This window comes from Brevundimonas sp. Root1423, from assembly GCF_001426805.1.
This window is the reverse complement of record NZ_LMFL01000001.1, coordinates 56,833-165,023: the sequence shown is the minus strand read 5'-3', so window position 1 is coordinate 165,023 and position 108,191 is coordinate 56,833. Positions and strand designations below refer to the sequence as shown.

General features: G+C 67.8%; 118 protein-coding genes and 5 pseudogenes (2 of these 123 only partly in view). 50 read left to right on the top strand and 73 right to left on the bottom strand.

The features are described from left to right. The 8 genes and pseudogenes from ASD25_RS31500 to ASD25_RS00835 all read right to left on the bottom strand — a co-directional run. Positions 1-325 (bottom strand): annotated as a pseudogene (locus tag ASD25_RS31500) (GTPase); its annotated part reaches 78 nt to the left of the window's first position; the annotation flags it as partial. Position 326: 1 nt separating this feature from the next. After that, a partial coding sequence (locus ASD25_RS00865; RefSeq protein ID WP_235562529.1) for a GTPase occupies positions 327-1,009 on the bottom strand: 683 nt, incomplete at its 3' end. 32 nt (positions 1,010-1,041) lie between these two features. Beyond that, entirely contained in the window at positions 1,042-2,469 is a 1,428-nt protein-coding gene (locus tag ASD25_RS00860; protein ID WP_056614089.1) for a PQQ-like beta-propeller repeat protein, read from the bottom strand. Positions 2,470-2,492: 23 nt separating this feature from the next. Beyond that, positions 2,493-3,281: a tetratricopeptide repeat protein gene (locus ASD25_RS00855; RefSeq protein ID WP_056614087.1), complete on the bottom strand. Its 789-nt coding sequence runs from the start codon at positions 3,279-3,281 to the stop codon at positions 2,493-2,495. Positions 3,282-3,373: 92 nt separating this feature from the next. Further along, positions 3,374-4,155, bottom strand: a pseudogene (locus tag ASD25_RS00850) (3-methyl-2-oxobutanoate hydroxymethyltransferase). Between the two features lie 75 nt (positions 4,156-4,230). After that, entirely contained in the window at positions 4,231-4,650 is a 420-nt protein-coding gene (locus ASD25_RS00845; protein WP_056614085.1) for a hypothetical protein, read from the bottom strand. Then, entirely contained in the window at positions 4,640-5,200 is a 561-nt protein-coding gene (locus ASD25_RS00840; RefSeq protein ID WP_056614807.1) for an RNA polymerase sigma factor, read from the bottom strand. The genes ASD25_RS00845 and ASD25_RS00840 overlap by 11 nt, the downstream gene beginning before the upstream one ends. Positions 5,201-5,225: 25 nt before the next feature. Continuing rightward, positions 5,226-5,633: a DUF6249 domain-containing protein gene (locus tag ASD25_RS00835; RefSeq protein ID WP_056614082.1), complete on the bottom strand. Its 408-nt coding sequence runs from the start codon at positions 5,631-5,633 to the stop codon at positions 5,226-5,228. Positions 5,634-5,774: 141 nt separating this feature from the next. Between ASD25_RS00835 and ASD25_RS00830 the strand changes: the two genes are divergently transcribed. Next, complete coding sequence (locus ASD25_RS00830) at positions 5,775-6,593, top strand: endonuclease/exonuclease/phosphatase family protein (RefSeq protein WP_056614078.1); 819 nt, start codon at positions 5,775-5,777, stop codon at positions 6,591-6,593. On the opposite strand, the gene ASD25_RS00825 is transcribed toward ASD25_RS00830, so the two are convergent. The 3 genes from ASD25_RS00825 to ASD25_RS00815 are packed head-to-tail and all read right to left on the bottom strand — an operon-like array spanning position 6,580 to position 7,840. Next, positions 6,580-6,876 carry a hypothetical protein gene (locus ASD25_RS00825; protein WP_056614075.1) on the bottom strand — a complete coding sequence of 99 codons (297 nt, stop codon included), beginning with the start codon at positions 6,874-6,876 and terminating at the stop codon, positions 6,580-6,582. The genes ASD25_RS00830 and ASD25_RS00825 overlap by 14 nt on opposite strands. After that, the gene (locus ASD25_RS00820; RefSeq protein ID WP_056614072.1) at positions 6,866-7,405 is read right to left on the bottom strand and encodes an RNA polymerase sigma factor; all 540 of its coding nucleotides are present in this window, start codon (positions 7,403-7,405) and stop codon (positions 6,866-6,868) included. Before ASD25_RS00820 ends, ASD25_RS00825 begins: the two co-directional genes overlap by 11 nt. A 21-nt stretch (positions 7,406-7,426) precedes the next feature. After that, positions 7,427-7,840, bottom strand: coding sequence for a hypothetical protein (locus ASD25_RS00815; RefSeq protein WP_056614070.1), 414 nt, complete (start codon positions 7,838-7,840; stop codon positions 7,427-7,429). 175 nt (positions 7,841-8,015) lie between these two features. Between ASD25_RS00815 and ASD25_RS00810 the strand changes: the two genes are divergently transcribed. Together ASD25_RS00810 and ASD25_RS00805 are read left to right on the top strand one after the other, a co-directional pair. Further along, positions 8,016-8,255: a DUF2188 domain-containing protein gene (locus ASD25_RS00810; RefSeq protein ID WP_056614067.1), complete on the top strand. Its 240-nt coding sequence runs from the start codon at positions 8,016-8,018 to the stop codon at positions 8,253-8,255. Positions 8,256-8,341: 86 nt separating this feature from the next. After that, positions 8,342-10,621 (top strand): glycoside hydrolase family 3 N-terminal domain-containing protein, encoded by a 2,280-nt coding sequence (locus tag ASD25_RS00805; protein ID WP_200943491.1) that lies wholly within the window; start codon positions 8,342-8,344, stop codon positions 10,619-10,621. Here ASD25_RS00805 and ASD25_RS00800 read toward each other — a convergent pair. Continuing rightward, positions 10,618-10,965 carry an arsenate reductase gene (locus tag ASD25_RS00800; protein WP_056614803.1) on the bottom strand — a complete coding sequence of 116 codons (348 nt, stop codon included), beginning with the start codon at positions 10,963-10,965 and terminating at the stop codon, positions 10,618-10,620. The two genes, ASD25_RS00805 and ASD25_RS00800, sit on opposite strands and share 4 nt — an antisense overlap. A gap of 101 nt (positions 10,966-11,066) precedes the next feature. Here ASD25_RS00800 and ASD25_RS00795 point away from each other — a divergent pair, with 101 nt between their 5' ends. Both ASD25_RS00795 and ASD25_RS00790 read left to right on the top strand, forming a co-directional pair. Continuing rightward, positions 11,067-11,561, top strand: a complete 495-nt coding sequence (locus tag ASD25_RS00795; protein WP_056614064.1) for a VOC family protein — start codon at positions 11,067-11,069, stop codon at positions 11,559-11,561. A 69-nt stretch (positions 11,562-11,630) separates the two neighbouring features. Next, positions 11,631-12,197 (top strand): ClpP family protease, encoded by a 567-nt coding sequence (locus ASD25_RS00790; RefSeq protein WP_056614060.1) that lies wholly within the window; start codon positions 11,631-11,633, stop codon positions 12,195-12,197. A 1-nt stretch (position 12,198) separates the two neighbouring features. Here the strand turns inward: ASD25_RS00790 and ASD25_RS00785 are convergent, their stop codons facing one another. Continuing rightward, positions 12,199-13,599: a dicarboxylate/amino acid:cation symporter gene (locus ASD25_RS00785; protein ID WP_082572105.1), complete on the bottom strand. Its 1,401-nt coding sequence runs from the start codon at positions 13,597-13,599 to the stop codon at positions 12,199-12,201. A 134-nt stretch (positions 13,600-13,733) separates the two neighbouring features. Here ASD25_RS00785 and ASD25_RS00780 point away from each other — a divergent pair, with 134 nt between their 5' ends. Then, complete coding sequence (locus tag ASD25_RS00780; protein WP_056614057.1) at positions 13,734-14,339, top strand: SOS response-associated peptidase family protein; 606 nt, start codon at positions 13,734-13,736, stop codon at positions 14,337-14,339. Here the strand turns inward: ASD25_RS00780 and ASD25_RS00775 are convergent. The 6 genes and pseudogenes from ASD25_RS00775 to guaB form a co-directional block, all read right to left on the bottom strand. Then, positions 14,324-14,932, bottom strand: coding sequence for a YdeI family protein (locus ASD25_RS00775; RefSeq protein WP_056614054.1), 609 nt, complete (start codon positions 14,930-14,932; stop codon positions 14,324-14,326). The genes ASD25_RS00780 and ASD25_RS00775 overlap by 16 nt on opposite strands. After that, positions 14,923-16,462: pseudogene (gene guaA, locus ASD25_RS00770) on the bottom strand (glutamine-hydrolyzing GMP synthase). Before guaA ends, ASD25_RS00775 begins: the two are co-directional and overlap by 10 nt. After that, positions 16,459-17,106: a 5'-methylthioadenosine/S-adenosylhomocysteine nucleosidase gene (locus ASD25_RS00765; protein ID WP_082572104.1), complete on the bottom strand. Its 648-nt coding sequence runs from the start codon at positions 17,104-17,106 to the stop codon at positions 16,459-16,461. Before ASD25_RS00765 ends, guaA begins: the two are co-directional and overlap by 4 nt. Further along, the gene (locus ASD25_RS00760; protein ID WP_056614049.1) at positions 17,103-18,512 is read right to left on the bottom strand and encodes an RsmB/NOP family class I SAM-dependent RNA methyltransferase; all 1,410 of its coding nucleotides are present in this window, start codon (positions 18,510-18,512) and stop codon (positions 17,103-17,105) included. The genes ASD25_RS00765 and ASD25_RS00760 overlap by 4 nt, the downstream gene beginning before the upstream one ends. A gap of 9 nt (positions 18,513-18,521) precedes the next feature. Further along, positions 18,522-18,923 (bottom strand): MAPEG family protein, encoded by a 402-nt coding sequence (locus ASD25_RS00755; RefSeq protein WP_369816525.1) that lies wholly within the window; start codon positions 18,921-18,923, stop codon positions 18,522-18,524. Between the two features lie 20 nt (positions 18,924-18,943). Next, positions 18,944-20,404 (bottom strand): IMP dehydrogenase, encoded by a 1,461-nt coding sequence (gene guaB, locus ASD25_RS00750; protein ID WP_056614046.1) that lies wholly within the window; start codon positions 20,402-20,404, stop codon positions 18,944-18,946. Positions 20,405-20,498: 94 nt separating this feature from the next. Here guaB and ASD25_RS29030 point away from each other — a divergent pair, with 94 nt between their 5' ends. Beyond that, positions 20,499-21,047: a DUF2061 domain-containing protein gene (locus tag ASD25_RS29030; protein ID WP_082572102.1), complete on the top strand. Its 549-nt coding sequence runs from the start codon at positions 20,499-20,501 to the stop codon at positions 21,045-21,047. Here ASD25_RS29030 and ASD25_RS00740 read toward each other — a convergent pair. Both ASD25_RS00740 and ASD25_RS00735 read right to left on the bottom strand, forming a co-directional pair. Further along, positions 21,044-22,039 (bottom strand): hypothetical protein, encoded by a 996-nt coding sequence (locus ASD25_RS00740; RefSeq protein ID WP_056614044.1) that lies wholly within the window; start codon positions 22,037-22,039, stop codon positions 21,044-21,046. The two genes, ASD25_RS29030 and ASD25_RS00740, sit on opposite strands and share 4 nt — an antisense overlap. Further along, positions 22,036-22,758 (bottom strand): RlmE family RNA methyltransferase, encoded by a 723-nt coding sequence (locus ASD25_RS00735; RefSeq protein WP_056614041.1) that lies wholly within the window; start codon positions 22,756-22,758, stop codon positions 22,036-22,038. Before ASD25_RS00735 ends, ASD25_RS00740 begins: the two co-directional genes overlap by 4 nt. A 68-nt stretch (positions 22,759-22,826) precedes the next feature. Here ASD25_RS00735 and ASD25_RS00730 point away from each other — a divergent pair, with 68 nt between their 5' ends. After that, on the top strand, positions 22,827-23,291 hold the full coding sequence (locus tag ASD25_RS00730; protein ID WP_056614038.1) for a peptidylprolyl isomerase: 465 nt from the start codon (positions 22,827-22,829) through the stop codon (positions 23,289-23,291). Positions 23,292-23,444: 153 nt separating this feature from the next. Here the strand turns inward: ASD25_RS00730 and rnd are convergent. Further along, positions 23,445-24,580 (bottom strand): annotated as a pseudogene (gene rnd / locus ASD25_RS00725) (ribonuclease D). 80 nt (positions 24,581-24,660) lie between these two features. On the opposite strand from rnd, the gene purM reads away from it, so the two are divergent. Further along, positions 24,661-25,710, top strand: coding sequence for a phosphoribosylformylglycinamidine cyclo-ligase (gene purM, locus ASD25_RS00720; protein ID WP_056614035.1), 1,050 nt, complete (start codon positions 24,661-24,663; stop codon positions 25,708-25,710). On the opposite strand, the gene ASD25_RS00715 is transcribed toward purM, so the two are convergent. After that, a complete protein-coding gene (locus ASD25_RS00715) occupies positions 25,707-26,171 on the bottom strand; it encodes a hypothetical protein (protein WP_056614032.1) in 465 nt (154 codons plus the stop codon). The two genes, purM and ASD25_RS00715, sit on opposite strands and share 4 nt — an antisense overlap. A 130-nt stretch (positions 26,172-26,301) precedes the next feature. Between ASD25_RS00715 and ASD25_RS00710 the strand changes: the two genes are divergently transcribed. From ASD25_RS00710 to ASD25_RS00700, 3 genes are all read left to right on the top strand, one after another. Then, positions 26,302-27,681, top strand: a complete 1,380-nt coding sequence (locus ASD25_RS00710) for a M20/M25/M40 family metallo-hydrolase (RefSeq protein WP_056614028.1) — start codon at positions 26,302-26,304, stop codon at positions 27,679-27,681. Next, the gene (purN, locus tag ASD25_RS00705; protein WP_056614025.1) at positions 27,681-28,280 is read left to right on the top strand and encodes a phosphoribosylglycinamide formyltransferase; all 600 of its coding nucleotides are present in this window, start codon (positions 27,681-27,683) and stop codon (positions 28,278-28,280) included. Before ASD25_RS00710 ends, purN begins: the two co-directional genes overlap by 1 nt. 70 nt (positions 28,281-28,350) lie before the next feature. Then, positions 28,351-30,414, top strand: a complete 2,064-nt coding sequence (locus tag ASD25_RS00700) for a M13 family metallopeptidase (RefSeq protein WP_056614022.1) — start codon at positions 28,351-28,353, stop codon at positions 30,412-30,414. A 72-nt stretch (positions 30,415-30,486) separates the two neighbouring features. Here the strand turns inward: ASD25_RS00700 and ndk are convergent. Beyond that, positions 30,487-30,896, bottom strand: a pseudogene (gene ndk / locus ASD25_RS00695) (nucleoside-diphosphate kinase). A 157-nt stretch (positions 30,897-31,053) separates the two neighbouring features. Between ndk and ASD25_RS00690 the strand changes: the two are divergent. After that, positions 31,054-32,895 (top strand): ABC-F family ATP-binding cassette domain-containing protein, encoded by a 1,842-nt coding sequence (locus tag ASD25_RS00690; protein WP_056614020.1) that lies wholly within the window; start codon positions 31,054-31,056, stop codon positions 32,893-32,895. A 234-nt stretch (positions 32,896-33,129) separates the two neighbouring features. Further along, a complete protein-coding gene (gene mutL, locus ASD25_RS00685; protein ID WP_056614019.1) occupies positions 33,130-34,977 on the top strand; it encodes a DNA mismatch repair endonuclease MutL in 1,848 nt (615 codons plus the stop codon). On the opposite strand, the gene ASD25_RS00680 is transcribed toward mutL, so the two are convergent. Next, positions 34,974-36,002 carry a kelch repeat-containing protein gene (locus tag ASD25_RS00680; protein WP_056614016.1) on the bottom strand — a complete coding sequence of 343 codons (1,029 nt, stop codon included), beginning with the start codon at positions 36,000-36,002 and terminating at the stop codon, positions 34,974-34,976. The two genes, mutL and ASD25_RS00680, sit on opposite strands and share 4 nt — an antisense overlap. Positions 36,003-36,195: 193 nt before the next feature. Here ASD25_RS00680 and ASD25_RS00675 point away from each other — a divergent pair, with 193 nt between their 5' ends. Continuing rightward, entirely contained in the window at positions 36,196-36,471 is a 276-nt protein-coding gene (locus tag ASD25_RS00675; RefSeq protein WP_056614013.1) for a YjhX family toxin, read from the top strand. Here the strand turns inward: ASD25_RS00675 and rsmD are convergent. Next, the gene (gene rsmD, locus ASD25_RS00670; protein WP_056614010.1) at positions 36,454-37,029 is read right to left on the bottom strand and encodes a 16S rRNA (guanine(966)-N(2))-methyltransferase RsmD; all 576 of its coding nucleotides are present in this window, start codon (positions 37,027-37,029) and stop codon (positions 36,454-36,456) included. The genes ASD25_RS00675 and rsmD overlap by 18 nt on opposite strands. Positions 37,030-37,076: 47 nt before the next feature. On the opposite strand from rsmD, the gene ASD25_RS00665 reads away from it, so the two are divergent. Then, entirely contained in the window at positions 37,077-38,024 is a 948-nt protein-coding gene (locus tag ASD25_RS00665; RefSeq protein WP_056614007.1) for a CPBP family intramembrane glutamic endopeptidase, read from the top strand. Here ASD25_RS00665 and ASD25_RS00660 read toward each other — a convergent pair. Beyond that, a complete protein-coding gene (locus ASD25_RS00660) occupies positions 38,001-39,206 on the bottom strand; it encodes a pseudouridine synthase (RefSeq protein ID WP_082572100.1) in 1,206 nt (401 codons plus the stop codon). The genes ASD25_RS00665 and ASD25_RS00660 overlap by 24 nt on opposite strands. A gap of 209 nt (positions 39,207-39,415) precedes the next feature. Here ASD25_RS00660 and tadA point away from each other — a divergent pair, with 209 nt between their 5' ends. Continuing rightward, a complete protein-coding gene (gene tadA, locus ASD25_RS00655; RefSeq protein WP_235562526.1) occupies positions 39,416-39,901 on the top strand; it encodes a tRNA adenosine(34) deaminase TadA in 486 nt (161 codons plus the stop codon). Positions 39,902-39,938: 37 nt separating this feature from the next. Then, positions 39,939-40,343, top strand: coding sequence for an MliC family protein (locus tag ASD25_RS00650; RefSeq protein ID WP_056614000.1), 405 nt, complete (start codon positions 39,939-39,941; stop codon positions 40,341-40,343). Here the strand turns inward: ASD25_RS00650 and ASD25_RS00645 are convergent. From ASD25_RS00645 to ASD25_RS00635, 3 genes are read right to left on the bottom strand one after another with little or no spacing between them, the layout of a single operon-like run. Next, positions 40,340-40,927 (bottom strand): GNAT family N-acetyltransferase, encoded by a 588-nt coding sequence (locus tag ASD25_RS00645; protein ID WP_056613996.1) that lies wholly within the window; start codon positions 40,925-40,927, stop codon positions 40,340-40,342. The two genes, ASD25_RS00650 and ASD25_RS00645, sit on opposite strands and share 4 nt — an antisense overlap. A gap of 11 nt (positions 40,928-40,938) precedes the next feature. Continuing rightward, positions 40,939-42,045, bottom strand: a complete 1,107-nt coding sequence (gene aroB / locus ASD25_RS00640) for a 3-dehydroquinate synthase (RefSeq protein ID WP_056613995.1) — start codon at positions 42,043-42,045, stop codon at positions 40,939-40,941. Beyond that, positions 42,042-42,584: a shikimate kinase gene (locus tag ASD25_RS00635; RefSeq protein WP_255356121.1), complete on the bottom strand. Its 543-nt coding sequence runs from the start codon at positions 42,582-42,584 to the stop codon at positions 42,042-42,044. The genes aroB and ASD25_RS00635 overlap by 4 nt, the downstream gene beginning before the upstream one ends. A gap of 116 nt (positions 42,585-42,700) precedes the next feature. On the opposite strand from ASD25_RS00635, the gene ASD25_RS00630 reads away from it, so the two are divergent. From ASD25_RS00630 to ASD25_RS00615, 4 genes are all read left to right on the top strand, one after another. Further along, positions 42,701-43,600: a site-specific tyrosine recombinase XerD gene (locus tag ASD25_RS00630; RefSeq protein ID WP_056613990.1), complete on the top strand. Its 900-nt coding sequence runs from the start codon at positions 42,701-42,703 to the stop codon at positions 43,598-43,600. A gap of 83 nt (positions 43,601-43,683) precedes the next feature. Next, complete coding sequence (locus tag ASD25_RS00625; RefSeq protein WP_056613986.1) at positions 43,684-44,634, top strand: acetyl-CoA carboxylase carboxyltransferase subunit alpha; 951 nt, start codon at positions 43,684-43,686, stop codon at positions 44,632-44,634. 80 nt (positions 44,635-44,714) lie between these two features. Beyond that, positions 44,715-45,290, top strand: a complete 576-nt coding sequence (locus tag ASD25_RS00620; protein WP_056613983.1) for a response regulator — start codon at positions 44,715-44,717, stop codon at positions 45,288-45,290. A gap of 45 nt (positions 45,291-45,335) precedes the next feature. Continuing rightward, positions 45,336-45,764, top strand: a complete 429-nt coding sequence (locus ASD25_RS00615) for a chemotaxis protein CheE (protein WP_235562523.1) — start codon at positions 45,336-45,338, stop codon at positions 45,762-45,764. A 2-nt stretch (positions 45,765-45,766) separates the two neighbouring features. Here ASD25_RS00615 and ASD25_RS00610 read toward each other — a convergent pair whose 3' ends face one another. The 4 genes from ASD25_RS00610 to ASD25_RS00595 all read right to left on the bottom strand — a co-directional run bounded on the left by ASD25_RS00610 (position 45,767) and on the right by ASD25_RS00595 (position 50,236). Beyond that, positions 45,767-47,650: an ABC transporter ATP-binding protein/permease gene (locus ASD25_RS00610; RefSeq protein ID WP_056614790.1), complete on the bottom strand. Its 1,884-nt coding sequence runs from the start codon at positions 47,648-47,650 to the stop codon at positions 45,767-45,769. A gap of 124 nt (positions 47,651-47,774) precedes the next feature. Further along, entirely contained in the window at positions 47,775-48,983 is a 1,209-nt protein-coding gene (locus ASD25_RS00605) for an acyl-CoA dehydrogenase family protein (RefSeq protein ID WP_056613977.1), read from the bottom strand. Between the two features lie 165 nt (positions 48,984-49,148). Next, positions 49,149-49,454, bottom strand: coding sequence for an SCP2 sterol-binding domain-containing protein (locus ASD25_RS00600; protein WP_056613974.1), 306 nt, complete (start codon positions 49,452-49,454; stop codon positions 49,149-49,151). A gap of 92 nt (positions 49,455-49,546) precedes the next feature. Further along, the gene (locus ASD25_RS00595; protein ID WP_056613971.1) at positions 49,547-50,236 is read right to left on the bottom strand and encodes a hypothetical protein; all 690 of its coding nucleotides are present in this window, start codon (positions 50,234-50,236) and stop codon (positions 49,547-49,549) included. Between the two features lie 219 nt (positions 50,237-50,455). On the opposite strand from ASD25_RS00595, the gene ASD25_RS00590 reads away from it, so the two are divergent. Together ASD25_RS00590 and ASD25_RS00585 are read left to right on the top strand one after the other, a co-directional pair. Next, positions 50,456-50,941 (top strand): DUF4136 domain-containing protein, encoded by a 486-nt coding sequence (locus ASD25_RS00590; protein WP_056613969.1) that lies wholly within the window; start codon positions 50,456-50,458, stop codon positions 50,939-50,941. Positions 50,942-50,948: 7 nt separating this feature from the next. Then, a complete protein-coding gene (locus tag ASD25_RS00585) occupies positions 50,949-51,671 on the top strand; it encodes a winged helix-turn-helix domain-containing protein (RefSeq protein ID WP_056613966.1) in 723 nt (240 codons plus the stop codon). A 24-nt stretch (positions 51,672-51,695) separates the two neighbouring features. On the opposite strand, the gene ASD25_RS00580 is transcribed toward ASD25_RS00585, so the two are convergent. From ASD25_RS00580 to ASD25_RS00565, 4 genes are all read right to left on the bottom strand, one after another. Then, on the bottom strand, positions 51,696-52,157 hold the full coding sequence (locus ASD25_RS00580; protein WP_056613963.1) for a RidA family protein: 462 nt from the start codon (positions 52,155-52,157) through the stop codon (positions 51,696-51,698). Between the two features lie 76 nt (positions 52,158-52,233). Continuing rightward, complete coding sequence (locus tag ASD25_RS00575) at positions 52,234-54,534, bottom strand: Orn/Lys/Arg decarboxylase N-terminal domain-containing protein (protein WP_056613960.1); 2,301 nt, start codon at positions 54,532-54,534, stop codon at positions 52,234-52,236. Then, positions 54,531-55,832: an amino acid permease gene (locus ASD25_RS00570; protein WP_200943489.1), complete on the bottom strand. Its 1,302-nt coding sequence runs from the start codon at positions 55,830-55,832 to the stop codon at positions 54,531-54,533. The genes ASD25_RS00575 and ASD25_RS00570 overlap by 4 nt, the downstream gene beginning before the upstream one ends. Positions 55,833-55,870: 38 nt before the next feature. After that, the gene (locus tag ASD25_RS00565; protein ID WP_156389150.1) at positions 55,871-57,112 is read right to left on the bottom strand and encodes a DcaP family trimeric outer membrane transporter; all 1,242 of its coding nucleotides are present in this window, start codon (positions 57,110-57,112) and stop codon (positions 55,871-55,873) included. Positions 57,113-57,362: 250 nt separating this feature from the next. On the opposite strand from ASD25_RS00565, the gene ASD25_RS00560 reads away from it, so the two are divergent. Then, complete coding sequence (locus ASD25_RS00560; protein WP_056613951.1) at positions 57,363-58,322, top strand: cation diffusion facilitator family transporter; 960 nt, start codon at positions 57,363-57,365, stop codon at positions 58,320-58,322. Here ASD25_RS00560 and ASD25_RS00555 read toward each other — a convergent pair. The 10 genes from ASD25_RS00555 to ASD25_RS00515 form a co-directional block, all read right to left on the bottom strand. Next, positions 58,304-58,789, bottom strand: coding sequence for a GNAT family N-acetyltransferase (locus ASD25_RS00555; RefSeq protein WP_056613949.1), 486 nt, complete (start codon positions 58,787-58,789; stop codon positions 58,304-58,306). The genes ASD25_RS00560 and ASD25_RS00555 overlap by 19 nt on opposite strands. A gap of 114 nt (positions 58,790-58,903) precedes the next feature. Next, positions 58,904-59,101, bottom strand: a complete 198-nt coding sequence (locus ASD25_RS30945; RefSeq protein ID WP_056613947.1) for a helix-turn-helix domain-containing protein — start codon at positions 59,099-59,101, stop codon at positions 58,904-58,906. A gap of 37 nt (positions 59,102-59,138) precedes the next feature. Beyond that, positions 59,139-59,360 carry a hypothetical protein gene (locus ASD25_RS30940; RefSeq protein ID WP_056613944.1) on the bottom strand — a complete coding sequence of 74 codons (222 nt, stop codon included), beginning with the start codon at positions 59,358-59,360 and terminating at the stop codon, positions 59,139-59,141. After that, a complete protein-coding gene (locus tag ASD25_RS00540) occupies positions 59,357-59,761 on the bottom strand; it encodes a hypothetical protein (RefSeq protein WP_156389149.1) in 405 nt (134 codons plus the stop codon). Before ASD25_RS00540 ends, ASD25_RS30940 begins: the two co-directional genes overlap by 4 nt. Then, positions 59,758-60,069: a hypothetical protein gene (locus tag ASD25_RS00535; RefSeq protein WP_056613940.1), complete on the bottom strand. Its 312-nt coding sequence runs from the start codon at positions 60,067-60,069 to the stop codon at positions 59,758-59,760. Before ASD25_RS00535 ends, ASD25_RS00540 begins: the two co-directional genes overlap by 4 nt. A gap of 65 nt (positions 60,070-60,134) precedes the next feature. Beyond that, on the bottom strand, positions 60,135-60,716 hold the full coding sequence (locus ASD25_RS00530; RefSeq protein ID WP_056613937.1) for a DUF551 domain-containing protein: 582 nt from the start codon (positions 60,714-60,716) through the stop codon (positions 60,135-60,137). Beyond that, positions 60,717-60,950, bottom strand: coding sequence for a hypothetical protein (locus ASD25_RS30065; protein WP_156389148.1), 234 nt, complete (start codon positions 60,948-60,950; stop codon positions 60,717-60,719). Between the two features lie 106 nt (positions 60,951-61,056). Continuing rightward, positions 61,057-62,031, bottom strand: coding sequence for a phosphoadenosine phosphosulfate reductase family protein (locus ASD25_RS00525; RefSeq protein WP_082572096.1), 975 nt, complete (start codon positions 62,029-62,031; stop codon positions 61,057-61,059). Then, positions 62,028-62,444 (bottom strand): hypothetical protein, encoded by a 417-nt coding sequence (locus ASD25_RS00520; protein ID WP_056613931.1) that lies wholly within the window; start codon positions 62,442-62,444, stop codon positions 62,028-62,030. Before ASD25_RS00520 ends, ASD25_RS00525 begins: the two co-directional genes overlap by 4 nt. Further along, positions 62,444-63,091 (bottom strand): hypothetical protein, encoded by a 648-nt coding sequence (locus ASD25_RS00515; RefSeq protein ID WP_162252048.1) that lies wholly within the window; start codon positions 63,089-63,091, stop codon positions 62,444-62,446. Before ASD25_RS00515 ends, ASD25_RS00520 begins: the two co-directional genes overlap by 1 nt. A 7-nt stretch (positions 63,092-63,098) precedes the next feature. Between ASD25_RS00515 and ASD25_RS31145 the strand changes: the two genes are divergently transcribed. The 5 genes from ASD25_RS31145 to ASD25_RS00490 are packed head-to-tail and all read left to right on the top strand — an operon-like array spanning position 63,099 to position 68,893. Next, the gene (locus tag ASD25_RS31145; RefSeq protein WP_200943487.1) at positions 63,099-64,235 is read left to right on the top strand and encodes a hypothetical protein; all 1,137 of its coding nucleotides are present in this window, start codon (positions 63,099-63,101) and stop codon (positions 64,233-64,235) included. Next, positions 64,229-64,525 (top strand): hypothetical protein, encoded by a 297-nt coding sequence (locus ASD25_RS00505; protein WP_056613924.1) that lies wholly within the window; start codon positions 64,229-64,231, stop codon positions 64,523-64,525. Before ASD25_RS31145 ends, ASD25_RS00505 begins: the two co-directional genes overlap by 7 nt. 3 nt (positions 64,526-64,528) lie before the next feature. After that, positions 64,529-66,874 carry a hypothetical protein gene (locus ASD25_RS00500; protein ID WP_056613922.1) on the top strand — a complete coding sequence of 782 codons (2,346 nt, stop codon included), beginning with the start codon at positions 64,529-64,531 and terminating at the stop codon, positions 66,872-66,874. A gap of 11 nt (positions 66,875-66,885) precedes the next feature. Beyond that, positions 66,886-67,296 (top strand): hypothetical protein, encoded by a 411-nt coding sequence (locus tag ASD25_RS00495; RefSeq protein WP_056613920.1) that lies wholly within the window; start codon positions 66,886-66,888, stop codon positions 67,294-67,296. After that, positions 67,289-68,893: a hypothetical protein gene (locus ASD25_RS00490; protein WP_056613917.1), complete on the top strand. Its 1,605-nt coding sequence runs from the start codon at positions 67,289-67,291 to the stop codon at positions 68,891-68,893. The genes ASD25_RS00495 and ASD25_RS00490 overlap by 8 nt, the downstream gene beginning before the upstream one ends. Here ASD25_RS00490 and ASD25_RS00485 read toward each other — a convergent pair. Beyond that, the gene (locus ASD25_RS00485) at positions 68,890-69,483 is read right to left on the bottom strand and encodes an acyltransferase (RefSeq protein WP_056613914.1); all 594 of its coding nucleotides are present in this window, start codon (positions 69,481-69,483) and stop codon (positions 68,890-68,892) included. The two genes, ASD25_RS00490 and ASD25_RS00485, sit on opposite strands and share 4 nt — an antisense overlap. Positions 69,484-69,593: 110 nt before the next feature. On the opposite strand from ASD25_RS00485, the gene ASD25_RS00480 reads away from it, so the two are divergent. From ASD25_RS00480 to ASD25_RS00470, 3 genes are read left to right on the top strand one after another with little or no spacing between them, the layout of a single operon-like run. Further along, on the top strand, positions 69,594-69,788 hold the full coding sequence (locus ASD25_RS00480; protein WP_056613911.1) for a hypothetical protein: 195 nt from the start codon (positions 69,594-69,596) through the stop codon (positions 69,786-69,788). Next, the gene (locus tag ASD25_RS00475; RefSeq protein WP_156389146.1) at positions 69,752-70,210 is read left to right on the top strand and encodes a glycoside hydrolase family 19 protein; all 459 of its coding nucleotides are present in this window, start codon (positions 69,752-69,754) and stop codon (positions 70,208-70,210) included. The genes ASD25_RS00480 and ASD25_RS00475 overlap by 37 nt, the downstream gene beginning before the upstream one ends. Next, positions 70,207-70,557 (top strand): hypothetical protein, encoded by a 351-nt coding sequence (locus tag ASD25_RS00470; protein ID WP_056613905.1) that lies wholly within the window; start codon positions 70,207-70,209, stop codon positions 70,555-70,557. Before ASD25_RS00475 ends, ASD25_RS00470 begins: the two co-directional genes overlap by 4 nt. 424 nt (positions 70,558-70,981) lie before the next feature. Here the strand turns inward: ASD25_RS00470 and ASD25_RS30060 are convergent, their stop codons facing one another. The 8 genes from ASD25_RS30060 to ASD25_RS00430 all read right to left on the bottom strand — a co-directional run bounded on the left by ASD25_RS30060 (position 70,982) and on the right by ASD25_RS00430 (position 74,916). Further along, a complete protein-coding gene (locus ASD25_RS30060) occupies positions 70,982-71,446 on the bottom strand; it encodes a type II toxin-antitoxin system PemK/MazF family toxin (protein WP_156389145.1) in 465 nt (154 codons plus the stop codon). Next, on the bottom strand, positions 71,430-71,627 hold the full coding sequence (locus tag ASD25_RS30055; protein ID WP_156389144.1) for a hypothetical protein: 198 nt from the start codon (positions 71,625-71,627) through the stop codon (positions 71,430-71,432). The genes ASD25_RS30060 and ASD25_RS30055 overlap by 17 nt, the downstream gene beginning before the upstream one ends. Positions 71,628-71,784: 157 nt before the next feature. Further along, entirely contained in the window at positions 71,785-72,426 is a 642-nt protein-coding gene (locus ASD25_RS00455; RefSeq protein ID WP_056613895.1) for an SOS response-associated peptidase, read from the bottom strand. A 2-nt stretch (positions 72,427-72,428) separates the two neighbouring features. Next, positions 72,429-72,659 carry a hypothetical protein gene (locus tag ASD25_RS00450; RefSeq protein ID WP_056613892.1) on the bottom strand — a complete coding sequence of 77 codons (231 nt, stop codon included), beginning with the start codon at positions 72,657-72,659 and terminating at the stop codon, positions 72,429-72,431. 137 nt (positions 72,660-72,796) lie between these two features. Next, positions 72,797-73,081 (bottom strand): hypothetical protein, encoded by a 285-nt coding sequence (locus ASD25_RS00445; protein ID WP_056613889.1) that lies wholly within the window; start codon positions 73,079-73,081, stop codon positions 72,797-72,799. Beyond that, complete coding sequence (locus tag ASD25_RS00440; protein ID WP_056613886.1) at positions 73,081-73,533, bottom strand: hypothetical protein; 453 nt, start codon at positions 73,531-73,533, stop codon at positions 73,081-73,083. Before ASD25_RS00440 ends, ASD25_RS00445 begins: the two co-directional genes overlap by 1 nt. Position 73,534: 1 nt before the next feature. Next, positions 73,535-73,726, bottom strand: coding sequence for a hypothetical protein (locus ASD25_RS00435; RefSeq protein ID WP_056613883.1), 192 nt, complete (start codon positions 73,724-73,726; stop codon positions 73,535-73,537). After that, on the bottom strand, positions 73,723-74,916 hold the full coding sequence (locus ASD25_RS00430; RefSeq protein ID WP_056613880.1) for a site-specific integrase: 1,194 nt from the start codon (positions 74,914-74,916) through the stop codon (positions 73,723-73,725). The genes ASD25_RS00435 and ASD25_RS00430 overlap by 4 nt, the downstream gene beginning before the upstream one ends. A gap of 361 nt (positions 74,917-75,277) precedes the next feature. Here ASD25_RS00430 and ASD25_RS00425 point away from each other — a divergent pair, with 361 nt between their 5' ends. The 4 genes from ASD25_RS00425 to ASD25_RS00410 are packed head-to-tail and all read left to right on the top strand — an operon-like array spanning position 75,278 to position 80,173. Further along, complete coding sequence (locus ASD25_RS00425) at positions 75,278-76,852, top strand: exopolysaccharide biosynthesis polyprenyl glycosylphosphotransferase (RefSeq protein WP_082572094.1); 1,575 nt, start codon at positions 75,278-75,280, stop codon at positions 76,850-76,852. Beyond that, a complete protein-coding gene (locus tag ASD25_RS00420; RefSeq protein WP_056613877.1) occupies positions 76,852-78,303 on the top strand; it encodes a lipopolysaccharide biosynthesis protein in 1,452 nt (483 codons plus the stop codon). Before ASD25_RS00425 ends, ASD25_RS00420 begins: the two co-directional genes overlap by 1 nt. Next, positions 78,300-79,238: a glycosyltransferase family 2 protein gene (locus ASD25_RS00415; RefSeq protein ID WP_056613875.1), complete on the top strand. Its 939-nt coding sequence runs from the start codon at positions 78,300-78,302 to the stop codon at positions 79,236-79,238. The genes ASD25_RS00420 and ASD25_RS00415 overlap by 4 nt, the downstream gene beginning before the upstream one ends. After that, complete coding sequence (locus ASD25_RS00410) at positions 79,238-80,173, top strand: glycosyltransferase family 2 protein (protein WP_056613872.1); 936 nt, start codon at positions 79,238-79,240, stop codon at positions 80,171-80,173. The genes ASD25_RS00415 and ASD25_RS00410 overlap by 1 nt, the downstream gene beginning before the upstream one ends. On the opposite strand, the gene ASD25_RS00405 is transcribed toward ASD25_RS00410, so the two are convergent. Both ASD25_RS00405 and ASD25_RS00400 read right to left on the bottom strand, forming a co-directional pair. Further along, a complete protein-coding gene (locus tag ASD25_RS00405; protein ID WP_235562519.1) occupies positions 80,170-80,850 on the bottom strand; it encodes a hfsB in 681 nt (226 codons plus the stop codon). The genes ASD25_RS00410 and ASD25_RS00405 overlap by 4 nt on opposite strands. Before the next feature lie 73 nt (positions 80,851-80,923). Next, the gene (locus ASD25_RS00400) at positions 80,924-82,369 is read right to left on the bottom strand and encodes a chain-length determining protein (RefSeq protein ID WP_056613865.1); all 1,446 of its coding nucleotides are present in this window, start codon (positions 82,367-82,369) and stop codon (positions 80,924-80,926) included. Between the two features lie 121 nt (positions 82,370-82,490). Here ASD25_RS00400 and ASD25_RS00395 point away from each other — a divergent pair, with 121 nt between their 5' ends. After that, positions 82,491-83,243, top strand: coding sequence for a polysaccharide biosynthesis/export family protein (locus tag ASD25_RS00395; protein WP_056613861.1), 753 nt, complete (start codon positions 82,491-82,493; stop codon positions 83,241-83,243). A 51-nt stretch (positions 83,244-83,294) separates the two neighbouring features. Here ASD25_RS00395 and ASD25_RS00390 read toward each other — a convergent pair whose 3' ends face one another. Together ASD25_RS00390 and ASD25_RS00385 are read right to left on the bottom strand one after the other, a co-directional pair. Then, positions 83,295-83,597, bottom strand: coding sequence for a hypothetical protein (locus tag ASD25_RS00390; protein ID WP_056614786.1), 303 nt, complete (start codon positions 83,595-83,597; stop codon positions 83,295-83,297). 194 nt (positions 83,598-83,791) lie between these two features. Then, entirely contained in the window at positions 83,792-84,511 is a 720-nt protein-coding gene (locus tag ASD25_RS00385) for a glutathione S-transferase N-terminal domain-containing protein (protein ID WP_056613855.1), read from the bottom strand. A gap of 156 nt (positions 84,512-84,667) precedes the next feature. Between ASD25_RS00385 and ASD25_RS00380 the strand changes: the two genes are divergently transcribed. The 5 genes from ASD25_RS00380 (at position 84,668) to ASD25_RS00365 (ending at position 90,259) form a co-directional block, all read left to right on the top strand. Then, complete coding sequence (locus ASD25_RS00380) at positions 84,668-85,255, top strand: RcnB family protein (protein ID WP_056613852.1); 588 nt, start codon at positions 84,668-84,670, stop codon at positions 85,253-85,255. A gap of 166 nt (positions 85,256-85,421) precedes the next feature. Next, positions 85,422-86,291: a hypothetical protein gene (locus tag ASD25_RS00375; RefSeq protein WP_156389143.1), complete on the top strand. Its 870-nt coding sequence runs from the start codon at positions 85,422-85,424 to the stop codon at positions 86,289-86,291. Beyond that, the gene (locus tag ASD25_RS29015) at positions 86,248-86,424 is read left to right on the top strand and encodes an RcnB family protein (RefSeq protein WP_082572092.1); all 177 of its coding nucleotides are present in this window, start codon (positions 86,248-86,250) and stop codon (positions 86,422-86,424) included. The genes ASD25_RS00375 and ASD25_RS29015 overlap by 44 nt, the downstream gene beginning before the upstream one ends. Before the next feature lie 104 nt (positions 86,425-86,528). Continuing rightward, a complete protein-coding gene (locus ASD25_RS00370; RefSeq protein WP_056614785.1) occupies positions 86,529-88,751 on the top strand; it encodes an RNA degradosome polyphosphate kinase in 2,223 nt (740 codons plus the stop codon). Continuing rightward, on the top strand, positions 88,751-90,259 hold the full coding sequence (locus ASD25_RS00365; protein ID WP_056613847.1) for a Ppx/GppA phosphatase family protein: 1,509 nt from the start codon (positions 88,751-88,753) through the stop codon (positions 90,257-90,259). The genes ASD25_RS00370 and ASD25_RS00365 overlap by 1 nt, the downstream gene beginning before the upstream one ends. 7 nt (positions 90,260-90,266) lie before the next feature. Here ASD25_RS00365 and ASD25_RS00360 read toward each other — a convergent pair whose 3' ends face one another. Together ASD25_RS00360 and ASD25_RS00355 are read right to left on the bottom strand one after the other, a co-directional pair. After that, entirely contained in the window at positions 90,267-90,812 is a 546-nt protein-coding gene (locus tag ASD25_RS00360; RefSeq protein WP_056613844.1) for a hypothetical protein, read from the bottom strand. 49 nt (positions 90,813-90,861) lie between these two features. Then, positions 90,862-91,827 carry a M28 family peptidase gene (locus ASD25_RS00355; RefSeq protein WP_082572090.1) on the bottom strand — a complete coding sequence of 322 codons (966 nt, stop codon included), beginning with the start codon at positions 91,825-91,827 and terminating at the stop codon, positions 90,862-90,864. A gap of 176 nt (positions 91,828-92,003) precedes the next feature. Between ASD25_RS00355 and ligA the strand changes: the two genes are divergently transcribed. From ligA to ASD25_RS00340, 3 genes are all read left to right on the top strand, one after another. Beyond that, positions 92,004-94,340 (top strand): NAD-dependent DNA ligase LigA, encoded by a 2,337-nt coding sequence (ligA, locus tag ASD25_RS00350; protein WP_056613841.1) that lies wholly within the window; start codon positions 92,004-92,006, stop codon positions 94,338-94,340. Between the two features lie 63 nt (positions 94,341-94,403). After that, the gene (locus tag ASD25_RS00345; RefSeq protein WP_056613838.1) at positions 94,404-94,778 is read left to right on the top strand and encodes an iron chaperone; all 375 of its coding nucleotides are present in this window, start codon (positions 94,404-94,406) and stop codon (positions 94,776-94,778) included. Positions 94,779-94,835: 57 nt separating this feature from the next. After that, positions 94,836-96,074 carry a hypothetical protein gene (locus tag ASD25_RS00340; protein WP_156389142.1) on the top strand — a complete coding sequence of 413 codons (1,239 nt, stop codon included), beginning with the start codon at positions 94,836-94,838 and terminating at the stop codon, positions 96,072-96,074. Here the strand turns inward: ASD25_RS00340 and ASD25_RS32990 are convergent. The 5 genes from ASD25_RS32990 to ASD25_RS00320 form a co-directional block, all read right to left on the bottom strand. Next, positions 96,071-96,514 carry an aldo/keto reductase gene (locus ASD25_RS32990; RefSeq protein WP_369816524.1) on the bottom strand — a complete coding sequence of 148 codons (444 nt, stop codon included), beginning with the start codon at positions 96,512-96,514 and terminating at the stop codon, positions 96,071-96,073. The genes ASD25_RS00340 and ASD25_RS32990 overlap by 4 nt on opposite strands. Continuing rightward, positions 96,420-97,010: an aldo/keto reductase gene (locus ASD25_RS32985; protein WP_369816523.1), complete on the bottom strand. Its 591-nt coding sequence runs from the start codon at positions 97,008-97,010 to the stop codon at positions 96,420-96,422. Before ASD25_RS32985 ends, ASD25_RS32990 begins: the two co-directional genes overlap by 95 nt. 73 nt (positions 97,011-97,083) lie before the next feature. Further along, a complete protein-coding gene (locus ASD25_RS00330; protein WP_056613831.1) occupies positions 97,084-98,898 on the bottom strand; it encodes an aminopeptidase P family protein in 1,815 nt (604 codons plus the stop codon). Between the two features lie 39 nt (positions 98,899-98,937). Beyond that, a complete protein-coding gene (locus ASD25_RS00325) occupies positions 98,938-99,441 on the bottom strand; it encodes a hypothetical protein (RefSeq protein WP_056613828.1) in 504 nt (167 codons plus the stop codon). 55 nt (positions 99,442-99,496) lie between these two features. After that, positions 99,497-100,333, bottom strand: coding sequence for a 50S ribosomal protein L11 methyltransferase (locus ASD25_RS00320; protein ID WP_369816522.1), 837 nt, complete (start codon positions 100,331-100,333; stop codon positions 99,497-99,499). Between the two features lie 83 nt (positions 100,334-100,416). Between ASD25_RS00320 and ASD25_RS00315 the strand changes: the two genes are divergently transcribed. Further along, a complete protein-coding gene (locus tag ASD25_RS00315) occupies positions 100,417-100,962 on the top strand; it encodes a hypothetical protein (RefSeq protein ID WP_200943485.1) in 546 nt (181 codons plus the stop codon). Positions 100,963-101,054: 92 nt separating this feature from the next. Here the strand turns inward: ASD25_RS00315 and ASD25_RS00310 are convergent, their stop codons facing one another. The 3 genes from ASD25_RS00310 to ASD25_RS00300 form a co-directional block, all read right to left on the bottom strand. Further along, positions 101,055-101,267 (bottom strand): DUF3126 family protein, encoded by a 213-nt coding sequence (locus tag ASD25_RS00310; RefSeq protein ID WP_055832479.1) that lies wholly within the window; start codon positions 101,265-101,267, stop codon positions 101,055-101,057. Between the two features lie 65 nt (positions 101,268-101,332). Further along, the gene (gene cysE / locus ASD25_RS00305) at positions 101,333-102,154 is read right to left on the bottom strand and encodes a serine O-acetyltransferase (RefSeq protein WP_056614780.1); all 822 of its coding nucleotides are present in this window, start codon (positions 102,152-102,154) and stop codon (positions 101,333-101,335) included. A gap of 20 nt (positions 102,155-102,174) precedes the next feature. Next, positions 102,175-102,825 carry an NUDIX hydrolase gene (locus ASD25_RS00300; RefSeq protein ID WP_056613821.1) on the bottom strand — a complete coding sequence of 217 codons (651 nt, stop codon included), beginning with the start codon at positions 102,823-102,825 and terminating at the stop codon, positions 102,175-102,177. Between the two features lie 81 nt (positions 102,826-102,906). Between ASD25_RS00300 and ASD25_RS00295 the strand changes: the two genes are divergently transcribed. Continuing rightward, positions 102,907-103,524: a nitroreductase gene (locus tag ASD25_RS00295; RefSeq protein ID WP_056614776.1), complete on the top strand. Its 618-nt coding sequence runs from the start codon at positions 102,907-102,909 to the stop codon at positions 103,522-103,524. A 129-nt stretch (positions 103,525-103,653) separates the two neighbouring features. On the opposite strand, the gene hutI is transcribed toward ASD25_RS00295, so the two are convergent. Then, positions 103,654-104,865: an imidazolonepropionase gene (gene hutI / locus ASD25_RS00290; RefSeq protein ID WP_235562559.1), complete on the bottom strand. Its 1,212-nt coding sequence runs from the start codon at positions 104,863-104,865 to the stop codon at positions 103,654-103,656. After that, complete coding sequence (locus ASD25_RS00285; RefSeq protein ID WP_235562517.1) at positions 104,865-105,719, bottom strand: agmatinase family protein; 855 nt, start codon at positions 105,717-105,719, stop codon at positions 104,865-104,867. The genes hutI and ASD25_RS00285 overlap by 1 nt, the downstream gene beginning before the upstream one ends. 64 nt (positions 105,720-105,783) lie before the next feature. Between ASD25_RS00285 and hutU the strand changes: the two genes are divergently transcribed. After that, positions 105,784-107,454 (top strand): urocanate hydratase, encoded by a 1,671-nt coding sequence (hutU, locus tag ASD25_RS00280; protein WP_056613813.1) that lies wholly within the window; start codon positions 105,784-105,786, stop codon positions 107,452-107,454. 156 nt (positions 107,455-107,610) lie between these two features. Next, a protein-coding gene (hutH, locus tag ASD25_RS00275) for a histidine ammonia-lyase (protein ID WP_056613811.1) crosses the window boundary here: on the top strand, positions 107,611-108,191 show its start. Its footprint extends 955 nt past the window's final position; the window shows 581 of its 1,536 coding nt (coding positions 1-581); the start codon lies at positions 107,611-107,613; its stop codon lies off the right edge, out of view.

Genomic DNA, 108,191 nt, shown 5'->3' with positions numbered 1-108,191 from the left:
GCTCGGTCTCGAGGTCCCATTTGGCGGCGACATAGACCAGCGCCCGGCCCTCGCGCTCGACCAGATCGGCCAGCTGCAGGTCCTGGGTGTCGAAGGCGTCGTCCTTGTCCATCACCAGCACAACCACCTCGGCGAAGGTGATGGCGCGGATGGTGTCGGCGACCGACAGCTTCTCCAGCTTCTCCTGCACCCGGGCCTTGCGGCGCATGCCGGCGGTGTCGACCAAGCGGATGTTCTGGCCTTCGTATTCCCAGTCGACCGAGATGGAGTCGCGGGTGATGCCGGCCTCGGGGCCGGTCAGCATGCGGTCCTCGCCGATCAGGCGNCGGATGTTCTGGCCTTCGTATTCCCAGTCGACCGAGATGGAGTCGCGGGTGATGCCGGCCTCGGGGCCGGTCAGCATGCGGTCCTCGCCGATCAGGCGATTGATCAGGGTCGACTTGCCGGCGTTGGGACGGCCGATGATGGCGATGCGGATTGGCTTGTCGGGCTCGTCGACCTCTTCGATGAAGATGTCGGCGCTGGCGGCGACCACGGCGGCGTACAGATCCGCCATACCCTCGCCGTGCTCGGCCGAGATGGCGACCGGCTCGCCGAAGCCGAGCGCATAGGCCTCGCCGATGCCGCCGCCGCTCTCGCGGCTCTCGGACTTGTTGGCCAGCAGGATGACGGGCTTGTGCTGTTTGCGCAGGCGGTCGGCGAAGATGCGGTCCAGCGAGGTCACGCCTTCGCGGGCGTCCATCATGAACAGGATCAGGTCGCCGTCTTCCAGCGCCGCCTCGGTCTGCTCGCGCATCCGCGATTCGAGGCTGCCGTCGGTGACGTCCTCATAGCCGGCGGTGTCGATCAGCGTCAGATCCATGTCGCCGATGTTGCCGTCCGCATAGCGGCGGTCGCGGGTCACGCCGGGGCGGTCATCGACCAGCGCGAGGCGCTTGCCGACGAGACGGTTGAATAGTGTCGACTTGCCCACGTTGGGGCGGCCGACGATGGCGACTTTGAGAGCCATGTCGGCCTTCTAACGCAGTTTGTGGTCCGGCGTCAGCGAATGCTGACGAGGTCGCCATTGTCGGTGAGGACGTACAGCGCGCCGTTGTAGGCCGCCGGCGCCAGATAGACGGCGCCGCCGCCCAGTTTGAGCGAGGCCGTCTGGGCCCCGGTCTTAGGATCGAAGGCGACCAGTTCGCCGTCCGAATTGGTCAGGACCAGTCGGTTGGAGGCCAGCAGCGGGCCCGACCATTCCGGCCGCACCGTGCGGTCCCAGAAGCCGAAATAGCCGCCTTCCTGACGCACGCGGCCCTCGTTGAGGTCGCGGCTCCAGTAGATCTGGCCGCTGTCGCGGTTGATCACGGTCAGTTCGCCGTCCTTGGACACGACATAGATGACGTCGCCGACCGGCAGGGGCGCATTGACGCCCGCGATCGGCAGCGGCGCCCATTTGGGCTGGCCGGAGCGGATGTCCATGGCCGACAGCACGCCCGAGTGGCTGACGGCGTAGACCATGCCGCGGCTGACAACGGGACGGCCGGCGATGTCGCGGATTTCCGACAGGGCGCTGGTGCGGCTGGTGCGCGACAGGACCTGCTGCCAGACGGACTGGCCCGTCTGGGCGCGCAGGGCCACGACCTCGCCCGACGAGAAGGGCGCGATCACGGTGTCGCCGACGACGGCCGGGCTGGAGGCGCGCATGATGCGGGCCGGTTCAGGGATGCCGCGATACGACCAGACCTGGGCGCCGCTGTTGACGTCGAACGCCTGGATCTGGTTCTCGACATCGACGACGAAGACGCGGCCGCCCGAAACGGTCGGAGCGCCGTGGATCGGCACATCGACGGGGGTCGTCCACAGGACCGCGCCCGTGGCCTGATCGAGGGCCGTGATGACGCGATAGCCGGAGGAGACGAACACCTTGCCGCCGCCGACGGCGACTCCGCCACCGAAACCGCCGCCGGTCGTCCCGCCGCCGCCGATGCCGAGGAACCCGCGGCTGCCGCCCTCGCGCTCGGTCGGCTTGATGTCGACCTTCCAGGCCGGGGCGCCCGTCCCTGCGTCGAGCGCAGACACGGTCGACTCGCCGTCCAGAACGAAGATGCGGCCGTTGTCAGCCACGACCGGGGCCATGACCTGACGCGTACGCGACGAGCCGGCGCCGACGCCGCGGCGCCAGGCGACCTTGAACTCGGGCGCCGCGATCACGTGTTCGATCGAATTTTCGGCGTTGCCGCCCGGCTGGGTCCAGGCCGTGGCGGCCTGCGGACCCGGTATGAAGAAGTCGCGCCCGGACAGGGCGGCCGACGGGGCCAGCTGCTGTTCGAACTCCAGGACGGAGATCCGCTGACCCTCGGTGGCCGTGGCCTGCGGCTTCGTATCGCCGCCGAGGCCGAACGGGAGGGCGTCCCGCACGGTGCTGCACGAGGCGACGGAGACGGCCAGACCACCCAGCAGGGCGACTTTAAGCACGCGATTCATGGCGGACGTCCTGGAAGCGGGGATCACGGGCGGGCCGACGCAGCGGCGGGGGCGGCGGCGGGCGCTGCAGCAGCCGGTGCGCCCGGCTGGGCTGCGGCGGCGGGCTGGGCCGGAGCGGCGACGGGAAGAGCGGCCTGAGCGCGAACGATGGCGGTCAGGTTGGCCGCCGCGCCGGAGTCGATGGCGGCGATCGCCAGGTCGGCGCGCTGGCTGACGATTTCGGGCGTGTCCAGGCCGTTCTTGAGCAGGACGAACGCCTCGCGCGCCGGCGCGGTCTGGCCGTGCTGGAGCCGGGCCATGGCGAGCGCCTCGAGCGCGAACGGGCTGAACGGGCGGCCGTCCTTGGCGATCGGGTCAAGCCGGGCCTCGATCTGCGGCAGGGTTTCACTGTCCATGGCCAGCCACGCGCCCTTGAGAACGGCGGCGTCGCGCAGCAGCGGATCGCCCGAAGCCTTGGCGGCTTCGTCGAAACGGGCGATGGCGTCCGGAATGCGGTTGGCTTCCAGCGCGATATTGCCGCGCTGCATCAGGGCCAGCGCCTTGTAGGCGCTGTTGCCTTCCTTGGCCGCCTCGATGAAGGCGGCGTCGGCGCCGACGGGGTTGTTGGCCTGCATCGACTGCATGCCGCGATCGTAGGCGATGGAGGCCTTGTCGGCCTTCGACGTCTGCATGCTGTCCCAGCCCCAGAAGGCCAGGGCGGCGATCAGCGCGACCAGAAGCACGCCGCCCACGACGGGCAGCCAGGTGCGGGCCAGCCGCTTGTAGCGGTCGGAGCGAAGCTCCTCCTCGACCTGCTCGAAAACATCAACCACGGATACGTCGCCCCCGGAAAACGGCGCTCAAGGCCGTGAATTTCAATCCGGCCGGACCCTAGAGGGTCAGCCTGCCCGCCGCAACGCAGCCCTTAGGGCGTAACGGGCTTTTTCGAGAAGTAGGTCTCGACTTCGGCAGGAAAACGGCGGGCTTTCACGTCAGCGGCGTAGGCGGCGACCGCCTTGCCGATCTCGCCGCGCATGTCGGCGTAGCGGCGCACGAATTTCGGCGTCCAGTCGAACAGGCCCAGCATGTCGGGCGTCACCAGAATCTGGCCGTCGCAGGCGGACGAGGCGCCGATGCCGATGGTCGGCTTGTCGACGGCGGCGGTGATGTCGCGCGGGCCTCGGCTTCCGACATGACCCGAAGACGTTCCTCGTCGGTCCGGCCCTTGGCCTTGAAGGCCCCGTCCGTCAGTACGGCCTGGGGCCGCAGGCCGACGTGCCCCATGACCGGGATGCCGCGCTGGACCAGATAGGCGATGGTTTCCGCAACCGTCGGGCCGCTTTCCAGCTTCACGCCCTGGGCGCCGGTTTCCTTCATCACGCGGGCGCAGTTTTCGTAGGCCAGCTCCTTGCCGCCCTCGTAGCTGCCGAAGGGCATGTCGATGACGACCATGGCCTTCTTCGAGCCGCGCATGACGGCCTGGCCGTGGAGAATCATCATCTCCAGCGTGACGCCGACCGTATTGGGCATGCCGTGCACCACCATGCCGACGCTGTCGCCGACCAGCAGAAGGTCGCAGTGGTCGTCCAGCAGGGCGGCGGTCGGGGCGTCGTAGGCCGTCAGGCAGACGATGGGCTCGCCGCCCTTGCGGTTGCGGATGTCGGGCGCGGCGAGGCGGCGGACGGTTTCCTGCTTCTGGCTGGACATGGCGGTCCTCCTGTTCGGGGACCTAGATAGCGATGAGGCCTGCCCCCGTCATCCCTGCGGACGACGGGGACCGGTTCACATCTCCTGTGACAGCTTCATCACCCCGGCCGCGGCCAGGGCGATCAGGGCGCCGGCGGCGATCCAGAACAGCTGCATTCCGCCCATGGACCCCAGCTCCAGACTGCCGAGACCGAGCTGGTCCAGGCCGCCCTGCACCGTGTTCTGGACACTGAGCGAGGTGGAGCGAATACCCTGACCGAGGGCGTCGCCCGCCACGACGCCGTCGCCGGAGCCGAGGCCGAGATTCGCATTCATGGCTTCACGCACCGCCACGCCGCCGCCGATGACCCCGGCGAGGCCAAGGGCGAAGACCCGCACGCGGGAGCCCTTCTGCAGCCGCTGCTCGACCCGGGCGGTGAACAGGGCCGTATCTGCCATCTGGGGAGCGCGCGCGAACAGGCGCTCGATTTGGGGATCGAACTCGTCAGCCGACATGCTGCGTTCCTCCCAGGGGCTGCGCGGATTGCGGTTGTAGCCGCGCGCGGAGTTTATCCAGACCACGTTTGACATGAGACTTCACCGTGCCGAGTGGCAAATTCAGGGCGGCGGCGATTTCGGGATGCGCCATGCCGGCCCCGTGACAAAGGGAGACACACAGTCGTTCGGGCTCGCTGAGGGTCTTGAGCGCTTCATCGAGGTCCATCAGGCCCGCCTGATCGGCAGCGGGCGCGACATCTTCCTGTTCACTTTCAGCGATGTAGCGGGCTTCTTTTGCAACGCGCTTGATGTAGAGGCGCGCCGCGATCCGCTTGACCCAGGCGGCGAAGGTGCCCTCGCCGCGGAACTCCGCGCACCGCTCGAACGCCTGGATGAAGGCGTCCTGTGCGATGTCGTCGGCGAGGGAGGCCTGCGCCCCCATCCGCCGCAGCAGGCCCCGCACCGCCGAACCGTGGCGGCGCACCAGCTCGCCGAACTCCCGCCGCCCGCCCGCCGCCGCAAGGGCGGCGAGCTCGACGTCGTGTCGGTCGATCAGAGGTTGGGTCATCATCAGTCCCCCTGTCCGATCGGGCTCAGTCCTTGTTCTTGTTGAAGAAGCTCAGGACCAGATAGGCCAGGCCGATGGTGGCCGGGATGGCTGCGATGCCCAGCAGGCCGTCGCCGACGTTGCCGTGCCAGTCGTCGCCGCCCTGCCAGCCCATGTTGTTGATCATGCTGAAGGCGGCGATGCCGATGCCGACGGCCAGCCAGATGATACCGCGGCGGATGTCGCGGGTCCGCGAGGGCAGGTTCTTGTTCACATCCTTGGTCATGGCCTCGATCATCTCGGGCGGCAGCTCTTGCCCCTTGTCGATGGCGCGGCGGACGGTCTCCTGCATTTCGCGGCGTTCGCGGAATTTCAGGTAGGTCGGGCCGAATGCGATGGCTGTGATGGTGCCGAAGACCGACAAGACGGCAACCAGGCCGATGAACTCTTCCATGCGGGTATCCCCTCTATTCAGACCGGAGCCTGATGCTTCGGCCTTCTGACGACAAGAGGCTGTGAAGAGGCTCCATGGATGCGGACGGCGAGGTGAAACTTTCGTAAGGCGGAGAAAGCCAACCGACCGGAGCCTCTCCTGATGATCGACCGCCGCAGCCTTCTGGCCGGACTGGCCGCTGCACCGTTGACCGCCTGCGCGACCGGAACGGGCTTCGTGACCGGGGTCGAAGGGCCGTCGCTGACGCTGGTCACCTTCAACATCTGGCACAATCAGGGCGACTGGGCCGCGCGCCTGCCACTGCTGATCGCCGCCATCCGGGCCGATAACCCTGACGTCATCGCCCTGCAGGAGGTGCTGGAGGACGCCGCCGTCGGCCTGCCCAATCAGGCGCGGACGATCGCCGATGCGCTGGGCGGCTATGAGATGCATTTCGTGTCGACAGACGCCGAGGGCGCGCCCCGCCGCTACGGCAATGCGATCCTCAGCCGCCTGCCCGTGCTGGCCCACGACTGGAAGAAGCTGGAGCCGCTGGACGACTACCGCACCGCCATCCGGGCGCGGGTGGACGTCGGCGGGCGTGCGGTCGATATCGTCAACACGCATCTGGCCTGGCAGGCCGACGCCCAGGCCGTGCGGGCGCGCCAGATCGCCGACCTGATGGCCTGGCTGCCCAGGGACGGGACGCCGCTGATCGCCATGGGCGACTTCAATGCCGTGCAGGAGGATACCGGGCTGGCGGTGCTGACGGGAGAGCGGTTCTTCAGCGCTCTGCCCCCCGGCTCGGCGCCCACGACGCTGAACCCGGCGAAGAACCACCCGCCCCGCGTCATTGACCACATCTTCGCCGAGACGGCCCGGTTCGCGCCCGTGCGCGGGGCGGTGATCGGGTCAGCGCCGTCCGGCGGGGAATATCCGTCCGATCATTTCGGCGTGGCGGCGACCGTCAGGCTGCGCTGAACCGGCGGGACAGCCACAGTGCGGCGCCGGCGCTGACCGCCGCGCCCGCCAGCATGCCGGCGGCCGGGATCAGGGCCGCGATGTCCTCGCCCAGCGGACCGACCACCGGGATCAGGGCCCACAGGATGGCGACCCCGGCGACGCCCCACGGGACCAGAGCCGCGACCGTCATCCACGCGCGGCGCAGGGCGATCCGCTCCGCCAACTGCGCCTGGAAGGCGTAGTCCCGCGCCGGCGGCGCTTCCGCGGCGAACAGGGCCTCGAGTTTCTGTTCAGGCGTCATCGGACCCTCCGAGCGCTTTCAGCAACCGCGCCCGTCCGCGGGCAACATGCGACTTCACTGTGCCAAGCGGCAAGCCCAGGGCGACCGACGCCTCCGTGTTCGACCAGCCGTCGGCCAGACACAGGGCGACACAGGCGCGGACGTCCGGCGGCAGTTCCGCCATGGCCGCAACCATGGACAGCCGGTCCTCGTGCGAGACGCCCGCAGGCGGGTCGGCTGTCTCCAGCCAGATGTTGTCCCGCGCCGCGCCGCGCCGCGAACTGCGGATCCGGTCCTTCGCCTTGCGCCAGGCGATGCCGCACAGCCATGGGCGAATGCCCGCCGGATCCTTGAGCGACCGCAGCGATCGCCAGGCGGCGAGGAAGGCGTCCTGCGCCACATCGTCCGCCTCGGCCCAGCCCCCGCCCAGCGCGCGGCGCAGAAACCCCCGCACCGCCGCCTGATGCCGCTCGACCAGCCGCGAGAAGGCCGCGTCCGAACCGGCGGTCGCCCGGCGCACCAGTTCGGCGTCTGTCAGAAGTCCGTCCATGCCCCCGGCCCCGGCCCGGCATCACTCGCCCCGCCGGCGCCCCATCAGGGCCGAGACGAGGCTGGCGAGGCACAGGGCGCCCAGAACGAAGGCCACGATCAGGAAGGCCTCTCCCGCACCGTAGATGTCGGCGTAGCTGGCGTAGGCGAAGCCGACCCCCATGACCCCGAACAGGACCACCGAGAACCAGTTGCCGTCATTCATCCGGCTGCCGCCGCCCCGGCGCGAATGCCAGGAGTCGTCATCGGCGTCGATCGGACGCTCCAGCACCTTCAACAGCGCCTCGGGCGGCTCCTGCCCCTTGGCGGCGTACGTCTTGATCAGGTCCAGCGTGTCCTTTTGCCGACGGTAGTTCAGGAAGCTGTTGAAGCCGCCGAACACGAACCAGGCCAGCGGGAACAGCAGCCACCAGTAAGAACGGAACAGGTCTTCCATGATCTTTACCCCTCATGCGCCGGACGCCTTGCCCGCGCTTTCATAGGGTAGTCGCCGCCGACCGCGCCAGCGGATGCGGTGGTCCGGAATTTTTTTGGAACCGCCCGGATGCGCAACCCATCTTGCGGCCTCGCGTTCGCTGGCGGACACTCAGTCCGAACCGGAGCGACACCCCATGGTCCAGATCACCTATCGTATCGTCGAGCACGACGGCGGCTGGGCCTATCAGTCGGGCGGCACCTATTCCGAGACCTATCCCACGCATGACGCGGCGCGGGCCGCCGCCGTCGCCGTGGCGCGCGAGCAGAAGGTGCCGGACGAGGATACGCTGATCGAATACGCCGACTCCTCCGGCCGCTGGGTCACCGAGCGCGCCGACGGCCACGATCGGCCCGAGGTCGACGTCGAGGGCTGACAGCAACCGCTTGTGATCGGCCGAGGCTAGGCGCGGCGGCGCCCGGCCGTTAGGTCTGCGCGTCCAGTCCGTGGAACCGGTTACACATGCGTCACGCCCCCTTCACCGTCCCGACCCGCCGCATGCTTCTGGCCGGAGGCGCGATGGCGGCCGGGATGGTGATGGCTCCCCGGATCGCTTCCGCGCGAGCGGCGGCGGACCTCGACCGGGTCAACGCTCTGATCGCCCGGATGACGATCGAGGAGAAGGCCGGCCAGCTGAACCTGCTGAACGATCCCTTCCGCTGGCGGCCCGAGGGCGTGAACCCCGGCGACTTCAACCCCGATCAGGCGAGCGTCGCCGCGGACATCCGCGCCGGCCGGATCGGCGCCCTGTTCAACGGCGTAGGCGCCGCGACCACCCGCATGGTGCAGGACATGGCGGTCCGCGACAGCCGGCTGGGTATTCCGCTGCTGTTCGCCGCCGACATCGTCCACGGCCTGCGCACCACCTTCCCCGTTCCTCTGGGGGAGACCGCCAGCTGGGATACCGATCTGGCCATGCGCACGGCGCGCGCCGCCGCCGTCGAGGGCGGCGCCGCGGGCGTGCACCAGACCTATGCGCCCATGGTCGACGTCGGCCGCGATCAGCGCTGGGGCCGGGTGGTCGAGGGCGCGGGCGAGGACGTGCTGCTGAACAATCTGTTCGCCGCGGCGCGGACGCGGGGCTTCCAGGGCGACGATCTGAAGGCCTGGTCGTCGCTGCTGGCCTGTCCCAAGCATTTCGCCGCCTATGGGGCGGCCGAGGCAGGGCTGGACTACAACTCCACGGACATGAGCGAGCTGGAACTGCGCTCGGTCTATCTGCCGCCGTTCAAGGCCGCCTTCGACGCGGGCGCCCTGTCGACGATGAGCGCCTTCAACGACCTGAACGGCGTGCCCGCCAGCGGCAACAAATGGCTGCTGACGGACATCTTGCGCGGCGAATGGGGTTTCTCCGGCTTCGTGGTGTCCGACTATACCTCCGAGCAGGAACTGATCGCCCACGGCTATGCCTCTGACGGACGCGACGCGGCGCGGCTGGCCCTGATGGCCGGCGTCGACATGTCGATGAAGAGCGGCCTGTACCTCAAACACATCCCGGAACTGGTCCAGCCGGGCGACGTGCCGCTGGCGCGCGTCGACGAGGCGGTGCGGCGGGTGCTGATGACCAAGGCGGCGCTGGGCCTGTTCGACAACCCCTACCGCGGCTCGGACGTGCGCACCGAACGCCGGGTCCACGGCAGCCGCGAGCATCTGGCGCTGGCGCGCGAGGCGGGCCGCAAGTCGATCGTGATGTTGAAGAACGAGGGCGGCCTGCTGCCCCTGCCGAAGACCGGCAAGAGCTATGCCCTGATCGGGCCGTTCGGTGCGGATACGACCGACATCTTCGGACCATGGTCGATCTTCAAGGATCCGAAGCTGGCGGTGTCGCTGGAACAGGGCCTGCGCGCGGCGCTGGGCGATGGCTCAAGCCTGACGGTGGTCAAGGGGTCGGATGTCGAGGCGCCGATCGCGGGTGGTATCGACGCCGCTGTGGCGGCGGCATCGCAGGCCGATGTCGTGCTGCTGGCCGTCGGGGAGTCCGGCGAAATGTCCGCCGAGTCCAAGTCCCGCGTCGACATCGGCATTCCGGAACCCCAGCTGGCGCTGGCGCAGGCCGTGGCCGCGACGGGCAAGCCTGTCGTCGTCCTGCTGCGCAACGGGCGCGGCATGGAGCTGGCCGGCGCGGTGAAGGACGCCCCCGCCATTCTGGTCACATGGTTCCTGGGCTCGGAAACGGGCCATGCGGTCGCGGACATCATCTTCGGCGATCATGCGCCGACCGGACGGCTGCCCGTCAGCTTCCCCCACCGGTCGGGCCAGTCTCCCTTCTACTATGCGCACAAGACCACCGGGCGACCGTCGCAGCCGACCGACACCGAATTCACATCCAAATTCCGCGAGGCGCCTCACCTCGCCCTCTATCCTTTCGGGCACGGCCTGACCTACGGCGCAGTCAGCTGGTCGCCGGTCCGCCTGTCGACCCCGACCATGGCCTGGAACGGCGCGATCGAGGCCAGCGTGACCCTGACCAACTCCGGCTCGCGGGCGGTGTCAGAAGTCTTGCAGCTATACATTCGCGACAGAACGGCCTCGATCACCCAGCCGGTCCGTCTGCTGAAGGGCTTCCGGCGTGTGACCGTGCCCGCGGGCGGTTCGCTGGAGGTGACCCTGCCGCTGACATTCGCCGAGCTGAGCTTCCTCGGCCCCGACCTGAGCCCCACAACCGAGCCGGGCCTGTTCGATGTCTGGCTGAGCGCCGACGCCCAGAGCGGCGAGCCGGCGACCTTCGCCCTGACCCGCTAGATCACGGTTTCGGCGTAGCGGTCGGGCTTGAAGCCTACGAGCGTGCGCCCGCCGAGATCCAGCACCGGGCGTTTGATCATCGACGGCTGGGCCAGCATCAGGTCCACGGCCTTGGCCGCGGTCAGATCCGCCTTGTCGGCTTCCGGCAGCGCCTTGAAGGTCGTGCCCGCACGGTTCAGCACCGTCTCCCAGCCATGCTCGGCCACCCAGCCCTCGACGCGGGCGCGGTCGATGCCGGCCTTCTTGTAGTCATGGAAGTCGTGCGCCACGCCGTGGTCGGTCAGCCAGACGCGGGCCTTCTTGACGGTGTCGCAGTTGGGGATGCCATACAGGGTCGGGGTCATGGCGGCCTGTGTGCCGACGAGGCGCCCGCACCGCAAGTCGCCTGATTTGCATTTAACCTGTAAGTTTAATATAAGGCCGCGATCAGCAAAGGAGACGCCTCATGACCGCCCTCCCGCCACGCCAGAAGGTCATTCCCACCCTGTGGTTCGACAAGAACCAGGCCGAGGAAGCCGCCCGCTTCTATGTGTCCCTGCTTCCGGATTCGCGCATCGACACCATTGTCCATTCGCCGGGCGACTATCCGGATGGTCACGCCGGCGACGTGCTGGTGGTCGAGTTCACCCTCGCCGGCAGCCGCTACACGGCGCTGAACGGCGGCCCGATGTTCAAATTCAACGAGGCCGTCTCGCTACAGATCGACTGCGAGGACCAGACCGAGGTCGACCGTCTCACCGAGGCCCTGTCCGCCGTCCCCGACGCCGAGCAATGCGGCTGGGTGAAGGATCGCTGGGGCCTGTCCTGGCAGATCGTGCCCTACGCCCTGCCCCGTCTGCTGGCCGACCCGGACCCGGCGGTTCGCAAGCGGGTGTTCGACGCCATGATGCAGATGAAGCGGTTGAACGTCGCCGAGCTGGAGCGGGCGGCCAAAGGCTGAGCGCGAGGCGGGAACCGGAGGGCCTTCAGCAGCGCTTCCGGTTCCCGTTCATCCGACGCCGGCCCGCCCATGGTACCCGATCCCGAACCTCGCGACTTCTGCAAGCCCGCCATCCTGCTGGCGGGACCCGTCGATTTCGACATGTACGCCGCCTTCCGCGAACAGCTGGACAAGGCCCCGGCCGAAGGCCTGATCGTGGTCGAACTGAGCACCGTGGGCGGCGATCCCGAGGTCGCGCGGATGATGGGCGAGGACGTGCGGTTCCGCAGCGAATTCGAGCCCGAGCGGCGCTTCGTCTTTCTGGGCAAGGCCGCGGTCTATTCGGCCGGCGCAACCTTCATGAGCTTCTTCGCGCGGGACAACCGCTATCTGAGCCGCGGCGCGCGGCTGATGATCCATGAGCGGAAGATGTCCGAAAAACTCAGGATCGAAGGGCCGCTGACCAACTGCGTCGCCCTGCTGAAGGCCAAGCTGCACGAGGTCGAGCAATCGATCCTGATCCAGAACGAAGGCTTTGAATGCCTCGTCCGGGATTCGAACGTCACCCTCGAAGACGTCCTCAAACGCGCGCCTGAGAACTGGTACATCGAGGCCGAAGAGGCCGTGGAACTGGGTCTGGTGCGCGCGGTGATCTGACTCAGTCCGCGTCGGCCTGCACCGCCCCGGCGGCGACGGGATCCGGCGTTCCCGACAGCGCCCGGTCCAGCGCCTCGCGGTCCAGCCCCTTCTCCCATTTCGCCACGACGATGGTCGCCACGGCGTTGCCGATGAAGTTGGTCAGGGCCCGGCACTCGCTCATGAACCGGTCGACGCCGAGGATCAGGGCCATGCCCGCCACCGGCACCGACGGCACCACCGCCAGCGTCGCCGCCAGTGTGATGAAGCCTGCCCCCGTGACGCCCGCCGCCCCCTTGGAGCTCAGCATGGCCACGGCCAGCAGCAGCACCTGATCGCCCAGCGAAAGGTCGACGCCGCAGGCCTGGGCGATGAACAGGGCCGCCAGCGTCATATAGATGTTGGTGCCGTCCAGATTGAACGAATAGCCGGTCGGCACGACCAGCCCGACCACCGACTTGTCGCAACCGGCGCGGCCCATCTTCTCGATCAGGCTGGGCAGGGCCGCCTCGGACGACGAGGTGCCGAGCACCAGCAGCAGCTCTTCCTTCAGATACCGGATCAGTTTGAAGATCGAGAAGCCGTTGAACCGCGCCACCGCGCCCAGCACCACGACCACGAAGAGGGCGGAGGTCAGGTAGAAGGTCCCGACCAGCGCCGCCAGATTGATCACCGACTCAATGCCGTAGCGACCGATGGTGAAGGCGAAGGCGCCGAAGGCCCCGATCGGCGCCGCCTTCATCAGGATGGCGACCAGTTTGAAGAAGGCCTCGGACACGCTTTCCAGCACGGTCATGACCGGCTGGGCGCGGTCGCCGATGACGGCCAGCGAAATGCCGAACAGGATGGCGAAGAACAGCACCTGCAGGATCTCGCCGCCGGCGAAGGCGCCGACCACGGTCTCGGGGATGATGTTCATCAGGAAGCCGACGATGGTCGTGTCGTGCGCCTTGTCCGCATACTGGGCGACGGCGGCCGGATCGAGCGTGGCGGGGTCCACATTCATGCCCGCGCCGGGCCGCACGACGTTGGCGACGATCAGGCCGACGATCAGGGCCAGGGTGGAGAAGGTCAGGAAGTAGGCGAAGGCCTTGCCGACCACCTTGCCCAGCTTGCCGAGGTCGCGCAGGTGGGCGATGCCGGTGGCCACGGTCAGGAAGATCACCGGCGCGATGATCATCTTCACCAGCCGGATGAAGGCGTCGCCGAGCGGCTTCAGGCTCTCCCCGAACGCCGGCCAGAAATGCCCGATCAGGGCGCCGAGGCCGATGGCGACGAGGACCTGGAAATACAGATGGGTCCAGATCGGCGCCTTCTTCGGCGGCGCGACGGGCGCGGCTTCGACGGCGACGCCGGGGGCGACCTTCACAGGCCGCGGCGCGGGCTTGCGCGGGGTGTCGGATGTCGTCGGCTTGCGGGCCATGCCGTCTTCTCCTGACCGCACGACAGCGCGATTCCCCGACAGACTACGGAGTCATGGCGTCCATTCCCACAGGCTGAATTCTCTTCCGCGACCCGATACAAGGATCGGGCATCGCCGCGGAGCCGCCTGACCCCATGTGCAACACCTACCGCTTCCGGCCTTTCGCGGATCAGCCGTTCGAGGAAATCCGCCAGATCGGCGTCCCGCTCGAGTTTCCGGAGGGGCGGCCGAACATCGAGCCGCGAGACGAAATACGCATCGGTGATTCCGCGCCGCTGCTCACCCGAACGGATACCGGCGTTGCCCTGCGGACCGTCAAATGGGCTTGGACCTCGCCGCAGGGCAGGCCCGTCTTCAACTTCCGTTCCGACGACCGGTCCTTCGCCAACAGCTTGCGTTGCGCGATTCCCTCCGACGGTTTCTACGAATTCACCGACGCCCTGCCCGGACAGAAACGCAAGACGAAGTGGCTCTTCACCTTCGCGGACAACCCCGTTTTCTGGATCGCCGGCGTCATCCGTGACGACGCCTTCGCCCTGCTGACGACAGAGCCCGGTCCCGACATTGCGCCGTACCATAGCCGCCAGATCGTGATCCTGCCGACCGGCCGCGTCATGGAATGGCTAGACCTCTCGACGCCCGAGAATGAGCTCCTTGCGCCTCTGCCCGGCGGCAGCCTGGGCGTGGAGCGCGTGTTCCCGGCGCAGGCGGACCTCGCGGAGCCTCAACTCTTTCGCTGAGGATGTGGGGTCTCCCCGCGCTTCAGCATCGCCACCAGATCCGCGATCTTCTTCTTACGCCCGGCCTCGGTCTTCATATTGTGGGTGCGGAAGGCCAGGGCGAAGCTGTTCTGCGCGGTCAGCTTGCCCAGCATCTCCTTCGCCCTCGGCTCCGCGTCGATGGCGGCCTGCAGGTCGGCGGGGATGGCCATGTCCTTACTGCCGCCATAGGCGCGGGCCCAGCGCCCATCAGCCTTTGCGGCCTCGACCTCCTTCAGGCCGTGCTCCGTCATCCGACCCTCGGCGATCAGGCGGGCGACGTTGTCGACATTGATCTGGCTCCAGATGCTCTTCGCGCGGCGGGGCGTGTAGCGCTGGAGGTAGCTGCGGTCGTCGAAACTCTTTTTCAGGCCGTCGATCCAGCCCCAGCAAAGAACCACGTCGATGGCCTCCTTCGGCGTGATCGACGGCAGGCCCGTGGCGAGCTTGTGGATTTTGATCCAGACCTCGTCCTGGCCGTCGTGATGCTTTCCGAGCCATGCGTAAAAAGCGTCGGCGTCCACGAACTCGCGGACGTGGTTGGGATCGACCGTGATCGGGCCCTTTACTCCCACTCGATCGTTCCCGGCGGCTTGGACGTCACGTCGTAGACCACGCGGTTCACGCCGCGGACCTCGTTGACGATGCGCGTGGCGCAGCGGCCCAGCACATCCCACGGGAATTCGAAGAAGTCTGCCGTCATGCCGTCGGTCGACGTCACCGCGCGCAGGGCCAGCACCTTCTCGTATGTGCGGGCGTCGCCCATGACGCCGACCGTCTTGACCGGCAGCAGCACGGCGAAGGCCTGCCAGATGCTGTCGTAGAGGCCCGCCTTGCGGATCTCCTCGAGATAGATGGCGTCGGCCTGCTGCAGCGTCTCGACGGCGTCCGGCGTGATCTCGCCCGGGATGCGGATGGCCAGACCTGGCCCCGGGAACGGATGCCGCCCCACGAAGGCGTCGGTCAGCCCCAGTTCACGGCCCAGCGCCCGCACCTCGTCCTTGAACAGTTCGCGCAGGGGCTCGACCAGCTTCAGCTTCATGAAGTCGGGCAGGCCGCCGACATTGTGGTGGCTCTTGATGACGTGGGCCTTGCCGCTCGAGGACGAGACGCTCTCGATCACGTCCGGATAGAGGGTGCCCTGGGCGAGGAATTCGGCGCCCTCGATCTTGTTGGCCTCGCGGTCGAAGATCTCGATGAAGACCCGGCCGATCGTCTTGCGCTTGGTCTCGGGGTCCGACTGGCCGGCCAGAGCGCCGAGGAATTCCTTCGACGCATCAACGCTCGCGGAAGAGCGTGGTGACCTGCTTCGCCTCATCCTTCCGCAGCAATCCGGTGTCGACAAACACGCAGGTCAGCTGGTCGCCGATCGCCTCGTGGATGAGGACCGCCGCCACCGAACTGTCGACGCCGCCCGACAGACCGCAAACGACCTTGGCCGAACCGACCTGTTCGCGGATCTGGGCGATCTTCTCGTCGCGATAGGCGGCCATGGTCCAGTCGCCCTTCAGCCCGGCGATGCCGTGGGTGAAGTTCTTCAGCATCGTGGCGCCCCGTGGGGTGTGCATCACCTCGGGGTGGAACTGGACCCCGTAGAAGCGGCGCGCCTCATCGGCGATGACGGCGTAGGGGCTGCCTTCCGAGGTGGCGACGACGTCGAAGCCGGCGGGGATGGCGACGATCTTGTCGCCATGGCTCATCCAGACGGTCTCGTCCTCGCCGACCGGCGCCAGATCGGCCAGCAGGGGCGAGGCCTTCGCGACGGTGATCTCGGCGCGGCCGAACTCGCGGGTGTGGCCGCCCTCGACCTTGCCGCCCAGCTGTTCGCACAGGGTCATCTCGCCGTAGCAGATGCCCAGCACCGGCACGCCGGCCTCGAACACGCCCTGCGGCGCGCGGGGGCTGCCTTCCTCGTGAACGCTCTCCGGACCACCCGACAGGATGATGGCCTGCGGCTTCATCGCGGCCAGCGCCGCTTCCGCCTTGGCGTAGGGATGGATCTCGCAATAGACGCTCGCCTCGCGCAGGCGCCGGGCGATCAACTGGGTGACCTGGCTGCCGAAGTCGACGATCAGGACCTTCTGGTGATCAGCGGGGGCGGTCATGCGGGCTCCATGGCGGCAGGCGTGAGATGGTCATGCAACAGGTCGAGCGCGGCGGCCAGAGCCTGATCGACTTCGGCGAGGGCGTCGGTCCAGTGTTCGAGACGGGACAGGTCCGAACGGCCGTCCGAGACGCCCCGCAGCCCCATCACCGGCACGCCGAACCGGGCGGCGGCGCGGACGACGGCGAAGGTCTCCATGTCGACCATGTCTGCGTCGACGGAGTCATAGCCGACGCCCGAGACGACGCTGGCTCCGGTGGCCAGACGCGCGGTCGGCAGGGCGGCCGGACCGTCGGCCAGCGGCAGGACGGCGGGAATGCGAGGATACGGCGTCTCGCCTTTGGGGAAGCCCAGCGCACTGGCGTCCATGTCACGATAGCTGACCGAGACGATGCGATAGACGCGGGCGTGGTCGAGGGTGCGCGAGCCCGCCGAGCCGAGCGAGACGATCAGGTCCGGCAAGGCGCCTTCAGCCTGAAGTTCGGCCAGGGCGTGGGCGACCGCGGCCGCGGCCTCGACGGGGCCGACACCGGTGATCAACGGACGGATGCGGGCGCGCAGGGCCGGGCCGTATTCGGGTTCGGCGGCCATGACGCAGAGGACGGACTTCGGTCCGAAGCTGGAAAGGGACCAGTCCCGGCTCACGCCCGCCGCTCGTAGAGGGCCGCGAAGAAGCCGTCGGTGCCCGTCGATGCCGGCGAGAGGCGGATGCGACCGCCGGACGCTGCGTCGGCCAGACCCGCGCGGGCCCCGTCGGTCAGGGTCTTCGCCGCCAGAAGGTCGGCCGCCGCGACAGGCTTGAAGCCCGGATGCGCCGCCTCGAAGGCGTCGGCCACGGCCTCGTTCTCGCGCGTCAGGATCGAGCAGGTGACATAGGCCAGCCGGCCGCCGGGCTTCACCAGCTGGGCCGCCTGTCCGAGGATGCGCAGCTGCAGGGCGTGCAGACGTTCGACCTCGTCGGCCTTCAGCCGCCAGGCGTCCTCGGGCCGGCGCCGCCATGCGCCCGAACCGCTGCAGGGGGCGTCGACGAAGACCAGATCGGCCTTGCCGTTGAATTCCTCGACCCCGCCGCCGTTGGGGCCCAACATCCGCAGGTCGGCCTCGACCCCGGCGCGCGCGAGGCGCGGACGGATGTTGTCGAGGCGCTTCTGGACCACGTCGCAGGCGATCAGTTTCATGCCGGCGACGCGCGGCGCCGTCTTCACGGCGGCTTCCTCGTCTGCGCCGACCGGCGACCAGCCCGCGGGCCGGGGCGCGGCGACCTTCGCGGGATCGGCCTCGGGCAGGCCCTGCACGGCGAGCGCCAGCGTCTTGCCGCCGCCACCGGCGCAATAGTCGACCACGATGCTGTCGGCCGTGAAGTTCAGGCCCGACCCGGCCAGCCAGGTCACGATCTGACTGCCTTCGTCCTGAATCTCGATCTCGCCGACGTTGAAGGCCTGCAGGCCTTGGACGTTGGGCGCGGGCTCGGACGGAAGACGCAGGCCAACCGCCGACCATGGCGTGGGCTGGGGCGTCAGACCACCGGCCTTCAGGTCAGCGCGCGCGCCTTCGACCGTGGTCTTGGCCGTGTTGACGCGCAGGTCGACGGGCGCGCGGGCCATCAAGGCGGCGGCCTCCTCGCTCCAGCGGTCGCCGAAGGTGGTCTTCAGGTCCTCGGCCACGAACTCGGGCAGGCCGGCGGCGGCCCAGTCGGGCAGGTCGCCCTCCCCGGCCTCGATGCGGGCGCGCTCCTGTTTCGACAGCGGGCGCGGGCCGTAGCCGTCGCCCGAGTGCAGGGCCTCGATCTCTTCCAGCGACAGGCCGTCGATGAAGGCCAGCGAGCCGATCACCAGCGCGCGCCCGTCCTCGCGGCCGCCCATGGCGCGGACCAGACGGCCGCGCGAGCGCAGCACCTCATAGACCCGCTCGGCGACGGCGCGGCGGTCCTTGGACCCCGCATAGCGGTTGGCAGCGCCCCATGCCTTGAGGACCACATCGGCGGGCGCGCGGCCTTGGGCGATGCTGTCGAGGACGGAGGCGGCTGAGGCCAGGCGGGCTGCTGGGGTCAATTCAGGCTTTCAAACGAACAGGGCCGCGATGACCATGACCAGTCCGACCAGTGACGCCACCCAGACCAGAGACCGGACATAGGCGACGCCGAAGGCGTAGAGCGGCAGGTAGATCACGCGGCCGAAAAGATAGAGGTGCGTCCCCCACAGGGTGAGAGGGCCGCCGTCCTTGCCAGCCACATGCGCCATAATCACGGCGGCGGCGAAGATCGGCAGGGTTTCGAACAGATTGGCCTGGGCCCGGATCAGCCGGCCGGCCATTTTTCCGGGCGGCGGGGCCTCGGCGTCGCGAGGGCCCGCGTTCCATTTGACCCCCAGCTCCGCCGTTCGCGCCCCGGCCGCGAGGAGAATCTGGACCAGCGCCAGGATCAGCACGAAGGCCAGTACGATGAACTCGGGCGTCATATCCATGGCGTCAGTCCCCTCCCCGGTCAGCCCTGCCGGTAGTTCGGCGCTTCCCGCGTGATCATCACATCATGGACGTGGCTCTCGCGCAGGCCGGCGCCGGTGATGCGGACGAAACGGGCCCGCTCCTGCAGGTCTGCGATGGTGGCGGCCCCGACATAGCCCATGGCGGCGCGCAGACCGCCGACCATCTGGTGCAGCACGGGAGCGATCGGCCCCTTGTACGGCGTCTGGCCCTCGATGCCCTCGGGCACCAGTTTCTGGGTGTCCTCGACCTCCTTCTGGAAGTAGCGGTCGGCCGAGCCGGCGCCCATGGCCCCGACCGAGCCCATGCCGCGGTACGACTTGTAGGACCGGCCCTGGTACAGGAAGACCTCGCCGGGGCTTTCATCCGTGCCCGCGAACATCGAACCCATCATGGCCACGCTGGCGCCGGCCGCGATGGCCTTGGCCAGATCGCCCGAATATTTGATGCCGCCGTCGGCGATGACTGGAGCGCCGGAGCCCTTCGCGGCGCGGACGGCTTCCATGATGGCGGTCAGCTGGGGCACGCCCACGCCCGCGACGATGCGGGTGGTGCAGATGCTGCCCGGGCCGATGCCGACCTTCACGGCGTCGGCGCCCGCGTCGATCAGGGCGCGCGCGGCGTCGTAGGTGGCGATATTGCCGGCGATGATCTGGATGCGGTTGGATTCGCGCTTGATACGCTCGACCACGCGAGAGACCTGGGCGGAATGGCCGTGGGCGGTGTCGATGACCACCACATCCACTCCGGCTTCGGCCAGCGCCATGGCCCGCTCATAGCCTGCATCGCCCACGGTCGAGGCGGCGCCGACCAGCAGCCGGCCCTGATCGTCCTTGGCGGCGTGGGGGTGGGCCTGGGCCTTCTCGATGTCCTTCATCGTGATCAGGCCGGTGGCGCGATAGTCCTCGTCGACGACGATGACCCGCTCGATCTTGCGGTCCCGCAGCAGGGCGCGGGCCTCGTCGCGTCCGGCTCCCTCGCGCACCGTGACCAGATCGGCCGTGGTCATCAGTTCCGCGGCCTTGCGGTTCGGATCGGTGTCGAACCGCATGTCGCGATTGGTGAGGATGCCGACCAGCTTGCCGCTGACGGGATCGACGACCGGGAAGCCGCTGATCTTCTTCTTCGCCACGATCTGGCGAATCTCGCCCAGCGTCGTCTGCGGCGTGATGGTCACCGGATTGATGACCATGCCGCTTTCGTAGCGTTTGACCTCGCGGACCTGATCGGCCTGTTCCTCGACCGTCATGTTGCGGTGGAGAATGCCCAGACCGCCGGCCCGGGCCATGGCGATCGCCAGTCGGCTTTCCGTGACCGTGTCCATCGCGGACGAGGTCAGCGGGATGTTCAGCCTGATGTCGCGGGTGAGCTGCGTCGAGACGTCCGCGTCGGCGGGCATGATCTCTGACGGGCCGGGTTCCAGCAAAACATCGTCGAAGGTGAGCCCTTCGCGTATCTCCATGAGGAGTCTCCGTTTTGCGGGCCGCGTGCTCTTATCGACGCGATAAGAACAATTGGCTTGCCGGATGCGGCGCCGGCCCCACATTGGGAGACCTATGGTCCGTACGCTCATCAGCACCGCCCGCCGCCTCGCGCTCAAGATCGCGAGCTATGGCGCGATGCACCTGGTGGTGGCCGTTCTGGTCGCCTTCGCGATTACGCGCGACTGGCGGCTGGCGCTGGCCGTCGGGGTGGTGGAGCCCTTCTTCCAGACCATCGCCTATTCGATCCACGACCGCGTCTGGCACCGGATCGAGCGGCGCAAGATGCTGTCGGGGCTGGAAGAGGCGTCCGAGGCCTTCACGGCCCGCCTGCAGATCATGGCTCCGGAAGAGCAGACCCGCGCCCACGGCCACCACGGCCACAGCCACGCCCTGCCCCGGTCGTTCAAACAGATTGCATTGAAGTCCGTCACCTATGGCGCGATGCATTTCGTCGTCGCGGTGACGGTGGCCTTCGCCCTGACCCGCGACTGGCGCGTGGCGCTGGCCATCGGGGTCATCGAGCCGCTGGTGCAGACCGTCTTCTTCACCGTCCACGACCGCGTCTGGACGCGGATCGAGGCGCGGAAGGCGGCCAAGGCGGCGGAGATGGCTTCGGCCTAGGGGATCAGGAAACCGGTCCCGGAGCAGCCGCGCCGCGCATTCGTCGCTCTGTTGGCGTCATCCCGGCAAACAAGCGCCCTCAGGCCGGTTTGATCCGCCGCCTCGCGCTCGACCTTCCAGACCACGCGCGTTCCCCTGACGCCCAGCAGCCCGACCTTCGCCGCCGTATCGGCGCCCGAGCCCAATTTGATCGCGATGATCGCAAAATCCGGATCGGCGGAGTCGCGATAGACCCTCGCGCCGCGAACACGACCGACCCAGTCTTCGGCGGACGCGCCGAGGTCCTCGCCCGGTTCCGCAGCGGCCAGCAACGCGCTGCCTTCCCTGTCCGCGCGGGCCTCCTCGGCCTGCTGGAACGGTACGAGCGGCAGAACCGTCAGCCCCACCAGCCCCCAGATGAGGTCCATACCCGGGTCGCTCCGATAGGTCCGGGGAGGAACCGCCCGGCACAGACTGACCAGCGCCGCGCCCGCGGCGGCCGGTTCCAGACGCGCCAGCACGGCCGCGCCGTCGGATAGCGGCAGGCGTCCCGGCGCGACGGTCAGAAGAGACGGCGGTCGCGGCCCCCGCATCTGCGCTTCCAGGTCCCGCGTGGTCACCGGCGCACCCGTGGACGGAGCCGGCGGGAGAGCCGGCTCGGCATAGACGCCTGACAGACGCCCGTCCTGGAAAACCATCAAGGCGCCGGTTCGCCGCATGAGAGACCGGCGACGTTCGATGGAGTCGCCCTCGGCGGGCTCGATCTCGAGACCCGTCAGACACCCTTCGTCCGCGCGGGCGGGCTGACGCCAGAACCGGCGCACCGGATAAAGGTCGAGGACCTTGCCGGCTTCGGCGATCCGCACGGCGTCGCGCGGCCCGGCGTCCGGCGCGGCCCCGGTCCGGGCTGCGACCTCCGCGGGCGTCAGGCCGAGCAGGTCGGCGACAGGCGTCCGGGTTTCCTGCGTCGCCGCCTGAAGGCCGAGGGCCATGAAAGCAGCGAGCAGGCTCATCGCTTGTTCAGCGCCACCAGAAACACCTCGGCGCTGTCCTTCCGGCTCGACGCCGGCTTGACGTATTTCACTGTCTCGAACCCGGCGCGCAGCCGGGCCAGGACGCCGCCGGCGTCCCCGCCCTGGAAATTCTTCGACACGAAATGGCCGCCCGGCCTCAATGTGCGAAGGGCGAAATCGGCGGCGATCTCGATCAGGGCGATGATCTTCAGGTGGTCGGTCTGGCGGTGTCCCACCGTGTTGTGCGCCATGTCGGACAGGACCAGATCGGGTGGACCGCCCAGAAGGTCGATCATCTGCTGATCGACACCCGGATGGGTGAAGTCGGCCTGCAGCATGATCGCTCCCGGCACCGGCTCGACCGGCAACAGGTCGACGCCGACCACCGAGGTCGCTCCGCGCTTGACCGCCACCTGGGCCCAGCCGCCCGGCGCAGCGCCCAGATCGATGACCCGGCTGCCGTGTTTGATCAGGTGGAAGCGGTCGTCGATCTCCAGCAGTTTGAAGGCCGCGCGGCTGCGCCAGCCCTCGGCCCTGGCCCGCTCGGACCATTTGTCCGACAGCTGGCGCTTGATCCACTGCTGGCTGGACATCGACTTGGTGTCCGCCGTCTTCATCTTGGTGCCCATGCCGCGGCCGGCGGCGGTCCCGCCCGTGGGTGGGCGCACCATTTTGCGGCGTGCAGGTTCTTCGGCCGCGGGCTTTTCTTCGTCAGTCATCGCATCCACATAGCCCCCGACGGGATTGCGGGCTATGCACCCGCGATAATTCACAAGGAGCGCGCCCGATGGCCGACGAAACCCTCACCTTCACCCTCGACACCGGCGACGGCGTCGACCGCGACGTCGTGATCAAGCTGCGCCCCGACCTGGCCCCCGGCCACGTCGCCCGCATCAGCGAGCTGGCGAAGGAAGGCTTCTACGACGGCGTGGTCTTCCACCGCGTCATTCCAGGCTTCATGGCCCAGGGCGGCGATCCCACGGGCACCGGCACCTCGGGCTCGAAGAAGCCGAACCTGAAGGCCGAGTTCTCGAAAGAGCGTCACGCCCGCGGCGTCTGCTCCATGGCCCGCACGTCCGATCCCAACAGCGCCAACAGCCAGTTCTTCATCTGCCTGGACGACGCCTCCTTCCTCGACGGCCAGTACACGGTCTGGGGCGAGGTCATCGAAGGCATGGACAACGTCGACGCCCTGCCCAAGGGCGAACCGCCCCGTTCGCCGGGCAAGATCGTCAAGGCGACGGTCAGCTAGGATACCAACACCCGCTCATCCCGGCGAAAGCCGGGACCCAGTTCTTTGGGTGATGCAGCGGGTCGGATGAGCCCAAAACCCCAGTCCTGAAACGCCAGCGTCAAGCTGGACAGGACTGGGTCCCGGCTTTCGCCGGGATGAGCGGAATTCAGATTATTCGATCTCCACGACCTCGACCCGGGCCCCGTTCAGGACCAGGGCGATCTCGCCCCGCTTGAGCTTCAGCGCGTCCTCGCCGAACAGCTGGCGGCGCCAGCCCTTCAGGGCGTCGACGTCGGCCTCGTCGTCCAGGGCGATCTTCTCGAGGTCGGCGACATTGGCCAGCAGCTTGGTCGCCACCCCGGCGTTGTCGCTCTTGGCCTTCAGCAGCACCTTCAGCAGCTCGACCACCGACGGCGGCGCCGGCTGGTTATGGGCCGGACGCTCCAGCTTGGGCGCGAAGGCTTCCGGATCGGTCAGCACGCGCTTCAGCTCGGCCGACAGCTCGATGCCCAGCCGCGAGGCGCCGAACCCCTTGGGCACGGAACGCAGGCGGTTGAAGGCGTCGGGGTCGGTCGGCCCCTGGGCCGCGATCTCGTCGATGGCCTCGTCCTTGAGGATGCGGCCGCGCGGCTGGTCGCGCTCCTGCGCCGTGCGCTCGCGCCAGACGGCGGTGGCGACGAAGGCCGACAGGTATTTGGCCGAGAATTTCTTGGGCTTCAGACGCTTGGATCGGTGTCGTAGAGGGCCGGATCGGTCAGATCCTCCATCTCGGCCATGACCCATTCCAGACGGCCTTCCTTCTGAAGGCGGTCGCGCAGCTTGGGATACAGGGCCGCCAGATGGGTCACATCGCCCAGCGCATAGACCAGCTGTGCGTCCGACAGCGGGCGGCGGGCCCAGTCGGTGAACCGGCTGCCCTTGTCGACTTCCTGACGCAGCATCTGACGCACCAGCGCCTCATAGGACACCTGATCCCCGAAACCGGCGGCCATGGCGGCCACCTGGGTGTCGAACATCGGCTTGGGCATGGCGCCAAGCTTGACGAAGATTTCCGTGTCCTGACGCGCGGCGTGGAAGACCTTGATGATCTTCGGATCGCGCAGCAGGTCCAGGAAGGGCTCCAGATCCAGACCCTCGGCCATCGGGTCGATGATGGCGGCGTCCGTGGCCGACGCCGCCTGGATCAGGCACAGGCGCGGCCAATAGGTCGTCTCCCGCATGAACTCGGTGTCGACGGTGATGAAGGGCTGGTCGGCCAGGAGCTTGCAGAAATCGCGAAGCGCCTCGGTGGTGGTGATCGGCGTCATTCGAATGCTATAGCCCCGCGCGACAGGGTTGTGGCAAGAGCCGCCGCAGAAAACCTCCCACTGATTCAGGCCCGTGACCCATGAGCGACACCTCCGATTCCCGGAATGACGGCCTCAGGAACGGTTTGACCTATGCCGACGCGGGCGTGGACATCGACGCCGGCGAAATGCTCGTCGACGCCATCAAGCCGCTGGCGAAGTCGACCCGCCGTCCCGGCGCCGAGGCCTCGCTGGGGGGATTCGGGGCGCTCTTCGACCTCAAGGCCGCCGGTTTCGAGGACCCGCTGATCGTCGCCACGACCGACGGCGTCGGCACCAAGCTGAAGATCGCCATCGAGACGGGCCGGCATGACGGCGTCGGCGTCGATCTGGTCGCCATGTGCGTCAACGACCTGCTGGCCCAGGGCGCTGAGCCCCTGCTGTTCCTCGACTACTACGCCACCGGCAAGCTCGAGATCGACGCCGCCAAGCGTGTCGTCGCAGGCATCGCCGAAGGCTGCCGTCAGGCCGGCTGCGCCTTGGTGGGCGGCGAAACGGCCGAAATGCCCGGCATGTACCAGGGCGGCGACTACGATCTGGCCGGCTTCTCGCTCGGCGCCGTCGAACGCGGCCACGCCCTGCCCTACCTCGACCGCCAACAGGCCGGCGACATCATCATCGGACTGGCCTCCTCGGGCCCGCACTCCAACGGCTATTCCCTGATCCGCAAGGTGGTCGAGAAGTCCGGCCTGTCGTGGGGCGACGACGCGCCCTTCGCCAAGGACCGCACCCTGGCCGAGGCGCTGATGGAGCCGACGCGCATCTATGTGAAGCCCGTCCTGCCGCTGATGAAGGACGGACTGGTCAAGGGCGCGGCCCACATCACCGGCGGCGGTCTGATCGAGAACCCGCCCCGCTGCATCGCCGACGGCCTGCAGGCCAGCTTCGACTGGGACGCATGGCCCATGCCGCAGGTGTTCCAGTGGCTGGGCGAGGTCGGCGGCATTTCGGATCACGAGCTGCGCCGCACCTTCAACTGCGGCGTCGGCTTCATCCTGATCGTCTCGCCCGAGAACGCCGAACCGGTTCTGGAATCCCTGCTGAACGCCGGCGAAGTCGCCTTCGTCTGCGGCCAGCTGGAAGCCGTCTAGCCCGCGTCCAGCGTGCTGTAAGTGACCCGAACCACAGCCGCTGCGCCGGGATTCTGGCGCAGCGACACCGTCACCCCGCCCTTGGTCCAGATCGCGCGGCCGGTCGGCAGGTCGGCCTCCGGGATGAAGCCCCGCTCCTGCAGCACCGGTTGAATCGACCGGTTTGCGGCCTCGAAGCCGCCGCGCCTCGCCTGGATGACGCACGCCCGGTTCAGGTTGCCGTCATCCGCACTGCCCGTCGTGGTCATCCGCAGCAGATACGCCTCGTCCTCGCTCTGGTAGTTGTGCGTCTCGTCGTCGTCGGCGGTGGTCGGCACGAAGCCAAGGAACTCCAGCGCCGCCGTATCGCTGGCCTCGCCCGTGACATAGGGCAGGCAGACGTCGCTCAGGGTGCTGCGCGTCAGGTCGGACGGCGGCGCAGACGATGCGGCGAGCGCGGCGGCGAGGACGAGAGCGAGCATCAGGAAAACCTCCGGGACAGTCCGCCACTGTTTCCCAGCCCCGCGCCACGCGCAAGCGCCGCCGCTGCCGCCGTTGACCCGACCGGGCCCGCCCGGCAAGGTCCGCGCACTCTTGTAAACGAGGTCGCCGATGCGTGTGTTTTCTGTCGCCATGGCCGGACTGCTGCTTTCAGCATCAGCGGCGTCGGCCCAGGCCCCGGTTCAGGAACAGGCGCTGCTGCATCAGCTGGCGGGCGACATCCAGCCAGAGCGGATGCGCGCGGACATTCAGGCCCTCGTCGGCTTCGGCACCCGCCACACCCTGTCAGAGACGCAATCGGACACCCGCGGCATCGGCGCGGCGCGGCGCTGGGCGCAAGCGCAGTTCGAAGCGATCAGCCGCGACTGCGGCGGCTGCCTGACCGTCGTCACCCCGTCCGACACCGTCACCGGCCCGCGCGTCCCCACGCCAACCGAGGTGGTCAACATCGTCGCGATCCAGCGGGGCACGGGCGATCCCAACCGGGTCATCATCATTTCGGGACACATCGACTCCCGCGTCACCGACGTGATGAATTTCACCTCCGACGCGCCGGGCGCCAATGACGACGCGTCCGGGGTCGCCGCCGTGCTTGAAGCCGCGCGTGTTCTCTCGAAGCACAAATTCGACGCCACACTGGTGTTCGCGGCCCTGTCCGGCGAGGAGCAGGGGCTGCTGGGCGGCAAGATCCTGGGCGACTACGCCCAGGCCCAGGGCTGGCGGGTCGAGGCCAATCTGAACAACGACATCGTCGGCAATTCCGAAGGCCAGTCGGGCGTACGCGACACCACCCGCGTCCGGGTCTTCTCGGAAGGCACCAAGACCGTCGAGACCGAGGCCCAGGAAGAGCGCCGGCGCTACAACGGCGGCGAGGTCGATTCCTCCTCGCGCAACCTCGCCCGCTTCGTCGACGGGATCGCCGACCGCTATCTGGCCAATTTCGACGTCGAGATGATCTATCGCACCGACCGCTACGGCCGCGGCGGCGATCAGGTCGAGATGCTGCGCCATGGCTTCCCCGCCGTCCGCATCTCCGAAGGCGCCGAGCACTACAACCGGCAGCATCAGGACCTACGCACCGAGAACGGCGTCGAATACGGCGACACCATCGAAGGCGTCGACTTCGACTATCTGGGTCAGGTCGCGCGGCTGAACATCGTCTCCATGGCCGCCCTCGCCAACGCTCCCGCCAGCCCGCTGGGCGTCACCATCGAGGGGGCGGTCAAGCCCGACACCACGATCAAATGGCAGGCTGTGCCCGGCGCGGCGGGCTATCGCGTCTGGTGGCGATCCACCACCGCCCCGCAATGGACGCACAGCCGCTGGGCCGGGAATGCGACCGAACTGATCCTGCGCAACATCGTCATCGACGACTTCTTCTTCGGTGTCTCGGCCGTGTCGGACGACGGCTACGAAAGCCCCGTCGTCTTCCCCGGCCCGGCCGGCTCGTTCGTCTCCGTCGGCGACCCGGCCCCGCGCGCGGCCAACTGATGCATGACGCTCGTCCCGTCCGCGTCGGCGTCCTGATCTCGGGCGCGGGCTCCAACATGGCCGCGCTGATCGACGCGGGACAGCAACCCGGCGCGCCGTTCGAGGTCGTCGTGGTCCTGTCCAACAAGCCCGACGCCGGCGGACTGGCCGTCGCCGAGGCCAAGGGCGTGACGACCGCCACCATCGACCACCGCCCTTTCGGCGCGGACCGCGAGGCGCACGAACAGGCCCTCGACGCCGCCCTGACCGCACACGAGGTCGAGGTGGTCGCCATGGCTGGCTATATGCGGCTTCTCACGCCGTGGCTGGTCAACCGCCGGGCGGGCCGGATGCTGAACATCCATCCCAGCCTGCTGCCGAAATATCCCGGACTCGATACCCACGCCCGCGCCATCGCCGCCGGAGACGCCGAGGCGGGCTGTTCCGTCCACGTTGTGACCGAGGGTGTCGATGAAGGCCCGGTGCTGGGTCAGGCCGCCGTACCGGTTCAGCCTGACGACACCCCGGCCTCGCTGGCCCAACGCGTGCTTGCAGCGGAACACGTCCTGTATCCCCGGGCCTTGGCCGACTTCTGCCGCCATCAGATTAGAAGTTTGTAATAACCGGTCTTTCCCGGCGACAGCGGCGATGACCTGAGTCAGGTTGCCGCCAATTTCAATGGGGGCTCTCATGCTCAGACTTCGTCTCATGGCCTGCGCCGCCGGCGCCGCCCTTACCCTGGCCGCCGGCATCGCCCAGGCCCAGACCGCCCCGCCGATCGTGGAGATCCCCTCGACGACCCAGGCGCAGATCGGCGAGTTCGGCTTCGACATGGCCGGCATGAACACCGCCATCCGCCCCGGCGCCGACTTCAACCAGTACGCCAACGGCACCTATCTGAAGAACACGCCGATCCCGGCCGACCGCACCTCGTACGGCGCCTTCCACATGCTGCACGACCGGTCGCAGGACAATCTGCGCACCATCATCGAGGAAAGCGTCGCCAACCCGACCTCCAGCCCGGACGCCGCCCGCATCGGCGCCTTCTATGGCAGCTTCATGGATGAGGCGTCGGTCGAGCGCCTCGGCGCCTCGCCCCTGCAGGCCGATCTGGACGAGGTCCGCGCCGCGGACACCCGGCAAGAGATCGCCGCCCTGATGGGCCGCACCCAGGGCGGCTTCGGCTCCAGCCTGTTTGGCGCCCAGATCTTCGAGGACCTGAAGGACCCGAAGACCATCACCGTCTACATCGGCCAGGGCGGCCTCGGCATGCCCGACCGCGACTACTATCTGGAAGACAGCTTCGCGATCCAGAAGACCGCCTATCAGGCCTATGTCGCCAAGGCCCTCGAACTGGCCGGCTGGCCGAACCATGAGCAGGCCGCCGCTGACGTCGTCGCCTTCGAGACCCGGATCGCCGAACAGCACTGGACCCAGGTCCAGAACCGCCAGATCGACAAGATCTACAACCCCGCCACCGTCGCCGAACTGAACGCCTCGGCCCCCGGCTTCGACTGGGCGGCCTGGGCTGACGGCGCCGGCATCGGCCACGTCCCGACCCTGATCGCCGCCAACAACACCGCCTTCCCCGGCATGGCGCGCGTCTTCGCCGAGACGCCGGTCGAGACCCTGCAGTCGTGGCAGGCCTTCCACGTCGTCGACCAGGCCTCGCCCTGGCTGTCGAGCGCATTCGTCGAGAACAATTTCAACTTCTACGGCAAGACCTTGGGCGGTCAGCCCGAGAACCGCCCCCGCTGGAAACGCGGCGTTGAGAAGGTCGACGGTGCGCTGGGCGAGGTGCTGGGCCGCGAGTTCGTGGCGCGTCACTTCCCCGCCGAGTCCAAGGCCCAGATGGAGGAACTGGTCGGCAACCTGCGCCGCGCCATGACCGCGCGCATCGAAGGTCTCGACTGGATGAGCGCCGAGACGAAGCAGCAGGCCCTCTACAAGATGAGCCGCTTCGGGGTGAAGATCGGCTATCCCGACGAATGGCGCGAATACGACGGCCTGCGCCTCGAGCCGGGCGACCTCTACGGCAACGTGGAGCGTTCGGCGGCCTTCGAATGGGCGTTCAACGTCAACAAGCTGGGCAAGCCGGTGAACCCGCTGGAGTGGGGCATGACCCCGCAGACGGTGAACGCCTACTACAACCCCGTCCGCAACGAGATCGTCTTCCCGGCCGCCATCCTGCAGGCGCCCTTCTTCGATCCCAACGCCGATCCGGCGGTCAACTACGGAGGCATCGGCGCCGTAATCGGCCACGAGATCACCCACGGCTTCGACGACCAGGGCCGCAAGACCGACGGCGACGGCGTGCTACGCGACTGGTGGACCGCTGAGGACGCCTCCAGGTTCGAGGCCCGGGCCGCCGTTCTGGGCGCGCAATACTCGGCCCTCAGCCCGCTGGAAGGCGCCAGGGTCAACGGCGACCTGACCATGGGCGAGAACATCGCCGACCTCGGCGGCCTGCTGCTGGCGCTGGACGCCTACCACATGTCGCTGAACGGGGCGGAGGCGCCGGTCATCAACGGCCTGACGGGCGACCAGCGCGTCTTCCTCGGCTGGGCCCAGGTGTGGCGCAACAACATCCGCGACGAGGCCCTGCGTCAGCAGGTGACGGTCGATCCGCACTCGCCGGCGCAATACCGGGCTGCGGTGTCGCCGCGGAACATCGACGCCTGGTATGCGGCGTTCGGCGTTGAGCCGGGCGATGAGCAATACCTCGCCCCCGAGGCCCGCGCCCGCATCTGGTAAGCGACCGGACAAATAGAAACGGCCCCGGCGAGCAATCGCCGGGGCCGCTTTCATTTCAGCGATCCGGAAGGATCAGCCGACGATCTGGTCGTCCGTGAAGAACTGGGCGATCTCGATGCCGGCGTTCTCCAGCGAGTCCGAACCGTGGACCGAGTTCTCGCCGATCGACAGGGCGAACTGCTTGCGGATCGTGCCGTCAGCAGCGTCCTTCGGGTTGGTGGCGCCCATGACTTCGCGATAGGCGGCGACGGCGTTCGGGCCTTCCAGCACCTGAACGACGACCGGCTCGGCGGTCATCTGGCCGACCAGCTCGCCATAGAACGGGCGCTCGGCGTGGACTTCGTAGAATTTCTTCGCTTGCGCGTCGGTCAGCTTGACGCGGCGCTGGGCCACGATGCGCAGGCCGGCGGCCTCGTGATGGCGCCCGTCAGGTTGCGGCGCGTGGCGTCGGGCTTGATGATCGAGAAGGTGCGTTCGGTCATGGAGGTGACTTCTTGTTGGGAGATTGAGGGTGAATCTTGCGAGGTGGGGGCTTATAGCGGCGCCCTCCCCGGTTTCCAACCGCCACACAATTTTGCCTCTTTCGCGCGCCGCAAGGCGGTTCGATGCGTCAGCGGCCGCCCGAGATCACGACCGACCATGCTCCAGATCACCGACCTGACCTTCAACGCCTGGGGCCGCAAATTCCTCGAGGACGCCTCCGTCTCCCTGCCGCCCGGCTCCAAGGTCGGTCTGGTGGGACGCAACGGCATCGGCAAATCCACGCTGTTCAAGCTGATCCTCGGCGAACTGGCCGCCGGCGGCGACGAGATCAGCCTGCCGAAAACCGCCCGCATCGGCTCCGTCGATCAGGAACACCCCGCCACGCCCGTCAGCGTGCTCGAAACCATCCTCGAGGCCGACGAGGAGCGCCACAGCCTGCTGGGCCGGCTGGAAACCGCCGAGCCCGAAGAGATGGGCGAGATCTGGACCCGGCTGATCGAGATCGACGCCGACGCCGCCCCCGCCCGCGCCGCCGAAATCCTCGTCGGCCTCGGCTTCAGTCAGGAGAACCAGCAGCGCCCCATGTCGGAATATTCCGGCGGCTGGCGCATGCGCGTCGCGCTCGCGGCCGCCTTGTTCGCCGAGCCGGACATGCTGCTGCTCGACGAACCGACCAACTACCTCGATCTGGAAGGCGCCCTGTGGCTTGAAGCGCGCCTCAAGAAATACCCGCACACGGCCCTGATCATCTCCCACGACCGCGAGATGCTGAACGAGGTCTGCACCCACATCCTGCACCTCGCGAACCGGACGCTGGAGCTCTACCGGCTGCAGATGTCGGCCAAGGCCAAGCAGGACGCCGAACGCGCCCACCTCCAGGCCTTCGTCGACCGCTTCAAGGCCAAGGCCTCCAAGGCCGCCCAAGCCCAGTCGCGCATGAAGCGCCTGGCCAAGATGCAGCCCGTCGCCACCACCATCGAGGAACGCGTCGCCCCCTTCATCCTGCCCTCGCCGCCGCGCCCCCTCGCGCCGCCGCTGATCCGGCTGGAGCGCGCCAATGTCGGCTATGAGCCCGGCCGCCCGATCCTGCGCAATCTCAACCTGCGCATGGACCTCGACGACCGCATCGGCCTGCTGGGCGTCAACGGCGCCGGCAAGTCGACCTTCGCCAAGATGATCGCCGGCGCCCTCGACGTCTCCGAGGGCGAGCTGCACCGCGACCGCAAGATGCGGGTGGGCTGGTTCCACCAGCACCAGATCGAGGCCATGGACCCGACGGATACCCCGCTGGAGATCATCCGCCGCGCCATGCCCGACGCCCCCGAGAGCGCCCGACGCTCGAAACTGGCGCAATGGGGTCTGGGCTATGAGAAGCAGGAGACCACCGTCGCCAGCCTGTCCGGCGGCGAGCGCGCCCGCCTGCTGCTCAATCAGGTGGCGATGGACGCGCCGCACATCCTGATCCTCGACGAACCGACCAACCACCTCGACATCGACAGCCGCCGGGCCCTGCTCGACGCCCTGAACGAATATTCGGGCGCCGTCATCCTGATCACCCACGACCGCTCGCTGATGGAGATGGTCGCCGATCGCCTGTGGCTGGCCGCCGACGGTACGGTGAAGCCCTATGAGGGCGACATGGATGACTATGCGAAATTCGTCCTCGATCGCGCGAAGATGGCCGCCGTCAAGCCGAGCCAGATCAAGGACGAGACGGCCGCTGCCGCCCCAGCGTCTAACAACAAGGGCAAGAAGAACGAAAAGAAATCAGGCCCTTCGCCCTCTACCCTGCGTCACGCTGTGAAGAAGGCCGAGGAACGGATGGCTCAACTGACGGCCGAGATCGCCCGCATCGACGACGACATGGCCAACGCCTCGGTCAGCAACCCCAAGGCTTTGGAAGGGCTGACCCGCGCGCGGGCGAAGACGCAGTCCGACCTCGACGCCGCGGAACAGGCCTGGGTCGCGGCGGAAGAAGCGTTGGCCGAGGTGAGCTGACGGCTTCCCGTCTCCTCCCCATCGCCGATGGGGAGGTGGCGCGGCGTCTCCTCCCCATCGCCGATGGGGAGGTGGCGCGGCGCACCTTCGCGCCGTGACGGAGGGGGGCCGCGCCGCCTTACCCCTCCACCGCTTCGCGGTCCCCCTCCCCATTCGCTACGCGAACAGGGAGGAGACATAGCGTCCGCCGTTTCCCTACTTCCGGATGACGGAAAGCGGCATACTTGCGAATCCATGCTCATCCGCCGCCTCCCCCCTGAGACCGTCAACCGCATCGCCGCCGGCGAGGTGGTCGAACGCCCGGCCAGCGCCATCAAGGAGCTGGTCGAGAATGCGCTCGACGCCGGCGCAACCCGCATCGAGATCCAGGCCGACGGCGGCGGCCTGACCCGCATCCTGATCGCCGACGACGGGCACGGCATGGCCGCCGACCAGCTGGCCCTCGCGGTCGAGCGCCACGCCACCTCCAAGCTGGAGCCGGACGATGCGGGCGACGTCGACCTGCTGCGCATCCACACCCTCGGCTTCCGCGGCGAGGCCCTGCCCTCCATCGGCTCGGTCGCCCGCCTGACCATCACCAGCCGTCCCCGCGACGGCGGCGACGCCCACGCAATCACGGTGGAAGGCGGCGACCAGCGCCCCGTCTCTCCCGCCGGCTTCCCCGGCCCCCACGGCGCCCGCGTCGAGGTCCGCGACCTCTTCTACGCCACCCCCGCCCGCCTCAAATTCATGAAGTCCGAGCGGTCCGAGGCCATGGCCATCTCGGAAGAAATCAAGCGTCAGGCCATGGCCCACGAGGGCGTCGCCTTCACCCTCGATCTCGACGGCAAGACCACCCTGCGCCTGCCGGCCGAACACCCGGGCGACGCCGGGCGGCTGAAGCGTCTCGCCGCCCTGCTGGGCCGCGACTTCGAGGCCAACGCCCTGCTGATCGATCAGGCTCGTGATAATGTCCGCCTGACCGGCTACGCGGGCCTGCCGACCTACAGCCGCGGCAACGCCGGCCATCAGTATCTGTTCGTCAACGGCCGCCCGGTGAAGGACCGCCTGCTGCAAGGCGCCCTGCGCGGCGCCTACGCCGACTTCCTCGCCCGCGATCGTCATCCGGCGGCGGTGCTCTTCCTCGAGATCGATCCGCTCTACGTCGACGTCAACGTCCACCCCGCCAAGGCCGAGGTCCGCTTCCGCGATCCTGCGCTGGTGCGCGGACTGATCGTCGGAGCCCTGCGCCACGCCTTGGCCGGCGCGGGCCACCGCGCCTCGACCACCGTCGCCGCCGACGCTCTCGCCGGATTCCGTCCCCACACCGGCGCCGCCTTCAGCCCTTCGACGCCCTCGGCCCAGGGCTGGAGCGGCTGGCAAGGCTGGGCCGCACCCGCTTCCACGACAGCCCAGATCATTCCCGGCCTGAACGAGCGCTCGGCCCGCATTGAAGCCGCTCCGGGCGATCATGGTCAATCATTGATTCACCATGAATCCGCTGGCGCTGTCGACCCGCTCGACTTCCCTCTGGGCGCCGCCCGCGCCCAGCTGCACGGCACCTACATCGTCGCCCAGACCCGCGACGGCCTTGTCGTCGTCGATCAGCACGCTGCCCACGAACGCCTCGTCTATGAGCGGATGAAGGTGCAGATGGCGCGCGGCTCTGTCACCCGTCAGGCCTTGCTGACGCCCGAGGTGGTCGAGCTGGATCCCGCCGAGGCCGAACGCGTCTCCGCACGCGTCGACGAACTCGCCGAACTGGGCCTGATCGTCGAACCGTTCGGCGTCGGGGCCGTGTTGGTGCGAGAGACCCCCGCCCTGCTGGGCGACACCGACGTCGGCGGGCTGATCCGCGACATCGCTGACGACCTCGCCGAACACGGGGCCGCTCTCGCTCTGAGCGAACGGCTGGGCGAGGTCTGCGGCACCATGGCCTGCCACGGCTCCGTCCGGGCCGGTCGCGTCCTGTCAGGGCCCGAGATGAACGCCCTGCTGCGCGAAATGGAGGTCACCCCCCACTCCGGCCAGTGCAACCACGGCCGCCCGACCTATGTCGAGCTCAAGCTGGCCGACCTCGAAAAGCTGTTCGGGCGGCGCTAGAGCGCCAGCGCCTCGACGACGCTCCCGGCGCGCGCGCCTGAAACCACCTCGCCGCCGGCGATGGCGTAGACGACCCCGTCCACCGCCGCCGCCGCCAGCCCGTGACGCGGCGTCCGCATCGGCGGCCCGGCCTCCCAGCGGTCGGCCGCCGGATCATAGATCCATGTCTCGGCGAACACTCCGCCGGGTCGCTGGAACCACTCGCCGCCGAACGCGACCAGCTTCCCCTTCGCCGCCGCCATCGCCAGCCCCCCGCCGACCTGATTGTTGGCGGCCTCGGAGCGCGGAATGGGCGCCAGGGTGTCCCAACGGTCGGCCGCCGGATCATAGCGGTCCAGTTGGCCCGTGCCCCCTCCAGTGACCGTGCGCCCTCCGGCGACCCAGATCGCGCGATCAAGAACCGCACCCGCCGCGCTGTTTCTCGCCATCGGACAAGGCCTGGCCGTCTCCCAGCGATTTGCGGCGGGGTCGAAGACGAGATGGGTCGCCACATCGGCCTGATCGCGCCACTGCGCATTGGCCGCTCCGGCCGGCGACCGACCGGTGACGAGGTGCATCCGGCCCCCGACGCTGACGCCCACGGTTTCGCAGAGGCGTTCCGGCATCTGGCCGAGGGGCGTCCACTCGTTCCCCTCCAGCGCCCAGACATCCGTCATCGCGGTCCATTCGCCCTCGGCCGACCGCGTATAGCCGCCAAAGACGCACACGCGGCCGTCGTCTCCCGCGATCAGCATCGGATGATGGCGGGGCGCGGGCAGGCGCGGTCCCTCGCTCCAGCTATCCGTCGCCGGGTCATAGGCGCCCGTCCGGTCTTCGATGACGAGGACGTTGCCCTCGGCCAGCCGGAGGCCACCGGACATCACGATCCTGCCGCCCGAAACGGCGCAATAGATCTCCTGAACCGCCCACGGCAGAGGAGCTTTGGCGACCCAGTCCCGGGACGGCTGATGCGCCCGGGCGGCGAACGGGACTGCGGCCGTGGCTCCGGCGGCGGTGAGGAAGGTTCTGCGATCGATCCGGGTCATGACCTCAGCCTGGCGCAGAATCCCGACCTGCGCTATATGCCTGCGACCAACCTCGGGATCACCCCGACAGGAAGCCTATGTCCGAGATTGCGCGAAAGGCCTGAGGCCTCTCACAGCGCTGAGAAGAGCCTCTGATCCACCCGTCGGCGTGATTGCGCCGACGAGCGTCATCACGCCTTTCGGAATACTCTCAATGAACATCTCCCGTGCGGAGCAGCGGACCCTGCACGCCCTCGCGCAAGGCGGCGCGATCCTGCTCGAACGCGATACGGACGGCCGCATCCTGCGCGCCGACTGCTTCACCCGCGACGGCTTCCTGCTGACCGACTGCACCCTGTCGGTCTGGAAGAAGCTGAAGACCAAGGGGCTGATCGCCTCGATCGGCGGCGGTCCCTACCGGGTCAACCGCGACGGGCTGGCCCGCATGCGCAGCCAGCTCGACAACCGGGTCTCAGCCCGCCGCTGGTAAGGCCCTGAGGAAAAGGACGCGCGCGGCGCCATAGTCGCGCGCGTCCAGCCGCTCATAGCCGGGCGTGTCGATCTCGGGCTCGTCCGAGCCGCGCTCGAAGACCACCACCGCGCCGGGCTTGAGCCAATTCCCCTCCAGCAGCCGGACCAGCGTCTGCTCGCCCATCCCCTTGCGGTAGGGCGGATCGAGGAAGGCCACGTCGAAGGCTTCCCCGTCCGACCCGGGGCGGACGCCCAGATCGGTCGCGCTGCGGCGATGCACGCGCGTGCGACCCATCAGATGCCAGGCGTCGGCGTTCTCGCGGATGGCGCCGCGGGCGTCCTCGTCGGTCTCGACGAACAGGGCGAAGGCCGCGCCCCGGCTGATCGCCTCGAAGCCGAGGGCGCCCGAGCCGGCGTACAGGTCCATGACCCGCATCCCCTCCAGCGGTTCGGCCCACGGAGCGTGCTCCAGCACGTTGAAGATGGCCTGCCGTGCGCGATCCGAGGTCGGGCGGGTGCCCTCCCCCTCCGGCGCGACGATGGACCGGCCCTTCAGGCTGCCTGCGACGATTCTCATGCGGAAGCCTCTGGACCGGAACCGGCCGCGAATGCAACGGTCGCGTCATGGTTCAATCCCGTCGTGTCCAGATCGATCTCGCTCTCGCCGCGGCGGCGCAATCGCCGCTCACGACGCAATTCGCTGTGGAGCGGCCCTGGCTCAGGCTGGGCGGCTTCGCGCTTATGGCCATCCTGCTGGTCGGGCTCTGGACCTTCGTGCTTGCACTGGTGCTGGTCCCGTTTCCCGACCTGCGCGATCAGGTCGGGAGCTCCACGCCCCTGCCTGACACCGCGTTCCGCCTGGTCGGTGAAAGCCTTCAGACCCTCGTGTTCGCGGCCGCAATCAGCGTGGTGGCTCTCGGGATTCTGCAGGCCGCCGCCATGACATACCGGCGACCAATGAAAGATTTTCTCTGGCCCGGGCGGCGCTTCGACAAGGCGCAACTGGGCATCGGTTTTCTGGCGATGGCCTGCATGTCCGTCATCACCATCCCGATCTACCTCGCGACAGGCAGCGAATGGGCTCCGCCGATCCTCGATGGCCAGTACCTCGACCGCACGCGGTTCATCTATGTGCTGGCGATGGTGGCCGGGCTGTTCGTGGCCGCCGCAGCGGAGGAGGTCATGTTCCGCGGCGTGATGCTGCGCCTCACGGGGCTGATCACCCGGCGTCCGCTGCTGCTGTACCTGATCAACGGCCTCGTGTTCTCGGCCATCCATCTGGACCCCGACCCGATCGCCTTCATCGCCCGCGCCCTTTCAGGCACCGTCTGGACCTGGGCGGCGCTGCGTCTCGGAGGGCTGGAGTTCGCCATCGGCGCGCACCTCGCCAACAACCTGATCATCTCCCTGTTCTGGCAACCCTTTTCGGAAGCCGCGATCGCCCGGGAATCAGAATGGATCGACCTCGGTCCGGAAGTCCTGACCGCCGTCGCCATGATCGTCATGATCGAGCGCCTGGCGCGGCGCTACATCGATCTTCCGTCGGATCTAGCCGCGCGGCCCGCCGCGTGAACCGCCGCCCGGCTTGCCCTTGAAGGGCGAGCCGCCGGGCTTGGGCCCGAACGGCCGTTTGCCGCCGCCCTTGTCGTCAGGACGGCCGGACGCCGAACGCGGCGCGGGTCTGGCTCCGGTGCGGGCGTCGCCGCGCGGGCGGTCGATGAACTGGTCCTCGCGGGGCTTGAAGACACGCTTCGGCCGCTCGCCCGCGGCTTCGGCGCCTTCAGGCCGGGCGCGGGGCGTGAAATTCTTCTTCGGGTGTTCGAACTTCGGCGCGGCCTTCGCCCAGCCAGCCTTCTTGGGCGGACGGGCGGCGCGTTCGGCGGCGGCGTCAGCGGCGGCACCGGCGGCGCGGACGCGGCTGGGTTTGCGCGAGGGATCGGAAATCGCGGAACCCGAGGCGCCCTTGACGATCGGCGCCGAAGTGCGACGGCCGGGGATCGGCGCCGGGGTCGAGACCGTGTTGCCCTGCGGCAGGTTCTCGGGACGGATATGCTGGGCCAGCATCTCGCGGATCACGCGGGGGCCGACCTCCTCGACCGAACCGGTCGGCAGGGTGCCCAGCTGGAAGGGACCATAGGCCAGGCGGATCAGTCGGTTCACGGTCAGGCCGAGGTGTTCGAGGACCTTGCGGACCTCCCGGTTCTTTCCCTCGGTGATGGAGACGCTGATCCACAGGTTGGCCGGGCTGTTGCCCTCGGACTCCTTGGCCTTGTCCAGCGTCGCCTCGATGGGGCCGTAGCGAATGCCGTCGACGGTAACGCCGTCCTTGAGCGAGTCGAGCTGCAACTGGCTCACCCGGCCGCGTGCCCGGGCCCGGTACTGGCGCACCAGTTCGGTCTGCGGCAGTTCCAGCGCACGGCTCAGCTCGCCGTCATTGGTCAGAAGCAGCAGGCCCTCGGTGTTAAGGTCGAGCCGCCCGACCGAGATCACGCGCGGCAGACCGCTGGGCAGGGCGTCGAACACGGTGGGCCGACCGCCGGGATCGTTGTGCGACGTCACCAGCCCGGCGGGCTTGTTGTAGCGCCAGACGCGCGTGGCCTGGGCCGAGCCGATGGGCTTGCCGTCGACGGTGATGACGTCGTCGCGCGTGACCAGAACGGCCGGCGTGTCGAGGATCTTGCCGTTCACGGCGACCTTGCCGAGTCCGATCAGCCGTTCGACCTCGCGGCGCGAGGCGATGCCGGCGCGAGCCATGGCCTTGGCGATCCGCTCGCTGCGCTTGGGGCCCTCGTCGGCCTTGGGCGCGGGTTTGCCGTCCTTCGAGAATGGTTTTCCGCCGGGCTTGCCGCCCGGTTTGCCGAAGGATTTCCCGCCCTTGGGCGGACCGCGGTCGTCGCCGCTCTCGACGCGCTTGACGTAGGGTTTGCGGGGGCCGTCGCGGCTGTCGTCTTGACGTCTCGGGGATGGCTGGCCATGATGAGCGGTTCATGCACATGGCCTTGGCGTGTGCGCAAGCGGCGGCGGACGCGGGAGAGACTCCCGTGGGCTGCGTAATCGTCGACGAATCGACCGGAAATGTGATCGCCGAGGGTCGAAACGGCCCTATTGGCGCGCATGATCCGACCGCCCATGCAGAGATCGCGGCGATCCGCGCTGCCGGAACGAAACTCGGAAATTATCGCCTCACGGGCCTGACCCTCTATGTGACGCTGGAGCCGTGCGCCATGTGCGCCGGGGCCATCAGCCACGCGCGGATCGGCCGGGTGGTCTGGGGCGCCGACGATCCCAAGGGCGGCGCCGTGGCGCACGGGCCCCGGTTTTTCGAGCAACCCACCTGCCACTGGAAGCCCGCCATCGAGGGCGGCGTGCTGGCCGCCGAGGGCGGAGACCTGCTGCGCGGATTCTTCCGGGCTCGACGCAAAGGAACGGCGGCCTTCGAAGGACGTTAGTGCGCCGGGCCCACGGCTCCGCTTGTTCGGGAATTACATGAAACGTCTGGTCGCCCTCGCCGTCGCTGCCGTCGCCCTGAGCGCCTGCGGCCAGAAACCGAAGGATGCTCCGACCGATGGAGATTCCGTCCGCATCCGGGCCCAGGAGGCGCAGACGGCGCGCCGGCGGACCGGAGCGGAGGCCCAGGACCGGGCCCTGAACCGCGTCATTCGGACCGTCTATCTGTGCAACAACAGCGAGCGGCTGTCGGTCGACTTCGACAATCCCCGCCAGATGGCGACGGTGCGCAACTCCAGCGGTGAAGCCGTCGACCTGTACCAGGAGCAGGCTCCGGACGGCATCTGGTACCGGGCCTCGGGCTATGAGCTGCGCGGCAAGGGGGTGATGGCCACCTGGACCTCCGACGGCCGCGACCCCACCGAGTGCCGCGCCGTCGACTAGGCGAACGAAGCCAGCCGTTCGTCCAGACGAGTCCGGACTTCGGGCCAGTCCTCATCCAGAATGGCGAACTGGGCCGTATCGCGGGTACGGCCCTTCCATGTGATCTTGTGCTTGCGCAGAACGCCTTCGTCGCGGGCGCCGAGCTTGCGGATGGCGGCCTGGCTGCCGGGGTTGATGGCGTCGGTGACGATCTCGACCCGAACTGCGCCGGCATCGAAGGCATGGCCCAGCAGCAGGCGCTTGCACGACGGATTGACCGGACCGCCCCTCGCCTCCGGGCGATAGAAGGTCGAGCCGACCTCGCAACGCCGGTACTCGGGCCGAATTTCGTACAGGCTGGTCGTGCCCACAACGGCGGCGTCAGAGGCGCGGCGGACGGCCCAGGCGATGCGGGTCCCCTGCTCCATCGCGTTCAGCGCGCTGCGCCACCAGCCGTCAAAATGCGGGCCGTAGGCGGCGCCGACCATGATGTCCCAGGAGGCGGCGTCGCAATCGAGCGCGGCCCGAACCTCGGTCTCAAGAGCGGGCGTGAACGGCTCCAGCCGGACGAACGGATTTTCCAGCGGCACGGCCGCCAGCGTCATGCGCGACGGGCTCACGCGGCGCCCTCGGCCCTCAGGAAAGCCGTGACTGTGGTGCGATCCATCGCCTTGTCGACGAAGGCGTCGCCGATGGCGCGGGCGAGGATCAGGGTCAGCCTGCCGCCTTCGGCCTTCTTGTCTCCCGCCATGCGGGCCAGCAGGCGATCCGCGGTGAAGGCGCCGGCGTGTTCCAGCCGCGTGGGCAGGCCGGCGGCTGCAATCACCGTCTCGACTCGCCCGGCGTCGGTCGGTGCGCACAGCCCTTGGGCGGCGGAGAAGCGGAAGGCCAGGGCGCAGCCCAGCGCCACGGCCTCGCCATGGGTCAGCGCGTCCTCGTCGAAGCCCAGTTCGGCCTCGATGGCGTGGCCGAAGGTGTGGCCGAGGTTCAGCAGGGCGCGGCGGCCCGCCTCCTTCTCATCCTCGCCAACGATGGCGCTCTTGATCTCGACCGAGCGAACAACCGCGCGGGTCAGGGCGGCGGGATCGCCAGTGGCCCCGGCAGCGCCCTGCCCTGCCAGCCAGTCGAAGAAGTCTGCGTCGCAGATCAGGCCATGCTTCAGCACCTCCGCCCAGCCGGACCGCAGCTGACGCTCCGGCAAGGTGGCCAGCAGGTCGATGTCCGCCACCACCAGGCGCGGCTGGTGGAAGGCGCCGACCAGATTCTTGCCGCGCGGCGTATCGATGGCGGTCTTGCCGCCGACCGATGAGTCGACCTGGGCCAGCAGGGTCGTCGGGACCTGCACCACGTCGATGCCGCGCATGTAGAGGGCCGCCGCCAACCCGGCCAGATCGCCCACCACGCCGCCGCCGAGGGCGATGATCAGGTCGCGCCGGTCGAGGCCGAAGGCCAGCAACCGGTCGATGACCCGCTCCAGTTCGGCGAACGATTTGGAGTTCTCGCCCGGCGGAATGGTCAGCAGACGCGCCCGGACACCTGCGGCCTGCAGTGATGCGAGAACGGCCGGGCCATGCAGGCCCGCCACCGTTTCGTCAGTGATGACGACCGTGCGGCCCTTGGCGAAGGGCGCGACGCGCGAACCCAGCTGCGCCGTCAGGCCTTGGCCCACGACGACGTCATAGGGCTCGAAACGTGCGCCGCTGACCGGCAGGACGGTGGTCATACCGTCTGCTCCGCCGCGTGGGCGTCCAGCGCCCGGACGATCGCTTCAACCGCCTCGGCATGGGCCCCTGTGGCCACATCGACCGTCACATCGGCGAGGCCGTAGAAGGGATATCGAACCTCGGCCATCGCCGTTAGCGCCTGCAACGGATCGCGGCCGCGCAGCAGCGGGCGGGTGTCGCGCCGCTGAACGCGTTCGGCGACGGTCTTCAGATCAGCGCGCATCCAGACGGTGACGGCGTTCGCCTGAAGCGCGGCGCGGGTCTCCTCGTTGAGGATCGCGCCGCCGCCGGTCGCCAGCACCATGCGCGGCCCTTCCAGCAGGCGTTTCATCACCCGGGCCTCTCCGGCGCGGAACTCGGCTTCGCCGAGGCTGGCGAAGATGTCGGAGACCGTCATGCCTGCCGCGGCCTCGATCTCTACATCGCCGTCGGCGAACGGGAGGCCGAGCCGCTTGGCCAGACGACGCCCGACCGTCGATTTGCCCACGCCCATCAGCCCGACCAGGGCTATGGTGCGTTCATGGACGGGAATCGCCACGGCACGGCTCACGCGTCGCCTCGTGGGCGGATTGACGACGGACGGGGCTCGGACAGGCACGGCATGACAGCCTCATCCTCTACACCAAGCGCCGCCTTCGGGAAGCGCCGCGACGCATGAGCACCCCGCAGATCGAAGCCTTTCTGGAGATGATGGCCGTCGAACGCGACGCCTCGCCCCACACCCTGTCCGCCTACGGCCGTGATCTGGCCGACGCCGAGGCGGGGGTCGAGGGCGGCCTGATGCAGGGCGACGAGGCCGGCGTGGAGGCCTGGTATGCCGGGCTGGCGCGGCAAGGTCTGTCGTCTGCGACGCAGGCCCGTCGACGGTCCGCCGTGCGACAGTTCTACCGGTTTGCGCTGGGCGAAGGCTGGCGGACCGATGATCCCTCGCGGCGGCTGGACGCGCCGAAGCAGGGACGCAGCCTGCCGAAAACACTTTCAGGCGACGAGATCGGACGGCTGCTGACCGCCGCTTCGGCCCATGACGGCGCGGCGGGTCTGAGGATGGTCGCGCTGGTGGAGCTGGCCTATGCGTCCGGCCTGCGGGTGTCCGAACTGCTGGGGCTGCGGCTCGAGGCGGTGCTCCGTGATCCCGCCTGGCTGATCGTTCGCGGCAAGGGCGGCAAGGAGCGGCTGGCCCCGCTGAACGCCTCGGCCCGCGAGGCGGTGAAGGCCTGGCTGGTCGCCCGCGACGCCGCCCGACCGGAAAAGGCGCCGGACAGTCCCTGGCTGTTCCCGTCTTCGTCGGCCAAGGGGCATCTGACCCCGCGCCGGTTCGCCCAACTCCTTGATCAGGCCGCCATCGACGCGGGGATCGACCCGGCCCGGGTGAGTCCGCACGTGCTGCGTCACGCCTTCGCCACCCACCTGCTGGACGGCGGGGCCGATCTGCGCGTGGTTCAGACCCTGCTGGGCCATGCGGACATCGCCACGACCCAGATCTACACCCATGTCGCCACCGACCGGCTGGCGCAGGTGGTGAAAAGCAAACACCCTCTTGCGCGGGATGACTGAACCGTAGCTTGCTCCCCGGCGTTGACCTGACTAGGTTCCGCCGCCTTCCGATGCGCCACAGGCGCGCCTGTTCCGGACGCCTTATGGCCGTGCACTACCTCGAGTTCGAAAAACCGATCGCCGATCTGGAGGCGAAGATCGAGGAGCTGAATCTGCTCTCCTCGACCTCCGGCTCGTTCGACGCCGAAGTCGAGGGCCTGCGCCAGAAGGCCGAGCAGCTTCGCAAGAAGACCTACGCCGGCCTTGATCCGTGGATGAAGACCCAGGTCGCACGTCACCCTCAGCGGCCCCATTTCGTCGACTATGTCGAAGGCCTGTTCACCGACTTCGTCGAGCTGAAGGGCGACCGCCAGTTCGGCGACGACCAGGCGATTCTGGGCGGCCTTGCGCGATTCCGGGGCGAGCCGGTCGTCCTGATGGGCCATGAGAAAGGCTATGACACCCAGACCCGGGTGGTGCACAATTTCGGCATGGCGCGGCCCGAGGGCTATCGCAAGGCCGTGCGGCTGATGGATCTGGCCGAACAATACGGCCTGCCGGTCCTGACCTTCGTCGACACCGCCGGCGCCTATCCGGGCCTTGGCGCCGAGGAGCGTGGTCAGGCCGAGGCCATCGCCCGTTCCACCGAACGTTGCCTGACGCTGGGCGTGCCTTCGATCGCGACCATCACCGGCGAGGGCGGATCCGGCGGCGCCATCGCCATTGCTGCGGCCGGCCGGGTGCTGATGCTGGAGCATTCGATCTATTCGGTGATCTCTCCGGAAGGCGCGGCCGGCATCCTGTGGCGCGACGGGGCCCGGGCCCGCGACGCGGCCATGGCCATGAAGATCACCGCCCCCGACCTGCTCGAGCTCAAGATCATCGACCGGATCATCCCCGAACCGATCGGCGGCGCCCACGCCGACCGTGAAGCGGCCATCGCTACGGTCGGCGACGTGCTGGCCGAAGAGCTGAAAGCCCTGTCAGGGCTGACTCCTGATCAGCTACGCAAGGCACGCGCGGATCGCTTCTACGCCATCGGTCGCGCAAGTTAGCGTTAACCAGTCCTTCTACTCTGGCGTGCCATCTGTCACACCCATGCAGGCGATTACAGAATCGCCGGGTAGGGTCCAGTATGAGCGGTGTCGGCGAGTCCCTTCGTGAGAGTGCGGTCATCAACCTGACCGCAGCCACGACGATGGTGGTTGATGATTCCGCCTTCGGGCTCGACCTGACGTGTCAGGCCTTGCGAGGTTTCGGCATCCGCACCAGCTACACCTGCCAGAGCGCCGCCCAAGCCATGGAAATCCTGGCCGACCAGCCCATCGACCTTCTGGTTGTGGACTGTGAGATGCCCAGTGTCGACGGCTTCGAACTGGTGCGCTGGCTGCGCCGGTCGGCCCAGGCCAACGCCATGGCGCCCGTCATCATGACCGCCGCCCATATGCGTCGCTCCAAGATCAGAGAGGCACGCGACTGCGGCGCCAATTTCGTGGTCACAAAACCGTTTAGCGCCTCGACCTTGCTTGAAAGAATCGTCTGGGTGGCCCGTGATGTCCGTCCGTTCCTCGAGGTCGGCGACTATTTCGGCCCCGATCGCCGCATCCGCGAACTTGGCCCGCCCGGCGAGGAACGGCGCGCCGCCGCCATCCGCAAGGCGGCGTTTGAAGCTGAGCAGGCCTCGCGGGCGGCCGCAAAAGACGATCAGTAAATGGCAGTGATTACCCACGCGCGGAAGAAGTCGAACCTCGCGAAAATGATCGACTCGCCCGGCGGCATCAGCGTCGGCGTGGCCCTGACCCAGGCGCGGGCAAACATCGAGGCCAAACGCGCCGAGGCGATGGCGGTGGTGGAGGTGCAGATCGCTGCGCTGGAGGCCGTCGTCGCCCCCGCCAACCTCGAAGAGCAGGCCTTTCGGCTGAACGAGGCCTATCGCGCGGCCAATGCGGTCATCGACGCGGCCAGCCCGTTCGAGCTGCTGGACCTGTGCGGCGCCGCCAGCGGGCTGTGCGACCTGATCGACGGGGCGCCAGCCGACAAGACCTTCGACTGGCGCATCGTCACCGTCTACGCCCGCTCGCTGCGGCTGCTACAGACCCTGCCGCTGGAACAGACCGCGGCGCGCAACGCCGTGCTGGATGGGCTGAAGATGGTCGTCGAGCGCAAGCTGCCGCCCAAGGCCTGATCTCAGGCCGGCTGACGGTCGGTCTTCGCGCCCCGCGTCTGCTTGCGCCACAGCGCCGCATATTCCCCACCCTGACGCGCCACAAGCTCGTGGTGAGCGCCGCGTTCGACGATGCGGCCGGCCTTGAGAACGAGTATCTGGTCGGCGTCGGCGATGGTCGACAGGCGGTGGGCGACCACCAGCGTCGTGCGGCCCGTCCGCGCGCGGCGCAGCGTCTTCTGGATCGCGGCCTCCGTGCGGCTGTCCAGCGCGCTGGTCGCCTCGTCGAGAATGAGAACGCAGGGATCGGCCAGCAGGGCGCGGGCGATGCCGACGCGCTGGCGCTCGCCGCCTGAAAGCTTCAGCCCGCGCTCGCCGACCTTGGTGTCCATGCCGTCGGGTAGTTCGCGAATGAAGTTCGACAGTTCGGCCGCCTCGGCGGCGGCCCAGATGGCCGCTTCGTCCGCGTCGGGGCGGGCGAAGCCGATGTTGGCGCGAATGGTGTCGTTGAACAGGGCCACGTCCTGCGGGACCAGGGCGACCGCGGCGCGCAGGCTTTCCTGCGTCACCTGCCGGGCGTCCAGGCCGTCGATGAGGACCCGACCGTCCTGCGGATCAAGCAGGCGCAAGGCCAGTTTGACGATGGTCGACTTGCCCGAACCGGAGGGGCCGACGAGCGCCGTCGTGGTTCCCGGAGGCGCGACGAAGCTGACGTCTTCCAGACCGTTGGCGCGCGAGTCGTGGCGGAAGCCAACCTGTTCGAAGGTCAGGGACGCGCCCTTGGCGTCCACCGGGCGGGGCAGCGGCACGGCGTCATGGGCGTCCGCCACCTGCGGCGTCTGACGCGTGACCTTCAGCATCTCCTCCATGTCGATGAAGGACTGGCGGATCTCGCGATACGCAAAGCCGAGGATGTTCAGCGGCGCATAGAGGGAGATCATGATCAGCACGGCGGCGGTCACATCGCCCGGCCCCATGCGGCCGGCGGCGGCTTCGAAGCCCGCCATGACGGCCATGATGCCGAGGCCCACGTTCATGATCACCGCTTGCATGACGTTCAGCATGGCCAGCGAGCTGTTCGCCTTCAGGGCGGCGCGGGTGTAGTCGCCGAGCGCGTTATCGTAGGTGCGGGCGGCGCGGGCCTCGGCGCCGAAGGATTTGACGGTCTCGTAGTTGAGCAGCGCGTCGACCGAGACGCCGGCGGCTTCGGTGTCGGCGGCGTTCATCTCGCGGCGGTGCTCGAGCCGCCAGTTGGACAGAGCGAAGGTCGAGGCGGCGTAGACGACGACCACGCCGACGGCCACAGCGCCGAAACGCCAGTCGTATTTGCCCGCCAGCACCCCTGCGGCCAGCACCAGCTCTACCCCGGTGGGCACGAGGTTGAAGGCGAGGATGCGCATCAGGAAGTCGACCGAGCGTGCGCCCCGGTCCATCGTCCGCGACAGGGAGCCCGATCGCTTGGTCTGGTGGAAGTCCAGCGACAGGCTGAGCGCGTGGGCAAAGGTTTCGGTGGCGGCGGTGCGCTGGGCCGCCGAGCGGACGGGGGCGAAGACCACGTCGGCGGCATTGGGCGCGATGGCCGACAGAAGCCGCACGAAGGCCCAGCCGAGGGCGAAGGCGGCGAAGCCCATGCCGAAAGCCACGCCCGCGCCCTGCCCCGCCGCCAGATGGTTGACGGCCGCGCCGAGCACCAGCGGGGCCAGCACGCCCAGCGCCTTGCCGCCGAGGGTCATGGCGATGGCCGCGACCAGACGGAGGCGCAGCTGCGGCGCATTGGAGCGGCCGACCAGTTTGATGAGGTCGCCGAGGGCCTGCCACGTCGGGGGTCCGTCCGTCGGGGCGACGACGCCCGCCTGCCCCGCCTTCGCTACTGAATCACCCCGTCGTCCCGACCGTTCACCGTGCATCGCCATGGGCGGACATATGGACCGCGAAGGGCGGAGCGCAAAGGGTGCATTGACCGCAGCAGAAACCGCAGCCGGATCGACGGCATGAACTGCAATCGTCCGGCGGCGGAAAGTGCCGTCACCGCTATCCGCGCCGACCGCCGTGCTTCGCGTATTCCAGCCGCGCCACGGTGCGGTTGTGGACCTCGTCGGGGCCATCGGCGATGCGCAGGGTGCGGACCATGGCGTACATCTCGGCCAGGGGCGTGTCGGCCGAGACGCCGGCGCCGCCGAAGGCCTGGATGGCGTCGTCGATAACCTGAAGCGCCATGCGCGGGGCGGCGACCTTGATCTGGGCGATCTCGGACTTGGCGTTCTTGGCGCCCGCCTCGTCCATCAGCCATGCGGCCTTGAGCACCAGAAGCCGGCACATCTCGATATTGGTGCGGGCCTCGCCGACGCGCTGTTCCCAGACCGAATGTTCGGCGAGGGATTTACGGAACGCGGTGCGGGACAGCAGGCGCTGGACCATCAGCTCCAGCGCGCGCTCGGCGATGCCGATCACGCGCATGCAGTGGTGGATACGGCCCGGTCCGAGACGACCCTGGGCGATCTCGAAGCCCCGGCCCTCGCCGGCGATCAGGTTTTCGACCGGGACACGGACGTTCTCCAGCACCACCTCGGCGTGGCCGATCGGCAGCTCGTCATAGCCAAACACCGACAGCATCCGCTCGACGCGGAAGCCGGGCGTGTCGACGGGGACGATAATCTGGGACTGCTGGGCGTGGGTGGCGGCGTCCGGATCGGTCTTGCCCATGACGATGGTCACGGCGACGTTCGGGTGCGCCATATTGGTCGACCACCATTTGCGGCCGTTGATGACGTAGTGGTCGCCGTCGCGGACGATGCGGGTCTGGATGTTGGTGGCGTCCGACGAGGCCACCTCGGGCTCGGTCATCAGGAAGGCCGAGCGGATCTCGCCGGCCATCAACGGCTTGAGCCATTTCGCCTGCTGGGCCTCGTTCCCGTACATATGGAGCACTTCCATATTGCCGGTGTCGGGGGCGTTGCAGTTGAACACCTCGGCCGACCACAGGTGGCGGCCCATCAACTCGGCCAGCGGGGCGTATTCGAGGTTGGTCAGGCCCGCGCCATGGTCGCCCGGCAGGAACATGTTCCACAGGCCGGCCTCGCGGGCCTTCGCCTTCATCTCTTCCATGGCCGGAGGCTGGCGACGCGGGTTCTCGCGCACCTGGGCGCGGTATTCCGCCTCGCGCGGCAGGACGTGGTCCTCAAGAAACCGCCCCACCCGCTCCTGCCAGTGCAGGGCCCTGTCGCTGTGCCGGAATTCCATGGAGGGTCTCCTTCTCCCTCCCCTTCATGGGGAGGGTCGATTGGCGAAGCCAATCGGGGTGGGGCTGTGTGAAGCATCCGCCGATGGAGACCGGGCTGACGTTCCCCACCCTGTCGTCGCTTCGCGCCGACATCCCTCCCCATGAAGGGGAGGGAGAAACAGGGTTTAGCGCTTCAGCAGCGGGGCCAGCTTCTGGGCGATCATCATGTCGCCGGCGATCTTCAGCTTGCCCTGCATGAAGGCCATCATCGGATCCAGCTGGCCGGCCGACAGGGCCATGAAGTCGTCCCAGCTGATCGAGACCGTGGCGTCGGCAGGCTTGTCGTCGTTGGTGACGGTGTTCGGAACCGAGGCGCCGTCGATGAAGATCTTGCCGACATCGCCCAGGTCGATCTTCACGGTCTTGCCCAAACCGGAGTTGTCGCCCACGGCGCCGCGGATGTGTTCGGTGACTTGAGCCAGGTCGGCCATGGATCTCTCCCTGAGGACGTTGAGCTATCGACCTAGACCGCGCGGGAGGCGGCGCCAAGATCACGTCAGGTCAAGTTGGCGCGACGGACGGCTCAGCCGACCTCGGGACCGTAAGGGCCGTCTGCCGCCTCTTCGGTGCGCGGCTCGTAACGGGGCGGGTTGTAGTTGCGCCCGACATCGCGCGGTTGTTCATACCGCGCCGGCTCTGACGAATAGCGCCTGCGGTCCGCACGATCCTCGAACTCCGCCCGACGCTGCTCTTCAATGGCGTCGAGACGAGCCTGCCGCGCACGACGTTCCGCGCGGAAGTCGGGCAAGGGATTGTCGAAGCCGAACCAGCGCCGTTCCCGCTCCCGTCGCGGCGGCTCCGGTTCAGCTGGCGCAGACGCGTAGGGCTCGGCAGAGGCGTAGCGTCGCACGGCCGCGGGCCGCGACGGCTGTTCATAGGGGGCGAAGTCGTCGCCCTCATTCCAGGCGACGTCATAGACGGCCGGCCGTCCTGCAGACCGGGGCGGGACGTAGCGGAAGCCGTCCACCAGCTCCCCGACGTCCATCACCGACCCAGCCACCAGTTCAGGCTCGACCGGGGCCACGATCTCGATCTTCAGGGCTTCGTCGGGAGAGACGGGTGCGGCGTTGGGCAGTTCGACGAATTTCAGTCCCATAAACCCCAACGCCGCCACGCTGACGGCGGCGAGAGCCGCCACATGCGCGGGCCCGACCCGGCGCGGCCGGGGCGGCGCGGAATCGAACGGGGACCGGGGCGGATAGGGATCGGACATGGGTAGCACCAGAACTGAAGCGGCGATGATGCAACCCCCCAGACCCGGTCCGGTTCAAAACGGCGCCGCTACGGATTTCCGGGCTCGGGCGAAACCCTGAATCCCACTCCTCGCTTCCAGCGCAGGGCGTCGGGTTTTGGCTGATTGCCGCCCAAACGCGAGGCGTCAGAATGAATCATCTTCACGTTTCCCTCTGGAAGCCTGCACAGGAGATTTCCGATGCATCGCCGCCTCTTCGGACTGGGACTGATCGTTGTGGCGCTGGGCGCCTGCGAAACCACGCCGAGCATTTCGTCGGACACTGCGCCCGGCACGAATTTCGCCAACTACCGCACCTATGAATGGGTCGAGATCGCCCCGGGAGCGGGCATGAACCCGGTCGCTCTGGAGCGGATGCGGCAGGGCATCGAGCGGGCCATGGTGGCCAAGGGCTACACCGCGGCCAAACCCGGCGACCTGACCCTGATCATGACCGTCGGCGGCAAGGAGCGGGTCGACGTGCACTCATGGGGACGGTTCGGCCAGAACGTCGACACCTACCGCTACACCGAGGGCAAGCTGGCGCTCGACGCGTTCGATACGCGGACGGCGCGGCCGGTCTGGCACGGCGAGGCGACGCAGAATATCGATCCGGGCCGGACGGATGCGGCGCAGATCGACGCTGCTGTGGCCGGAGTGATGGCCCAGCTTCCGCCGCGGGGATGAGTGCGTCGTGCCGGATCATCTGGCGATCGTCGCCCCCGACGAAGAGCTCTGGGAAGGGATGGAGTCGCTGTTCGCGGCCGCCGCGATCGAACTGACCCTGATCAGGAAGCTGGATCTGTTCGCCGACCATCATCTGGATCCCGCGAAAACTGTGGTTCTGCTTGATGCCGACCAGAACGTCGATCGGCGGGCCAATTTCCTGTCGGGACTGGTGAGAAACCGCTTCGTCGGCGTCGTCACGGTGTCACGCGACCTGAGCCAGTCGGAGCGGCTGACCCTGTTGTATATGGGGGCCGATCACTGCCTGCTGCGGCCCGTCAACGAGGACGAACTGGCTGCGATCATCAGCAATATGTTCAGGCGTTCGCGGGCGGCCGCCGCCCCTGTCTCCCGGGAAGAGCCTGCGCTTCCGTGGAAACTGGATCTGCGGCAGTGGCGTCTGACCACGCCGGGTGGACATGACGTCGGGCTGTCAGCGGGGGAAATGAACCTTCTTGCGACCCTGTTCCGGGAACCGGGCAAGACCCATCAGCGGGATGACCTGCGAGCGCGGTCGGCTCCGGCGATGGACGCGGGCGCGGGCCGAAGCCTGGACGTGCAAATCAGCCGCCTGCGACGAAAGGTCGAGGACGCCAGCTCAATGACCCTGCCGCTGCGGTCATCGCGGGGGGCCGGCTATGTCTTCGCATCGCCCGCGACGATCATTCCCGCGGACGCCGTGCCGAACTGAGTTTTCCTTTGCCCCGGGAGTGCTTCAGAGAATCTGCACGACGGCCTCGACCTGCACGGAGTAATTTCCCGGCAAGCGGAGGACGCCCGCAGCGGAGCGGGCATGCCGGCCCCGGTCCTCGAAGACATCGACAATCAGGCTGGAACAGCCGTTGATGACCACGTCGTGCTCGAGGAAATCCGGCGCCGCCTGGATGAAGCCGACGATCTTCAGGACCCGGTCAACCCGGTCCAGGTCGCCCTGACATGCGGCCCTCATCGCTGCGATCAAATTGACCCCGCAGAGTCTGGCCGCGGTGATCGCCATCTCCAGATCGACGTCGTCTCCGACCACGCCCTTGATGCCAAAGTCCCCGACATGGGACTTTTGACCCGAAATGTAGACCAGCCGCCCTGACTGCGAGAAGGACATGTGGTTCCTGGCCGGCGAGGCGAGCACGGGAAGGTCGATCCCCATGTCTCTCAAACGCGCCTCTATCCGGGACATGTCTCTCCGCTCCGCCGACCGATCGCCCGTTGACGTTGAATGGACCTGACCGTCGGCGTTCGGATGCGCCACGGGATCAGGAGGTCTCCTTCAGGACCAGAAGCGTGGCCACGCCGTCACTGACCTCGATGCCGTGCGTGTGGTGCTCGAAGCCCGGGAACAGGGCGTCGTATTTTTCCAGCCCGCGCAGATAGCCGATGATCGGACCGTCATCAGCGCCCGCCTGTTCGCCCGGCATCAGGATCGGAATTCCGGGCGGATAAGGCACGACGCCCGTGGCCGCCGTCCGGCCGGCCAGCTCGGCCAGCGACACCCGCTCGACATTGCCGCGGACCAGTTCTTCATAGGCGTCCACTGGCGGCAGCGTCGGGACCGGCAGTTGCTCATAGGCCTTGCCCATCAGCCGGGTCGTGCCCAGGTCGCCCATCGCCTTGAACATGCTGTCCGCCAGGTCGCGCAGCCCCATTCCGGCGTAGGTTTCAGGTGCGTTCTGCACCAGCTCAGGCAGGACCTGCTCCAGCGGCGCGTTGCTGTCGTAGTCGCTGCGGAAGTCGAGCAGGGCGTTGAGCAGGGTGCCCCACTTGCCCTTGGTGATGCCCATCGAGAAGAGCACCAGCATGGTGAAGTCGGTGGTCTTCTCGACCACCACGCCGCGGTTACCCAGATAGGCCGTGACGATCGGGGCGGGAATGCCGGTCTTGGCAAGCTCGCCGTTCGGCGACATGCCGGGAGCGACGATCGACACCTTGATGGGGTCGAGCATGCACCAGCCGTCCTCGAGGTCGGCGAAGCCATGCCATTCCGCGCCCGGGTCCAGCAGCCAGGCCGAGGATGTGGTCGCCAGCGTAGCCGGATCGGCCTTGTGGAACGGGACCTTCTTGCCGGACTTGGGATCGGCGACGGTGGTCGGCTGCCAGCAGTCGAAGAACCAGCCGCCGGCCTTGGCCGAGTCGGCGGCGATGGAGGCGACCTTCTGACGGAAAGCGATCGCCTCCGAGATGCATTCCGCCGTCAGCTTTTCGCCGTCCTTGTCCATCATGGCCGAGGCCACGTCGCAGGAGGCGAGGATCGCGTAGTTGGGCGAAGTGGAGGCGTGCATCATGAACGCCTCGTTGAAGCGCGCATGGTCGATGGGCCGCCGGCCGTCGCGGATGTGGATCATCGAAGCCTGGCTGAGCGCCGGCAGGAGCTTGTGCGTCGACTGGGTCGCGAACATCGTCGGCTTGTCGGCGCCGTGATCCTTCGGATCGCCGTGCATGGCGAACCTGCCGGAATACAGCGGGTTGAACCGCGCATAGCCGAACCAGGCCTCGTCCAGATGCAGGCGGTCGACGGTCTTGCCGAGCAGTTCCTCGATCCGGGAGACGTTGTAGCAGAGCCCGTCATAGGTGGAGTTGGTGATCACCGCATGGACCGGATTGCGGTCGACGTCGGGGCCCATCATCTTGTTGTCCGCGACCATCCTGGCGATCGCTTTCGGCGTGAGGCGGCTGGGCGGGATCGGGCCGATCAGGCCCAGGGCGTTACGGTTGGGGACCAGATAGACCGGCGAGGCGCCGGACATGGTCATCGAATGCTCGACTGACTTGTGACAGTTGCGGTCGCACAGTGAGACCTGGCCGCGGGTCACGCTGGCCATCAGGATCACCCGGTTGGACATCGATGAGCCGTTGGTCACGTAGTAGGACCGGTGCGAGCCGAACACCTTGGCGGTGTAGCGTTCGCCCTCTCCGATGGGGCCGGAGTGATCGAGCAGCGATCCCAGCTCCCCGACCGAGATCGACAGGTCGGTGCGGAACATGGTCTCGCCGAAGAAGCGGAAGAAGGCGTTGCCCGCGACCGACTTCAGGAAGGCGGTGCCGCCCGTGTGGCCCGGCGTATGCCAGCTGTATTTGTAGACCCGGCTGAACTGCGCCAGGGCCCGGAACATCGGCGGCAGGACGGAATGGCGATAGTGGTCGATGGCGGTGCGGATGCGGCCGCCGATGAAGTCGACGGTGTCCTCCAGCAACCAGATGTAGTCGTCCGCCTGGGTCAGGATGTCCGCCGACATGGTCGAGATCGAGGACCGGTCCGAGGTCAGGAAGATGGGCATCTGGTGGTTGGCGGCGCGGGCAGCGGAGATGACCTCGCTGGCCTGGGCTCCGTTGTCGTCCGCCAGATCCCAGTGCACCAGCACGCACTGGATCAGGGTGTCGGCGTGGATGATCGCCCGCGCGTCATCGACGGATGAGGAATTGATCACCTCGATCTCGCGGCGGTCCAACTCATCGATCAGGGACTTGAACGCGCGACCGGTGGCCGTCTCGCCGCCCTGTTCGGGACGGACGATCAGGGCGCGCATGGGGACGCTCAGGCTCGAATGGGTGGCGCTCATGTGAAAGGCTCCAGGGCAGGTTCAGGCTGGCGCCGGGCCAGCACGACGTAGATCGGAAGGGCGAGAACCATCAGGACCAGAGTCCACATCGCCGCGGTCGCGCCCGAGCCGATGACGACCCAGACCGAGAAGCCGAAGGCGATCAGGGCGGCGGGTGTGAACGGACCGATCCGCCAGCCTCCGCCCCGGTCGGCCAGGGACTTGACCAGCATGGCTTCGGCCACGGCGCAGAAGATGTAGGGAATCATGTTGGCGGTGGTGCTGAGCTGGACCAGCACCTCGTAGGCGGCTGCGACCGCCTGGCCGCCGCCGCCCTGTGCGACCAGAAGCAACGACGAAAAGGTCAGGGAAACACTGAGGCCCGCCGCGGGCGCGCCACGTGAGTTGACGCGGCCGAACACACGAGGGAAGGCCCCGTCCTTCGCCGCCGCTAGCGGGACCTGTCCCAGCAGAAGCGTCCAGCCGTTGAGGGCGGCCAGCGACGAGAGAACCACCGCCACGCCGATGAGCGAGCCCGCCCACGAGCCCCACATGACGCGGGCCGCATCGGCGAAGGGCGAAGATGAGGCGGCGAGTTGCTCCCGCGGAATTACCCCCATCACCGCGATAGTGCAGAAGATGTAGAGCAAGGCGCATATGCCGGCGCCGATCAGGGTTGCGCGGGGGATCGTCACCTTGGGATTGTCGACGTCGCCGGCTGGAACGGTAGCCGACTCGATGCCGAGGAAGGCGAACATCACCAGCGGCGCCAAGGTCGACAGGGCCGGCAGGATCGGCATACCCGACGGATTCAGGGGCATGAGGTTCTCGGGCCGGACCCAGAACAGACCGATCGTGCCGATGGCGACGAAGGGGAGAATCTTGAGTGCCACAGCCCACCGCTGCAGCGACCCCACCGTGGCCGTACCTCGGAAGCTGAGCAGGCAGATTCCCCACATCGCCGCCAACGCCACGGCCACGGTCATCCACGGCTCCTTCGCTCCTGGAAAGAAGGCCAGCAGATAGCCGGCCAGCGTCAGGGCGATCGCGGGCAGCGATGCCCAGATCGAAATCCAGTAGGTCCAGGCGACCATGAACCCGCTGAGCGGTCCGAACGCCTGTCGGGCGAAGGCATAGGGCCCTCCTGCCGCCGGGGCGATCGATGACAGCCGCGCGAAGACGATGCCAATGCACATGGCGCCGATGGCCAGCAGGAACCAGCCGAGCACCGCCACCATGCCGAACGGCGCCAGGGCTGCCGGCGAGAGGTAGAAGCCCGCCCCAACCACGTTGCCTACCACGAGGCAGATGCAGGTCATCAGACCGAGCGGTTTTGCGGGAGGCGCAGCCGCATCGGTCATTGCCGGCCCATGACCGTGACGCCGTAGCTGTAGCGCAGCGAGAACTGGACCCGGACGTCTTCGCCCTCGTCGCCGTTGTGGTCCTCGCGGGTGCCGTACAGGAGCTCTCCGCCCACCAGCAGGGCGTCGTTGGGCTTGTAGAGCAGGTTCACGGAGGCGTAGTCGCCGTTGTGGAAGGCGTCGCCAGCCTGCAGATTGGTGTTGTTCAGGTGGGTGCGGCTGAAGCCGATCGCGCTGGACCACTGCTCGTTCCAGGCCTGCTCGAAATAGGCCATCACGCCGTAGATCTCGGCTGGCTGGGCCTCGACCGTCAGCGCCACGGTATCCAGTTCCGGCGCCAGATCAGTGCCGCCGTCGTTGAAATAGCTGGCGATGCCCTCGCCATAGACGCCGCCGGCCCGGAAGACGCTGTTTTCGCCGAGATTGAAGACGCCGGTGAGGTTCAGGCCCCAGCCCATTTCGCCGCCGTTCGGCTCTCCGCCGGGGCTGCCGGCGGTTTCATAGCCGACGCGTCGGACGACGCCGCCCAGACGAACGTGGCCCCAGTCGCCGCTGAACCGGCCGGCCATCAGCAGGTCGGGATATTTCTGGGTCGAGGTCAGATTGGCGCCGAGCGCCGGATCGAGGATCCGGATCAGGCCCGGGTCGACATCATTGCCCGGCAGCTCGAGCGAGGCGGCGAAATAGGCGTTGTCAGATTTGACGAACGCATAGCGGATGCCGGCGTTCTTGACATAGATCATGCCCGCCGGACCCCAGAAGTCGATGATGTTCGGGAACAGGTCCGGATCCATCAGCAGGGACTTGTCGTAGCCCGCCAGCACCCGCCCCCATTCGACGGACGCGCGCTGCAGGTGGAAGGTGGTTTCGCCCTCGTTGGAGCCCGATCCGAACAGGTCGAACTCGAACGACACCTTAACGTCCTGACCATTGACCGGGGCTGCGCCCGAAATGCCGAACAGGGTCTGCCGGGCGCTGAAATTGGCCTGGCCGTCCTCGCCGAAGAGGTCGGGGGTCGTGGGAATCTTAGAGGGCCGGAAGGCGCCGACCCAGTTCGGATCCATCCGGTTGAAGTCGTAGATGGCGTCCAGCTGCACCGAGCCGTAGAGCTCGACCGTCACATTGTCCGTAACAAGCGGCGGCCGCTCCTTTCCGCCGGCTTCCGTCTGGGCCTGGGCTATGCAGGGTGCGGCCAGGGGGGCCAGCAAGCCGAGCGCGATCGCTGCTGTCTTTAGCATGGACGCCATCCCGATAAGTTCGTCGCAACTGGATCTTTCCAGAACAGCGCGAGTTCACTATTCGGCCCATGCTCCGGTCAACGTTATTGTGTGTAATTCATTGAAACATCTCGGGATTTATTGCAGATTGTTTCGCTCAATTACCAATTGTAACGTCGGGTCGCTCGACACATATCTTTAGTTTACTCCACATTGAGGCTCGGATACAGCGAACGGCGAACGCGATGCTCGACAGACATTTCAGCGAGACATGACCATCGAGCCGTCAGCGGCCATCATGGGAAAGGTCGAGGCCCGGGTCCTTGGCGCTTCGCTGCTGCTTACGCTCGTGGTGGCGGCCGGCGGCATTGTCTGCGGTCTGATTTCCGGATCGATGGCCATCATCTTCGACGGCCTGTTCTCGGGCATCGACGCGGCGATGACGGCCGTGGCGCTGCAGGTCGCGCGGCTGGTGAGGCGGGAAACGGACATGCGCCACCAGTTCGGATACTGGCATTTCGAACCGCTGGTCCTGGCGCTCAACAGCTGCGTCCTGGTGTTGCTCTGCACCTATGCGTTCGTGAACGCGGTCATGGGACTGATGCGCGGCGGACACGTCCCGGAGCTAGGTCTGGCCCTGCTCTACAGCGGACTGGTGTCGGTGGGCTGTATCGGCATGTACCTCTACCAGCGCACGGCCAACCGCACGCTCAGGTCGGACCTCGTCAGCCTGGACATGCAGGGATGGCTGATGTCCGGCGTCATCTCCGTGGCCCTGCTGGGCTCGTTCGGCGTGGCGCTTCTTCTTCAGGGCACCCGGTATGAGCATTTCGCCGCCAGCGCGGATCCGCTGGTGCTGGCCCTGCTGGCGCCCCTGCTGCTGATAGGACCGGCCCGGGCCGCACGAAAGGCGTTCCGCGAGATCTTCATGATCACGCCCCCTGCCCTCGATCTTCAGGTCAGGACGGCGCTGGACGCGGTGGCGAGCCGGAAGGGCTTCGTCAGCTACACGAGCTACAGCACCAAGGTCGGACGGGCGGAGTTCGTCGAACTGTACATCCAGTTGCCAAAGGACAGTCCGGCCCGTGTCGAGGATCTAGACGCCCTGCGCCACGAGATCGAGGTCGCGCTGGGGAAATCCCGGCATGAGCGGTGGCTCACCGTCTCGTTTACGGCCGACCCGCGCTGGATGAAGCCGAGGTCGTGGAGCCCTCACACCCGCCGGGTGTAGGCCGCCGCCTCAGGCCCGTAGCCCTTGGCCGGATCGGGGCGGTACGCCTCGTACCGCGTGAACCCTGCTCGCTCCCAGAAGCCGTGGGCGTCGCCCACCGCCATCAGGAACACGGTGTCGAAGGTGCCCGCGCGGGCCAGCCCCAGCACCATATCGAGCGCCGTGAGCGCGTGTCCCTGCCCCCGCACGGAGCCCAGCAGCGCCATGTCATGCAGGTAGAAGCAGTCCGGCTTTTCCGGCAGCGCCCCGAGCGCGGAATTGAGCGCGGGCGGCTCGCCGAGCACCCATGGATGGCAAACAAAATAGCCGTACAGCCGCGCCTCGTCGGCGAGGACGAAACAGCCCTCGGGATAGACCGCCAGCCGATCGCGGACGACCAGGGGATCTTCGGGATAGGAAAGATGGATCGCATTGGCGACATCGGCCGCTGTCGCCGAATCGTCGGGCCGCATCGGACGCCAGTGCATGACTCGCTCGCAGACCTGACAAATCGGGAAGGTCTGGCGGAGACGCAGGGCGAGAGACCGTTACGCCACCACTGGACCAGAGAGGGCCCTTCCCTCTCCGCCCTAATACACGCCCTAAGCCGCGGCGTCCGTCTCGCCCAGCAAAGCCAGCAGCGAGGATCTGGGGATAACCGTTTTCGAGCCGATCTTCACCCGCCGAAGTTTCTCGTCTTTCAGCAGTTCGAAGATGGTCGACCGGCCAACGCCCAGGGCGGCGCCGGCCTCTTCGACCGAGTAGGCGAGCTTGAAGCCATTGTCGTTTGCCGCGGTCACGTCTCCGCTCCCCCTGCGTGGTTGGTCTGGGTGAGGGTCATACCGGCTTCTCCGGCTGCGGCATCCAATGAGTGACCTCGGACCAGTAGAAGGTCTCCCAACCCTCTGTGTCATAGTCCGTGCGGCCCCAAAGCTCGAAGGCGTGACTGTCGGGGTCGAACCGGGCGCGCGGTTGCCACTGCCCGCTCCACCAGACCTGAAACTCGGTGCCGTCGCGCGGTGCTTTGGCGAGCGCGGATGACCAGCGAAGAGCGCTCACGATCCCCCTCCTTCACTATTACCCGCGCTGTCAGGGGGCGGGCGTAGGGCTGTGAGGATGGCGTCGGTCGGCGTTGCGCCTTGGCCGATCAGTGTCCATTCGCGATCATTGATCCCGCCGTTGACCCGATGAACGCGCCAGCAGCCGGGGTCGCCCTCCTCCGAGTCGTCGTACCCGAAGTCGATCTCACAGTTGATGTTCTGAGCCAGCCAGTCGAGCGCCACCTTCTCGGCCTCGGTCCTCGTCACGCGGAACATGGTCGATTCCACGCCGCCCCACGCCTGCCCTTCGATCTTCGCGATCAGGCCGGACAGCAGCTCTACTGCTTCTGATGGATTGGTCATTGGGTTCACGTCTGCTGCGCAGCCGTCCCCACCGAGTTTCCGGTTCTCGTTCTTCACCACAGGTCCTCCGAAAACAGCGTGCCCTTGATGGTCATCTGATCGCGCGTGATCTGGCCCGCTGCTATGGCAACGTCGGCGGCGCGCTGGCGGTCCGCGTAACTCCCATCGGAGAGCAGGAACCCGCTATTCCTTACGGTCTGCTCGTCAGCGAAAAGCCCGCGCTCCTGCCCGTGGTGGACTAGTCCCGCCAGATTATGATGTCGGGCCGGTCGCGGCGCGCTGATGATGGTTCGAACCACGCGCGGGTCGTCGGTCGTGACAACTACTTCGTAGGCCGCCGCGACAACTCTCAGCGGCTGGCCCACGGTCCCTAGTTTCCCTCCGGCCGGTATGGAGGCCTCTCTTGAGGCCGGAATGCGCCCAACCTCGCTCATCCTATCCCCCTGTCAGCAGGAGGGGTGGGAAGCGGCATCCAGTGGGAAGGCTCGTAGACGATCAAATCCTCGTAACTGTCGGTCGTCCCATCGACCCAGCCTGCGCCGTTGCCGCCTTCGTCCTGCCAGTGCACATCGTAGATCGCCCCGTTGCAGACGTTGGCGACAAGAATCGTTGTCCCGTCCCTTGGAGCCGTCGCGATGTCTCTCCAGCCCACCTGTTCAGCGGGACTGACGAGGGCTTGGTGGGAGGCGAGAAACGGCATCAACGCTTCAGCGAGAGCGCCGGCCCCTAGCGAGTGGTTTCCAGCGATCTGTCGGCTGTCCAGCTCGTCAGCGGCCCTGCCGCGCGTGATGAACCGGAAGCCGTAGGGCGTCGCGCCGTGTCGCTCGGTGATGCTGTCGGCCATCGCTACCGCCGTGGCGACATCCCACGACGGGACCGGCTTCTCGGTGGCCTCCGCGACGAATGTGCCGGGGGACAGAAACAGGACGAAATGCTGCTGAACTACAACAGCCGCGTCCGCTTCACGGTCGGTATCGGCCTCTTGGGCCGATGCACTAAACACGTCTGACATTCAGATATCTCCTGCGAAAAGATCGGGTTGTCCGTCTATTGGTGCTGCTGCTCTCGCTGTTGCGTTGGCGGCCATGAGTTCCAGGTCAGGGATGAACTTCTGCTGGGCCGGCGAACCGCTCTCGCGCCAGATATCTGCGCAGGCCTGAAGGTGCAGGGCCGTGATGGAAGTGCGGGGTGCATTCGCCCCAAGGGGCTCATACCGGTCCGGTCTAATGCTGGCGGCGAGGGTCATTTGCGCCCTCTCCGATCAGCGACAGACGCGATCAGCGCTCCGACGAACAAGCCGCCGATTGTCGATGAGACCACACAGATGGCCAGCCAGAACCAATCGCTCGGCGTCATGCTGCTATGGCCTCCCCGCGAGCCGCTGCATCCCGGGCACAGCCCATGCAGAGCGGCGTGAACAGCAGCAACTGGTTCGGGTCCGCTGGCTTCGGCATCGGAACGCCCCAGCCCCAGCCGTGCAGAGCGATCGCGCGGCGCTCCAGATCGTTGATCCAGCCGCCCCACTCGGGATAGATCGCCGCCGCTTCGTTGCGCGTCTGAAGGCTTTGCATGGTTCCGCACATGCATTCGCCCGACCGACACAATTGGACAGCGACGGGGTTGATCGGAACGCCCCGCAACCGGAGGAAATTGTCGCGGTCCGCGTCGCTCCAGTCATGGATCAGGTTGACGTACATGTTGCCGGGGGACGCCGGGTCCTTCCGCGTTTCGCTCAGGTTGAGCCGTCGGTTGTCGCTCTCAAGGGCGCGCGCACCGTTCAGCATCATGATCCGGACGCCCCGCCTGCCCTTGCGCAGAGTGCGCGACAGGGCGGTCCGCATCGGCTGGGCCTTCAGGATGCGATAGGAGAAGTTGTGGGCGTCCCGGCCTATCCCGAAGAAACCCTTGCGCAGGACGTATCGCTCGTAGGCGTCGCCAGCGTCGGCCATATAGAAATCCGGCCCGAGCGCGCCGTAGTAGTCGGTGACGAACTCAGTCGTCTGGCGGATGCCCGTGCCGGTCCGGCAGTGCAGGATCAGGTCGACCTTCAGACCAATTTCCAGAGCGAGCGCGACCGTGGCTGCGCTGTCTCGCCCGCCTGACACCAGCAGGACAATGTAGGTCGGGTCGAACTCGGCCATAACCCGGCTCACGCGGGCGGCTGACAGTTCCATGACTCTTGCGAGGGACGGACCGATGATCTGGCCCTGCGGATCGGTGTCCGGCGTGAACAGCTCGGGTGGCCGATAAGCCGCACTGTTCGCGGTCGTACTGCACGGCTTCGCCGTTCCGTACCCGGCTGTGATGTCCTGACGACCGCGGGTCATTGGTCACCCGCCTGGTATTTGGCGAAGTGGGCCGCGGCCGTTTCGTAAGCGTCCTTGCCGAGCATCGCCCAGAACCGGCGCTCGTCGCCCATGGCGTGCTGCTGCTCATGATGGCCAAGGCACAGCGGGTTTCCGTGCCGGTCGTGGTTCTTAACGCCCCGACCGAAGCTGTTCGGGATCCCGTCGACACGATAGCTGACGTGCGCGTGGTGGACCGGGCCCATGCAGCCGCCGAGGTGACGAGCCTCGCAGGGCTGGCGCCGGACGTACTGGCGGAAGCCGTTGTCGATCTGCCGGCCGCGGGTGGCCTTCTCCGACTTCGGCCGCGCCTTCTTGTCGGCCTTGCGGATCTCCCGCCGGAAGCCGTCGACCTCGGCGATCTTGGCGCGCTGTTCCTGGTTGAAGCGGAGCATCAGCCTCCAAGCTCCTTCCGCCGCCGCGTGATGGCCTTGTTCAGGTCCATGGCGAGCTGGGGCTGATCGGCCTCCAGTTCGGTGAACATCTCCTGATCCGACGGGTTGGCCAGCAGGAAGTCGAGTTGCTCCAGCGACAGCCCGTCCATGTCCTCGATGAGGCGGCGCTGCCATGTCAGGAGGTCGGCGGCCGAGCCCTTCTCTTCATCGCCTTTGGGCTCAGAGGACTCGGCCGCGCCTTCACCCGACGGGGCATCGCCGGGGAAGCCTTCGCCGGCCCCCGCCTTCGCCGCTTCATCAGCGACAGTGGCGGGAGCCGACGTTTCCGACACTGGGGGGACAGCGTCGGATTCTAGATGGTCGTCGTTGAGGGCCGCTTGGTCGGCCTTGGACGCGGCCGACTTGAGCTCGCTGTCCAGCGTCGGCTTGGCTGCGGCCTTCTCGTCCCGGTCCAGACGGCTCCACCACGCGGTGAGAGCGGCCGATCCACGGGCTGCAGCCGCCCTGCCCTCCGTCAGCACCGTCAGCAGGTCGACGGACTCCGTGGGCTCGCCCTTGGCCGCAGCCAGCGGGCGCACCGTGTAGGGCTTCCGGCTCGCCCTGGTGGCGGTCAGGGCCATCGTGACCTCGCGGTCGATGTTCGACATGTGAGAGATGCGGATGCCGCCAACGGCGTCGTTGCCGACAATCTTCCCCTCGACCGTGGCAGCGTCCAAGGACAGCCCGCGATTCCTCGTGTCGGGGCACAACAACCCGAAGCTCGGCAAGATGGTCCTCAAGGGGCCGCGCACCGGCTGGCCGATCTATCAGCTGTCTCTGGAGGAGCGCGCCACCTGCCCGCGGTCCTGCGAGCAGTGGTCGACCTGCTACGGCAACGCGATGCACCTCGCCCGGCGCCACACGCCGGATGCGGAGTTCCTCCGCTACCTGATCGCCGAGGTGACGACACTCTGCCGGTCGCATCCTGAGGGCTTGCTGCTCCGGCTGCACACCTTGGGCGACTTCTACTCGGTCGAGTACGTCTACGTCTGGGGTTCGCTGCTGAGCCAGTTCCCGCAGCTTCACGTCTTCGGCTACACGGCCCGCCGCATCGGTGATCCCGACCCGGAGACCGACCGCATCGCCCGCGCGATCGACGTGCTGACGACCAACGCCTGGGACCGGTTCGCCATCAGGACCAGTGGAACCCGCTCGCTGGCCCGGTCGCGCTCCATCGTGGTCGATGCCGACCCGCAGGAGCCGGACGTCATTGTCTGCCCGGCTCAGACGGAGCAGACCGAGGCCTGTGCGTCCTGTGGCCTCTGCTGGGCCTCCAGCGCGCGGGATAAGACCATCGCGTTCCTGAAGCACGGCATGAAGACGCGTGGCCCTGCAGTCCCGAAGGCGGCGAATGATCCCGAACCCGTCGTGGCTAAGCCCGTCCGTCAGGCCACGACTGTGTTGGCCGATAATCCTGGCGAACTGAAAACCCGCGATGAGGCTCAGGCGGTGGCTCGCAAGGTCGCCCCGGCACCCGGGTTGCGTTCGGGTCAGGCACTCGACTTCCTCTGGCGAGAGTGGGTACGCCAAGGCGTGAAGTATCTCGAAGGCGACGGCGTCACTTGGGGCGGCTCCTTCTGGATCGCGCAGAAGGACACCGCGACGAAGCCGGACGGTGGCGAGTGGCGGCTGGCGGTCAAGAAGGGCCGCGATGGGAAAGACGGCCTGGCAGGCGAGCGCGGCGAGAAGGGTCTTCCCGGGCCCGCTGGCCGTGACCTGACCCAGATCGGTGCGGATGGCTCCAAATGGTAGACCTCGTCACCCTCGAGCAGGTCAACTTGGCCCTGAAGCTGGACCTGACCCAGAGCGGCAGCCCGGCGGCGTTCACTGACGCACGCACGCCCGACGTCGAGCTTAAGATCACGCAGGCCCAGGACGCGACGGTCACTTTCTGGCCCGAGATGTGGCTGGAGCCCAGCGACAACGATGTCATCGAGATGATCGACCCATACCTCGAGGGCCTGCTCGTCGACGAAGGCGACCAGACTTCCGGCCGGTTCGCAGCTGTCTCGACGGCACCGTTCGTGATCGAGGAAGGCTGACCGATGGCGATGCACGCCGATATGGTCACGGCCCTCCGCGCCGGCTGGAAGATCGTTCACCTCGTCACCGTCACGCTGCCCGACCACACTATCCGCTGGACACTGGAGCGCGGGTTCGTGAAGTGGGGTGGCCAGACCTACAAGGCCCGTGACCCGATCTATGGCGTGCTGGACGAGATCAGCGATATCACGGACGGGATCGACGACGACGCCTCTCCGGTGCAGATCACCATCACACCGCCTGACCTAACCTCTCTGGAGGCGCTGGCGGCGTCCGATGCTCAGGGCGGCTGGGTCACGGTCCATCTGGCGTGCAAGAATCCGTCGACGGGCCTGATCGTCGCCAACCCCTACCAGCTGCACCTCGGCGAGCTGGACCAGCCCCGCCTTCGCCCCGGCAAGTCCCGCAAGCTGGAATACGACATCATCACGGGCGAGGCCCGCGGTCTGCAGCCGAACGAGGAACAGCGCCAGACGGACGCCTTCCATCAGTTTATCTGGCCGGGCGAGTTGGGCAACGAGTACGCCACAGACGGCACCAAGCGGGTCTACTGGCGGGCCGACGAACCCAGAAACGCCATCGGGCTTTTGACCGGGCGGGGCAGTCGGGATGAAGACGACAAGGCGACGCAGTTCACCTACGAGCCGAACGCGCCCCTCTCCTTCCCTTTCGGCCGCTGCGCCTACGGCGGCGACATCCGGTATCGGGTCGGCTACGGGCCCACGAATCGCTGGCAGTCGGTGTTTGCGACCTGTGGCGCGTCAGGCCCTATCCAAGGGTTGGTCAGCGCTAGCTTTGACGATGAGGTGACCAGCTTCGACGGCAGCAACCGCGCCACGAACGGCTCGCACGCCGGGGAGATGTGGTTCAAGTTCTTGCCGGGCGACCAACCCTCGACGGCACTGACGTCGCCGACCGGGACCAACGCCCACTCCAGCCCTGCCCCAGGCTGGACCTCCGCACACAAACTCTCTGGCCGCCCGTGCTATGTCTGGACTGGCAAGGAAAACTCCAAGGAAAGCGAATACCGCGGCGGCATCCCGAAGCCCACGCTGACGCTGGAAGGCGTGTTCGGTCACGACCCGCGCGACGGCGGCAGCGTCCTCGGCATGCCCACGACATGGCCCTGGATCGAGGAAGGCTGCATTGCGGCCCTGAACTGGACGATTGGCCGGTGGGAAGGCTCTGACGGCGGCGGCGTGCCCAAGTACGGCGTCCCCTACGAGACCGTCGCTGTCGGCGGCATCGCGGCGCCGCTGGACACCATCGACGTGGAGGCCTTCACGGGCGCAGCCACGATTGCCGACACGAACGGCTGGACGATGGGCGGGGTCGCCTATTCGGACGAGGACAAGGTCGAGGTTCTGGAGGACATGCTCCGAGCCTCAGGCGCGGTGAGGTCTCGTCGATGCGGCATGATCAGCTGCGTCTCCTTCGGTGCGCCGGTGACAAGCGTTCTGACGGCCACGCAGGCCGACACAGCCGGCCAACCCACGATCTCGCTCGCGCCCTCCCGGCTCAACCGCAAGAATACCGGCATCCCAAGCTTCCTCAGCGAAGACAATCGGTGGGAAATGACGCCGATCGAGCCCGTCTCGAACCCGGCGTGGGTAACTGAGGACGGCGGCCGGCAGACCGAAGGCTTCGACTATCGTTTCGTCACTGATCCCGACCAAGTCGCGCAGCTCTGCTATCTGGAGATGGCCAATGCTCGGGAGCCTATTGAGGGCTCTTCGCCGTTCAAGCCGTGGATGATGCAGCTAGAGCCGGGCAACGCCTTCGATTGGGCCGAGCCTGAGTACCTCCTGAACGGAACCAAGGTGCGGGTTCGCAAACGGACGTGGTCGCCCATGGCCTGCGTGGCGAAGATGGACTTCCGTCAGGAGACCGACGCGAAGTATGTGGACGCGTTCATCCAGACCGGAACAGCCCCGCCCGTCAGCGCTCCAGACACGCCTCCCCCCCGCTACGGCGCCGCCCGGATCCCGACCCGTCGGACCACGTGGGACGAGACCGAATTGCTCGGCTACGTCACGAGCGCCACCAGTTCGACGATCTCGGTCATTGAGCACAAGGCGTGGTTCGATGGTGCCCCGCCTGAAGAGTTTGAGGCGGCGGTCATCAGTTCAGGAATCAGTGCCTCCACCACCTACGGCGTATTCGTGCGCGACGGGGACAACTACGAAGCCGAGCCGTCACCGGCGCTTGCGCACCTGAACTCAGATGCTTGGGTCTTCGTCGGCTGGCAAACGACGCCTGACGGTGGTGGCTCGTACCCGCCGCCCGAAGAGCCGCCTCCCGGTTCCGGTGGGATCGGCGACATCCCAATGTATGAACTGCCGGCATAAAGGCCACGCGCATGATCAAGCCTGGACAGGCCACGCTGGAAGCCCAGCGGTGGGCCCCGTTTGTCGACGTCACAGCCTTCGAAGGGTTCGACTTCTCGGCGGCGACCTTCGCCATGCACGTTCGCCAGTATCGGGACGCGCCGGGCGATCCGCTGATCTCTCTGACCAACGCAATCTCCAGCGCACAAGGCGTCTCGGTGAGCGTGGCGACGGTCGAGGTTGACGGCGTCGATACCCTCGTCTCGTCGGTCCAGATCAGGATCAACGAGACGACCCTTGAGGCGCTGCTGCTGAACGCGGCCGGCGCGGGCAAAGACATCCCCCTCGTCTACGACCTCCACATCACCAGCACCGGTCTCGGCAAGATCCGCTGGATGGAGGGCGACTTCATCATCCGCGCCGGAGCGACGCAAAATGGCTGATCGTGTTCTCCGGGTCATCGACAATCAGGTTCGGGTGTCCGTCGCCGGCGGCCCTCTGGTGGCCGCCCTCGCCGCCCAGGCCGCTCTGCCGTTCGCTGAGCGGGCAGAGGCCGCCCTTGCGGAAATCGAGGACCTCGCCAGCGGAGCCCCCGACGCTCCGTCTATCCTGAACAAGCTGAACCTGAACGGGAGCAACGTCGCTGGAAACGCGGCGGCGCTCCGCACGGCGATTGGCGCGGATCTCCCGAGCAGCATCATCCTCTCGTCGGAGGAAACCCTACTCGAGAGGATTGATACCGGGCCGATCGACCTTCTGGGCTACATCCCGCGCTCAATCCGGAACAACATCGTTACAGGCGCGAGCACGCCCATTGTGACCAGTTATGTGCACGACGCCGTGGCCGACGCTATCGCGTCAGGGCGCGGCCTCTATTGGCCCACCACGATCAGCCCGATCCGTATTGATGAGGAAATCAATGTAACCGGCCCCCTCTCGGTGTTTGGCGATGGGCGAGAGCGTTCAAAGCTGATTTGCGACGGATGTAACGGCTTCGTCGTGGCCGCTGGTGTGGACTTCGTCGACGTCCGCGACATGTCTATTGCCCACATCACCCGATATGCCACCACGCCGAACGCTTTTGCCGCCATTCGCGTCAATGGCACCTCGTCGGGCCTGTCCTACTGGAGCGCCTTCCAGGGCCTGCTGATCGACGGCTTCGAGCGCGCGTTTGATCTGGCGTGGGTTAGCAACTGCTACATCGCCGACGTCAAAGCGCCGTTCGTGCACAAGTTCATCCGCGGCACCGGCACCGGCGTAAACAACTGGGCGATCGGAAACTGGGCTGAGGCCCAAAGCGAGAGCGGGTCTGTCGGTCTCCACATGGGAGACGGCCTCTACGCCATCGAGGGTTGGAACTTCATCTCGAATTTGGTTTCCCAGTTCGAAACTGGGGGTCAGTTTACTGGTGCCGCCAACATGATCGTGTCGTCGAACATCATCGACTTTTTCGTTCTGGACGGCATCGTGACCGAGAGTTCCGCGGGCCATGGCACAACCTGCATGACTGTCACGGACAACTACATCGCCTGCAATGGTTTGGCCGGAAACTCAGGGGTCCGCCTAAGCAACGACACTGCAGCGGCGGCCGGCCAAGATCGAGGCAACACGATATCCGGCAATCAGATCCTAGCTTACACCGGAAAGCTATTGACCTACGGCATCCGTCAAGAGGGCGCTGAGGAACATAACAACCGGATCGTCGGCAACGCTGTCACCGCCTCAAACGATTGCCGCCTGATTACCGGCACGGACACGATTGTCGCGAATAACCACTGGCTACAAGGCGGGTTCTCCACGCTCGTTGACGTAGCCTACACCAACAACATCGGCGACGTGGTCGCGGGTTCGGACCTGCTCTACTCGCTCAGCGGCACCCGGCGGACGCTCCACAAAACATCGGCGCCCGCAAGCGGAACGTACGCTCGCGGCGATGTCTGCTGGAGTCCCACCCCCTCGGCTGGCGGAAGCCCGGGCTGGGTATGCGTTGCGGCGGGTTCGCCAGGGACGTGGAAGGCAATGCCTGCGCTGGCCGCCTAAGCCACGGCGGCGCGCGCCTCTAGTTCATCAGCAAGCGCTAGAACGCGTTGCGACCTCTGTATCCGAGCGATTGCGGGGGCGCCGCTACACATCATCCACGGTGGAAGATCGCGACTGACAACGGAGTGGCAAAGGACAGCCGCTCCATCACCAATCGTAACCCCGGGCATGATCGAGCAACCGACGCCGATAGGCACATGCCTGCCGATGGTGACCGCCGCAACTTTCGGGTTCGTCATGCCTTCCGGCAGCGTTGAACTCGTCATCCAGCGTCCCGAGAAATCGTCGCTCGCCGACAGGACATGGCAACCGTGCGAGATACCGGTGTAGTTGCCGATCGTTACGCCGCCCCGGCACCCAATCACGACGCTGGTGTGAATGTGGACGTAGCGTCCAATGACCAGCGAACCCGCACCGCTAGCCGCGATCGTGCAGAACCCGTCGATGCGGCAGTGGTCGCCCAGGTCGATGTTCTCAAGTCCGATGATCGTGCAGTTCTTCGCGACCCGAACACCATCGCCAACGCTTCGGAAGCCCATGGCCCGAAGCTCATCACTGCCGAAGTAACCGGGGCTGAATGGGTTCTCCATCCGCGAATTAGCCCACGGCTCGACTCCGAGGGCAACCGAAAAACATCGGTCTCATTTCGGGCCCCGCCCATATTGCAGGAGCCGCCAGTGTCAGCAGGCGAGATGACCACATGACCGTGCACGTCAGCTTCAAGGAGACCTTCCCCCTACGCGTCCCGGAGTGGATCGCCGCCGGCATGATGGCCGATTGGGGCCGCAAGCTTCTGGCCTTCCCGGACATCTTCGCGGGTACGCCTGCTTTCGGGGCCATGGAAGCGATCATGCCTCAATGGGCATGGGGGTCGCTCGCCGCGCCGAGGCGCTGATCAAGCTCTTCGGCCGGCATCGGATCAGCGTTGCCGACGCCTACAAGTTCGGGCGGACGAAGGATCATCCGGCCCACCAGAACGCGCTGGCCAATATCCTCTATGGCGGTGCCTGGGGGAGGACGAACCTCGGCAACACCGAGCCCGGTGACGGCTGGCGGTATCGAGGCGGCGGGGTCAAGCAGATCACCGGCCGGGCCAACTATCGCGAGGCCGGGCACGAGGACGACCCTGAGACCCTCCGGACGGACGTGAACGCCTCCGCAAAGGCCGCTGCCAACTTCTTCGTCAAACACGGCTGCGTCGCGCCAGCGATGAAAGACGACGTGCCGGCCGTGACCAAGCGCGTGAACGGCGGCCAGATCGGATTGGCGCAGCGCATCAAAGCAACCGAGGCAGCAAAGAAGGTCGTCGGACTATGAACCCCTTCCGCACCTTCTCGCGCCTCGCCGTCTTCCTGATGGCGTTCCTGATCATCGGCCTGCTGGCCATGGGCTGGTGGGTCATCACAGCGCCGGGGCGAGAGAGCGCGGCCAAGGCAGGTCAGGTCATCGCTCAGGGCCAGACTGCCGCCGGCCGCGACGCCGTAGGGATCACCGCTGCTGACGCCAAGGCAGACGCGGCCACAGCCAACATCAACCGGGAGAACGAGAATGACATCCGCAACGCGCCGGGCGCTGACGCCCGTGTCGATCCTGCCCTTGCTGCTGCTGGGCGCCGCGGGCTGTGCCGGTACGAAGCCTATCGTAATCGCCCCGAGTGCCTGTAGCACGCTCGTCCCCGCGGATATGATCGCTCCGACGCCCGGAGCCGAGCCCTACGGCTCCAGCCCCTCCGCTGGTGATCTAGTGGCCTTCGGGGACGGGCAGACGGCGGCGCTGGACGCGGCGAACCGGGACAAGAGTAACGCCCACAAGATCGTGACGGCCTGCGAGGCCCGGGACGCGGCGTCCGTCCGAGAGATCACGCGGCCCTGGTATCGACGATTGCTGCCCGGCTAGAAAAACGCGGCCCGCCCTGGCGAAGGGGAACCAACACCAGAGCGGACCGCATAACCGGGGCCACACCCTCGGTCGTGATCACGCTAGGCGGTGCTTGCCGATCTGCAAGCGTCCTAGCCTGTCACGCGAATAACCGCGCCCCATGAGGCGTTGAGGCCCTCGTTCCTTCGGGAGCGGGGGCCTTTTCTGCGCTCAGCACTTGAGGTGATCGTTCAGGCCGGCCTTGTCACGCGCATGCATGAGCCACGCGAAGTCTTGCTGCACCGACATAGGAAGCACGCTGACTACCGGGGTGTCGTGGTTGTCGCGGGCCACAAAGTAGGGCTTCGCCCAAGGCAGCCAAAGCACCTGATCCAGGTCGAACCGCGTGGCCTGCGGGAGCCGACATATCAGGCGGGTCCCATAGTTCTCGATGGAGAAATCGTAGGGGCGATTGTCAGATTTGAGCTTCGACGTTCCGTAGATCACCCGCACGACGTGGCGCTGCTCAGGGGGATTGTCGGCGAACCTGACTGAAAGAACCAGCGCGGGGCGGTTCTTCGGGCCGGGCTTCTTAGGAGCGATATGGTCGGGAAAAGCGCACCATACGATGCTGAGAGGGGCGGGAATCGTCCCTGGCCCCCACCAGTCGAGTTCTACCTCACCAGCGGAACTCATGCACCAACGGCCCCATAGCGGCTTCGTCCTGCGTGCAGACAGCGCGCAGAGCGATCAGTTGCTCGTTGGTGATTTCGTCGCAGTAGTCGGCGGCTTGCGGTTCCGGCATGGCCAGTGCGGCGTTGCCGTCTGGTTGGGGGTGGCGCATCGACTTCGTGCCCTCAGTTACATCGTTTTTCATAATGCCAGTCTACGCTGGCTTGTTGTTCCCGCCGGGGCGGAAACGAGGCGGGGACTTAAACCGTTCCCCCTGAGAGTCAACCTGAGCATATGCGCGGGCCGTCTCCTAGTGACTTTATAGCACAGGTTCTTACTGCTTTGGACTTAAGGATCGTTAATCAGCCGACACCAAACCGCTCCGCCCTCACCGCGGCCATTACCTCGGCCGGATCGTTCGCCGGGTCCATCCAGACCCCGAAGTCGTCAGGCTCGAGGATCACCGGCGCCCGGGTGTGATAGTCGGTCAGCATCCCCTCTGACGGCCCGGTCAGGATCGTGAAGCTGGTCACCTCGCCGGCGTCCGTCGTGGTTGCCTTGTCCCAGATGCCTGCGAACCAGATGATCCCGTCGTCGGCCCGGCGGAAGGTGTGCTTTGTCTTGGAGCCCTTCTCGCCGGTCCACTCGTACCAGGCTGAGGCCGGGACGACGCAGCGCCGCCGGGCGAAGGCCCCTTTGAACGTCGAAGCGGTCGCCACCCCCTCGCACCGGGCATTGAAGGTGGTCATCTTCCAGCCGTCGTTCGCGCCCTTCACAGTGTCCTTGAGCGGCTTTCCCGAGCGCCAGTAGGGCACGAGGCCCCAGCGGCCCTTCTCGACTACCCAATCGCCGTCCTCCAGCCTTGCGAAGGCTTGTGAGGTGGTGGGCCGCACGTCGTCGTTAGGCTCAAGGTTCAGAGGGGCGGTTCGGACGTTCGTGAAGCCCGAAAGCTGGCGGTGGATGTCAGCCCACGTCAAGTGCGAGGTGTCGAAGCGGCCGCACATGTTCAGTCTTCACCCGCCATGCGACACGCGATCGGATCAGCGAGCGAGGCGATGACCTCCAGATCAAAGGCGTCCAGCGCGGCGCGCTCCTCGGCTAACACCCGAGGCTGGTTCGGGCGGTAGGTCTTCAGGACGTAGTGCTGAGACTGCAGCTTGCCCTGCGCCGACAGCGTCTCCACCCGCTCAAGGCGGACCCCTGCCTTCGACTGGACCAATGTCTTGCGGATCGGCATGGGCGGAACCTGACACACCGTTCCGCCATTGTGGAGTCGGTGCCGGCCGCGGGGCGGTGGCCCGGCAGTATGCGCCGCCCCATTCCATCATCGACCCATGCTCAGGCCCCCGCTTCCCGGCGGGGGTCTTTCGCGTTTCACCGCTTCGCCGTCATCGCGACGGCTGCGAGCGCTCCGGGCGGGTCAAGGTAGAACGTCACCCTCCCCGGACAGCCGACACACCGACATTGCGGCTTCGCGCCCCACAGGCTCCGGCTGGGCCCGACCAGCTGGGCGACCCGCTCTAGGTCGACCTTGAGCCGGACATTGCACAGGTCACAGTCAGCATAGACCGGCCAGCCGTTGGACAGGACCTGACGCAGGCTCGCGCTTGCGGTCCTCCAGTCGTCGTCGGTGTAGGCGGAATAGTTACGGCGTCCCATCAGAGGCCAAGCGCCGCGCGCTCACCCTTGTTGGGCAGCCCCCGCAGGTGGTCCGCGACATCCCCGAGCGTCACGCCTGTCCCGGCCAGCCATGCGGACAGCCTGCGCGCGGCCATGATGGGCTTCGTGTCCCACTCCGACGCTGAGAAGCCGGACGCACCAGGGTCGATGACTTTATGAAGAGCGTAACGGCTCGCGCCGCAATCCTGGCACCGAAGCGCCCGCGCCCATTCAATCTGCGGGGCCAACAGACCGCGGGGCCAACGGCGGCATATCTCCTGCCCCCCAACCCATCGCTCATGCCAGCAACCGCAGCACAGGACCCAAAGCCCGGCGCCGGAAACGGGAAGATCGCCCATCACTCCACTGGTCCCATCACGGAAGTCGGGAAAAGCGTCGTCCGACATCGCCTGCCAGCGTGCCTTTGATCGGTCGGTGATGACGAACACCATCTCAATGCGCCGTCGGCGTGATCCCCAGCCGCCTCATTTCAAGGTTCGCAGCCATCATCTCGATGGACCCCGGCGCCGCGGCCTCGATCTCGCGAAGGATGGCCCGCACCCCTGCCCGGCCGTCGGCGCTGTCGATCTCTATGCCCTCGATCAGCTTCATCAGGAGGGCGGCTTTGGCGGGATCAGTGGTCATGACGCTCTCGTAGGCAACTGGATGACTTGGCCGGCGCGACCGGTGCAGAAGTCCGCCCAAGCGTCCATCAGGGCCCGGCGCTTCTCCAGCGCGGTGTTTCGCCGGTAGGCCTGCTCGGCTTTGTCCCCGACACGGTGCGAAAGGGCCTCTTCCATCGTCTCGCGGGCAAAGCCTGTGCAGTCGCCGGCCCAATCCCGGAAGCTGGAGCGGAAGCCGTGGACGGTCGGGCCTACGACCTTGTTGACCTTCATCACCTTGGCCAGCGCTGCGTCGCAGAGTTCGCCGTTCCAGCCGCCGAAGATCAGGCCCGACCGAACAGATACGGGAATCGTGTCGAGAAGCTCCAGCGCGGCGCGGGACAAGGGCTCCCGGTGTTCGCGGTTGCCCTTCATTCGCTCCGCCGGGATGATCCAGGTCTCGCCCTTGATCTCTTCCCACCTTGCCCCGCGGACCTCGTTCGATCGCTTGGCCGTCAGGATCAGGAAGCGAAGCGCCAGCGCGGAGACGCTCTTTCGACCGGCCAGCACCGACACGAAGGCCGGGACCTCACCATAGGGCATAGCCTCGAAGTGCTCCTTGTTGCGCTCCGCTTTAGGCAGCAGGGCGGACAGGTGCCCCTTCCAGCGTGCGGGGTTCTCGCCCGATCGGAGGCCTCGCACCTTCGCGGCATCGAGGACGCGCTCCACACGGGACCGGACGCGCGTCGCTGTCTCGGCCTTGGTGGACCAGATCGGCTTCAGAGCCTCCAACACCATCTCTGTGTCGACGTTGGAGACGTCAGCCCGCCAGATCGCCGACGCGTGCTGGGTCAGAGACGCTTCCCACTGATCCCGCTGCTTCGGCGACTTCCAGCTGGGCTCCAGAGTGTCCATCAAATCGTTGGCCACTGCGGAGAACAGGCGCGACGCCGGCGGGATGAGCGACACCCGACGGGCTTCAATCGGGTCGAGCCCATCCTTGAGTACTGTCCGGCAGGCGTCAGCGGCCGCTCGCGCCTCAGCCAGGCCGATGTCGGACAGAGAGCCTAGGCCCATTTCCCGGCGCCGGCCCCTGTAGTGATAGATCCAGACCCAACGCCGGGCCGCGGTCTGGTCGATGCGCAGATACAGACCGGCGCCATCGGCGTGCAGGCCGGGCTCCTTCAGGGCTGCGACGCCCCGCGCTGTGAGTCTGTTTGTCGTCCGCGCCAATCTGGCCTCCGTGAACAGAAGTAGAACATAGCCCTACGTCACAAATGGTCGCCACCCTAAGCCCGCCCTAAGTTCCGCCCTAAGGCGAGACGTTGGCTTGCTGCGGACGCGGACGGACTAGAACGGACTAAAAGCCCGCCCCGAAAGGGGTTTGCGTGATTTGCTGTGTCGAACCCTGGGTACCCCTTACAGGGTACGACGATTTAGCAAACCGTTGCCTTCAGCCACTCGGCCACGTCTCCGGCAGGCGGCGTGATTAGCCGAGCCCGAGGGCGGACGCAACGGGGGACGCGACGCCTCGTGCGTTAACGGGACAGTGAGAGCGGACGTGCAAGGTGTCCGGGAACTCGCCGCGAGCCCCATGACCGAAGCCGCAACACGCCGCCAATCGTTCGACGCCGACCCGTCGGGCCCGGAAGGCCTGAACGCGTCCGCGCTTCAGGCGCTGGCGGCGTCCACTGTCGTCGAGGCGCCGCAGGCCGAGGGCGCCGCGCGGCGGGGCCCGTTCCGGCCCGACGTATGGCGCAACGCGCGCCAGAGACACGCCTCGCGGCTGGCAGCGCATTATTTCCGTTCGCTGGACGTGTTGGCCGTGACGGGCGTCACCCTGTTGTGCGCCTGGACCGCCGCATCGGGCCCGTTGCTCCATGCACCGATGTCGCAGATTCTGCCGTTCGCCCTCGGCGCCGTGACAATTCTTGGCCTGTTGAGGTCGCTGGGCAGGTACCGGTTCGTGCGCGGCCAGCAGACGTTGCTGCATCTGGCGTCGGTGGCCGGGATCGTCGCCGCCGGCGCGATCGTCGCCATGGCGACCGGCTGGGCGCTGCAGGGCGCCGGGGCCCAGTGGGCGGCCTGGCTGGTCTGGGCCGGTCTGGTGATGATCACGCTGAACGCCCTGCACATGGGATGGAGCGACATCGTCGCGCGATGGCGTGCGTCAGGAGCCCTGACGCCGAATATCGTGCTGGTCGGAGCGACGCGGCATGCCGAGGCCCTGATCCGCGAGGCGCTGAAGCGGCGCGATCTGAACGTGCTGGGCATCTTCGACGACCGGCTGGCGCGCAGCCCGCGGGCGATCGAGGGCGTGCCGGTGCTGGGCACCGCCGACGACCTTCTGACCCACAAGATGACGCCCTATGTCGACCGCATCGTGCTGGCCATCGACCCGAAGGCCGAGGCGCGGGTGCGGGATCTGACGGCGCGGTTGCGCACCCTCCCAAATGAGGTCAGCCTTGTCGTCGAACCCAAGGATGAGGCCGAGACCCGCACCGCCCTGAACCGTCTCGCGGCGGCGCCGCTGGCGGACGTGCAAGGCCCCGTCGACGACGACCGTCGCGCCTTCAACAAGCGGCTTCAGGACATCACCCTCGGCCTGACGGCGACGGTTCTGCTGTCGCCGGTGATGGCCGCCGTCGCGCTGGCGATCCGTATGGACAGCCCCGGCCCGATCTTCTTCCGTCAGCGCCGGCACGGCTTCAACCACGAGGAAATCGTGGTGTGGAAATTCCGCTCGATGAAGCAGGAGTCCGCCGACGCCACCGCCAGCCGGCAGGTCACCCACGACGACGACCGCGTCACCCGCATCGGCAAATTCATCCGCAAGACCAGCCTCGACGAACTGCCCCAGCTGCTGAACGTGATCACCGGCGAAATGTCGCTGGTCGGCCCTCGCCCGCACGCCATCGGCATGAAGACCGGCCATATCGAGAGCGCCCGTCTGGTGGCCGAATACGCCCATCGCCATCGCATCAAGCCGGGCATGACCGGCTGGGCCGCGGTCAACGGCTCGCGCGGACCGTTGCATACGGCACAGGACGTGCGCCGCCGGGTGCAGCTGGACATCGACTATGTCGAGAACCAGTCGTTCTGGCTGGACATGTGGATCATGGCGGTGACCCTGCCGGTGCTGCTGGGCGACCGCGCGGCGGTACGCTGATGTTCTGGCGCGGCGTCTGGGGCTATCTGCCCGCCAATATCGTGCAGGGCGTGGTCGGCTTTCTGGCCATCATCCTGTTCACCCGACTGCTGAGCGCCGAGGAATTCGGCCGCTACGCCCTCGCCTTCTCGGTCATGACGCTGGCCCATGTGGCGGTGTTCAGCTGGCTGGAGGCGGCCATGGCCCGGTTCTGGGCGGCCCAGTCGCCCGGCGCCCAGACCTGGGGGCATTTCGCCAGCCTGTACCGCACGGCCTTCGCCCTGAGCGCGGGCTTCATCGTGATCGCGGGCGTGGCGGTCTGGCTGTTTCCGTTCGATCCCCTGTTCAAGCTGGCGCTGGCGGCGGGTCTGGCCGGAGCTCCGGCGCGCTGTCTGGTCAAACTGGGGCAGGAGCGGTTCCGCGCCGCCGGAGAGGTCGGCAAGGCGGCGGGTCTTGATATGGCGGTCGCGATCGGCGGTCTGGCCATCGGCGTCGGTTTCGCCCTGATCGGCGCGGGCGGCGCTGCTCCCCTGCTGGGGCTGGGTCTGGCCCCTCTGGCCGCCCTGCCCTTCGTCCTGCCGGGCGAGATGAAACAGGCCCGTGGCGGCGCTTTCGAGCCTGACCGGGTGCGCGCCTATGCCCTGTACGGCTATCCCATCGCGGCCTCGCTGGCGCTGACGGTGGTGCTGTCCTCGACCGACCGCTTCCTGCTCGCCCTGTTTATGGATGAGGCGGCGGTGGGCGCCTATCACGCCAGCTATTCGATCGCGAACCGCACCCTCGACGTCCTGTTCCTGTGGCTGGGCTCGGCCGGACAGCCGGCGCTTGTCATGGCGCTGGAGCGTGGCGGGCTGGAGCGGCTGAAGGAGGCGGCGCGGGAGCAGCTGTCGACCTTCCTGCTGATCGGCCTGCCGGCGGCGGTGGGGGTGGCGCTGGTGGCGCGGCCGCTGGCCGAGTTGCTGATCGGCGAAGAGCTGCGAGCGGCGGCGGCGGGCGTGACGCCGTGGATCGCCCTGTCGGCCCTGCTGTTCGGGCTGACGGCCTACTATTTCGGACAGGCCTTCACCCTCGGCAAGAAGACGAAGCGCCTGCTGGTCGCCATGGCGATTCCTGCGGTGGCCAATGTGGTCCTGAACCTGATTCTCGTCCCGCGCTTCGGCCTGATGGGCGCGGCCTGGGCGACGGCGGCCAGCTTTGGCCTCGGCCTGATCGCGACCATGCTGATCGGCCGCCGCGTCGTGGCCCTGCCGATCCCGTGGGAGAGTCTGATGCGCTGCGCGGTGGCCACGGCCGTGATGGCGCTGGTGGTCGCGCGCCTGCCCGCCCTGGGCGGCCTCCCGGAACTGATGCTGGACGCCTCGGTCGGCGGGATCGTCTATGCGGCCGCCGCGCTGACCCTGAACGCGGCGGGGGTTCGCGACGTGGCCCTGCGGCTGCTTGCGCAGTTCCGCGCGCGGAAGGCGACGGCGTGAGCGCCCGGGCCGACATCCACGAGAACGCGGCATGGGCCGCCGCCCGTCCGGCGGTGTCCGTGCTCATGCCCTTCTTGCGCGACGACCCGACAGACCTGCTGGCGGCGCTCGAGACGGAAGCGGCTTCGCTCAGGGGAGCTGTCGAGGTCATCGTTCTGGACGACGGCACCGCCGACATAGCCCTGACGCAACGCCTGACGGCGCAGATCGACGCCATGGCCCTGCCCGTGCGTCTGATCACCCTGCCCGCCAATGAAGGCCGCGCCATCGGTCGCAACCGTCTGGCCGGGTCGGCGCGGGCGGGCTCGCTGCTGTTCCTCGACAGCGACATGCGGCCCGACCATCCGAACTTCCTGCGTGACTGGGCGGCGCTGGTGGCGAACAGCGATCCCGCGGTCGCCTTCGGCGGCTTCTCGCTGCTGCAGGCCCCGACCGACGCCCGCTTCCAGGTCCATCGTGCACTGGCGGCGAAGTCGGAGTGCGTGCCCTGCGCCGAGCGGGCGAAACAGCCCGAGAAATACGTCTACACCTCCAACCTTCTGGTCCGCCGCGACGTGTTCGAGTCCGAGGCCTTCGACCCCGGCTTCACCGGCTGGGGCTGGGAGGATGTGGAATGGGCCATGCGGGTGTCGCGCCGGTTCGCGGTCGTCCATGTCGACAATCCCGCGACGCACATGGGTCTGGACACGGTCGCGGCCCTCGCCGGCAAATATGAGCAGTCCGCGCCCAATTTCGGGCGGATGGTCCAGCGTCATCCCGAGGTGGTCGCGGCCTACCCCAGCTACAGGGTGGCGAAGTTGCTGAAACGGCTGCCCGGCCTGCACCTTTTGCGCCGGGGTCTGCGCGGCGGCGCCGAGGCGGACTGGCTGCCGGTGGCGACGCGGGCCTTCTCGCTACGCCTGTACCGGGCGGCCCTCTATGCGGATGCGGTGTGATGGCCGACGTCGCGATCATCGTCCCGACCCTGCGTCGGCCCGAGAGTCTGGAGCGGGCGCTGCGATCACTGTTCCAGCAGACGGGCGTGGCCGACCGCGTGTCCGGGATCGTGGTGGTCGACAATGACCCCGTCGGCTCCGCGAGGGCGCTGACAGACGCACTCAGCCCCTCCTCGCCTTGGCCGCTGATCTATCAGCATGCCCCGACGCCCGGCGTGGCCACGGCCCGCAATGCGGGTCTTTCGGCGACGGCCGCGCCACTGATCGCCTTCCTCGACGACGACGAGGCCGCGGAGCCGGCTTGGCTGGCCGCCCTGCTGAAAGCGCAGGAAGAGACAGGCGCCGACGCGGTGTTCGGCCCCATCACCGGCCGGGCGCCGGACGCAGAGCCGTGGCTGAAAGACTGGCTGGAGCGGTTCTTCGGCCGCGACGGACCCGAGCGGACCGGATTGATCGCCGAACCCTACGGTTGCGGCAACTCCCTGATGCTGCGGAGCACCGCCCTGCCCGGTGCGGCGCCGTTCAATGTCGCGGCAGATGAGGCGGGCGGCGAGGACGACGCCCTGTTCGCGGCGCTGGCCGCGCGTGGAGGCCGGTTCGGCTGGGCGGCGGACGCCCGGGTCGAGGAGTTCGCGCCGGCGCATCGCGCGACGCTGAAATACGCCCTCGCCCGCGCCTTCGCCTACGGCCAGGGGCCCAGCCAGACGGCGGCGGCGGCGAAGGACTGGCCGGGGGTCGGCCGCTGGATGCTGATCGGCGCGGCGCAGACGGTCGTCTGGGGCGCTGCGGCGGCCGTGCTGACCCTGATGGCCCGCTCTTCACGCGCCGGGATGTACGATCGCACCGCGCGCGGTCTGGGCAAGGTGTTCTGGATGCGGGGGTTCGAGCCGCATTTCTACGGCGCGCGGGAGCTGGCCCGGCTGGACGCGGCCTAGCCCGTCAGGCGCTTCAGAAAGGCCGGCGGCTTGTAGGTCGACCGATTGACCACGACCCCCGCCATCTTGCCGCCCACCGCCTCGATCTCGTCGCGCAGCATCAGCGGCTCGTTGGCGGCGGTGCTTTCGGCGGCCACGACCAGAACGGTTGAATCGACATAGGGCGCGAGCGTGATGGCCATGTCGCTGCGGTCGGCGGCCGGGGCGTCGATCACCACCGTATCGGCGTGTTTGCGCAGGGCGTCCCAGTAGCGGGCGTCGCCGACGGCTTCGGCGCGCTGGCCCGAGCGCAGATGCTCGGCCGCGAATTTCGTCACCCACAGCCGGCCACCGAGGCAGGGCCGCGCCACCAGCAGGCGCGCCGGGTGCACGGGCTTGCCCTCACGGTCCATCAGCCGGGGCGTGACGGCGAAGAAGATCGAGCCGTCCGGCGTGGCGATGGCGGCCTTGCCGAGGGCGCCGAACCGGTCCTCCTGGCCGGCCACGGCCTCCATCTGGCCCTGTTGCGACAGGTCGGCGTCGATCAGCCAGACGGGGCGGCGGGCGCGGACGGCGGCGAGGCGGGCGTATTCGCGGGCGACGGTCGAGACGCCTTCGCCCGAGTTGGCGGCGGCGATCTGCAGCACGCGACCGCGATGGCCGGGCGCCGGCCCCAGCGCGGCCCAGAGAGCCGCCATTTCTGATGTCAGATCGACCATCGAATCGCTACGCGCCCGGCTACAGGTCCCTACGCTACCATGGCTGGTGTAATTATCGGGCCGGCTTCATCGGCGCGACGGCCAGCACCGGCATTTCCAGCGTGCGGCCGGTCGAGGCCGGGGTGACGTACCCCTTGCGGGTGAAGATCCGCAGCAGGCCGGCGCACAGGGCGGTGAAGGCGGCGAACAGGAAGATGACGGCCAGCAGGGGCGCCTTCATGCTTGAACCGCGGGTGGGAGCCTCGGCGCGTTCAATGACCGTAACGTTGTCGGCGCCGGCCGCGACCAGGGCGCTGTCAGCGCGGGCGGCGCTCTCGCGCTGCTGGAAGTCGCGGATGTTGGCGGTCAGCACCTCGCGGTTGCCGGCCAGGTTGGCGTTCGTCGATTCCAGCCGGGTCAGCTGCGCCTGACGCGAGCGGATCTGGTCCAGCTGGTTGTTGGCGACGGCCAGTCGAGCGGCCAGACCGTCACGGTCGGCGGCGGCGGTGATGCGGGCGGTCTCGATCTCGGTGAAGATGACGCTCGGGCCTGTGCGGACCTCCTTGGCGCCCACCGTCGTGCCGGTGGCGACATAGGCCTGAAGGTCGGCGATCTGCTGCTCGATGTCCTTCACCGGCTGGGCGTCCGGGGTGTAGCGCGACAGAAGGGCCTCGCGCTGGGTGCGCAGCTGCAGGATCTGGTCCTGCGCCGAGATATTCAGGTCCTGCTGCAGCACCACCTCGGCGGGCTGCTGCGCCAGCTGGGCTTCGAGGGTCGCGACGCGCTGGCTGGCCTGATTGAGCTGGGCCCGCAGCGAGAGGGCCTCGGCGTAGGTCGTCTGATAGGTGGCGGCCAGGGTCGCCTTGGCGGTCGCGAAATCGCCGATGTCATTGGACTGCATGAAGGCGGCGTAGGCGTCGTCCGCCGTGGCCAGATCGTTTTCGAACGCCTCGCGCTGTTGGGACAGCGCCGGGGTGCTGCGGTCGCGGAAGACGACGCGGCGCTGGACCAGATACTGGTCGACCACGGCGTTCAGAACCTGTGCGGCGCGGACCGGATCGTCGCCCTTGTAGGACACCGAGATGATGGCGCTGCCCGCCGTGGTGCCGACCCCGAGACTGGCGTCCAGCACCTTGAGCGCCGAGGCTTCCTTCTCGGCGGCTGTGCCCGAGGCGTCCGGGCCCAGGACGATGTCGGCGCCGACGGCGCGAACGGCGCGACGCTTGACCTCGAGGCTGTTGAGGATAGCGGCTTCCGAGCGGGCGACGGCGTCGGCCTCCAGCGGCTGGCTGCGCTCGGTCGCGCCGACGCGGGGCTGGTAGACGTATTCCGAGCCGGCGCCGGCGTATACGCTGGCGGTGGCCGTGTAGGATTTCTTGAGCATCAACACGGCGGCCGCGCCGATCGCGAAGACGGCGAGGAAGATCACCACCATCAGCAGCAGTTCGCGGAACAGCAGGCCGACGACATCAAGGAAGCCGTAGCGCGGGCGGACTGTTGTGTAGGCCGTCGTACGCATGCGGGCGGACTGATTCCATCGAACAGGGCTGACCATGGAAGCCTTGGGCCAGCCGCGTTAACCACTGGTTACCCATAAGCAGTGACCCTGCCCTCAACGTCGCTTTCGGGATTGAGTCTCCATGTCCATTGACCGCCGCATGATGCTGCTAGGCCTTGTCGGGGTCGGCGGCGCCGCGATGGCCGGTTGCGCGGGCGACGCCGACGCGCGCCGGGTCGAGGTCGCGCCGGTCGGCGACCGCATCCAGATCGTGCCCAAGACGTCCTTCCGCGAGATCGGCTTCGCCGACTGGAGCGACGCCGAGCCGCAGTACATCCTCTATCCCGGCGACGAGATCGAGATCGCCACCCCGACCGCCGTCGAACTGACCCGCACACAGAAGATCGGGCCGGACGGCCGCATCTCCCTGCCGCTGGTCGGCCAGATCATGGCGGCCGACCGGACCATCGCCCAGCTGGAGGCCGACGCCTCGGAGGCCTACGCCAGCCAGCTGCGCCGACCGGTGGTGGAAGTGACGCTGAAGACCGCCGGCCCGATCCGGGTCTGGGTCGACGGCGAGGTGCGGCTGCCCGGCGTCTACGACATGAATGGCGACATCGACGCCTGGCAGGCCATCATCCAGGCCGGCGGCTTCCTGCCCTCGGCCAAGCGCGACCAGGTGGCGCTGGTGCGGCGTGGTCCGGGCGGCACCCGCATGCTGCGGGCGGTGGACCTGCGTCCCAATGACCGGGAGATCGTCGCCCTGCGCCGCGGCGACATCATCTATGTGCCGAAAACGGTGCTGGGCGAGGTGGCGGACTGGGTCAGCCAGTTCCGCGCCGCCCTGCCGATCGGGTTCAGCTATGCGATCGGCGGGCAGTATCAGAGCTTCTAGGTGCGCTAGCGCGAGCGACGCGGTCGCTCGCTGCTTGAGCGCGAAGACGCTTCAGGCCGCCAGCGACACCACGCCCGCGTCGATCCACCGACGAGCCGCCTTCTGGGCCTCGGCGATTTCGTCCTGCTCCATCTCCTGGCTCATCTCGCGACGATAGACGCGCGCTTCGATGCTGCCCTTCATGGCGGCGAGGTTGAAGATCATGTGGGCCGAGACACGGTCCATCGGGCAACCGCCCTGGCCGCTCGAATACATCATGCCAAGCCGGAACAGATCATCGCCGCTCATGTCGGCGCTGGGCAGGGGAAGGCCCTGCTCCTGATCGACTTCCGGCGCCATTTCTTGCGCGTTCATCACCGTCATCTCCCGGGTTCGGAGCCGTTCTGGCCCTGCCCTCTGACAACGATCAAATACCCGTGGTTTGAAGTTAAAGTTAACAGCGAAACGTCCCATAAGACGTTTCTGTAGAGCGGAAACGAATACTTTACCCGCGATTCAGATCTCTGAAATCTCTCGTAAATCTCCCGGTCACACCCTCTGACGAAAGGTCACCGCGCCCGCTGGCCGAACAGGACCTTGCGCGCCGCCTCGGCGGACTTGTCCGACGAGGCCAGATTTCCCCGCAGGGCCTCGCCCAGCGCCCGTCCGGCAATGACGCCGGGACGTTCGCCCACCCTCTCCATCCATGCCGAGAGGTTCGGAAACCCGGCCAGATCCTGTCCCTGAAGCTGCGGAAGGATCCACGGCCAGGCGGCCATGTCGGCGATGGAATAGGCCCCGGCCAAAAAGTCACGGTCGGCCAGTCTTCGGTCCAGAACGCCGTAAAGCCGGTGCGTTTCGTCGGTGTAGCGGCGGACTCCATAGGCGATCTGACGCTGATCCTTGATGATCGCGGGCGCATACTGGCGGAAATGATGGGTCTGGCCCGCCATCGGTCCGAGGCCCCCGACCTGCCAGAACAGCCACTGGTCCACCTCGGCCTTGCCGCGCAGGTCGTGCGGATAGAATTTGCCGGTCTTGGCACCGAGATACTGCAGGATGGCGCCGGACTCGAAGATCGACAGGGGCATGCCGTCCGGACCGTCGGGATCGACGATGGCGGGCATCCGTCCGTTCGGACTGATGGCCTGAAACGCCGGGGCGAACTGTTCGCCCGCGCCGATGTTCACCGGCTTCATCTCATAGGGCAGCCCCATCTCCTCAAGGGCGATGGAGACCTTCCAGCCGTTGGGCGTGGGCCAGTACCAGAGTTCGATCGGGCGGGTCATGAAAGCTCCTCGACAGCGGAATCTCAGGTGGGCGCTCTGCCGCGCCCGCACAACAGCGAACCTGACAACGATGTTCAGGGTCGGTTCATCCGCACAGGCAGAGCGTCAGCCCATGATTAACGGCGGTAAACCATTCCGCCCGCTGGAGAGACAACGATGAACCGCTTCACCAAGGCCGCCGTGCTGGGGCTGGTGCTGGCCACCGCCGCCCCGCTGGCCGCTGAAGCCCAGAGCCGGAACGACCGCCGCGAATACCGTCAGGACCGCCGGGATGACCGGCAGGACAACCGTCGCGAACGCCGGGACGATCGTCGCGACTGGCGCAACGGCGAATACGACAACCGCCGCGAATACCGGCAGGACCGCCGGGACGACCGCCGCGACTATCGCGCCGAGCGTCGCGACGACCGGCAGGACTACCGCCGCGACCAGCGCTGGGATCGGAACAATCGCGACTGGTGGCGCGGCCGGGACGACTTCCGCGACTATCGCGGCGCCCGCAACGGCTACTGGTACGCGCCGAGCTACGGCTACTATCGGGTCGAGCCGCGCTACTACAACCAACGCTGGACACGCGGCGGCTATCTGCCGTCGGCGTACCGCGGCTACTACGTCCGCGATCCTTACGCCTATGGCCTGCGTCCGGCGCCGCGCGGCTATCGCTACGTTCACGCCGGCAATGACATCGTCATGATCGCCATCGCCACCGGCCTGATCGCCAGCGTGCTGTCGGGCGCCTTCTAGGCCTCCGGCAGCCAACGGAAAGACGCCCCGCCGGATTTCGATCTGCGGGGCGTTTTTCTGTCCGAAGTTTAATGCGCCGACCTTGGCCGTTCAGTGATGGTTCATCGACAGGGCGCGACCTTTGCATCAAGCCGTCTGACAGGGACGTGCGGGGAAGAAAACGAGAATGAAACGCTCACTTATGATGGCCGCGGCCGTGGCGGCCTTCGCCGTGCCCGCAGCCGCGCCTCTCACGGCCCTGGCCCAGGACGGCGAACCGTCGGGAGGCCGCCGCGGGGCCGCCCGTCAGAACGGCGGCGAAGAGCGGGCTGCGGCCCGTGCGGAGGCGCGGGCCGAACGCCAGGCCGAAGCTCCGCAACAGGAACGGCCGGAGCGCCGCGAGGAACGCCCTGCTGAACGCCCCCAGCCGACCGAGAACCGCGAACAGCGGCAGGAGCAGCGGCAGGAACGCCGTGAAAACCGGCAGGAGACCGGCGGGACCGAACAGGCGCGTGATCCGAACCAGCCCCTCTTCCGCAACCTCCAGGACATCCGCGACGCCCGCGCCGCCGAGGACCGGCGGACCCGGCAGGAACAGCGTCAGGAGCGCCGCGAAAACCGCCCGGACGGAACCCGGCCTGAACAGCCCCGCGATCCGAACCAGCCGGTGTTCCGCAACCAGCAGGACATCCTGGACGCCCGCGCCCGCGAGGCTCGCGAGAACCGTCGGAATGGTCAGGACGGCCGCGGCGACCGCGACGGACGTCGTGATGGTCAGGATGGCCGCGGCGGACGCGGCGACGGCCGGAACGGTCAGGGCGACCGCGATGGCCGTCGTGACGGTCAGTGGGACGGCCGCAACGACAATCGCGGCGACCGCGACGGCGCCCGTCGGGACCGGAGCGAGTACCGGGAGTTCCGCCAGCGCTTCAACAGCGACTCGTGGCGGCGCGACTGGAACCGCAACCACCGGTCCGACTGGTGGCGTAACGACCGGCGTTTCCGCGGCTACAATGGCCTTCGCATCGGCTTCTATTTCGCGCCGGGCTACGGCTAACGACTGGCGCACCTACGGCCTCGGCTATCCGCCCGAGGGCACGCGCTGGGTGCTGGTGGACAACCACATCTATCTGATCGACGCCTACGACGGCTATATCATCCAGGTCATCTACGACGCCTGGAGCTGGTAGTTCGTCAGCCCACGGAACAAGCGCCGTCCGATCGCGAGATCGGGCGGCGTTTTCGTATGCGGACCAAGGTTGCGGCGGCGCGCGTGACGGGTCAGAACCGGCGCATGACCGACGCGGCGATCAGCGACAAGACACGCGGCGAGGAAGTCCCCTCTTCCCGCGCCCCGCAGCTGCACCTGTCCGAAGAGCTGATGGCGTCGCCCTCGCGCTTCTTCAATCGCGAAATCTCATGGCTGGCCTTCAACGGCCGGGTGCTGGAAGAGGCCGCCAATCCGGCCCACCCCCTGCTGGAGCGGCTGCGCTTCCTGTCGATCTCGGCCAATAACCTCGACGAGTTCTTCATGACCCGCGTGGCCGGCCTGAAAGGCCAGGTCCGCGAACGGGTTCGGGTGGTGTCGGCCGACGGCCTCACCCCGGCCGAACAGCTGGACAAGGTCAATGTCGCCGCCGGCGCCCTGATGGCCGAGCAGCAGCGCCGCTGGCGCAAGCTGCGCAAGGAGCTGACCGCCGCCGGGATCGAGGTGGTCGACGCCGACAAGATCACCAAGACCGAGCGTGAGCGGCTGGAGCCGGAGTTCCTCAACCAGCTGTTCGCCGTGCTGACGCCGATGGCGATCGATCCGGCCCACCCCTTCCCCTTCCTGCCCAATCTCGGCTTCTCGCTGGGGCTGAAGCTGAAGCGTCGCTCGGACAACCGCACCCTCTATGCGCTGGTGCCCGTGCCGACGCAGGTGAAGCGGTTCTGGCCGCTCGCGACAGACGGCCGCTCTACCCCCGGCCGGAAGCGCTACATCAGCCTTGAAAATCTGCTGACCCTGTTCATCGACCACCTGTTCCCCGGCTGCGACGTGCTGGAGCGCGGGGTCTTCCGCCTGATCCGCGACAGCGACATCGAGATCGAGGAAGAGGCCGAGGATCTGGTCATGGAGTTCGAGGAGGCGCTGAAGCAGCGTCGTCTGGGCTCGGTCGTACGGATCAAGATCGAGGCGTCCATGCCGGACGACCTCCGCAACTTCATCACCAACGAACTGGACGCCGCGCCGCAGGACACCGTCCTGATCGCCGGCATGCTGGGTCTGGCCCAGGTCGCCGACCTGATCCCGTCCGGCCACCCCGACCTGAAGTTCAAGGGCTACGAACCCCGCTATCCCGAGCGGGTGCGCGACAACGGCGGCGACATCTTCGCGGCGGTCCGCGAGAAGGACATGCTGATCCACCACCCGTTCGAGAGCTTCGACGTGGTGGTCCAGTTCCTGCGTCAGGCCGCGCGCGACCCCAACGTCATCGCCATCAAACAGACGCTGTACCGCACCTCCAAGGACAGCCCCATCGTCGCCGCCCTGATCGAGGCGGCCGAAAACGGCAAGAACGTCACCGCCCTGGTCGAGATCAAGGCGCGCTTCGACGAGGAGGCCAACCTGCGCTGGGCCCGGGCCATGGAGCGGGCCGGCGTCCACGTCGTCTTTGGCTTCGTCGAATGGAAGACCCACGCGAAGCTCAGCGTCGTCGTGCGGCGCGAGGGCGAGGCGCTACGCACCTACTGCCACTTCGGCACAGGCAACTACCATCCGGTCACCGCACGGGTTTACACGGACCTGAGCCTGTTCAGCTGCGACCCGATGCTGGGCCGCGACGCCTCGCGGGTGTTCAACTACATCACTGGCTACGCCCAGCCCGACGAGCTAGAGGCGCTGGTTGTCTCGCCGCTGAACATGAAGACCACGCTGATCGACCTGATCGGCAAGGAGATGACGGCGGCGGCGCAAGGCAAGCCAGCGGCCATCTGGGCCAAGATGAACTCGCTGGTCGATCCCGAGGTCATCGACGCCCTGTACCGCGCCAGCCAGTGGGGCGTGCGGATCGAACTGATCATCCGCGGCATCTGTTGCCTGCGCCCCGGCGTGCCGGGCCTGAGCGAGAATATCCGGGTCAAGTCGATCGTCGGCCGCTTCCTCGAGCACGCCCGCATCGTCGCCTTCGCCAGCGGCCACAACCTGCCGCACAACAAGGCCAAGGTGTTCATCTCGTCCGCTGACTGGATGAACCGGAACCTTGATCGCCGGGTCGAGCTTATGACCCCCGTGCTGAACGCGACCGTCCACGACCAGGTGCTGGACCAGATCATGGTCGCCAATCTGAAGGACGACGCCCAGAGCTGGGTGCTGGCGCCCGACGGCGCCTATCAGCGGGTCCAGCCCGCCGACCCGGAACGGCCGTTCTCGGCCCACAAATACTTCATGACCAATCCCAGCCTCTCGGGCCGCGGCCGCAAGGTGAAAACCCTGCCCGGCCAGCTTTCCTACGAGCCCTCGCGGAAGAAACGCTGATGCCCGAGGCCCTGCTGTCGGCCATCGGCGCGCCGCGCGACGTGGCGGCGATCGACATCGGATCCAACTCGGTGCGCCTCGTGCTGTACCGGCTGGAGGGTCGGGCCATCTGGACGGTGTTCAACGAAAAGGTTCTGGCCGGTCTCGGGCGGGAACTGGCGGCGACGGGCAAGCTGTCCGTAGAGGGCTCGGTCCAGGCGCTGACGGCTCTGAAACGGTTCGCGGCGGTCATCGAGGGCGTGCGGCCGGCGCTGGTGTTTGTTGCGGCGACGGCGGCAGTCCGCGAAGCCGCGGACGGTCAGGAATTCTGCGACAGGGTGGCGGCCGAAACGGGGCTGAAAATCCGGGTCCTGTCGGGCGAGGAAGAGGCCCGCTATGCAGCCCTCGGCGTGCTGGCCGGCATTCCGGACGCCGACGGCGTGGCGGGCGATCTGGGCGGTTCCAGCCTTGAGCTGGTGCGACTGGCTGGCGGCACGGTCGAGCGCGGGGTGACCCTGCCGCTGGGGCCCTTCTCCTTCGCCGACGAAGGCCCGTTCGACGCCGACCGGCTGCGCAAGGCGATCGGCAAGCGGCTGGAAGCCGCGGCCGATTTCAGGGCCGACACGCTTTACGCCGTCGGCGGGGCATGGCGGACGCTGGCGCAGGTGCACATGGAGATGAACGGCTATCCGCTGCGCATCGTGCACCAGTACACGATGTCCGCAGATGAGATGCTGGCGACCGCCGGCCTCATCGCGCGCGCCTCGAAGGCGGCGCTGGAGAAGTGGCCGGGCGTGTCGAAGAAGCGCTCCGAGACCCTGCCACATGCCGCGCTGGTGCTGGAGGGGCTGGTCCAGAGGTTGGGCCTGAAACGCGTCGTCGTCTCCGCCTGGGGCGTGCGCGAAGGCCTGCTGTATGAGGCGCTCGAACCCGACATCGCCGCGGCCGATCCCCTGCTGGCGGGTTCGTCGGCCCTGGGCGCGCGTCAGGGCATTTCACCGACCCTGCCCGGCGCGCTGAAGGGCTGGATCGCCCCGCTGCTGGCGGCCATGCCCGTGACCTTCGACAAGGCCCGTGACGACGTGCTGGCTGACGCCGCCTGCCGTCTGGCCGACCTCGGCGCCCGACTGCATCCGGACCACCGCGTCGAACTGTCGTTCGATCAGGTGCTCCGTGCCCCGGTGCCGGGCCAGACCCATGCCGAGCGCGCGTACCTCGCTGTAGCGGTTAACGCCCGATACGGGGGACCCGTGTCGACGCCGGAGCCGAAGACGGTGGCGCGACTCCTGACCGAGGAACAGCTGGCGGGCGCGCGGACGCTGGGGCTGGCGATCCGGCTGGCCTGCGACCTGTCCGGGCGCGCGCCGCAACTGCTGGCCAACGCCCGCGCCGATGTGAGGAACGGCACGCTGGTGCTGACCGCCTCCGACGGCTACGCCGACGTCCTGCTGGGCGAACAGACTCGCCGACGCGGCAAGGCCCTGGCCGAGGCGATGGGGCTGAAGCTGGATATCAGAAACGGCGGCTGAACGGCCGTCAGTCGCCCATCCACCAGCGCAGTTTGACATCGCGAACCGTCAGGGCGCCGACAGTCAGGGTCCCGGTCACCACCACGCCCTCGTCCCCGAGATTGCGGCGCGCGGTCGCCAGCGCGCCCTGATCGATCCGGCCCTCGAAACGCACGGCGCCTGTATCGGGCGAGGTTCCCTCAAACTCGATGCGATCGTCGGAGACGGCGTAGCGCGTCGAATGGATCCGGACCATGAGGCTGTGGACCTCGCCCTGTTCGGTCTCGATCATCGGGCTGGAGCCGTGTGAGAACTCCACCATCACCGGCGAATAGGTGGCGTCCGGGTTCGTGCCCGTCCACGACCGGAACTCGGCTGACTGGCCGACAAAGACATGGTCCAGCTTCCACTTGCCGATCCGGACCTCGCTCACCGGCTTGTAGAAGCCGGACAGGTCCGATGTCGCGGAATAGCCGAAAGCGTTCGCCGCCGGCGCATCGGCCGGTTCGACTGGCCGGTCGCAGGCCGCGGCGGCGAGCACGGCGAAGACGACGACCAGAGTTCTGATGCGCATGGAATCCTCCACCCGCACACCGACCACGCGCCGCCTCCGCTGTCGAGGCTTAGCGGTCCAGCCCTGAGTCCAGCGCCCGGAACGAGGCGATCGACAGCTCGGTCGCGCTGATGAAGACCGAGGGCGTGATCCGCTCGAAATCATCCGACGGGCGGTGATAGTCCGGGTGGTAGTTCACGCCCAGGTACAGGAACGGCACCTGCGCCTTGTAGAAGGCGGCGTGATCGGACGACTCGACCCAGTTATCCTCGCCCGTGTCCTGCGGCGTGTCCTTGCCAAAGGCGAGGGCCACCGCGCCGTTGGCCGGAAGCGCCTCCAGAATGGGGCGGAAGGCCGGGTTCTGATAGGTGCCGGTGACCCACAGCTTGCCGTCGGTTTCGGCACGGGCGGTCATGTCGAAATTCAGGTTCATGGCGATCGAGGCCAGCGGCACCGGCGGCGCCTCGACGAAATGTTTCGCGCCCAGCAGACCGCGCTCCTCGCCGTCCAAAGCCACGATCAGCACGCTGTGCTCCGGCGCCTGGCGCTTCAGGGCGGCGGCCAAGGCCAGCATGGTGGCCACACCCGACGCGTTGTCGTCAGCCCCGTTGAACACCTGACCCTCGGCATTGACGCCGACGTGATCGTAGTGGGCCGTGACGACGATGTAGCGGTCGGTCACGCGCGTGCCGGGGATCAGACCGATGATGTTGACGCCGTTGAAGGTCTTCGGACCCGCGCGGGTGCGGCCCTGCATCTCCCACGGCTGAAGCCGGCCCATGGGCGGGGCGACGACGCCGAGGCTGTCCAGCCGTCCGACGATGTAGTTGCGCGCCATCTCGCCGCCGGGCGCGCCGGTGTCGCGGCCCTGCATGTCGTCGGCTGCGAGGATGCGGACATCGTCCAGCAGCTGGGCATGAATGACCGACGGGGGCGGCGAAGCCACGACGGTCGGTACGCTCGGCGCGCCCATGCAGGCTGACAGGAACAGCGCCGCCACGACGGGCGACAGAGCGGCGAGACGGACGTGCGGCATAGGGAGCTCCCAGGATTCGTCGCGACGCTACCGGGACGCGAGGGCGCTGTCAGATTAACTCGCCGTCATTCCGGCTGTTCAGCCGCAATAAACCGTCGGCGCTCGAAAGCCGCCCCTCGAAAGCCACGTGGCGGCGATGCTAGAACGGCGGCTGGATTCCTTCCGGCGAGCCGCGCATGTCCGAGACCCCCGTCGATCAGCTGACCGAGGCCGCCGCGCGCGAGGAACTCGACCGGCTGGCCGCCGAACTGGCCCGGCACGACGCCCTGTACCACCGGCAGGACGCGCCCGAGATTTCCGACGCCGACTATGACGCCCTGAAGCGCCGGGCGCTGGAGATCGAGGAACGCTTCCCCGACCTGACCACACCCGCCTCTCCTTCTCAGGTCGTGGGCGCCGCCGGTTCCAGCCAGTTCGCGCCTGTGCGGCATGGCGTCCCGATGCTGTCGCTGGACAACGCCTTCGACGCGGCCGAGGTCGCCGACTTCGTCGCCCGCATCCGGCGCTTCCTCAAGCTGTCCGCGGACGAACCGGTCGCCTTCGTGGCCGAGCCCAAGATCGACGGCCTGTCCGCCAATCTGCGCTACGAGAACGGCGTGCTGGTCACCGGCGCCACCCGCGGAGATGGACGCACGGGCGAGGACGTCACAGCCAACCTGCGCACCATCGCGGACATCCCGCAGACCCTGTCCGGCAACGGCTGGCCCGACGTCATCGAGGTCCGGGGCGAGGTCTACGCCTCCAACGACGGCTTCGACGCCTTCAACGCCGCCGCCGAAGCCGAGGGCTCGCGCACCTACGCCAATCCGCGCAATTTCGCAGCCGGTTCGCTGCGCCAGAAGGATCCGGCGATCACGGCGAAGCGGCCGCTGCGGTTCTTCGCCTACGCCTGGGGCGAGGTCTCGGCTCCGTTTGCGGAGACGCAGGCAGGCGCGCTCGAGGCGCTGATGAGCTGGGGCTTCCAGGTCAACGCACGGTCGCAGCGCGTCGAGGATACAGAGGGCCTGCTGGCTCTTTACGATGGCCTGGGCCGCGACCGCGCGGGGCTCGGCTATGACATCGACGGAGTGGTCTACAAGGTCGACCGGCTGGACTGGCAATCCCGCCTCGGCTTCGTCGCCCGCACGCCGCGCTGGGCCATCGCCCACAAATTCCCCGCCCAGCAGGCGACCACCGTGCTGGAAGGCATCGACATCCAGGTGGGCCGCACCGGCTCGCACACGCCAGTGGCGCGGCTGCATCCCGTCACGGTCGGCGGCGTGGTGGTGCGCAACGCCACCCTGCACAACGCCGATGAGATCGCCCGGCTGGACGTCCGCCTCGGCGACACCGTCACCCTGCAGCGCGCTGGCGATGTGATCCCGCAGATTCTCGGTGTCGTTGACGCCGACCGCCCGGGCCGCGGAGAGCCGTGGGAATTCCCGCACATCTGCATCTGCCCGCTAAAGACGGCGCTGGTGAAGGAGACCAACGCCTCGGGCGTCGAGAGCGTGGTGCGGCGCTGCACCGGCGAGTTGGCCTGCCCCTTCCAGCGCATCGAACACCTCAAGCATTTCGTGAGCCGCCGGGCCTTCGACATTGAAGGTCTTGGTGAAAAGCAATTGATCGCATTCCACGAGCGCGGCTGGATCAACCAGCCGGCCGACATCTTCCGCCTCGCCCGCGATGCGGAGAAGCTGGACGCCCTGCGCGCCGAGGACGGCTATGGCGAAACCAGCGTGCGCAATCTGGTCGCCGGCATCGACGCCCGCCGCACCATCTCGCTGGACCGGTTCATCTACGGTCTGGGCGTGCGCGACATCGGGGAACAGACTTCCCTCGTCCTCGCCCGCGCATTCGAGACCTGGCCCGCCTTCGAGGCCGCCTGTCTGACCGCCGCCGGCGGTATCCCGAGCGAGGACTGGGTCAGGCTGAACGATGCCCACGCCGTCTCGCCGCGCGTGGTGGCGACGCTGGCCGAGGCTTCGCCGCCCGCCGCCGACCCGTGGCCCGAGGCGCCCATCGACCAGAAGATCGCCCTCGCCTTCCCCGGCCTCGCCGCCCCCGCGCGCCGCGGTCTGGCGTCCCTCGCCGACGACTGGTCCGGTCTGGTCCGCCTCGCTGCGGTGGCACGCAATGAAGGGCCTTCCGAAGGCCTCGGCCAGATCGCCGGCGTCTCGGGCGTCGGCCCGGTCGCGGCCCGCGCGCTGGCCCTGTTCTTCCGCGAGACCCACAACCGGGCCATGGTCGACGCCCTCGTGGCCGAACTGGACCTGATCGAGGACGCCGAAAAGCCGAAATCCGACACCGCCGTCGCCGGCAAGACCGTGGTCTTCACCGGCGCCCTCGAACGCTTCACCCGCGATGAGGCCAAGGCGCGCGCCGAAAGTCTCGGCGCCAAGGTGTCCGGCTCGGTGTCGAAGAAGACCGACTATCTGGTCGCCGGTCCGGGTGCAGGCTCCAAGATGGCTGACGCTCTCAAACACGGCGTGAAGGTGCTGACCGAGGACGAATGGCTGGCCCTGATCGCCTGACTTGATCGCCGCGCCGGATCGATCTATTTAACAACTCGGTTAAATGCAGATCGTGAGACCGCCGTGGCGAAGACCGATTTCCGCACCGTCGAGGACTATCTCGCCACCCGCTCGGACGAGGAGCGGGCTGTGCTGCTCAAGATGCAGGACGCCATCCTCTCAGCCGTGCCGGAGGCGGAGCCGGTCATCAGCTACCAGGTGCCGGCCTACAAGGCCGACGGCTGGATCTTCTACATTGCGGCCTTCACCAACCACTACACCCTGTCCTGCCCGCCGCCCTTCTTCGAGGGATTCACGGATGAGCTCTCGTCGTATGTGGTCTCGAAGTCCGTGGTCCAGTTCCCCAAGAGCCGGCCGGTCCCGTACGACCTGATCACGCACATGGCCGGGATCCGGGCGCGGGATAACCGGGATCGGGCGGCGAGGAAAAAAGCCTGACGGGCCGGACCGCACAACCTTAATCAATAAATCACATGACGTAGCGTCAATGGCGGCATGGCCAGTACCCTAGTCGCCGAAAAGGCGGAGGTTCGCCCGGTCGTCGAGCGATACTCCACCCACGAGCTCGCCCCCTTGCTCGAGCGTTTCCAGAGCTCGGGCATGCTGGAGGAAGGCCGGATCAATCTGATCGGTCTGGACGCCATCGCCGAACGGCTGGGCGACAAGTGGGAAGGCCGCCAGGAACAGATTTACCATCACGTCGAACGCACCCTGACGCGCCATCTCGAGGGCGACGGCTTCTTCCAGCGGGTGTCGCCGACCGACTATCTGGTGGTCCAGCCGGCGCTGGGAAAGTTCAGCGCACAGGTGTCCTGCCTCAGGTATCTGCGTGAACTGCTGAACCACTTCCTCGGCGGCGCCGCGCCGGAGGCCGCTGATGTGCTGGAGGTCACCAGCCTGAGCGGCGGACGCATCTTCGCCGCCGAGATCGACCGGTCCTACGCCTTCACCGCCGCAAAGACTGAGCCGCCTGTCGCGGGCGAGGAGGACGACAGCCTTCCGACCCCGTGGAACCCCTTCATCTCGGCGGACGGTCGGACCCTGCGGGTGTCCTGCCATCTGGAGCCGGTGTTCGAGCTGAAGACCTTCACCCAGATTGGCTTCCGCATCGCCCGACGCGTCCTGCGCATGCCCGGCGAGATCGAGCTCAACGCCCAGGAACTGCGTAACCTGACCACCGCCGACATTGAAAAGGTCGATCTGGCGACGATCGCCCGCGGCGTCAGCCGGCTGGGCGCGGAACAGGGCAACGCCAGACAGCCCAGCCTCTTCCTGCCGGTCTCATATTCGACGCTGGCCAGCCAGCGCGGGCGCGGCCCCCTGATCGCCCGGTTCAAGGCGGCGACGCAGGGCGTGGAGAAGGGTCTGGTCTGCGAGATCAGCGACATCGAGGGCGTACCCGGCAGCGTCCTGGGCGCGGTCACGGGGCTGATCAAACCCTTCTGCCTGATCGTCGTCGGCAAGCTGCGCGAGCCTCCCGGGCGACGCAGTCCGGACGACCTGCGCGGCGTCAGGCTGCAGGGCTTGGCCTTCGAAAGCGGCGCGCACCCGCTGGACGCGGCGGAGTTCTCGGCCTGGGCCGAACGGGCCGTGGCCAATGCGAAGGGCGTGACCCGATCCGTGATCATCCACGGCCTGGCCGGACCCGAGTATCTCGGGCTCGCCGGCATGGCCGGAGCGTCCCACGCCAGCCTTGGAGCCCGGCGCGCGACGCCGGCCCCGCCGCAGGACTAGCGGTTCAGGGCCGCCCGCGCCGCCTCGGCGTAACGATGGCCCGAGGCCGCGCCCTTGGGGAAGACCGCCTCGATGCGCGCCAGATCGTCCGCGCTCAGCGACAGGTCGACCGCCGCCGCATTCTCTTCCAGCGTCCGGATACGGCGCGTGCCGGGGATCGGGACGAGGTGATCGCCCTGCGCCAGCACCCAGGCCAGAGCCAGTTGCGCCGCCGTCACGCCCTTGTCACTGGCGATCTCCGCGACGGCGTTCACCAGGTCGATGTTCTTCTGGAAATTCTCACCCTGGAAGCGCGGGTTCGAGCGGCGGAAGTCATCCTCGGCCAGATCGTCGACCGATTTGATCTCACCCGACAGGAAGCCCCGGCCCAGCGGACTGTAGGGCACGAAGCCGATGCCCAGTTCCTCGCAGGTCGCCAGCAGTTCGTCCTCGGGCTCCATGCCCCTTGCGCAGGGTCGCGGGCGAGGCTTCGGACAGGCCGAGGAAGCGGACCTTCCCCTCCTTCACCAGCTCGCCCATCGCCCCGACCGTCTCCTCGATCGGCGTGTTCGGGTCGACGCGGTGCAGATAGTAGAGATCGACGTGGTCCATCCCCAGCCGCTTCAGGCTGCCCTCGATGGCGCGGCGCACATTGGCCGGCGAGCCGTCGACGGTCAGGGCGGTGCGTTCGGCGTTGTAGCCGATGCCGAATTTGGTGGCGACGAAGGCCTTGTCGCGCCGGTCGGCCAGCGCCTTGCCGACCTGAATCTCGTTGGTGTGGGGGCCATACATCTCGGCGGTGTCGAGGAAGGTGACGCCCAGATCGAGCGCGCGGTGGATCACCGCCGTCGCCTGACCCTCGTCCGACGCCTGACCGTAGAAGGCGGCCATGCCCATGCAGCCCAGGCCGATGGCCGAAACTTCAGGACCCGAACGGCCCAGCGTGCGCGTCTTCATCCAGCGCTCTCCTTGAAATGTGGGGGGCCGGCGACGCAGCCGCCGACCCTGGGGAGATGGACGCCGTTCGGCCTTATTTCAAGGGGGCGGCCTGCGCCCTCAGCCAGTCCAGCGCGTCCCCGTCGAGCAGCGGCCCGACCTTGGCCAGCACCTCGGCGTGATAGGCGTCGACATAGGCCCGCTCGTCCGGGGTCAGCAGATCGACGTCGATCAGCTTGCGGTCCAGCGGCGCCAGCGTCAGCTGCTCGAAGCCGTGCATCGGCCGCTCGCCGCCTGGAATGGGCTCGGGCGCGGTGACGACCTGCAGCGTCTCGATGCGGATGCCCCAGTGGCCCTCGCGGTAGTAGCCGGGCTCGTTGGACAGGATCATGCCGGTCAGAAGCGGCTGGCTGTTGACCGCCTTGGCGATGCGCTGCGGGCCTTCGTGGACGCCCAGATACGACCCGACGCCGTGACCGGTGCCATGGTCGTAGTCGAAGCCCTGCATCCACATCGGAAGCCGCGCCATAGCGTCGAGTTGGTGCCCCGTCGTGCCGGCGGGGAAGCGCACCACGGCCATGGCGATATGGCCCTTGAGCACCAGGGTGAACATGCGGCGCTGGTCGGCGGTCGGCTCGCCCACGGCCATGGTGCGGGTCACGTCCGTGGTGCCGTCCAGATACTGGCCGCCGCCGTCGACGAGCAGCAGCGAACCCTTCTCCATCCGGCGGATCGTCCGCGCGACCGGCTTGTAGTGCGGCAGGGCGCCGTTGGGTCCGGCCCCGGCGATGGTGTCGAAGGACAGATCCTTCAGCGCGCCCGTCGCCTCGCGGAAACCTTCCAGCGCCTCGGCCACCTGCCGCTCGTCCGGCAAGGTCTCCTGACCGACCGTATCGATCCAGTGCAGGAAGCGGGTCAGGGCCGCGCCGTCGCGGATGTGGGCCTGACGCGCGCCCTCGATCTCGACCGGATTCTTGGTCGCGCGCGGCAGGGTGCAGGGGTCCATGCCGCGCACCACGGTGGCTCCGGCGTCGGCCAGACGATCGAAATACCAGGCCGAGGACTGGCCCGGATCGACCAGCACCTTCTGCCCGGCGAGGGCGTCCAGCGCGCCTTCCAGCGCCTCGGGCGACTCTACCGTCACGGCATCGCCCAGCCAGCCGGGCAGTTCGTTGGTCACCTTGCGCGGATCGAGGAACAGCTTCGCCGTGCCGTCGGCCTTCACCACCGCCTGTCCCAGCGGCAGGGGCGTGCGGATCACGTCGCCGCCGCGAATGTTGAACAGCCACGCGAGGGAAGCGGGCGCCGTCAGCACGGCTGCATCGGCGCCGGCCTTCGCCACCGCCTCACCGATGCGGGCGCGTTTCGACGCGCTGGTCTCGCCGGCGTAGCGGTCCTCATGGGGCACGACGGGCGCCATCGGCTGGCCCGGGCGCTCCTCGGCCCACGCCAGATCCAGCGGATTGGGTTCGACGGGTTTGAGTTCGGCGCCGGCCTTGGCCGCCGCCCGCTTCAGCGTCGCCAGCGCGTCGGGGCTGTGCAGGCGCGGGTCATAGCCGATCACCGACCCCTTGGGCGCGCGCTCCAGATAGCTGGCCACGCCGCCGTTCTCGAGCTCGAGGATTTCGAACTGGCCCGCATCGACCTGCGCCCGGACCTGCACGGTGTATCGACCGTCGGCGAAGACGGCGGCGCGGTCCCTCATGACCACCCCCGCCCCGGCCGAGCCGGTAAAGCCGCTCACCCACGCCAGCCGGTCGTTGGCGGCGGGCAGATACTCGTTCTGGTGTTCGTCCTCATGCGGGACCAGCAGGCCGTCGAGGCCCTGCTCGGCCATCTTCGCGCGGACGCGGGGAAGATGCTTCGCCCCGAAGGACGGATCGGTGGTTTCGTCGAAGGACTGGCGCATGGCGGCGAAACTAGCGTCCCGCCGCCATGTCGCAAGCCGTCAGTTCTGCGGCGCGGTCGGGGTCACCACGGCGACACCGCCCGAGGGCGCCGGAGCGGGGACCTGCACCTCGCGTTCGATGATCACGGGCGAGGAGGAACGCGCCTCGGCGGCGCGGGCCTCGCTGGCGGCTCGGATGGCCTCGGCCTGCGAACGTGCGGCGTCGGCGCGGGCGATGTCGACGCTGGCCTGGGCGCCGGCGACCTGACCCTGGATCAGGGCCGAGTCAGCCTGCGCCTGGGCGGCCGCTGCGTCGGCCTGGGCCTGTAGCAGGGCTTCGTCCGTCTGCGGCGCGGCGCCGCGCGAGAACAGAATCCACAGCACGGCGATGATCACCAGACCGCCAAGGATGCCGGCGATCCACCAGCCGGTGTTGTTGGTCTCGCGCACCACCGTGGTCTCGACGGTTTCGGTGTGCAGCGGGGCGGCCGTGGTCACCGTCTCGGTATAGACCGTTTCGACGGGCGGTACGCGGTTCGGGTCATTCGGGTCGTAGTGGGTCACAGGGCAGTCCTCCAATGAACTGCCGCAACGGCTGCGCTTCGCCTACGTTCCGCCGTTAACCCACTCGTCTCAGAACCAGCGCGCTCCAGGCGTCGCGATGGATGCGCCGTTCGAGGATGAACCCGCGCGACAGATAGGCCGCCGACACCCGCCGCTCCTGCGTCCGCAGCAGGCCGGACAGGATGGCCACGCCGCCGAGGCTCAGCGCCTCCTTGATGTCCTGCGACAGGCTGACGAGCGGCGGGGCGAGGATGTTGGCGAAAACCAGATCATACGGCCCCTGCCCCCGCACCTTGCGGTCGTTCAGGCCGAAGGCGTGGACGAACCGGGCGTTGGCCTGGTTCAGCTTGGCGTTCTCGTTGGCGATGCGCACCGACGGCTGGTCGATGTCGGTGCCGACGGCGACCTTCGATCCGGTCTTGGCCGCCGCGATCGCCAGCACGCCCGTGCCGCAGCCGACGTCGAGAACCCGCTCGAACCGTTCCTTCTTCAACAGTTCGTCGAAGGCCATCAGACAGCCGACCGTCGTGCCGTGGTGCCCGGTGCCGAAAGCGGCGCCGGCGTCGATCTTCAGGTTCACGGTGTTCTTCGGCACGATGCCCTGGTCGTGGGCGCCGTAGACGAAGAAGCGCCCGGCGCGCACCGGCGGCAGGCCCGACAGCGACATCGCCAGCCAGTCGGCGTCGGCCAGTTTCTCGACCACGACCGTGAGGCCGTCGTGCGCCTTCAACCGGCTCTCGATGCCGTTGGCGTCTTCGGCGTCATTGGGGAAGGCGTCGATCCGCCAGATGCCCTTGTCCTCGTCTTCCTCGAGAATCGAATAGGTCGCGCCTTCCAGCAGCGGATCGGAATCCAGCGACGCGGCGGCGGCTTCGGCGATTTTCTCAAACACCGCTATCATATCGAATCGAGACGCACGCTGGTGCGCTCTCCTGCGCCAGCATCAACCAACTGAACCGAGGGGTCGGGGAATTCATGGCTAAAGCACCATCCAAGTCGAGTACGGCTGCCAAACCGAAGGCGGCAGCCGCCGCTTCCAAGCCGAAACCGGCGACAAAGTCGAGCGCTGCGCCGAAAGCCGCCGCGAAACCTGCTGCCAAGGCCGCCGCGCCCAAGGCCGCTGTGAAGCCCGCCGCGAAGAAGGTTGCGCCGAAAGCCGCCGCCAAGCCCGCGACCAAAACCGTCGCTCCCGCCAAGACCGCTGCGCCCAAGGCCGCAGTGAAGAAGGCTGCGCCGAAGGCCGCCGCCAAGCCCGCCGCTCCGAAAGCCGCCGCCAAGCCCGCTGCGAAGAAGCCGGTCGCAAGGAAGGCCGCCGCCTCCAAACCGGCGGCTGCGCCGAAGCCCGTCGCGGCCAAACCGGCCGTCGCTCCTGCCGCTGCTCCGAAGCCCGCCGCCGCTGCGCCGGCTCCGAAGCCCGCGGTCGCCGCTGCTCCGGCCGCCGCGCCGAAGCCGGTCGCCAAGCCCGCCGAAAGCAAGGGTTTCCTGTCCGGCCTGCTCGACGCGATCTTCGGCAAGAAGTAAATCGCGACGCCTGAACGACGAAGCGCCGGTGGATCGCTCCACCGGCGCTTTTTCGTGCCCGGCCCCCTCGTTCAGATTTGGGCCGGAGAAACTCAGTCCTGCGGCAGATCTTCGGCCAGGATCGCCATCTCGAACATGAAGCTGCCGGCCTCGTCCTCGTCCTCGAAGACGACGCCGATGAATTCGTCGCCGACATAGACTTCGCACGAGTCATTCGGCTTGCCGCGCGGCTTCAGGATGATGCCGCCCGTGTTGAAGGTGCGCTTCAGGTGCGTCTCGACGCGCTTCATGTCGGCGGTGTTCATGGTCGGCCTCGGTGGTCACTCGTGAAGCCGCGGACCCTAGAGAAACCCGCCCGGCAGGGAAACCCTCAGATGACGAAGTCGTAGACGATGTCCGCCAGCGTATGGTCCATCGTCCGCGCTGGCGTCGCCTCCGTCGGGCAGTTGACCAGCCGTGCGGGTACGCCGGCGACCGTGCAGCCGGCCGGCACGTCCTTCAGCACCACCGAGCCCGAGGCCACCTTGGCGTAGTCGCCGACGGTGATGTTGCCCAGCACCTTGGCCCCCGCGCCCAACAGGACGCCCTTGCCGATCTTCGGGTGGCGGTCGCCCCGTTCGGCGCCGGTCCCGCCCAGGGTCACGGCGTGCAGCATCGACACCTCGTCGCCGACCACCGCCGTCTCGCCAATGACGATGCCCGTGCCGTGATCGAGAAACAGGCCCGAGCCCATTTTCGCGGCCGGATGGATATCGACCTGGAACAGTTCCGAGATGCGGCTCTGGAAATGGAAGGCCAGCGCCTCGCGGCCCTGCCCCCACAGCCAGTGCGCGACCCGATGCGCCTGCAACGCCTGAAAGCCCTTGAAGTAGAGGAACGGCTGCAACAGCGTCTTGATCGCCGGATCGCGCTCGGCCACCGCCTGCAGGTCGGCTTCCGCCGAGGCTACGATCTTCGGATCGGCGTCAAACGCGTCGCGGCAGATTTCGCGCACCGACATCGGTCCCAGCTCGCCATCGCCCAGCTTGCGCGCGATCTGGAAGCTCAGCGCCGAGGCCAGATCGTTGTGCGACAGGATGACGGCGTTCAGTTGCGACGCCAGATGCGGCTCTGCGCGGATCGTTTCCTCGGCGGCCGCGCGCAGCAGCGACCACGGCGCGCTACGCTCGGCGACGACTTCCAGCTTGGGCATCGGGGTCTCCATCGGACGCATCATACGCTCGCCAGCATGGCCTTCGCCAGTTCAGGCGGCAGTTCGCCCTCCCGCGCCATATGATAGGCCCTCAGCGCCGTCGCCAGCGTGAACATGTCCCGGATCGCGCCCGTGCCGATCTCGCGCAACAGATCGCCGAACGGCACGCGGACGACGCGGATGATCTCGGTCGGATCGGGCGCGACCGGAACCGGGGTCAGGCCCCAGGCGATCCACGCCATGGCCCGCTCGTCGGTGACGGAGTTGCTCATCTCGGCCTTGTAGGCGGGGATCCACGTCGCCGCCGCCAGCCCCGCCTCCTCCGCCAGTTCGCGGCGCGCGCCCTCGATCGGGTCCTCGTCGAACGGCGCGCCGCCCTCGGGCATCTCCCACGACCAGTTCATCAGGGCGAAGCGCTGCTGGCCCACGAGAGTCACGGTGCCGTCGTCGTGTACTGGCAGCACCCCGACCGACATGTTGCGCGGCCGCATGACGGCGTAGTCCGCCTTGAAACCCGTCGGCGCCGTCGCGTCGTGCCGCATCAGCCGCAGCCACGGACTTTCGAACAGGACGCTGGAGCCGTGGTCGCTCCATGGCGGCGGCCGGTCGCTTCCATCATCCCAGACGGGCAGCGGGCGGTCGGCGTCGAAGGCGGTGCGGGAATCGGTCATGGCGTGCGTATGGCGACGGACCGCCCCGCCCGCAACGGCTCACCGTTTGACGCCGCGCGCCGCCGACGCCATGTGAGCCTCATGACACGTCCCGCCCTGCCGCGCTTCGCCCTCGGCGACCCCCTCCCCGCCCCGGCCGCTTCAGACGAACTCCGCCTCAGACTGGCGACCCGCCGCTCGGCGCCCGCCCAAGCCCTGATCGCCCCAGGGCCGTCGCCGGAAGAGATCGAGGAGATCCTGACCCTCGGCGCCCGCAGCCCCGATCACGGCAAGCTCTTCCCCTGGCGCATGGTGGTCCTGGGCCCGCAAACCCGCGCCGAACTGGCCGAGGCCCTGACCCCGCTGGCCGCCATCCAGCCCGAGCCGAACAAGGCGAAGGCCGTGCTGAACAAGCTGACCGCCGCGCCCGTCACCATCATGGTGATCTCGGCCCCGGTCCCCAGCCAGAAGGTCCCCGAGTGGGAACAGCAGCTGTCCGCCGGCGCCGTCTGCATGAACCTCGAACACGCCGCAAACGCGCTCGGCTACGCCTCCAGCTGGATCACCGACTGGTACAGCTACGATCCGCAGGCGCAGGACATCCTCGACGTCGAGGGCGGAGAGCAGGTCGCGGGCTTCATCCACATCGGCACGCTGGCGGAGGCGCCGCTGGAACGGCCCCGCCCCGAACTGGCCGACAAGGTGACCTACAGGCCCTGACCGAACAGGCTGGCGGTCAACATCACCGTGACCGCGCCCATCAGCAGCGTCGTCGCCACCAGCGCGGCGATCAGCAGGCATTCGATGGCGTCGGGACGTCGGCTCATGTCCGCAGGATAACAGATTCGCCTAACGCTGCTCGCCCGCGACATAGGTCTGGTCCAGCAGCGGCTTGCCCAGCCAGTAGGCCAGCTCCGCCGGCCGCGCGATGTCCCACACCGCCAGATCCGCCGCCTTGCCGGCCTCCAGTGTCCCGATCTCGTCGCCCAGCCCCAGCGCCCTCGCCGCATGTCGCGTCGCGCCCGCCAGCGCCTCCTCGGGCGTCAGCCGGAACTGCACGCAGGCAAGCGTGATCGCCACCGTCATCGAGGCCACCGGCGAGGTGCCAGGATTGCAGTCCGTCGCCACGGCCATCGCCACCCCATGCGTCCGGAACAGGTCGATCTGCGGCGGCGTCGTCTCGCGCAACATCAGATAGGCCCCGGGCAGCAGCACCGCGACCACGCCGCTCTCGGCCATCGCCCGCACCCCCGCCTCGGTCGTGTGCTCCACATGGTCCGCGGACAGAGCCTGATACCGCCCCGCCAGCGCCGCCCCGCCGCCGTCCGACAACTGGTCCGCATGCAGCTTGACCGGCAGCCCCAGCGCCCGCGCCCGGTCGAACAGCCGCGCCGTCTCCTCGACCGTGAAGGCGATGGGCTCGCAATAGGCGTCGACGGCGTCCACCAACCCCTCGGCATGGGCGGCGGGCAGGATGTCGTCGATGGCCAGATCGACATAGGCCGCCCGGTCCGCGCGATACTCGGGCGGCACGGCGTGCAGGCCCAGATAGCTGGTGCGCACCCGCACCCCCGCCTCGCGCCCGATCCGCCGCGCCACGCGCAGCATCTTCAGCTCGCTGTCGCGGTCCAGACCATAGCCCGACTTAATCTCCACCGTGGTGACGCCCGTCGCCTTCAGCCCCGCCAGCCGCGCCCGCGCGCTGGCGTACAGGTCGTCCTCCGAAGCCGCCCGTGTCGCCGCCATGGTCGAGACGATCCCGCCCCCGGCCCGCGCGATCTCCTCATAGGTCGCGCCGTTCAGCCGCTGTTCGAACTCGCCCGAACGATCCCCGCCGAACACCAGATGCGTATGGCAGTCGATCAGCCCCGGCGTGACCCAGCGCCCGTCCAGCCGGTCCGTTTCGCTCACCATATGCTCTGGCAGGTCGGTCCGCGCCCCGATCCAGGCGATACGCCCGTCGCGGATCAGGATCGCCCCGTCCTCAATCGCGCCATAGGCCTCGCCGCCTTCCGCCATGGTGGCGAGGCGGCAGTCAGTGATCAGCCTGTCCGCGCGGATCATCGCGCTTCAAACCCCGCCAGCAGTTCGCAGAACCACCGCCCCGCCGTCAGCGAGCCCAGATCGCCGATCTCCAGCGACGGATCATATTCCGTCAGGTCCACCGCCCTCACCTTCGGATGCGCCCCGATGACGCGCGTCGCGTCGAAGAAGTCCTGCACCGACACCCCACCCGGCCGCGCGCCCGGCGAGGCGGGCCACTGGCTGCGGTCAATCACATCGATGTCGAAATCGACGTAGATGACCTCGCACAGCTGCGACAGCCGCCACAGTTCCTGCCCGACGACAGTCGCCAGCCCCTCGTCGCGGCATTCCCGCGCCGTCCGCACCGTAATCCCGGCCCCTTTGGCCTTCTCATGCGCTCGCTTCGTATTGGCGAAGGGCGCCAGACCCACCTGGCTGATGCGCCGCCCGTCCAGCCCGTCTTCCAGCAGCGCCTGGATTGGATTGCCGTTGGTCAGGCCCTGATCCGTGTCGCGCAGGTCGAAATGGGCGTCCAGCGTCAGCACCCCCACCCGGTCCAGCCCCAGCGCATGCACGCCCGGCCGGGTGATCGCATTGTTGCCCCCGACCAGAACCGTCAGCGCGCGCTTCGCCTGCCCCGTCGCCGCATCCCTTACCGGAGCGAAGGCGTCAGCCGGCGACACGCCCTTCAGCGCCACATCGCCCGCGTCATGCACCCGCGTCGAAAGTTCGCCGCCGGTCTCGACGTCATAGGTCGAAAAGCGCGGCAGCACGGCCCGGAACGCCTTCGGCCCGAGATCGCATCGCCCCGGCGTCAGCGAGCGCTCGTTCAGCCCGGCGCCGATCAGGGCGACCGCCGCATCAGGGTGATCGCCGATCAGATCGGCCACGCTGCGCCATCCCAGCGCGTCTGAGTCTTCCAAGGTCATGGGCGGGCAGCGTAGAGAGGCCGCCATGACGACTCAACAGACCCCGAACACCCGAGTCATCCGCAGCCCGCGCGGCATGGAGATGACGGCGAAAACCTGGGCCGCCGAGGCCGCCCTGCGCATGCTGATGAACAACCTCGACCCCGAGGTGGCCGAACGGCCCGAGGATCTCGTCGTCTACGGCGGCATCGGCAAGGCCGCGCGCGACTGGCCGTCGTTCGACCGCATCGTGACCGAGCTGCGCAATCTCGAAGCCGACCAGACCCTGCTGGTCCAGTCGGGCAAGCCGGTCGGCGTTTTCCGCACCCACGCCGACGCCCCGCGCGTGCTGATCGCCAACTCCAACCTCGTCCCCAAATGGGCGACCTGGGAGCATTTCAACGAGCTCGATCGCAAGGGCCTCATGATGTACGGCCAGATGACGGCCGGCTCGTGGATCTACATCGGCACGCAAGGGATCGTTCAGGGCACCTACGAGACCTTCATGGAGGCGGGACGCCAGCACTATGGCGGCGACTGGTCGGGCAAATGGATCCTGACTGCGGGCCTCGGCGGCATGGGCGGGGCCCAGCCCCTGGCCGCGACCATGGCCGGAGCCTCCTGCCTTGCCGTCGAATGCCAGCGCAGCCGGATCGAGATGCGTCTGAAGACCCGCTACCTCGACGTCATGGCCGAGACGTTGGATGAGGCGCTGGCGCTGCTTGAGAAGGCCAAGGTCGATGGAAAACCGATATCTGTCGGCCTGTTGGGCAATGCGGCTGATGTTCTGCCTGAACTGGTGAATCGCGGCGTGCGCCCCGATCTGGTCACCGACCAGACCAGCGCCCACGACCTCGTCAACGGCTATCTGCCGCAGGGCTGGACCGTGGCGGAGTGGGAGGACAAGCGCCTATCGGACCCCGAGGCCGTGAAGGCCGCGGCCGCCGCCTCCTGCGCGGTCCATGTCCAGGCCATGCTGGACTTCCAGTCCGCCGGCATCCCGACCACCGACTATGGCAACAACATCCGTCAGGTCGCCTTTGACGAGGGCGTGACCAACGCCTTCGACTTCCCCGGCTTCGTCCCCGCCTATATCCGCCCGCTGTTCTGTCGGGGCGTGGGCCCTTTCCGCTGGGCCAGCCTGACCGGCGATCCGGACGACATCCGCAAGACCGACGCGGCGATGAAAAAACTCTTCCCCGACAACGCCGGCCTGCACCGCTGGCTGGACATGGCGGGCGAGCGCATCGCCTTCCAGGGCCTGCCCGCCCGCATCTGCTGGATCGGCCTCGGCGATCGCCACCGCGCCGGCCTGATGTTCAACGACATGGTCGCCTCGGGCGAGCTCAGCGGCCCCATCGTCATCGGCCGCGACCATCTCGACTCCGGCTCGGTCGCCAGCCCGAACCGCGAGACGGAATCAATGATTGATGGATCGGACGCTGTGTCCGACTGGCCCCTGCTGAACGCCCTGCTGAACACGGCCTCGGGGGCCAGCTGGGTGTCGCTGCACCACGGCGGCGGCGTCGGCATGGGCTACTCCCAGCATTCGGGCGTGGTCATCGTCGCCGACGGCACGCCCGAGGCCGCGAAACGCCTCGAACGCGTCCTCTGGAACGACCCCGCCACGGGCGTCATGCGCCATGCCGACGCCGGCTATGAGATCGCGAAGGAGGCCGCGCGCGCGAACGGCCTCAACCTGCCGAGCCTTAAGTGATTTATCCTGTCGTCATCCCGGCGAAGGACGGGACCCAGCGGCGCCGCGACGGCGGCGAAACTCTGCTGACCGAGATCATTTCCACCATTTCGCCCTTCGGGCGCCGCTGGGTCCCGGCCTTCGCCGGGATGACGGCAGTTTAGAACGTTCTTCTCCATGACCCTGACCCAGATTACCATCGGCCAATCCCCCCTCACCCTTGCCCAGCTGCGCGCCGTCCTCGACGGTCCCTGCAAGGTCGAACTCGCCGCCTCCGCCTGGGCCGCCGTCGACAAGGGCGCGGCCGTGGTCGCCGCCATCGTGGCGGAGGGTCGCACCGTCTACGGCATCAACACCGGCTTCGGCCTGCTGGCCAACACTTCGATCGCCACAGAGGATCTGGAGACCCTCCAGAAGAACCTCGTCCTCAGCCACGCCTGCGGCGTCGGCGCCCTGCTGGACGATCGCGTCACCCGGCTGCTGATGGTGCTGAAGATCGCCAGCCTGTCGAAGGGCGCCTCGGGCATCCGCCGCGCGACGCTTGAGACGCTGATGGCCATGGTCAACGCCGATGTCCTGCCCTGCATCCCGTCCAAGGGTTCGGTCGGCGCCTCGGGCGACCTGGCCCCGCTGGCCCACATGTCGTGCGTGCTGATCGGCGTCGGCGAGGCCCGCCACAAGGGCGAGACCCTGTCCGCCGAGGACGCCCTCGCCCGCGTCGGACTCGAGCCGCTGGTTCTCGGCCCCAAGGAAGGCCT

Excerpts from the sequence above, each read along its gene's own strand:
- ASD25_RS00730 (WP_056614038.1), top strand. The coding sequence starts at position 22,827 with ATGGCCGACGAAACCCTCACCTTCACCCTCGACACCGGCGACGGCGTC.
- ASD25_RS00675 (WP_056614013.1), top strand. The coding sequence starts at position 36,196 with ATGAACATCTCCCGTGCGGAGCAGCGGACCCTGCACGCCCTCGCGCAA.
- ASD25_RS00645 (WP_056613996.1), bottom strand. The coding sequence starts at position 40,927 with ATGACGCTGGCGGCCGTGCCGCTGGAAAATCCGTTCGTCCGGCTGGAG.
- guaB (WP_056614046.1), bottom strand. The coding sequence starts at position 20,404 with ATGGAGATACGCGAAGGGCTCACCTTCGACGATGTTTTGCTGGAACCC.
- ASD25_RS00595 (WP_056613971.1), bottom strand. The coding sequence starts at position 50,236 with ATGTCCGATCCCTATCCGCCCCGGTCCCCGTTCGATTCCGCGCCGCCC.
- ASD25_RS00860 (WP_056614089.1), bottom strand. The coding sequence starts at position 2,469 with ATGAATCGCGTGCTTAAAGTCGCCCTGCTGGGTGGTCTGGCCGTCTCC.
- ASD25_RS00560 (WP_056613951.1), top strand. The coding sequence starts at position 57,363 with ATGACCATCGAGCCGTCAGCGGCCATCATGGGAAAGGTCGAGGCCCGG.
- ligA (WP_056613841.1), top strand. The coding sequence starts at position 92,004 with ATGTCCGAGACCCCCGTCGATCAGCTGACCGAGGCCGCCGCGCGCGAG.
- ASD25_RS00445 (WP_056613889.1), bottom strand. The coding sequence starts at position 73,081 with ATGGGACGCCGTAACTATTCCGCCTACACCGACGACGACTGGAGGACC.
- ASD25_RS00530 (WP_056613937.1), bottom strand. The coding sequence starts at position 60,716 with ATGTCAGACGTGTTTAGTGCATCGGCCCAAGAGGCCGATACCGACCGT.
- ASD25_RS00475 (WP_156389146.1), top strand. The coding sequence starts at position 69,752 with ATGGGCATGGGGGTCGCTCGCCGCGCCGAGGCGCTGATCAAGCTCTTC.
- ASD25_RS00485 (WP_056613914.1), bottom strand. The coding sequence starts at position 69,483 with ATGGAGAACCCATTCAGCCCCGGTTACTTCGGCAGTGATGAGCTTCGG.
- ASD25_RS31145 (WP_200943487.1), top strand. The coding sequence starts at position 63,099 with ATGCGGATGCCGCCAACGGCGTCGTTGCCGACAATCTTCCCCTCGACC.
- ASD25_RS00615 (WP_235562523.1), top strand. The coding sequence starts at position 45,336 with ATGATCGACTCGCCCGGCGGCATCAGCGTCGGCGTGGCCCTGACCCAG.
- ASD25_RS00650 (WP_056614000.1), top strand. The coding sequence starts at position 39,939 with ATGAAACGTCTGGTCGCCCTCGCCGTCGCTGCCGTCGCCCTGAGCGCC.
- ASD25_RS00295 (WP_056614776.1), top strand. The coding sequence starts at position 102,907 with ATGACACGTCCCGCCCTGCCGCGCTTCGCCCTCGGCGACCCCCTCCCC.
- ASD25_RS00820 (WP_056614072.1), bottom strand. The coding sequence starts at position 7,405 with ATGGACGGACTTCTGACAGACGCCGAACTGGTGCGCCGGGCGACCGCC.
- ASD25_RS00315 (WP_200943485.1), top strand. The coding sequence starts at position 100,417 with ATGGCTAAAGCACCATCCAAGTCGAGTACGGCTGCCAAACCGAAGGCG.
- ASD25_RS00405 (WP_235562519.1), bottom strand. The coding sequence starts at position 80,850 with ATGGCGGCTCTCTGGGCCGCGCTGGGGCCGGCGCCCGGCCATCGCGGT.
- tadA (WP_235562526.1), top strand. The coding sequence starts at position 39,416 with ATGGCTGGCCATGATGAGCGGTTCATGCACATGGCCTTGGCGTGTGCG.
- ASD25_RS00500 (WP_056613922.1), top strand. The coding sequence starts at position 64,529 with ATGGCGATGCACGCCGATATGGTCACGGCCCTCCGCGCCGGCTGGAAG.
- ASD25_RS00665 (WP_056614007.1), top strand. The coding sequence starts at position 37,077 with ATGGTTCAATCCCGTCGTGTCCAGATCGATCTCGCTCTCGCCGCGGCG.
- ASD25_RS00385 (WP_056613855.1), bottom strand. The coding sequence starts at position 84,511 with ATGACCCGCCCGATCGAACTCTGGTACTGGCCCACGCCCAACGGCTGG.
- ASD25_RS00410 (WP_056613872.1), top strand. The coding sequence starts at position 79,238 with ATGGCCGACGTCGCGATCATCGTCCCGACCCTGCGTCGGCCCGAGAGT.
- rsmD (WP_056614010.1), bottom strand. The coding sequence starts at position 37,029 with ATGAGAATCGTCGCAGGCAGCCTGAAGGGCCGGTCCATCGTCGCGCCG.
- ASD25_RS00755 (WP_369816525.1), bottom strand. The coding sequence starts at position 18,923 with ATGGATATGACGCCCGAGTTCATCGTACTGGCCTTCGTGCTGATCCTG.
- ASD25_RS00800 (WP_056614803.1), bottom strand. The coding sequence starts at position 10,965 with ATGACCCCGACCCTGTATGGCATCCCCAACTGCGACACCGTCAAGAAG.
- ASD25_RS30055 (WP_156389144.1), bottom strand. The coding sequence starts at position 71,627 with ATGAAAAACGATGTAACTGAGGGCACGAAGTCGATGCGCCACCCCCAA.
- aroB (WP_056613995.1), bottom strand. The coding sequence starts at position 42,045 with ATGACCACCGTCCTGCCGGTCAGCGGCGCACGTTTCGAGCCCTATGAC.
- ASD25_RS00740 (WP_056614044.1), bottom strand. The coding sequence starts at position 22,039 with ATGAGCCTGCTCGCTGCTTTCATGGCCCTCGGCCTTCAGGCGGCGACG.
- ASD25_RS00390 (WP_056614786.1), bottom strand. The coding sequence starts at position 83,597 with ATGAACGCGCAAGAAATGGCGCCGGAAGTCGATCAGGAGCAGGGCCTT.
- ASD25_RS00795 (WP_056614064.1), top strand. The coding sequence starts at position 11,067 with ATGACCGCCCTCCCGCCACGCCAGAAGGTCATTCCCACCCTGTGGTTC.
- ASD25_RS00370 (WP_056614785.1), top strand. The coding sequence starts at position 86,529 with ATGACCGACGCGGCGATCAGCGACAAGACACGCGGCGAGGAAGTCCCC.
- ASD25_RS30060 (WP_156389145.1), bottom strand. The coding sequence starts at position 71,446 with ATGAGTTCCGCTGGTGAGGTAGAACTCGACTGGTGGGGGCCAGGGACG.
- ASD25_RS00450 (WP_056613892.1), bottom strand. The coding sequence starts at position 72,659 with ATGCCGATCCGCAAGACATTGGTCCAGTCGAAGGCAGGGGTCCGCCTT.
- ASD25_RS00620 (WP_056613983.1), top strand. The coding sequence starts at position 44,715 with ATGAGCGGTGTCGGCGAGTCCCTTCGTGAGAGTGCGGTCATCAACCTG.
- ASD25_RS00590 (WP_056613969.1), top strand. The coding sequence starts at position 50,456 with ATGCATCGCCGCCTCTTCGGACTGGGACTGATCGTTGTGGCGCTGGGC.
- ASD25_RS00435 (WP_056613883.1), bottom strand. The coding sequence starts at position 73,726 with ATGACCACTGATCCCGCCAAAGCCGCCCTCCTGATGAAGCTGATCGAG.
- hutU (WP_056613813.1), top strand. The coding sequence starts at position 105,784 with ATGACGACTCAACAGACCCCGAACACCCGAGTCATCCGCAGCCCGCGC.
- mutL (WP_056614019.1), top strand. The coding sequence starts at position 33,130 with ATGCTCATCCGCCGCCTCCCCCCTGAGACCGTCAACCGCATCGCCGCC.
- ASD25_RS30065 (WP_156389148.1), bottom strand. The coding sequence starts at position 60,950 with ATGACCCTCGCCGCCAGCATTAGACCGGACCGGTATGAGCCCCTTGGG.
- ASD25_RS00580 (WP_056613963.1), bottom strand. The coding sequence starts at position 52,157 with ATGTCCCGGATAGAGGCGCGTTTGAGAGACATGGGGATCGACCTTCCC.
- ASD25_RS00610 (WP_056614790.1), bottom strand. The coding sequence starts at position 47,650 with ATGCACGGTGAACGGTCGGGACGACGGGGTGATTCAGTAGCGAAGGCG.
- ASD25_RS00310 (WP_055832479.1), bottom strand. The coding sequence starts at position 101,267 with ATGAACACCGCCGACATGAAGCGCGTCGAGACGCACCTGAAGCGCACC.
- ASD25_RS00600 (WP_056613974.1), bottom strand. The coding sequence starts at position 49,454 with ATGGCCGACCTGGCTCAAGTCACCGAACACATCCGCGGCGCCGTGGGC.
- ASD25_RS00575 (WP_056613960.1), bottom strand. The coding sequence starts at position 54,534 with ATGAGCGCCACCCATTCGAGCCTGAGCGTCCCCATGCGCGCCCTGATC.
- ASD25_RS32990 (WP_369816524.1), bottom strand. The coding sequence starts at position 96,514 with ATGGAGCCCGAGGACGAACTGCTGGCGACCTGCGAGGAACTGGGCATC.
- ASD25_RS00690 (WP_056614020.1), top strand. The coding sequence starts at position 31,054 with ATGCTCCAGATCACCGACCTGACCTTCAACGCCTGGGGCCGCAAATTC.
- ASD25_RS00605 (WP_056613977.1), bottom strand. The coding sequence starts at position 48,983 with ATGGAATTCCGGCACAGCGACAGGGCCCTGCACTGGCAGGAGCGGGTG.
- ASD25_RS00470 (WP_056613905.1), top strand. The coding sequence starts at position 70,207 with ATGAACCCCTTCCGCACCTTCTCGCGCCTCGCCGTCTTCCTGATGGCG.
- ASD25_RS00825 (WP_056614075.1), bottom strand. The coding sequence starts at position 6,876 with ATGACGCCTGAACAGAAACTCGAGGCCCTGTTCGCCGCGGAAGCGCCG.
- ASD25_RS29030 (WP_082572102.1), top strand. The coding sequence starts at position 20,499 with ATGGTCCGTACGCTCATCAGCACCGCCCGCCGCCTCGCGCTCAAGATC.
- ASD25_RS00815 (WP_056614070.1), bottom strand. The coding sequence starts at position 7,840 with ATGGAAGACCTGTTCCGTTCTTACTGGTGGCTGCTGTTCCCGCTGGCC.
- ASD25_RS00520 (WP_056613931.1), bottom strand. The coding sequence starts at position 62,444 with ATGCTCCGCTTCAACCAGGAACAGCGCGCCAAGATCGCCGAGGTCGAC.
- ASD25_RS00525 (WP_082572096.1), bottom strand. The coding sequence starts at position 62,031 with ATGACCCGCGGTCGTCAGGACATCACAGCCGGGTACGGAACGGCGAAG.
- ASD25_RS00365 (WP_056613847.1), top strand. The coding sequence starts at position 88,751 with ATGCCCGAGGCCCTGCTGTCGGCCATCGGCGCGCCGCGCGACGTGGCG.
- ASD25_RS00440 (WP_056613886.1), bottom strand. The coding sequence starts at position 73,533 with ATGGTGTTCGTCATCACCGACCGATCAAAGGCACGCTGGCAGGCGATG.
- ASD25_RS00355 (WP_082572090.1), bottom strand. The coding sequence starts at position 91,827 with ATGCCGCACGTCCGTCTCGCCGCTCTGTCGCCCGTCGTGGCGGCGCTG.
- ASD25_RS00845 (WP_056614085.1), bottom strand. The coding sequence starts at position 4,650 with ATGTCGGCTGACGAGTTCGATCCCCAAATCGAGCGCCTGTTCGCGCGC.
- ASD25_RS00785 (WP_082572105.1), bottom strand. The coding sequence starts at position 13,599 with ATGGCCCGCAAGCCGACGACATCCGACACCCCGCGCAAGCCCGCGCCG.
- ASD25_RS32985 (WP_369816523.1), bottom strand. The coding sequence starts at position 97,010 with ATGAAGACGCGCACGCTGGGCCGTTCGGGTCCTGAAGTTTCGGCCATC.
- ASD25_RS00515 (WP_162252048.1), bottom strand. The coding sequence starts at position 63,091 with ATGTCGAACATCGACCGCGAGGTCACGATGGCCCTGACCGCCACCAGG.
- ASD25_RS00790 (WP_056614060.1), top strand. The coding sequence starts at position 11,631 with ATGGTACCCGATCCCGAACCTCGCGACTTCTGCAAGCCCGCCATCCTG.
- ASD25_RS00810 (WP_056614067.1), top strand. The coding sequence starts at position 8,016 with ATGGTCCAGATCACCTATCGTATCGTCGAGCACGACGGCGGCTGGGCC.
- ASD25_RS00400 (WP_056613865.1), bottom strand. The coding sequence starts at position 82,369 with ATGCGTACGACGGCCTACACAACAGTCCGCCCGCGCTACGGCTTCCTT.
- ASD25_RS00480 (WP_056613911.1), top strand. The coding sequence starts at position 69,594 with ATGACCGTGCACGTCAGCTTCAAGGAGACCTTCCCCCTACGCGTCCCG.
- ASD25_RS00505 (WP_056613924.1), top strand. The coding sequence starts at position 64,229 with ATGGTAGACCTCGTCACCCTCGAGCAGGTCAACTTGGCCCTGAAGCTG.
- ASD25_RS00715 (WP_056614032.1), bottom strand. The coding sequence starts at position 26,171 with ATGCTCGCTCTCGTCCTCGCCGCCGCGCTCGCCGCATCGTCTGCGCCG.
- ASD25_RS00455 (WP_056613895.1), bottom strand. The coding sequence starts at position 72,426 with ATGTGCGGCCGCTTCGACACCTCGCACTTGACGTGGGCTGACATCCAC.
- ASD25_RS00660 (WP_082572100.1), bottom strand. The coding sequence starts at position 39,206 with ATGGCTCGCGCCGGCATCGCCTCGCGCCGCGAGGTCGAACGGCTGATC.
- ASD25_RS00495 (WP_056613920.1), top strand. The coding sequence starts at position 66,886 with ATGATCAAGCCTGGACAGGCCACGCTGGAAGCCCAGCGGTGGGCCCCG.
- purM (WP_056614035.1), top strand. The coding sequence starts at position 24,661 with ATGAGCGACACCTCCGATTCCCGGAATGACGGCCTCAGGAACGGTTTG.
- ASD25_RS29015 (WP_082572092.1), top strand. The coding sequence starts at position 86,248 with ATGGCCTTCGCATCGGCTTCTATTTCGCGCCGGGCTACGGCTAACGAC.
- ASD25_RS00840 (WP_056614807.1), bottom strand. The coding sequence starts at position 5,200 with ATGACCCAACCTCTGATCGACCGACACGACGTCGAGCTCGCCGCCCTT.
- ASD25_RS00735 (WP_056614041.1), bottom strand. The coding sequence starts at position 22,758 with ATGACTGACGAAGAAAAGCCCGCGGCCGAAGAACCTGCACGCCGCAAA.
- ASD25_RS00300 (WP_056613821.1), bottom strand. The coding sequence starts at position 102,825 with ATGACCGATTCCCGCACCGCCTTCGACGCCGACCGCCCGCTGCCCGTC.
- ASD25_RS00680 (WP_056614016.1), bottom strand. The coding sequence starts at position 36,002 with ATGACCCGGATCGATCGCAGAACCTTCCTCACCGCCGCCGGAGCCACG.
- ASD25_RS00830 (WP_056614078.1), top strand. The coding sequence starts at position 5,775 with ATGATCGACCGCCGCAGCCTTCTGGCCGGACTGGCCGCTGCACCGTTG.
- ASD25_RS00710 (WP_056614028.1), top strand. The coding sequence starts at position 26,302 with ATGCGTGTGTTTTCTGTCGCCATGGCCGGACTGCTGCTTTCAGCATCA.
- ASD25_RS00700 (WP_056614022.1), top strand. The coding sequence starts at position 28,351 with ATGCTCAGACTTCGTCTCATGGCCTGCGCCGCCGGCGCCGCCCTTACC.
- ASD25_RS00490 (WP_056613917.1), top strand. The coding sequence starts at position 67,289 with ATGGCTGATCGTGTTCTCCGGGTCATCGACAATCAGGTTCGGGTGTCC.
- cysE (WP_056614780.1), bottom strand. The coding sequence starts at position 102,154 with ATGCCCAAGCTGGAAGTCGTCGCCGAGCGTAGCGCGCCGTGGTCGCTG.
- ASD25_RS00425 (WP_082572094.1), top strand. The coding sequence starts at position 75,278 with ATGACCGAAGCCGCAACACGCCGCCAATCGTTCGACGCCGACCCGTCG.
- ASD25_RS00555 (WP_056613949.1), bottom strand. The coding sequence starts at position 58,789 with ATGCACTGGCGTCCGATGCGGCCCGACGATTCGGCGACAGCGGCCGAT.
- ASD25_RS00420 (WP_056613877.1), top strand. The coding sequence starts at position 76,852 with ATGTTCTGGCGCGGCGTCTGGGGCTATCTGCCCGCCAATATCGTGCAG.
- ASD25_RS00780 (WP_056614057.1), top strand. The coding sequence starts at position 13,734 with ATGTGCAACACCTACCGCTTCCGGCCTTTCGCGGATCAGCCGTTCGAG.
- ASD25_RS00380 (WP_056613852.1), top strand. The coding sequence starts at position 84,668 with ATGAACCGCTTCACCAAGGCCGCCGTGCTGGGGCTGGTGCTGGCCACC.
- ASD25_RS00375 (WP_156389143.1), top strand. The coding sequence starts at position 85,422 with ATGAAACGCTCACTTATGATGGCCGCGGCCGTGGCGGCCTTCGCCGTG.
- ASD25_RS00340 (WP_156389142.1), top strand. The coding sequence starts at position 94,836 with ATGGCCAGTACCCTAGTCGCCGAAAAGGCGGAGGTTCGCCCGGTCGTC.
- ASD25_RS00625 (WP_056613986.1), top strand. The coding sequence starts at position 43,684 with ATGGCCGTGCACTACCTCGAGTTCGAAAAACCGATCGCCGATCTGGAG.
- ASD25_RS00630 (WP_056613990.1), top strand. The coding sequence starts at position 42,701 with ATGAGCACCCCGCAGATCGAAGCCTTTCTGGAGATGATGGCCGTCGAA.
- ASD25_RS00395 (WP_056613861.1), top strand. The coding sequence starts at position 82,491 with ATGTCCATTGACCGCCGCATGATGCTGCTAGGCCTTGTCGGGGTCGGC.
- ASD25_RS00360 (WP_056613844.1), bottom strand. The coding sequence starts at position 90,812 with ATGCGCATCAGAACTCTGGTCGTCGTCTTCGCCGTGCTCGCCGCCGCG.
- ASD25_RS00570 (WP_200943489.1), bottom strand. The coding sequence starts at position 55,832 with ATGACCTGCATCTGCCTCGTGGTAGGCAACGTGGTTGGGGCGGGCTTC.
- purN (WP_056614025.1), top strand. The coding sequence starts at position 27,681 with ATGCATGACGCTCGTCCCGTCCGCGTCGGCGTCCTGATCTCGGGCGCG.
- ASD25_RS00835 (WP_056614082.1), bottom strand. The coding sequence starts at position 5,633 with ATGGAAGAGTTCATCGGCCTGGTTGCCGTCTTGTCGGTCTTCGGCACC.
- ASD25_RS00805 (WP_200943491.1), top strand. The coding sequence starts at position 8,342 with ATGCGTCACGCCCCCTTCACCGTCCCGACCCGCCGCATGCTTCTGGCC.
- ASD25_RS00330 (WP_056613831.1), bottom strand. The coding sequence starts at position 98,898 with ATGCGCCAGTCCTTCGACGAAACCACCGATCCGTCCTTCGGGGCGAAG.
- ASD25_RS00565 (WP_156389150.1), bottom strand. The coding sequence starts at position 57,112 with ATGCTAAAGACAGCAGCGATCGCGCTCGGCTTGCTGGCCCCCCTGGCC.